Source organism: Klebsiella sp. G-Nf4, assembly GCF_002810615.1.
Classification (GTDB): domain Bacteria; phylum Pseudomonadota; class Gammaproteobacteria; order Enterobacterales; family Enterobacteriaceae; genus Klebsiella; species Klebsiella variicola.
Window position 1 is genome coordinate 1 of sequence record NZ_PION01000018.1, and the last position, 84,494, is coordinate 84,494.

Genomic DNA, 84,494 nt, shown 5'->3' on the forward strand with positions numbered 1-84,494 from the left:
CATGTGTTAGGCCTGCCGCCAGCGTTCAATCTGAGCCATGATCAAACTCTTCAATTTAAGTTTGATGCTCGTGAATTAAACTTCGTAATGAATTACGTATGTTCACTCAGAGACTTGGTATTCATTTTTCGTCCAAGGACGTTAAGAATCCATGTCACTTTGAGTGCCCACACAGATTGTCTGATAAATTGTTAAAGAGCAGTGCCGCTTCGTTTTTCGCTGCGGCGCGGGGTGTGCATATTACGCTTTCCCGCTGCAGAGTCAAGCATTTATTTTTGCTTTTCTCCGCGAGGTTCTCACCGGAACCTCGCTGACCCGGCGGCTTGCTTGCCGTTGTTCCGTGTCAGTGGAGGCGCATTATAGGGAGTAATTCTGAGGTGACAAGGGGAAATTCAAAAAAACTTTTCGTTCGCTCGATTTTCCACCACAACGCGAGTTTTACGCGCTATTTGCTCGCCATTTGAGCGATTTCCCGAGCAAACCGGGATACCTGTTGCCAGTCGGTATAGACCACCTCTTTCCGGATATCCGTTTCGCCTCCGGTCATTTTCATAATCAGGCGGATCATAAATCGATCGTACCAGCGGTAGCGCGGGTAGCGCAGCGCGCCGGCAAACACCGCGCAGCTCTGCGGCTGCCACGGCGAGTTCAACAGAAACTTACGCGTATAGCTGTTGGTCTGCGGCGTACGCTTCTCGGGTTTACGGGCTACCAGGTTGACCGAGAAGAATGCTCCCGGCAGCGCCTGCAATGATACCAGATGCTTTTTCACAAAGCGGTCCACCGCCGGATGAAAGTGCCCGTAGCGAATCGACGCGCCAATGACCACCCGATCGTAGTGATGCCATTCGACGACATCGGTACGATTCAGGTTCAAGGTATCCGCATCGATGCCCAGCTCTTTTAGCTCGGAGGCCAGAAACGAAGCGATTTCACGGGTCTGCCCGTCGCGGGTGGAGAAGAGTATTAAAGTTTTCACGAGCACTCCTGTTATTCGCGCCAGAAAGTGGGAGTAAAGAGCACCAGTAAGGTGAACACTTCCAGACGACCAAACAGCATATTAGCAATCAGGATCCATTTCGCGACCGGGTTCATGGTGGCAAAGTTGTCCGCGACAACGCCAAGCCCAGGCCCGAGGTTGTTCAACGTCGCCACTACGGAGGCGAAGGCAGAGAAGTCATCCACCCCGGTGGCAATAATCGCCAGCATACTAATGATAAAGACCAGCGCATAGGCGGAGAAGAAACCCCACACAGCTTCAAGAATTCGTTCCGGCAGCGCGCGGTTACCTAACTTGATGCTATACACCGCATTCGGGTGTACCAGACGCTTAAGCTCACGGTTGCCCTGCTTGAACAGCAACAGGATACGGATCACCTTTAAGCCACCGCCCGTGGACCCGGCGCAGCCGCCGATAAATGCGGAGCAGAGCAGCAGCACCGGCAGGAACAACGGCCAGCGCGCAATGCTATCGGTGGTGAACCCCGCGGTGGTCGCCATCGACACCACCTGGAAAAATGCCTGATTCAGCGTCGTCAGCACCGATCCGTACACGTTATGAAGCCATAGCACCAGCGTACAGATGATGACCAGCGTCAACTGGACGCCAATGAACATCCGAAATTCTGGGTCGCGCCAGTACACCTTCAGGCTGCGTCCGCTCAATAATGAAAAATGCAGACCGTAGTTACAGCCAGAGATCAGCAAAAAGATCGCGATGATGGAGTTAATCATCGGGCTATTGAAATAGCCGACGCTGGCATCATGAGTCGAGAAACCACCGATAGCGATGGTGGAAAAGCTATGACCAATCGCATCGAAGGCCGGCATACCGGCAAACCAGAGCGCCAATGCGCAGGCTATCGTCAATAACACATAGATTAGCCACAGCGTCTTCGCCGTCTCGGCGATACGCGGGCGCATCTTGTTGTCTTTCAACGGGCCGGGCATTTCCGCACGGTAGAGCTGCATCCCCCCGACGCCGAGGATAGGCAGAATCGCCACCGCCAGCACAATGATCCCCATACCACCGAACCACTGCAGCATCTGCCGGTAAAAGAGGATTGCATGGGGTAACGAGTCCAGCCCCACCAGCGTGGTCGCCCCGGTCGTCGTCAGGCCGGAAAATGACTCGAAGAAGGCATCCGTCACCGTCAGGTTCGGCTGCTCGGCGAAAATAAAGGGCAAGGCCCCCACGCTCCCCAGCACAGTCCAGAACAGCACCACGATCAGAAACCCTTCGCGGGATTTCAGTTCGCCTTTTTGCTTACGATTCGGCCACCACAGCATGGAGCCAATCGCCAGCGCAACAAAAAAGGTTTGAGTGAAGGCCCGCCCCGCGCCATCGCGATATATCAGGGCCACTAATCCCGGAACGATCATCGTCCCCGAAAATAAGATGACCAACAGTCCAACGATTCGGGTTATGGCGCGAAAATGCATCTCTGGCGCTTCCTTTGATAGGCAAAAAAACAGAGGGGATTATTCGTCAATCTTCAGTAATTGCAATGAACCGCGACTAAAATCAGCCAGTTTTGCTGAAAAAGCCGCCACTTCGGCCCGGGGAAGCGCCACGCGAAGCCGAACCGACGCCAGATATTCGCTTTCGACTACGCGCCCGGAGAATTGGGCAAGCAGCGATTCGACGCCAGCCAGTTGCCCATACTCACATTGCAAAGTATATGCCGTTAGCGGCGTCTTGCGCTGCGTTGTCAACTGCGCCAGCGCCTGATGAACACCGCCGCCATAGGCTTTGACCAGGCCGCCGGTGCCCAGCAGGATACCACCGTAGTAACGCACGACGACAGCGGTTATCTCACCCACACCGCACCCCATCAACTGCGCCAGCATCGGTTTGCCCGCCGTCCCCGCCGGTTCGCCATCGTCAGAAAATCCCAGCTGTTGCGAATCATCAGGCGGCCCGGCGACCCACGCCACGCAGTGGTGACGGGCATCAGGGTGATCCGCTCTGACGGACTCGACAAAGGCTTTAGCCGCCGCCACGCCGTCGGTATGCGCCAACAACGTGATAAAACGGCTTTTTTTAATCTCCTCAACGACGGTAACCGGCGCCGCCGGGATTAACCAGCTTTCCATTACGCCAGCTTCAGATCGCGCGTCATATTTTCAATGCTGTTTTCGTGAACCACCACGTTATCTTCGATACGGATCCCGCCAAACGGTTTCATGGCGTCAATTTTCTGCCAGTTGAAGTGCTTGCTGAACGGGCCTTCACGCCACGGCGCCAGTAACGACTCGATGAAGTAGATGCCGGGTTCAATGGTCAGCACCATGCGCGGCTCGATAATACGGGTGCAGCGCAGATACGGATATTTCGACGGCGCCGCCAGATGCGTACCGGTGTCATCCTGCATAAAGCCAGCAACATCATGTACCTGCAGACCCAGCGGATGGCCAATCCCGTGCGGCATAAACGGCCCGGTCAGGTCATTCTCCACCATCGCCTCTTCGCTCATGTCGGAGACTAACTGATGTTTACGCAGCAGCTTTGCGATGCGCTGATGGAACTGGATATGGTAATCAACATAACGGGTCCCGGCCTTCATGGTGCTAATCAGCGCCAGCTGCTCGTCATTAACGTCTTTAATCAGATGGGCAAAGTCGTTGTCGCCGTGTGCCGCCCAGGTTCGCGTCAGATCTGCGGCATAGCCGTTATATTCTGCACCGGCGTCGAGCAGGAAGCTGCGCATCTCCGCCGGGGCGCGATGATCCAGTTTGGTGTAGTGCAGGACAGAAGCATGCTCATTCAGCGCCACGATGTTGCTGTAAGGCACGTCGGTATCACGATGGCCGGTGGCGGTGAGATAGGCCTGGTTGATATCGAATTCGCTCATTCCGGACTGGAACGCTTCATAGGCCGCGCGATGGCCATTGACCGCCGATTTCTGCGCTTCACGCATGCAGGCCAGTTCGTAATCCGTTTTGTAAGCCCGATAGTAGTGCAGGTAATCGATAACCCCTTTCGGGTTGATCTTATCCGCAGCGATACCCAGCCCCAGCGCGCGCTCCGGTACCGGCCCAATATAGCCGATATTACCGCGAGCGGCAGGCAGCTGGCTGCCGATACCATCGGCCTTCGGCAGAGCAATAACGTCAACCTCTTCGGTCCAGAATGAGGTTGGCAGCGGCTCGACGTTGTGCCAGTAATCGACCGGCAGATAGAACCACAGCTTCGGTTTGTTGACGCCATCCACCAGCAGCCAGCAGTTAGGCACCTGGGTCACTGGCACCCAGGCTTTGAACTGCGGGTTGACCTTGAACGGATACGGATGGTCGTCAAGGAAGACGTTAACCAATTCACCGGAGTGAATCAGCAACGCATCCATTTGAAAACGGGTCAGCACGTCACGGGTACGTTCTTGTAGGGTAACAATATGATTTTTATAGAGCGCGGACAGGGATTCCATCTTTCATCCTTTGCTTTTATGGGATCGTGATACTCCGCATCTTAGCACATCACCCTGCGTGCGGGTGATTTCCGCCGGATGTGATCCGACCAGCAATTATTTAAAGAGTAATTTGCAATTCTTTAACATAAATTCCACACTCCGTTTCATCTGGTATGACCAGATCATATTGCTGGATTCAGGAGACTGACATGCTCTACAAAGGCGACACCCTGTACCTCGACTGGCTGGAAGATGGCATCGCCGAACTGGTGTTCGATGCCCCAGGTTCGGTCAACAAACTTGATACCGCAACCGTAGCCAGCCTCGGTCACGCGCTGGACGTACTGGAAAAACAAAACGATCTCAAAGGCCTGCTGCTGCGCTCTGAAAAAGCGGCTTTTATCGTCGGCGCGGATATCACCGAATTTCTCTCGCTGTTCCTGGTCCCTGAGGAGCAGTTAAGCCAGTGGTTGCATTTTGCTAACAGCGTTTTCAATCGTCTGGAAGATCTTCCCGTCCCGACTATCTCTGCCGTCAATGGTTACGCGCTGGGCGGCGGTTGTGAATGCGTCCTGGCGACCGATTACCGCCTGGCGACGCCGGATCTACGTATCGGTCTGCCGGAAACCAAGCTCGGCATTATGCCAGGCTTCGGCGGTTCCGTGCGTCTGCCGCGCCTGCTCGGCGCCGATAGCGCGCTGGAAATTATTGCCGCCGGAAAAGACGTCGGCGCCGATCAAGCGCTGAAAATCGGCCTGGTGGATGGCGTGGTCGCAGCGGAAAAACTGCGCGATGGCGCGCTGGCGATCCTGCGTCAGGCCATTAATGGCGACCTGGACTGGAAAGCTAAACGTCAGCCGAAACTGGAACCGCTGAAGCTCAGCAAAATTGAAGCCACCATGAGCTTCACGATTGCCAAAGGCATGGTCGCGCAAACTGCCGGGAAACATTACCCGGCGCCGATCACCGCGGTGAAAACCATTGAAGCCGCCGCGCGTCTTGGTCGTGAAGAAGCCCTGGTGCTGGAAAATAAAAGCTTTGTCCCGCTGGCCCATACCAATGAGGCCCGCGCGCTGGTTGGTATCTTCCTGAACGACCAGTACGTCAAAGCGAAAGCGAAAAAGTTGACCAAAGATGTCGAGACGCCGAAGCATGCTGCTGTCCTGGGCGCTGGCATTATGGGCGGCGGTATCGCATATCAGTCGGCCTGGAAAGGCGTGCCAGTGGTGATGAAAGACATTAGCGACAAATCGCTGACCCTTGGCATGACCGAAGCGGCGAAGCTGCTGAACAAGCAACTGGAACGCGGAAAAATCGACGGTCTGAAACTGGCCGGGGTGATTAGCACCATTCAGCCAACCCTGGAATACAGCGGTTTTGATCGCGTCGACGTGGTTGTTGAAGCGGTGGTGGAAAACCCGAAAGTGAAGAAAGCGGTGCTGGCCGAAACCGAGGCAAAAGTACGCCCAGATACCGTGCTGGCGTCTAACACCTCTACAATCCCCATCAGCGAACTGGCAAGCGTGCTGCAGCGCCCGGAAAACTTCTGCGGTATGCACTTCTTTAACCCGGTGCATCGCATGCCGCTGGTTGAAGTGATCCGCGGCGAAAAAACCTCGGATAAGACCATCGCCACAGTTGTGGCCTGGGCCAGCAAAATGGGCAAGACGCCAATCGTGGTGAATGATTGTCCCGGCTTCTTCGTCAACCGCGTGCTGTTCCCCTACTTCGCCGGCTTTAGCCAGCTGCTGCGTGACGGGGCGGATTTCCGCAAAGTCGACAAAGTGATGGAAAAACAGTTTGGCTGGCCGATGGGCCCGGCTTATCTGCTGGACGTGGTCGGCATCGATACCGCCCACCATGCCCAGGCCGTCATGGCGGCGGGCTTCCCGCAGCGGATGCAGAAAGATTATCGCGACGCAATCGACGCCCTGTTTGACGCCAGCCGTTTCGGCCAGAAGAATGGCCTCGGCTTCTGGCGTTATAAAGAAGACAGTAAAGGCAAGCCGAAGAAAGAAGAAGATGCCGCAGTCGACAGCCTGCTGGCCGACGTCAGCCAGCCGAAGCGCGATTTCAGCGATGAAGAGATTATCGCTCGCATGATGATCCCAATGGTTAACGAAGTCGTCCGCTGCCTGGAGGAAGGTATTATCGCCAGCCCGGCGGAAGCGGATATGGCGCTGGTATACGGCCTGGGCTTCCCTCCGTTCCACGGCGGCGCATTCCGCTGGCTGGACACCATCGGCAGCGCGAAGTATCTCGATATGGCACAGCAATACCAGCACCTTGGCCCGCTGTATGACGTGCCAGCCGGTCTGCGTGACAAAGCGCGCCATAACGAAGCGTATTATCCCCAGGTAGAGCCAGCCCGTCCGGTTGGCGCTCTGAAAACGGCTTAAGGAGTCACAATGGAACAGGTTGTCATTGTCGATGCAATTCGCACCCCGATGGGCCGTTCAAAGGGCGGCGCCTTTCGCAACGTGCGTGCGGAAGATCTCTCCGCGCACCTGATGCGTAGCCTGCTTTCGCGTAACCCATCGCTTGAGGCGAGCGCGATTGACGATATTTACTGGGGCTGCGTGCAACAAACGCTGGAGCAGGGTTTCAACATTGCGCGTAACGCCGCGCTGCTGGCAGAAATCCCGCACTCGGTACCGGCGACGACGGTTAACCGCCTTTGCGGTTCCTCCATGCAGGCGCTGCACGATGCGGCCCGTATGATCATGACCGGCGATGCCAGCGTCTGCCTGATTGGCGGCGTCGAGCACATGGGTCATGTGCCAATGAGCCACGGTGTTGATTTCCATCCGGGCCTCAGCCGTAATGTGGCGAAAGCCGCCGGCATGATGGGGCTGACCGCGGAAATGCTGGCGCGTCTACACGGCATCAGCCGCGAAATGCAGGATCAGTTCGCCGCACGCTCTCACGCTCGCGCCTGGGCGGCGACGCAATCAGGCGCCTTCAAAGCCGAGATTATCCCGACCGGTGGCCACGATGCCGATGGCGTACTGAAGTCTTTTAACTATGACGAAGTGATCCGCCCGGAAACCACCGTCGAAGCGCTGGCGGCGCTGAGACCGGCATTTGATCCGGTGACCGGTACGGTAACGGCGGGTACCTCTTCCGCCCTTTCCGACGGCGCGGCGGCGATGCTGCTGATGAGCGAAAGCCGCGCCCGCGAGCTGGGGCTGAAGCCACGCGCCCGCGTCCGTTCGATGGCGGTGGTCGGCTGCGACCCGTCAATTATGGGTTATGGCCCGGTTCCGGCCTCAAAGCTGGCGCTGAAAAAAGCGGGCTTATCCACCAGCGATATTGACGTCTTTGAAATGAATGAAGCGTTTGCCGCGCAGATCCTTCCGTGTATTAAAGATCTGGGCTTGATGGAGCAGATTGACGAGAAGATCAACCTCAACGGCGGCGCGATCGCGCTCGGACATCCGCTGGGCTGCTCCGGGGCGCGCATTAGCACCACGTTGATCAATCAGATGGAACGCAAAGACGCGCAGTTCGGTCTGGCGACCATGTGTATCGGTTTAGGTCAGGGTATTGCCACTGTGTTTGAGCGGATTTAATCGAAGGGTTATCTCAACGCCATTGCGACCAGAAACAGGCAGCAATGGCGAAGAGAGCAGGTTTAGTTGCCGTTCTTCCCGCCTGTCAGGGGCGGGTTTTTTCTTTTCAGATAAAGGCAAACGCATCGCCAAACAGGCGATCTTCGCGCGCGCCGCGTTCGTTGCAGAACAGGTCGCGGGCAATCTTGGCCATCTCAAAACGACCGGCAATGTAAATATCATGCTCGGCCAGCGTACCGTAATCCTGCAGCACGGCGGTGAGTACCGTACCGGAGCGACCACGCCACCCTTCTTCCGGTTGCTCTACCACCGGCTCGATGCGCAGATTCGGATGCTTGATGCTTAACGCTTCCAGCTCGGCCAGATCGTACAGATGCTTAGCCTCGCGGCCGCCCCAATAAATGGCGATATCGCGATCCGGGTTACGCGCCAGCGCGGTTAACAGAATAGAACGCACATAAGAGAAACCGGTGCCGCCGGCGATCAGAATCAGCGGACGATCTTCGTCATCGCGCAGCCACGCTTCGCCATGCGGAATATCAACCTCAATTTCACGCTCTTTCAGAATGCGATCCATGACCGCCATCGCATACAGATTGAGTTCAGAAGCACCGATATGTAGCTCGATAAACTCGTGTTCCGACGGCGTGGAAGCCATAGAGAACGGACGCTTGTCGCGCTCGTCCATTACCACCATCAGATACTGGCCAGCGCGGAAAGAGAATGCCGCTTCCGGTACTAATCGAACGCGATACACGGTATCGGTAATCGCCTCCACTGAGGTCACTTTACAGCTTAAGGTTGTCATGCGTCCCCTCTGTCGGGTCTATAGAGCAAAACAGCGGCGTTAGCCCCGCTTACTGTTATTTAAAGATGGCCAGTTCATCCCAGATGGCGTCGATGCGCGCCGTCACCTGAGGATCTTTTTTGATTGGACGACCCCATTCACGCTGGGTTTCGCCAGGCCATTTATTCGTGGCATCCAGCCCCATTTTTGAACCCAGGCCGGAAACCGGCGAGGCAAAATCCAGATAATCTATTGGCGTATTTTCTACCAGTACCGTATCACGAGCCGGGTCCATACGGGTAGTGATCGCCCAAATCACATCGTTCCAGTCGCGTGCGTTGACATCGTCATCGCAAACGATCACGAATTTGGTATACATGAACTGGCGCAGGAACGACCAGACGCCCATCATCACGCGCTTGGCATGACCCGCATACTGTTTTTTCATCGTCACCACCGCCAGGCGGTAGGAACACCCTTCCGGCGGCAGATAGAAGTCGACGATTTCCGGGAACTGCTTTTGCAGAATGGGCACAAAGACTTCGTTCAGCGCCACGCCCAGCACCGCAGGTTCATCCGGCGGACGACCGGTATAGGTCGAATGATAAATCGCGTCTTCGCGCTGGGTAATGTGGGTTACCGTAAACACCGAGAAGCTATCGACTTCATTGTAGTAGCCAGTATGATCGCCATACGGGCCTTCCGGCGCCATCTCACCGGCCTCAATGTAACCTTCGAGCACAATTTCCGCGCTGGCTGGCACTTCAAGGTCATTGGAAACGCACTTCACCACTTCGGTCTTGGTGCCGCGCAGCAAGCCTGCGAAAGCATATTCCGACAGCGTATCGGGCACCGGCGTCACCGCGCCAAGAATGGTCGCCGGATCGGCGCCAAGCGCCACGGAAACCGGGAAGCGCTCGCCGGGATGCGCCGCGCACCACTCCTGGAAATCGAGCGCGCCGCCGCGGTGGGAAAGCCAGCGCATGATGAGTTTATTTTTGCCGATCAGCTGCTGGCGATAAATACCCAGATTTTGCCGCTCTTTGTGTGGACCACGGGTTACCGTCAGCCCCCAGGTGATCAGCGGCGCGGCATCTTCCGGCCAGCAGGTCATAATCGGGATTTTGTTGAGATCGACGTCATCGCCCTGGATGATTTTTTGCTGGCAGGGCGCGCCGCGCAGGCGTTTGGTCGGCATATTCAGCACTTGCTTGAACTGCGGCAGCTTATCAAACAGATCGCGGAAGCCTTTTGGCGGTTCCGGCTCTTTCAGAAAAGCTAACAGCTTACCCACCTCGCGCAGCGAACTGACCTCTTCCTGCCCCATCCCCAAGGCCACGCGACGCGGCGTACCGAACAGGTTGCACAGCACCGGCATGGTATAGCCTTTCGGATTTTCAAACAGCAGCGCCGGGCCACCGGCGCGAAGGGTCCGGTCGGCAATTTCGGTGATTTCCAGGTGAGGATCGACCGGCAGAGTGATACGTTTTAGTTCGCCCTGTTGTTCCAGGAGTGTCAGAAAGTCGCGAAGATCGTGGTATTTCATGAAAGTGTTATAGACCTCTCTACAGGCGGCTAATTATACGGTGTTCGACGGCGCGATGCTGTAATTTTGTTAAATTAGCGTGAAAGAACGCTGAAATTTGGATTTCAATTATAATGGCTTTCGCGATTACACCAGCCATTTGTTATGCTTGCCGTTATTAGAAGTGGAATGAGTCATTATGCAAGCCTGGTACTTACTGTATTGCAAACGTGGGCAGCTACAACGAGCCCAGGAACATCTTGAACGTCAGTCAGTTAACTGCCTGATGCCGACGATTGCGCTGGAAAAAATCATTCGCGGTAAACGCACCATGGTCAGCGAACCGCTGTTCCCGAACTACCTGTTTATTGAGTTCGATCCAGAGGTGATTCATACCACCACCATCAGCGCCACCCGCGGGGTTAACAACTTCGTGCGCTTTGGCGCCTTGCCCGCTGTCGTTCCCTCGGCGGTGATTCATCAGCTCTCTATCTACAAACCAGAAGGCATCACCGACCCGGAGACGCCGCATGAGGGCGATAGCGTGCTAATCACCGACGGCGCGTTCGAAGGCTTACAGGCTATCTTCACCGAGCCGGACGGTGAAGCACGTTCTATGTTGCTGTTAAACCTGCTGAATAAGCAAGTCCTGCAGAGCGTTAAAAATACCGACTTCCAGAAAATCTAAACGTCGTTAACGTCGATGCCAAACAGCGTCCTGACGTTTGCGTCCGTTTGCGCCTCCAGCCATTGCGCCTCTTCGCCCCGCCAGGTCGCGACGCTTGCCAGGATATGCGGCAAATACGCGGGCTCGTTACGCCGCGAGGCCGGTTTCGGCTTGAGGTCGCGCGGCAACAGATAAGGCGCATCAGTCTCCAGCAGCAGACGTTCCGCCGGGATCGCCGGCAGCAGCTCGCGCAGCTCCAGTCCCCGCCGCTCATCGCATACCCAACCGGTAATACCGATAAACAGGCCCAGATTCAGACATTCCTGCACCTCGCTGCGGCTGCCGGTAAAGCAGTGCAGCACCGCGCCCGGGATCTTCTCAAGCCAGGGTTTAAGCAGCGCCAGAAACCGGTCGTGGGCGTCGCGGCAGTGTAAAAACACCGGCATCGACAGCTCAGCGGCCAGCGCCAGCTGGGCGCTGAACGCTGCCTCCTGCTCCTGCGGCGTGGAGAAATTACGGTTGAAATCCAGACCGCACTCACCTATCGCCACCACCTGCGGCTCGCGGGTGAGGGTATAAATCGCCTCGGCGACCGCTGGCGTCCAGCTGCTGCCGTCATGGGGATGAACCCCCGCCGTGGACCAGCAGCCGGAATAATGGCTCGCCAGTTTCTGCGCCTGCTGGCTCTCCGGCAAATTTGTGCCGGTCAGCAGCATGCCGTGAACCCCCGCCGCCTGGGCGCGGGCCACCACCTCATCACGGTCGCGGGAAAACTGCGAACTGGTCAGATTAACGCCGATATCAAACATGATCGCTCCCATATGACAACCGCCCTGACGGGCGGTTGGCGGTATTACTCTTCTCTGTGCTCTGCGGCTTCAGCTTCGGCCGCGGCATCGTCATCACGCGTCTGGCGCTTCCCGGTGTAGAAGCGGGCGAAGAACACGCCTACTTCAAACAGACAGTACATCGGAATGGCCAGCAGCGTCTGCGAGAATACGTCCGGCGGCGTCAGCAGCATGCCCACCACGAAGGCGCCCACCAGCACATACGGCCGTTTTTTGCGCAGTTCTTCCGGCGTGGTAACGCCCATCCAGCAGAGCAGCACAATGGCGACCGGTACCTCAAAAGAGACCCCGAACGCCATAAACAGCGCCATCACGAAGTCGAGATAGCTGCGGATATCGGTCGAGACCAGCACCCCCTCCGGAGCAGCATGGGTCAGGAAGCCGAACGCCAGCGGAAACACGACAAAATAAGCGAAAGCCATGCCGATATAGAACAGCAGCGTACTGGAGACCAGTAAGGGCACCACCAGCCGGCGCTCGTGCTTATACAGCGCCGGCGCGACGAAGGCCCATACCTGATAAAGAATAATCGGCACTGACAGGATCACCGACACCATGAAGGTCAGCTTTATCGGCGTAAAGAAAGGTGAAGCGACATCAGTGGCGATCATCGTCGCGCCCACCGGCATCTTGCTGATAAGCGGAGCCGAGACCAGCTGATAGATATCATTGGCGAAATAGACCAGCGCCAGGAAGATCACCAGGATAGCAATGATGCTGTTGAGCAGACGCTTGCGCAGCTCAATCAGATGCGAAATTAACGGTTGAGTATCGTCTACGCCCATGTTTACGGTTTATCACTCGATGCGGGGGAAGAATGCGGAGCTGCCGCAGTCGCGGGGGTTTTCTCTGCCGGAAGGTCAGCCGGTGAAGCGGGTTGCTCATCGACAACTGGCTCCGGCGCATGAGCCGGAGCGCTAGCCTGATGCTCTGCCGTCGCCGGCGTGACGTCCTGCCGTTGCGCTTCGCTGCCTTTCACCACCGGATTATGGATGGTATTGGCTTCGTCGCTGGCCTTTTCAGGATCGTGGGCGCTATAGGAACGCTTCATCGACTCTGCGGCCTCGCGCAGTTCATCCATGGAGGCTTTCAGCTCCGGCGTCAGGTTGTTCAGGCTGGCCTTTTCCACCTTTTTGAGGCTCTCCTGGAACTCCTGCAGTTTTAGCTCCTGGGCCAGCTCATTTTGTACCGTGGTCGCCAGCGACCGTAGCGTACGGATCCAGCCAACTACCGTTTTAACCGCTACGGGGAGCCGCTGTGGCCCCAGAACAATGAGGCCAATAACAAACACCAGCAGTAGTTCACTAAAACCAATATCGAACACGAGTTACACCTGCTCTTTGTCGTGGCGTTTTGTCTCGTCTTTTTTTGCATCATCCTGTTTATCGGCGATGGTTTTCGCCGTGAAATCTGCGTCTGGCGCCGACTTTTCGGGTTTATCATCATCACTCATGGCTTTTTTAAAGCCTTTGATCGATGCCCCTAAGTCTGACCCCAGTGAGCTCAGCTTCTTCGTCCCAAAAAGCAGAACTACGATGACGACAACAATTAATAACTGCCAAATACTGATACCACCCATACACGTTCCCCTATGACAGATGATGATTTGTGTGGACGCATTATACACGCCATCCTGCAAGCCGCCTCTTCGTCAGGCGACTGGCATGATTTTGCGCAAATTAGCCTGCGTCATGAAGAGGCGAACCGATCAGTGGGTTTTCCGCCAGCCAATCAGCCAGGTGACGATACCGCCGGCCATCAGCCAGCCGGGCATCATTCCCCACTCAGGGCGATGGATAAAGAGCAGCGTACCACTGAGCAATAAAACCGCGCCTATACCAAACAGATAACGGGACTGCCCCTGGCGGACATGACGCACATGCATATCCCGCACGATGGTATCGACGCTGGTCTGCAGCTGTTTGCTCTGCTGCAGGCTCTGATACACCAGCTCAGGTATTTCGGGCATTCTTTCGATCCAGAACGGCGCTTTGTCTTTAAACGCGCGCACCAGCGCCGGAATGCCGACCTGATCTTTGATCCACGACTCGAGGAAAGGCTTCGCCGTTTTCCACAAGTCTAACTGAGGATAGAGCTGCCGGCCTACCCCTTCTACGTAAAGTAATGTCTTCTGCAGCAAAACGAGCTGCGGCTGGACTTCCATATTGAAGCGCCGCGCAGTGTTGAACAGGTTAAGCAGCACGTGACCGAAGGAGATCTCCGCCAGCGGCTTCTCAAAGATCGGCTCGCAAACCGTGCGGATCGCGAACTCAAACTCTTCGACGTTGGTATCGGGCGGTACCCAACCGGAGTCCACGTGCAGCTCGGCCACCTTACGATAATCGCGGTTGAAGAAGGCGATAAAGTTTTCCGCCAGATAGCGCTTATCTTCTTTGTTCAGCGAGCCGACAATACCGCAGTCGATGCCGATATACTGCGGATCTTCCGGGTGCTCGTAGCTAACGAATATGTTGCCAGGGTGCATATCGGCATGGAAAAAGCTGTCGCGGAACACCTGGGTAAAGAAGACCTGCACGCCCCGCTCCGCCAGCAGCTGCATATTGGTCCCCTGGGCCTCCAGCGCCTCCACGTCGGACACCGGGATACCGTAGATGCGCTCCATCACCATCATGCTTTCGCTGCAGTAATCGGGGTAAACCTCCGGCACATACAGCATCGGGCTGTCTTCGAAATTACGCCGTAGCTGAATGGCGTTGGCGGATTCCCGCAACAGGTTCAGCTCGTCCAGCAGCGTTTTTTCATACTCGCGGACCACCTCCTGCGGACGCAAACGACGGCCGTCAGGCAGCAGACGAGGCACCCAGCGCGCCAGGCGGTAGATGAGCTTCATGTCCGCTTTAATGATCGGCAAAATATCCGGGCGGATAACCTTGATAACCACCTCTTTGCCATTCTCTTTCAGACGCGCGGTATGCACCTGGGCGATGGACGCCGAGGCTAACGGCTCTACGGAGAAATCATCAAACCAGGCTTCCACCGGCAGGCCACCCATCGCTTTCTCTATCTGCTGCTGCGCGAGCTTTCCTTCAAAGGGAGCCACGCGGTCCTGCAACAGCGCCAGCTGATCGGCGATTTGCGGCGGGAAGAGATCCCGCCGCGTGGAAAGCATCTGGCCAAATTTAATCCACACCGGCCCCAGCTCCTGAAGCGCCAGGCGGAGACGGGTGCCAAGAGGTTGGTCTTGATGACGATTTGGCATCCAGAACAGCATCCGCCGCCAGATACGCAGCGGCAGCGTGAGACGAATTTTGGGGATGAGCTCATCGAGCCCGTAGCTCAAAAAGGTGTGGATGATGAAATACAGGCGCCGTAATTCTCCTGGCGTCATTTGCCCTCCAGCGTTTCCAGCCGTTTTTCCAGTGCGGCCAGCGCGCGTTCAATAGCCGTCGTTTCTTCCGCAAACCATGCCAGCTCCAGCGGCCCAGGCGCCAGTCGCCACTCTTCAGTGATCGCTTCCGCGACATAGCGCTGCTGGCGCTGCGCACCCTTCAGTAGAAACTGAGCGCCGCCGCGGAGGGCTTTGCCGACACCTTCAGCCACGATATCGCCGGTATAAGGCGCCAGCAATTCAGCGGGATCGAACTCCGCCAGATCGCACAGGGAGACCATGTTCTGCACCACTTGCAGATCGCCCTGCACTTCCAGATCGCCGCTACGAATAAGCGCCGTGAGCTGCTGACGATTACGCAGTTTGGGCAGCACGCTGAGCCGGGTAATCACAGTGCAGTCGGCCTCACCCTCCCAGGCACTCAGGACATCTATCTGGCGTTCGCTGAACGCCAGTACGATCGGGGTGGAAAAGTCCTGCAGTTGAACTCGCAATACCTTACCCAGCAGGCGCTGACGGGCGGGTTTTAGCGCCTTGTCGCGCCAGAGAAAAGTATTCAGCGCCGTTTCAATGCCAGCGGTCACCAGGGGTGTGAAAGGCATAGCGTCCCTCCTGTCAGAACTTGTAACCGCGATGCAAGGCAACGATACCCGCCGTCAGGTTGTGATAGTCGACACTTTCAAAACCGGCATCCTGCATCATCCCTTTCAGGGTTTCCTGATCCGGGTGCATACGGATAGATTCTGCCAGATAGCGATAGCTGTCGCCGTCTTTTGCCACCAGTTCCCCCACCTTCGGCAGGATATGGAAGGAGTAAGCGTCGTAGGCTTTGCTGAGCGGTTCGATAATCGGTTTAGAAAACTCCAGCACCAGCAGACGTCCGCCCGGCTTCAGCACGCGGTACATCGAACGCAGCGCTTTTTCTTTATCGGTCACGTTACGCAGACCGAAAGAGATGGTGATGCAGTCGAAGGTGTTATCAGCAAACGGCAGGGCTTCCGCGTTGGCCTGAACATACTCAACGTTACCCACGATGCCGATATTGCGCAGCTTTTCGCGGCCCATTTTGAGCATGGAATCATTGATATCAGCAAGCATGACGCGACCGGTTTCCCCTACCAGACGGGAGAACTTGGCCGTCAAATCGCCGGTCCCCCCCGCCAGATCCAGCACGGTCTGCCCGCGACGTACGCCGCTGCAGTCGATGGTGAAACGCTTCCACAAACGATGGATACCGAACGACATCAAGTCGTTCATCACATCATACTTTGCCGCGACAGAATGGAATACATGCGCCACCATGTCCTGTTTCTGCTCTTTAGCGACCGTCTGAAAGCCAAAGTGCGTCGTTTCTTGTGAATCCTCAACCATCTCTATGCCTGCTTGCTTTTCAAGAAAATGTTCACTGAGTGTATCAGATTCAGCGCATTTCCCATACGTTTCAGCGTGGCGGAGCCGCCTCCCGATTATGCAACGCCTCGGCAGAGTCGGGTGAAAATGCGTCATTTTCCGGGAGGTTATCCTCCTCTTCGAGACGATATTCATCGTCCTGGGCAGTGGCTTGTTCGACTAAATCAGGATTTATCCCGCGCTTCACCTCCACCCCCAGGCCGCGAAAGGCCTCCGCCTGGGCCAGCAGATTCCCGCGCCCGGAAGCGAGCTTTTTCATCGCCTGGCGATAGTTCTCTTGCGCCTTATCCAGACTCTGGCCGATGGCGGACATATCATCCACAAACAAGCGCATTTTGTCGTAAAGGCGCCCCGCCCGCTCGGCGATCTTCTGCGCGTTGCGGCTCTGATGCTCATAGCGCCACAGATTGGCGATAGTACGCAGGGCTACCAGCAGCGTCGTCGGGCTGACCAGCATGATATTATTTTGCAACGCCTCGCTGATGAGTTCGGGCTGACGGTCGATGGCCAGCAGGAAAGCCGGCTCGACGGGAATAAACATCAGCACGTAGTCAAGAGATCGCAGGCCCGGCAGCTGTTGATAATCCTTGCGTCCCAACAGGCGAATATGGTTTCGCACCGAGGCAAGATGTTCCTGCAGCGCGACTTCGCGGGTGTAGTCGTCTTCGGCGTTGAAATAGCGTTCATAGGCGACCAGGGTCATTTTGGCATCGATAACGACGTCTTTGCCCTGCGGCAGGCGCACGATAACGTCCGGCTGCATCCGCGAGCGGTTGTCGGTCTCGATGCTAACCTGAGTCTGGTACTCATAGCCTTCGCGCAGGCCGGAGGCCTCCAGCACGCGGGTTAAAACGACTTCCCCCCAGTTGCCCTGGGTTTTGTTATCACCCTTCAGCGCTTTGGTCAGGTTCAGCGCCTCCTGCGCCATCTGCGCGTTCAGCTGCTGCAGATTGCGGATCTCATGCGCCAGGGTGTGCCTTTCCCGCGCCTCCTGGCCAAAGCTCTCCTGCACCTGGCGACGGAACCCATCGAGCTGTTCGCGCAGCGGGGTCAGCAGGCCATGCAGGCTCTGGCGATTTTGCTCATCGACGCGCCGGTTGCTGTGTTCGAAAATGCGGTTGGCGAGGTTTTCAAACTGCTCGCTCAGGCGCTGCTCGCTGTTAACCATCTGACGGATCTTATCTTCCGCATGCAGTTGGGTGGATTCGAGCCGGGTGGTGACTTCACGCAGATCAGCCTCCAGCGAGGTATTGATATCCCGCAGACTGCGCAGCTCATTGTTCAGCAGCTCGCACTCCTCACGCCAGTGGGCCTCCTGCACCAGCTGCTGACGGGCGGCGCTCAGCTCAATATCCAGCTCTCGCCGCTCCTCGATCAGATCGGCCCGGATTTGGTCGGCGCGCGCTTTGGTTGCCAGCCAGCCGACCATTAACCCGGCAGCCAGTGCGATAACCGCGCTGATAATGATTGAGAGATCCACGACGCCCCCTGCGATAACCTGATGGCACAAAATAGAATTGTGCTGTACAAACGTCCAGTTTAAAAGGAATTTCCTGCGAGGAGCGACGCAAAAAAGAAAGGCCGGAGGATCCGGCCTGAAAGAGAAGGTGTTGAATTACAGCAGACGGCGCGCCGCTTCCACGACGATTTTGACCGCGTGGCTTTCGGTTTGCTTCATGGTTTCGGCGTTAGGGATCTCTTGCTGGGTACGGTTAACGATAACCCCAGCTACCATCCCGGCACGCAGGCCCTGGCTGGCGCACATGGTCAGCAGCGTGGCGGATTCCATTTCATAGTTCATCACGCCCATTGCCTGCCACTCTTCCATTGAGCCCTTGAAGCGGCTCACCACGCGGCCGGAGAAGGTGTCGTAACGCTCCTGGCCTGGGTAGAAGGTATCCGAAGAGGCGGTCACGCCGATATGGGTGGTGGCACCAATAGATTTCGCCGCTTCCACCAGAGCGGTGGTGCAGGCGAAGTCTGCGACGGCCGGGAATTCCATCGGCGCGAAGTGCAGGCTGGCGCCGTCCAGGCGAACGGAAGCGGTCGTAACCAGCACATCGCCAACGTTAATGTGCGGTTGAATCGCGCCGGTGGTGCCGATACGCAGGAAGGTACGCACGCCCAGCTGCGCCAGCTCTTCCACGGCGATAGAAGTCGACGGGCCGCCGATGCCGGTGGAGCAGACGATCACCGGTTTGCCGTCCAGCTCCGCGCGCCAGGAGGTAAATTCGCGGTGGGATGCCAGCTTAACCGGCTTATCCATCAGCGCGGCGATCTTTTCCACACGCTCCGGATCGCCAGGGACGATAGCCAGCGTAGCCCCTTGTAAATCGTTCTTGGTGAGGCCGAGATGAAAAACATCAGACTTGGACATAAAAAACTCCTCTGTGGGTCGAATTATCAGCAGAAGCAAAACGGTACTGTACAGAAGCCCCTGGCAACATTTTGTGATGATAGTCACCAAGACCAATAATGATTGCAGTTGTTTTTCAGTAAATGGTGATACACATCACATTAACAAGTTATATTCATCGTCACAGAACAAAAGATAGCCGCTTTCAGGCACTGTGCTTTATTACCGCCCGCACTAAAGGCAAAGGGTCTATAGTTACTGATGCGCTAATAAATAAGGGTACGGAGAATACCATGACCACCACCAAACAACCTGGATTCGCACCTGCAGCTTCACCACACGCCGCCACCGCCGTTCATACGCCGGAAGAGCATATTATCGCCGGAGAGACGTCTATTCCCTCCCAGGGTGAAAACATGCCGGCCTACCACGCCCGCCCGAAAAATGCCGACGGTCCGCTGCCGATCGTTATCGTGGTACAGGAAATTTTCGGCGTGCATGAACATATTCGCGATCTTTGTCGCCGCCTGGCGCAGGAAGGCTATCTGGCTATTGCGCCTGAATTGTACTTCCGTCAGGGCGATCCGAATGAGTACCACGATATCCCGACCCTGTTCAAAGAGCTGGTTACCAAGGTGCCGGACGCGCAGGTGCTGGCGGATCTCGACCATGTCGCCAGCTGGGCGGCGCGCCACGGCGGCGATGCCCATCGTCTGCTAATCACCGGCTTCTGCTGGGGCGGACGCATTACCTGGCTGTATGCCGCGCATAACCCGCAGTTGAAGGCAGGCGTGGCCTGGTACGGCAAGCTGGTGGGAGAAAAATCGCTGAATTCACCGAAGCATCCGGTAGATATCGCCGTTGATCTCAACGCCCCGGTACTTGGTCTGTACGGCGCTAGAGACGCCAGTATTCCACAGGACACCATCGAGACCATGCGTCAGGCGCTGCGGGCGGCGAATGCCACAGCGGAAATCGTGGTCTATCCCGAAGCCGATCATGCCTTTAACGCCGACTATCGCGCCAGCTACCATGAAGAGTCAGCCAAAGACGGCTGGCAGCGAATGCTCGCGTGGTTTGCCCAGTATGGCGGTAAAAAAGGATAATCACCCGATGCAAAAAAAGGAGGCAAATGCCTCCTTATTATTTTTCGCCTGACTATCAGGCGGATTCGCGCAGATTCTGTGCCGCTTGCACCATATTCGCCAGCGCGGCGCGGGTTTCCGGCCAGCCGCGAGTTTTCAGGCCACAGTCCGGGTTAACCCACAGCCGCTCCGCCGGGATACGCTGCGCGGCTTTTGCCAGCAACGCTTCGATCCACTCCACGCTCGGCACGTTCGGCGAGTGAATATCATATACCCCCGGCCCGATTTCATTGGGGTACTCAAACGCTTCGAACGACTCCAGCAGTTCCATATCGGAACGCGAGGTTTCAATGGTGATCACGTCGGCATCCAGCGCGGCAATGGAGTCCATGATGTCGTTGAACTCGCAATAGCACATGTGGGTGTGGATCTGAGTGTCGTCTTTGGCGACCGCAGCATTAAGGCGGAAGGCTTCCACACCCCACTGCAGATAGGCATCCCAGTCGCTGCGCTTCAGCGGTAACCCTTCGCGCAACGCCGGCTCATCAATCTGGATGATGCCGATCCCCGCCGCCTCCAGATCCGCCACTTCATCACGCAGCGCCAGCGCAATCTGTTTCGCGATGGTTTCACGGCTGACATCTTCCCGCGGGAAGGACCAGCACAGAATGGTCACCGGTCCAGTGAGCATCCCTTTCACCGGTTTGTCGGTCAGCGACTGCGCGTACTTCGCCCAGTCGACGGTGATCGCCTGCGGACGGCTGACGTCGCCGATCACCACAGGCGGTTTCACGCAGCGGGAACCATAGCTCTGTACCCAGCCGTTTTGCGTGAAGATGAAACCGTCCAGGTGTTCGCCGAAATACTCCACCATATCGTTACGCTCGGCTTCCCCGTGCACCAGTACGTCTAAACCTAACCGCTCCTGCTCCACAATCGCCTGCTTAATATGTTCCGCAATCCCGGTACGATAATGACTGGCATCCAGGTTGCCCTTTTTGAAGTCCAGGCGCAGGCCGCGGATCTCGGTCGTCTGCGGGAATGACCCGATAGTGGTGGTCGGCCATGCCGGCAGGTTAAAGCGTTGACGCTGTGCCTGAGCGCGAACTTCATAAGGGCTGGCGCGCTGGCTGTCCTGAGCGGTGATCGCCGCCAGCCGTTTTTCTACTTCCGCGTTGTGTACACGAGTCGAATGGCGACGGGCCTGGATGGGCGCGCTCCACTCGGTAATCGCCGCCGTATCGCCGCTGTTCAGCGCATCGCGCAGCAGCGCCAGCTCGCCGCATTTCTGCAACGCGAAGGCGAACCAGCTCTTCACTTCCGCATCAAGGCGCGTCTCCACGCTCAGATCGATCGGGCTATGCAGCAGAGAGCAGGATGACGCGACCCAGAGGTCGCGTTTACCGACGAGGTCTTTAATTTGCGCATACTTTTCGGTGAGATCGGCGCGCCAGACGTTGCGCCCATTGATCAGACCCGCGGACAGCAGCCAGTCGGCCGGCAGGCGGTTATGCAGTTCGGCGATATCATCTTTGCCGTGCACCAGATCGACGTGCAGCCCCTGGACCGGTAGCGCAGCAATGGTCGTGAGATTGTCGCTAATGCCTTCAAAATAGGTGGTCAGCAGCAGCTTCACCTGGCCCTGCAGGGCGTCATAAGCCGGTTTAAAGGCCTCCAGCCACGCTGGCGGCAGCTCCAGCACCAGCGCCGGTTCATCAATCTGCACCCACTCGATGCCACGCTTCGCCAGTTCGGCCAGCACCTGCTGGTAAACCGGCAGGATGTCATTCAGCAGGCTCAGACGGTCAAACGGTTCACCTTTCACTTTGCCCAGCCACAGGTACGTTACCGGCCCCAGCAGCACGGGCTTGATCTTGTGGCCCAGCGCCAGCGCTTCGTCTACTTCATCCAGCAGTTGGGTCCAGGTCAGTTTGAACTGCTGGCCCTTCACGAACTCCGGCACCATGTAGTGATAGTTGGTGTTAAACCATTTGGTCATTTCCGCAGCGGCGGCCGGTTCGCCAGTCGGCGCGCGGCCGCGGCCAATGCGGAACAGGGTGTCGATATCGATGGATCCGTCTTTGTTCTGATGACGAGCCGGCACGTTGCCCAGCAGCAGGCTGGTAGTCAGAACATGGTCGTACCAGGCGAAATCCCCCACCGGCAGCAGATCAACGCCCGCCTGTTTCTGCTGCTCCCAGTGCCGGGCGCGCAGCTCACGCCCCACAGCCAGAAGTTCTTCACGGGAGCTATTGCCCGCCCAGTAGCTCTCTTGCGCTTTCTTCAGCTCGCGACGCAGGCCAACGCGAGGAAAACCGAGGGTGTGGTTAATAATTGTCATGTGTTCTTCCTCTAATTAATTATTAATCCAAAGGATTTTGTATTTAGGGAAGGCGGCAAGTTTGCTCATCCCCAGGAGCTTACTGAAGTAAGTGACTGGGGTGAGCGAACGCAGCCAACGCACCATAAATTCAAAAGACGAAGGATTTTAGCCATCCAGATGTTTACACATCCATAATTGGCAGTTACTGTATATTCCTCAAGCGCAAATTGCTCATGGCGAAGTGAAGGACTTTCATGATCGAAATTAAACATCTGAAAACGCTGCAAGCGTTGCGGAACAGCGGTTCACTGGCGGGCGCGGCAGCGGCCCTGCACCAGACCCAGTCCGCCTTGTCTCACCAGTTCAGCGATCTGGAACAGCGCCTTGGCTTCCGTTTGTTTGTGCGTAAAAGCCAGCCACTACGTTTCACGCCGCAAGGGGAAATTCTTCTGCAGTTGGCCAATCAGGTGCTGCCGCAGATCGCTCGCGCCCTGCAGGACTGTAACGAACCGCAGCAGACCCGGCTGCGCCTGGCTATCGAATGTCACAGCTGCATTCAGTGGCTGACGCCGGCGCTGGAGAATTTCCGCGCCCGCTGGCCGCACGTGGAGGTCGACTTCCATTCCGGAGTGACCTTCGACCCGCAGCCTGCGCTGCAGCAGGGCGAACTGGATCTGGTGATGACCTCCGATATCCTGCCGCGCAGCGGTCTGCACTACTCGCCGATGTTTGATTATGAGGTGCGTCTGGTGCTGGCGCCCGAGCACCCGCTAGCCATGAAGACCCTGATTACGCCAGAGGACCTGGCCGCGGAAACGCTGCTGATTTATCCCGTGCAGCGCGGGCGCCTCGATATCTGGCGCCACTTCCTGCAGCCGGCCGGCATCAGTCCCCAGCTGAAAAGTGTCGATAACACGCTGTTATTGATCCAGATGGTGGCCGCAAGGATGGGCATCGCTGCGCTGCCGCACTGGGTGGTGGAAAGCTTTGAACGCCAGGGTCTGGTGGTCACCAAAACCCTGGGTGAGGGATTATGGAGCCGGCTGTACGCGGCCGTCCGCGATGGCGAACAGCGTCAACCGGTTACTGAAGCGTTTATTCGCTCTGCGCGGAACCACGCCTGCGATCATCTGCCGTTTGTCCGGAGTGCGGAGCGACCCAGCGGCGATGTACCCACAGCGAGGCCAGGATCACCAACGCTCCGCTAATAAAGCTCGGCCAGTGCGGCTGCTCCTGCCAGATGGCAAGGTTAACCAGTAGCCCGGCGGGGACATGGACGTTATTCATGATCCCCAACGTACCGGCATCCACCTGCGTGGCGCCATAGTTCCACATAAAGTAGCCCAGCCCTGAAGCCACCACGCCGAGCCACACCAGTACGCTCCACTGCAGCGTGGTGGTCGGCAGCTTCTGGGGGTTGCCCAGCATAAACCACGCCGCCACCGCCACGATAAAGGCCCCGACATAGAACCAGGCAAAGGCATTGTGCTGCGGCATCGGACGCACCTCCATCAGACGCTTATACCCCACCATACCGATGGCGAAGCAAAGATTTGACAGCTGTACCAGTAACAGCCCGGTCCAGAAATGATCGCTGACTTTGTCATAGCGGATAATCGCCGCCCCCAGCACCGCCAGCGCGGCGCTCAGCAGATAGCCCCAGCGCAGCTTACGTCCGCTGAGCAGGTCGTAGATCAGCGTGATATACAGCGGGGTAAATACGGTAAACAGCAGAAACTCCGAGACCGTCAGATAGAGATAGGCGCGGAAAGCCAGCAGATACATGATGCCAAGCTGCATCGCGCCCACCAGCATATAGAGCACGATCGTGCGCGGAGACTGGCCGCGCGTGCGCAGGAAAGGCAGAAACACCAGCGCCGCCAGACCCACGCGCATCAGCACCGAAAAATAGCTGTCGACGCTACCGGCCAGGTATTCGCCAATCAGGCTAAAAGAAAAGGCCCACAGGATAGTGGTGATAATTAACAGCGCCACAATGATCGTCTCGTTGGATAAAGAACAGGCATTGTAGCGAAGAGTTAAGTTGACGACTGAACACTAATTAGTCAGTCGTCAATCTTTTTCAATCGAGGTATAGCTTACGCAGGTAATGCGGGACCGCATCGTCGGCGTTGCTGCCGATCACTTCCAGTTCCGGATGCAGATCCTTCAGCCGCTGATGGGCATTGGCCATGATGCAACCCTTGCCGGCCATCGACAGCATCTCGGCGTCGTTCATGCCGTCGCCGAAGGCGATGCAATCGGAAAGACTGTAGCCAAGCATTTTCGCCACCGCCTCCAGCGCATGTCCCTTCGATACCCCACCCGCCATGACTTCCAGGCAGGTTAAGGTGGAGAAGCTGACGTTCACACGATCGCCCCAGCGGGCGTTCATCGCCTGTTCAAGCGGCAGAAGATGCTCGTGATCCTCGCAGGTAAAGAACACTTTGCTGATCCCCTGCGGATCCAGTTCGCCCGGCTCATACAGCTTGTAGTTAAACACCGCCTCCTTGAAGAAGCGCATCTCTTCCGGACGATGGCGGTTCATATACCACTCGTCTTCCCGATAGACGTTAGTGACGATTTTCGGGTCGTTACGCACGATCTCAAACAGGTCGGCGGCAATATCGCGGTCGAGGTTATGGGCGAAGATTTGCTGGCCATCGCTATCGTGAACGCGGGCGCCGTTAGAGGTGATCATGTACGACCGGATGCCGAGATTATCGCGGATCTGCCCGACGTCGATGTAGTGACGGCCAGTGGCGAAGACGAAATTGATCCCACGAGCGGTCAGCAGCTTCAGCGTCTCTTTGGCATACGGGGTCAGGAAATGATCGGGGGAAAGCAGCGTGCCGTCTAAATCAGACGCAACAACCTGGTACATAAAAAAGTTAACCTCTAAGCAGGGCGACGAGCGTTATCGTCGGATTAAGTATGTCGATTGAAAAACTCGACGATGGCATTTAGCGCGACTGAGCGCATATCGTCCTTTTCAAAAAGGATCTCATGGTATGCCCCTTTGATGACGAGCGGCTTACCGCCCTCACAGGGATGGCCAGCAGTGGCCCGTAATTCACAATAGCGGTCGTGCATCAGATTATCGACCACCCGCTCCTCCTCCGCCTGCAAAAGCAGCGTCGGAGCCGTATCTTTCTCGACATTCGCCAATACTTCCTCGCCGGCAAGCATGCCCTCACGCACCCAGTGCCAGGTAGGGCCGCCGACCTGCAGTCGCGGTTCATCGGCATAGAAGCGCAAGTTGCGACGATAGCGTTGTCGACTGTGCGTCAGCACGTTAACGGCAAAAGGCAGCGCCCGCCAGCGCCCGGTGCCGATGGCATACTCTTCACGAATGCGCTGATGGCCCTCAGCCCAGTCGAGAATATGGCGCACCATCCAGTCCGGAAGCCGAATGATAATTCCGAACATCGGCGCGCAGAGCGCAATCGCATCGCAATGCGCCTGGTAACGTTGCAGAAAAAGCGTGGCAATCGCCCCGCCCATAGAGTGAGCGAGGATAAACCGTTTTCGCCAGTGTCCGGGGACCACCTGCTGCTGCCAGAGCGCCGCCAGGTCATCGACATAGTCGCTGAAGTTAACGACGTGTCCGCGGTGGGTATCAGAGAGCAGGCGGCCCGAGCGTCCCTGGCCGCGATGGTCAATAATCATCACGTCAAAGCCGCTGTGAAAGAGATCGTAGGCGACTTCTGCATACTTCACGTAGCTTTCAATGCGCCCGGGGCAAATCAGCACCAGACGATCGTTATTTTGCGCGCAAAAGCGAACAAAGCGTACCGGTACATCATCGACGCCTTTAAATTCAGCCTCTTCGCGCTGTCGCCAGAAATCCGTCAGCGGCCCCATGCTAAAGGCCGCAAACGCGTTTTCTCGTGTTTCCCAGTCCTTTTTCTGCCCAAACATCGGGTTTACACCCCTGTTAACCGCTGAAAATCGTTTTTTTGCCGTGTATCACACAATGCTGACACAATAGCGTATTGTGGCATAAAAACAGACAATCAGGGAGTTTCTCATGACCATTGAGTGGTGGTTCGCCTACCTGCTGACATCAATCATTCTCAGCCTGTCGCCGGGTTCCGGCGCGATTAATACCATGACCACCTCCATTAACCACGGTTACCGCGGCGCGGCGGCGTCGATTGCCGGTTTGCAGACTGGTCTGGTTATTCATATCGTGCTGGTTGGCGTCGGTCTCGGCACCCTGTTCTCCCGCTCGGTGCTGGCCTTTGAAGTGCTGAAATGGGCCGGTGCAGCCTACCTGATCTGGCTGGGGATCCAGCAATGGCGGGCGGCTGGGGCCATCGACCTGAATACGCTGGCGAAGGCGCAGACGCGCGGCAAACTGTTCCAGCGCGCGGTGTTCGTGAATCTCACCAATCCCAAAAGCATTGTTTTTCTGGCCGCTCTGTTTCCACAGTTTATCCTGCCGCACCAGCCGCAGCTGATGCAGTATCTCGTTCTGGGTGTCACCACCATCGTCGTCGATATCATTGTGATGATTGGCTATGCGACCCTGGCGCAGCGCATTTCAGCGTGGATTAAAGGGCCAAAGCAGATGAAGGCACTGAACAAAGTCTTTGGTTCGCTGTTTATGCTGGTCGGGGCGCTGCTCGCCTCCGCCCGTCACGCCTGAATATAAGCTGGCGCAGCGCGTGCCGCAGCATGGAGGATTACTGATGACGCAGCCATTATGGAAATGACCGGTCTGGCTGAGGATGAGCTGCAGCGGCTTCGCCACTGACACTTTCCCCACCCGGAAACAGCCGGGTGGGAAACAGCATGCCGGTTAACGCGAGATAATCAGGTGGATGCCGAAGCCCGCAAACAGCGTACCGGCGATACCATCGATCCACTTCGCCATCCGCTGATAGCCGCGGCGCATCCCTGGCAGGGCGAACAGGCTGGCAACCACCATAAACCAGGCCAGCGTCTCAACGATAATCAGCAGGAAAATACCCCAGCGCGCACCAGCACCGACGCTGTCACCCACGAACAGCGAGAACACCGAGCCGAAATAGATAATCGCTTTCGGATTCGCCAGATTGGTCAGCAATCCCTTCACGAAGCTGCGCCCACTGCGGGCCAGCTCCACCTGCGGCTCCGCCGAGGCCACCGCCTCTTTTTTCAGCGCGCCGCGCAGCATCTGGTAGCCCATCCAGCACAGATACAGGCCGCCACCGACCATAATGATGTTATGCAGCCACGCCATCTGCGCGAGGATCAGGTTCAGGCCGAGCAGGGCAACACCCGCCCAGACCATCACGCCGCAGGTGATCCCCAGCACACCCATCATCGCCTCTCTGCGTGAGCGGCTGATGGCCGTTTGTGAGACAAAGAAAAAGTCCGGCCCCGGGCTCATCAGCGCAATGATATGCACCAGCGCCACGGTGAGGAAAAGCATCAGCATAGTTAACTCGCAGGAAAATAGTGAAGAGGGAAACTATTCTGGCACCTTTTCCCGCGGCTGACTACTCATCATCACCATCGACATGAGCACGTATCAATGCCATGAATTCTTTACCGAAACGCTCAAGTTTGCGCGTCCCCACGCCGTTGACGCTGAGCATCTCCCCGGCGGTGAGTGGCGACTGTTCCGCCATCTCGATCAGCGTCGCGTCGTTGAAGACCACGTATGGCGGGATATTCTCTTCGTCGGCGATCGCTTTACGCAATTTGCGCAGCTTGGCAAACAGCTTGCGGTCGTAATTGCCGCCAAAGGATTTCTGCATCGCCTTCGGCTTCAGCGCCACGATACGCGGCACGGCGAGCTGCAGCGGCACCTCGCCGCGCAGAACCGGTCGTGCGGCTTCGGTCAGCTGCAGTGCGGAGTGCTGAGCAATATTCTGCGTCACCAGCCCAAGATGAATCAGTTGGCGGATCACGCTCACCCAGTGTTCGTGGCTCTGCTCCCGGCCGATGCCGTAAACCGGCAGCTTATCGTGGCCCATGTCACGGATGCGCTGGTTGTTGGCCCCGCGCAGGACCTCCACCACGTAACCCATCCCGAAACGTTGATTCACCCGGTAAATCGTTGAAAGCGCCTTGCGTGCATCCATTAAGCCATCGTACTGCTTTGGCGGATCAAGACAGATATCGCAGTTGCCGCACGGCTCCTGGCGCCCTTCGCCAAAGTAGTTCAGTAGCACCAGACGACGACAGGTTTGCGCTTCGGCAAACGCCCCCATCGCATTCAGCTTATGCCGCTCGATATCCTGCAGCGGCCCGGCGGGCTTTTCTTCCAGACAGCGGCGCAGCCACGCCATATCCGCCGGATCATAAAACAGCATCGCTTCCGCCGGCAGGCCATCACGCCCGGCGCGGCCGGTTTCCTGATAGTAGGATTCAATATTGCGCGGGATATCGAAGTGCACCACAAAACGGACGTTCGGCTTGTTGATGCCCATCCCGAAGGCCACCGTCGCCACCACGATCTGCAGATCGTCACGCTGGAATTTCTCCTGCACGTCGGCGCGGACGGCGTTTTCCAGACCAGCATGGTAAGCCGCTGCGCTGATGCCGCGGCTCTGCAAACGCGCTGCGGTATCTTCCACTTTCGAGCGGCTGTTGCAGTAGATGATGCCCGATTTGCCGCGCTGATCCTGAACGTAGCGCATCAGTTGATCGAGCGGTTTGAATTTCTCCATCAGCATATAGCGGATGTTCGGCCGGTCGAAGCTGCTGACCTGAATCAGCGGATCGTTAAGCCCGAGCAGACGGACGATATCACGGCGGGTAGTGTCATCGGCGGTGGCGGTCAATGCCATAAACGGGATCTGCGGCATCCGCTGGCGCAGCTGGCCCAGCGCGGCATATTCCGGGCGGAAATCATGGCCCCACTGGGAGATACAGTGCGCTTCGTCTACCGCCAGCATCGCTAGGTTCCAGTTCGTCAGATGCTCAAGAAAGTTATCCAGCATCAACCTTTCCGGCGCGATATACAGCAGACGAATCTGCCCGCTGCGACAGCCGGCCATCACTTCCTGCTGCTGCTCGCGGCTTTGCGTCGAGTTCAGACAAGCCGCCGCCACGCCGTTGGCCAGCAGTTGATCGACCTGGTCCTTCATCAGCGAGATCAGCGGCGAGACCACCACCGTCAAACCGCCCATGACCAGCGCCGGCACTTGATAGCACAGCGACTTACCGCCACCGGTCGGCATGACCACCAGGCAGTCACGGCCCTCGAGCACCGTCTCGATAATCGTTTCCTGGCCAGGACGGAACTGCTGGTAGCCGAAGGTCTCTTGTAAAACCTGCTTCGCCAGCGATTCCTGATTTAATACTTCCGCCTGTGCCACGTTGACCCCATTTGCCTGAAAAGAAAACAGGCGCTATTTTCAGCGCCTGTGAGCCAGAGTGCAACGATTAAAACAGATCGTTGAGCATTAGCCCGACGCCGACGCGCGTTTGATTAAAGTTGTAGTCGATAAGCGATTCGCCGTAACCGCTGTAGATCTGCGTATAGGCGCGAACATGTTTGGTAATGGGATAGCTCACGCCGAGCTCCGCCCCGCCATAGCCGGTGTTCCAGTTATATTGCCCCTGCGCGCTGAGGATCGCCTCTCCCAGTTGGTAACCCACCTTCAGCCGGTAATAGCCCATATATTTGGTGATATCCGGGTTATCATCGGTGTTGCCCACCACGTACCAGGGCTTCACTTCCACCAGCCAGTTGCCGTTTTGCGCCATCAGGCGGGCATAAAGCCGGTTCCAGCTGCGCGAGGTAGGGTCGGAACGACCATTCGAGTCGTGGTTATACCCCATCTCGATGTCGCGCAGCGTCCAGCCAGCAAACTGATAGTCAGTCGCAAAGCCCAAAAACAGCTGTGGTTCGTAATTAGTCTCGCGAAACGGCGCCGACTCTTTGCTGTTGGAAAGCTGCCACCAGGATTTCTGGGTATACGATGCGCCGAGCAGCGAATTATCGCCCAGGATGCCACGCCACAGCGGGAACGCCAGACTCAGCTGAAATTTCACTTCATCTTTACGGGCGTTTTCGGCCCAGTCATAGCTGCGGATCGCCTCTTTATTGAGGTCACTGGTCCATGTGTAGAGCAGATAGTTGCTCTCATAAGGATAGAGCAGGAAAGGATTATCATGGTCCTGGAGCAGGTTGGCGATAATGCTGCCGCGCACGGCAGGTTTGTCGTGAACCGACGCATCCTGCGCCATAACACCGGCCGGTAGCGCGCACAGCGCCACCAGGCTGGCCAAAGAGATACGCATGCTGGTCTCCTGATAAATAGTTTTTATTTTTGTTTAACCCAAAGCCATTCTACCTGTTTATTAATCACCTGCCCCTTAATCCGCTCCGAAAGTGGAAATCAATATTTTAGAAGCATAAAATCAACATTTTGTTAACGAATGGAACCGGTGTTATGTCTGAACTTACTGCCGAAGCAGCGCTGAAACTGGTGGGGGAGATTTTCGTCTATCACATGCCGTTTAACCGCGCCCTCGGCCTCGAACTGGATCGCTATGAAAAAGCGTTTGCCCAGCTCAGCTTTAATAATCAGCCGATGATGGTCGGCAACTGGGCGCAGAGTATTTTGCATGGCGGAGTGATCGCCTCCGCGCTGGACGTCGCCGCTGGTCTGGTCTGCGTCGGTAGCACCCTCACCCGCCATGACACCATCAACGAAGAAGAGCTGCGTCAGCGCCTCTCCCGCATGGGAACCATCGACCTGCGCGTGGACTACCTGCGTCCGGGCCGCGGCGAACGGTTTACCGCCACCAGCAGCCTGCTGCGCGCCGGCAATAAAGTGGCGGTAGCCCGCGTGGAACTGCATAACGAAGCTCAGGTCTATATTGCCAGCGCTACGGCCACCTATATGGTGGGTTGATTGGCCAAAATCGAGTAACATCACTCTCTTTGGCAATGGATTTTACCGATGGATGCGAAACAGACGCGGTTAGGGATCATTCTGGCCCTCGCCGCCTACTTTATATGGGGTATCGCGCCAGCGTACTTCAAACTTATCTACTATGTTCCCGCCGATGAAATTCTGACCCATCGCGTGATCTGGTCCTTCTTCTTCATGGTGGCGCTCATCAGCGTCAGCCGCCAGTGGCCGCAGGTGAAAAAGCTGCTGAAGACGCCGCGCAAGATCTTCCTGCTGGCGCTCTCTGCGGTGCTGGTCGGCGGCAACTGGCTGCTCTTCATCTGGGCGGTGAATAACCACCATATGCTGGAAGCCAGCCTCGGCTACTTTATTAACCCGCTGGTGAACATTCTGTTAGGCATGATTTTCCTCGGCGAACGCTTCCGTCGCCTGCAGTGGTTGGCGGTGATCCTCGCCTTTTGCGGCGTGCTGGTGCAGCTGTGGACCTTTGGTTCGCTGCCGGTAATCGGCCTTGGACTGGCCTTCAGCTTTGCCTTTTACGGCCTGGTGCGGAAGAAAATTGCTGTCGACGCGCAGACCGGTATGTTGGTGGAAACACTGTGGCTTCTGCCGGTGGCGGCAATCTGGCTGTTCGGCATCACCGATAGCCCGACCAGCCATATGGGGGAAAACCCCTGGTCGCTCAATCTGCTGCTGATGGCCGCGGGCGTGGTAACCACCATTCCCCTGCTGTGCTTCACCGGCGCGGCAACCCGCCTGCGCCTGTCGACGCTGGGTTTCTTCCAGTACATCGGTCCGACACTGATGTTCCTGCTGGCGGTGACGTTCTACGGCGAAGTGCCGGGCAAGGATAAAATGGTGACCTTTGGCTTTATCTGGGTCGCGCTGGCGGTGTTTATCGTCGATGCGCTGTATACCCAGCGCCGGCTGCGCAGAGGCTAAGCCTCCCTCAGCCAGTAAAAAAGGGAGCCGACGCTCCCTTTTTTTACAGCCAGTTTTTACGCTTGAAGTAGAGATACGGCGCCAGGCCGGCCAGCATCATAAAGACGATCGCCCCCGGGTAGCCGAAGCTCCAGTGCAGCTCCGGCATAAATTCAAAGTTCATCCCGTAGCTGGACGCCACCAGGGTCGGCGGCAGGAACACCACCGACACCACCGAGAAGATCTTGATGATGCGGTTCTGCTCGATATTGATGAAACCCATCGCCGCCTGCATCAGGAAGTTCACCTTCTGGAACAGCGATTCGTTGTGCGGCAGCAGGGATTCGATATCGCGCAGGATCTCCCGCGCCTGCTCCAGCTGGCCTGCCGGCAGGCGCGCCTTACGCACGAGGAAGTTCAGCGCGCGCTGGGTATCCATCAGACAGAGGCGCACCTTCCAGCCGATATCTTCCAGTTCCGCCAGCGTCGACAGCGCTTCGTCGTACTCGTCGCCCTGATGGCCTTCCATAATCACGCGGCTCAGCTTTTCCAGGTCGCTGTAGATGTTTTCAATTTCATCCGCCAGCTGCTCGATTTTGGTTTCGAACAGGTCGAGTAGCAGTTCATAGGCGTTACCGTCGACCAGCGTCTGGTTACGCACGCGCATACGGTACAAGCGGAAAGCGGGCAGTTCGCGCTCGCGCAGCGTGAACAGGCGGCCTTCGCGGATGGTAAACGCCACGGTAGAGTTGCCAGCGTGATCTTCGGCATCTTCAAAAAAGAAGAAGGAGTGGATGTGTAACCCATCTTCATCTTCAAAGAAACGCGCGGAGGCTTCGATATCTTCCAGTTCCGGGCGCGTCGCCAGGTTCTGACCCAGTTCCGTCTGCACGCGGCTTCGCTCATCGTCGTCAGGCTCGACCAGATCGACCCACACCGAGCTGGCGAGGTGCTTGATCTCATCGGCTTCCAGGCGCGTTAAACGATTGTTTTCCAGTTGAAATGCGCTCAGCATGACCGGGACTCCCAATGCAAAAAAATTATCGGACAGTTCGGTGGGCACACAGAAACAAATTGGGTTTCAGACCATTAAGCCTGACTCAGCGCGACGGGAATGGGGCAGGTCGCTGACAACCGCTAAGGCTATCAGCATAAGAGGATAGCCTTAGGAGTTGTTCCTGAATGACAGGAAGTTGAGCCAGCATCTACTGGGTGTGTCCAAGGCGAATGTCCTCTTAGCGTAATCGTGCGCGCATGTTACGCCAGCGCAAAATCGGCGTCAACACGCAACGGAACGCGAAAGCGCAAATCAGGCGCCTTAACGTATAAAGGTAGCAGATTATTACAAAATAATGATATTTTTCTTAATGTTACACTTCCTCAAGCCGTGCGTAAGCCGCCACCAGCCATTTGATTCCCTGGCCCTGAAAAGCCACCTGCAGCCGGCTGTGCTCGCCGCTGCCTTCGAGGTTGACAATAGTGCCTTCGCCAAACTTCGGATGACGCACCCGCTGACCTAACTTGTAGCCGGTATCGCTCTCGGCAATCGGCGCGCCCAGCCGCTGATGGTTTACCGGGCGGCTCACCGTAGCCCGCAGACGCACTTCTTCTACGCACTCCTGCGGCAACTCCCCGATAAAGCGCGACGGGCGGTGATAAACCTCTTTGCCGTACAGACGGCGGGTTTCGGCGTAGGTCAGCGTCAGCTTCTGCATGGCGCGCGTTACGCCAACGTAGGCCAGACGACGCTCTTCTTCCAGACGGCCACCTTCATCAAGCGCCATCTGGCTCGGGAACATCCCTTCTTCGACGCCGACGATAAACACCTGCGGGAACTCCAGCCCTTTCGCCGAGTGCAGGGTCATCAGTTGAACCGCGTCCTGCCAGGTATCCGCCTGCCCTTCGCCCGCTTCCAGCGCGGCGTGGGAGAGGAACGCCTGCAGCGGCATCAGGTCTTCATCTTCTTCGTTGTAGCTGAACTGGCGCGTCGCCGTCACCAGTTCCTCTAAGTTTTCAATACGGGTCTGACCCTTCTCGCCTTTCTCCTGCTCATACATCGCGCGCAGCCCGGAGTCTTTAATCACCCGATCGGTCTGGACATGTAGCGGCATATCGGCGGTCTCCTGCGCCAGGGCGTCAATCAACTCCATAAAGCGTTGCAGAGCGCTGGCGGCACGGCCAGCCAGCACTTTATCTTTCAGCAGCTCGCGGCAGGCCTGCCATAGCGTCAGCTGACGATCGCGCGACGTCTGGCGCACCACGTCCAGCGTACGATCGCCGATGCCGCGAGTCGGCGTATTGACCACCCGCTCAAACGCTGCATCGTCGTTACGGTTGGCAATCAGGCGCAGATAAGAGAGTGCATCTTTGATTTCCTGACGTTCGAAGAAGCGCATACCGCCGTAGATACGATACGGCATGCTGGCCTGCAGCAGCGCTTCTTCCAGCACGCGCGACTGGGCGTTACTGCGATAGAGAATGGCGCATTGCTCCAGCGCACCGCCGTTCTCCTGCCAGGTTTTAATTCGGTTCACCACGAAGCGCGCTTCATCGAGATCGTTGAAGGCGCAGTACAGCGAAATCGGCTCGCCGTCGGCGCCGTCGGTCCACAGTTTCTTGCCCAGGCGCCCGTTGTTGTTTTCAATCAGGGCGTTGGCAGCGCTAAGAATATTGCTGGTTGAACGATAGTTCTGCTCCAGGCGAATAGTTTCCGCGCCGGGGAAGTCGTTGAGGAAGCGCTGAATGTTCTCAACCTGCGCACCGCGCCAGCCGTAAATCGACTGGTCATCATCGCCGACGATCATCACCTTGCCGGTATCGCCCGCCAGCAGGCGGATCCAGGCGTACTGGATGTTGTTGGTGTCCTGGAATTCATCGACGAGGATATTGGTGAAACGCTCACGGTAGTGCTGCAGGATATGCGGCTTGTTCAGCCATAGCTCGTGCGCACGCAGCAGCAGCTCAGCGAAATCCACCAGCCCGGCGCGGTCGCAGGCTTCCTGGTAGGCCTGATAGACCTTCTGCCAGGTCTGCTCCACCGGGTTGCCGTAGCTCTGAATGTGATGCGGGCGCAGCCCTTCATCTTTCTGGCTGTTGATGTACCACATCGCCTGACGCGGCGGCCATTGCTTCTCGTCCAGGTTCATCGCCTTAATCAGACGCTTCAGCAGACGCAGCTGGTCTTCGCTATCGAGGATTTGAAAATCCTGCGGCAGGTTGGCGTCCAGATGGTGCGCACGCAGCAGGCGGTGCGCCAGGCCGTGGAAGGTGCCCACCCACATGCCGCCCTGGGTAGTGCCCATCAGTTGGCCGATACGGTGGCGCATTTCCGCCGCCGCTTTGTTGGTAAAGGTCACCGCCATAATTGAGTACGGCGAGCAGTTCTCCACGCTCAGCAGCCAGGCAATACGGTGCACCAGAACGCGCGTCTTGCCACTGCCCGCCCCTGCCAGAACCAGCATATTGGTGCGCGAAGCGGCTACGGCTTCACGCTGTTTGTCATTAAGGCTGTCGAGCAGGTAAGAAACGTCCATTGGCACCGCCGGAAGAGAAGGGGTTCCACGAACCCCTGTTAATATATACAGAGTGACTGGTGATTATATCAGCGAGGTCAGAGATGCCAACCGTGAAATTTCAATATGCGGCAGCAGGCGGCTGTCCGCGGTGTGCATCAGGTCCGCGCCTTGCGGTTTGATCCAGCAGGCCTGCATCCCGCAGCGCAGCGAACCAGCAACGTCGGTCGTCAGATCATCGCCGACGTGCAGAATGTGCCCGAGCGGTAAATCCAGACGCTCCGCCGCCAGGTGGTACATATCGGCAAATGGCTTGGAACGACCATCCGGACCGGCACGCAACACGAAGCGGAAATAGTCGCTCAGGCCGAACAGCTCCGGGCGGGCGTTACCATTGGTGATGGCCACCAGCGGCCACTTCTGTGCCAGCTTCGCCAGCGTATCGTGGGTCTCCTGCGGAACATCGACCCGACTGCGCCAGTGCGCGAAGTTTTCCATCGCCGCCTCAGCGCCCGCTTTCGCCGCTTCGGCGGAGAGTCCGGCGTTACGCATCCCTAACTCCAGCGCGCGGTGGCGCCAGAGAGTGACGTCGTGGTAGATCTCAGGCTCGGAAGCCAGCAGCGTCTGGCGCAGCTGGTTAAGCTCATGGGCGTCAAACTGGCTGAGCGACGGATGGTAATTGCGCACAAAGGCCAGCGATTCGTGCATCGTCCGGTCAATCACCGGGCGGTTATCATAAAGGGTGTCGTCCAGGTCAAACGTCAGCGCGGAGATCGGGCCCAGAGGTCGGTAAAAACGCATTATTTCCCCCGTTTAGCGCGCGGATGCGCGGCATCGTACACCGAGGCAAGGTGTTGAAAGTCAAGATGGGTATAGATTTGAGTGGTGGAGAGGTTAGCATGGCCCAGCAGCTCCTGCACGCCGCGCAGATCGCCGCTGGACTCCAGCATATGGGTGGCAAAGGAGTGGCGCAGCTTGTGCGGGTGCACATGGCTGTTCAGCCCCTGTTTAATCCCCCACTCGGCAAACCGCTTCTGCACGTTGCGAGCCGAAATGCGCTTACCCAGCTTCGACAAAAACAGCGCGTCGTCGTCAGTGCCGAACAGGCCGCGCAAATCCAGCCAGTGCTCAATCCACGTCACCGCGTTGCGACCGATCGGCAAACGACGTTCTTTGCTGCCTTTGCCCATCACCCAAACCTCTCCACTTTCAAGGTCGAGGTGCTTAATATCAAGGTTGACCAACTCCGACAGACGCAGACCTGCGCCGTACATCACTTCCAGCATCGCCCGGTCGCGCACCGCGAGTGGGTCGTTGAGGTCGATATCCAGCAGCCGATTGACGTCATCGACGTCAATATTTTTCGGCAAGTGGCGGGGAATTTTCGGCGCCGCAATCCCCTTCGCCGGGTTCGCGGCCAGCTCGCCCTGACTGACCATCCAGTCAAAGAAACTGCGCAGGGCGGAAAGCCGCAGCGCCAGGCTCGCCGGGCCTAAACCCGCACGGCGGCTGCGAACCGCAAAGCTACGCACCTGAGCGGCATCGCACTGCTGCCAGCTTTTCAGCCCAGCCTCATCCGCCAGGGCGATCAACGCGTCCAGCTGACGCTGGTAGTTAGTCAGCGTAATCGGGCTAAGCTGACGCTCAACGCCGAGATAGCGCAGGAAGCGGTCGACCCAGGCGAACAGCGGAGAGTCGGTCATGCGCGTTCAATCCAGCGCTCCAGCAGGCCAGGGAGCATCTGCGCAATTTCCTGCAGCAACTGCGTCCCCTGCCCTGACTGATAATGCTGCGCATCGCGGCTGCTAAAGAGCATCACGCCCGGAGCGTTATCACCGCCCAGCATCGACATCGCCACGGATCCAATGGCCTTCGCTTCCGGTAGCACCACCAGCAGCTCCGGACCGTTCAGCGGCCCAAGATAGTGGCGCGCCTGGCCCAGACGTTGAATACGGATCGGCTCAAACGCCTGCCGGTTTAACGCCAGATGGGTAAACTTCGATGGCGCGCCGAGGCGCCAGCTGTCAGGGAACAGGCGCACCGTAGCGCCAGCCAGCCCCAGTTCGCGAGCCCAGCGATGAAGGCGGTTGAGCATATCGTCGAGGCTCTCCGCAGCCGCCAGCCGCGTTTGTAGCTGCAGCAGGCGCTGGAACAGGCTTTCATTGGTGACCGCCTGCTCCATCAGCAGCGACATATTCTCTTCCAGCACATGAATATGGTTACGCGCCCGCATCATGTGCCACTCCACCAGCGAAATCGAACCGCGGACCGGATGCGGGACGCGGATATGTTCGACCTGGGCGGCATTACGAATAAAAAATTCAGGATGTTGCAACAGATAGTCCACCACCGCACGATCGTTCAACGCGCTGGCAACCTCCTGCTGTTCTTCCCCGATTGGTTTCATAAATGAATAAATCCATCATAGACATGGGCCGCCGGGCCGGTCATAAACAGCGGCTGGCCCGGGCCTTTCCAGGCGATATCAAGACGACCGCCGGGTAATTCCACACGTACTGTTTCAGCCAGCAGCCCCTGCTGGATCCCCACCGCCACCGCGGCGCAGGCGCCGCTGCCGCAGGCCTGGGTTTCCCCCGCCCCGCGCTCGTAGACGCGCAGACGGATATGGGACCGGCCGACCACCTGCATAAAGCCGATATTGGCGCGCTCCGGAAAACGCTCGTGGCTTTCCATCACCGGGCCCAGCGTTTCCACGGCCGCCGTATCCACGTCATCCACCTGGATAACGCAGTGTGGGTTCCCCATGGAAACCACACCGCACAATACTGTCTGCTCGGCGGCACGCATGATATAGGTCTTTTCCGCTTTGTTGGCGCGGAACGGCACCTGGGACGGCTCAAAGTTGGGCTCGCCCATATTCACCCGCACCAGATCGTCTTCCGTTACGCTTAATACCATACGCCCATTGGCCGTACTCACGCGGATATCACGTTTATTGGTCAGGCCTTTCAGCCGGACAAAGCGGGCAAAACAGCGCGCGCCGTTGCCGCACTGCGACACTTCGCTGCCGTCGGCGTTAAAGATCCGGTAATGGAAATCCAGATCGGGATCGTAGGGCGGCTCGACGACCAACAGTTGATCGAACCCGACGCCAAGGTGGCGATCCGCCAGGCGGCGAATCAGCTCCGGCGAGAAAAAAACATTCTGCGTTACCGCGTCAACGACCATAAAATCGTTGCCAAGGCCATGCATTTTAGAGAACTGCATCATCTACTCCAGTTGCGCGGAACAGAACGTTATCGTTAGTAATTGACCTGGCTCGGACCACCGGTATCGCCACGATCGTTACGATCCGGCGTTGCGCTCTGAATGCCTGGGTTAACCGGTTTGGTCGGCGGCGGCGCGGTTTTGTCCGCCGGCGGGAAATAGAGAGGCCCTTTCAGACCGCAGCCGGTCAGGCTGAAGATCGCAAACAAAACGGCAAGCGTAGGAAAAACGTTTTTCATTGATAGTTGCCCGTGATTCATTCTTTCTGCTTTCTATCATCGCAGGAGAAGACGTAAAAGCAAGCGTTTAGCATCCGACTGCGCGCGCTTTTGTTTCGCGCTATACTGCCGCCATCTTCAAAAAAGCAGGCTATACCCGTTATAATTCAAGCTGCATGTACGTTGGCTTTCCTCGCTCGCCCCAGTCACTTACTGGAGTAAGCTCCTGGGACTCCCTGCGTCGCCGCCTTCCTGCAACTCGAATTATTTAGGGTATATAACTATGAACGACAGTGAATTCCATCGCCTGGCGGATAGCCTGTGGATGACCATCGAAGAACGTCTGGACGACTGGGACGGCGACAGCGACATCGATTGCGAAATCAACGGCGGCGTGCTGACCATCAGCTTTGAAAACGGCAGCAAAATCATTATTAACCGTCAGGAGCCGCTGCACCAGGTGTGGCTGGCCACCAAACAGGGCGGCTATCACTTCGATCTCAAAGGCGACGAGTGGATCTGCGATCGTAGCGGCGAGACCTTCTGGGATTTGCTGGAGCAGGCGGCGAGCAATCAGGCCGGTGAGACGGTGAGCTTCCGTTAATGACGTGTTTCCCGGATGGCGGCGCATCGCGCCTTATCCGGGCTACCTGACGACATAGAACCGTAGCCCTGCTAAGCGCAGCGCCAGCAGGGCATATCTCCGGATAGCGGCTCACGCCTTATCCGGGCCAAATCTACGAGTAGCGCTGCTGCAGTACCGGCGAGGCGGTAACGTCCTGGCTGGTGGGTATCGCAGCGGCAATCGCCTGGGTGCGGAATGGGATCACCTGGGTGCGCCCGTCTACCTCGACAATCTGATAGAACTGCGGCAGGTTGAAGTTGATGAAGCTGGAGCCGTAGGTGAAACGATCGTGCGATGACGAATAGAAGCGGCTGACGTCGCGCACCAGCTCCTCTTTGCTGCCCTCGCAGTGGTGATACACCTCCGCGCGGTTGCTCTCATCAAGAATATAGATGTTAAAGCCGCTGTCGTTGTTATCCGCGTCTTCAAAGAAGAACTGAATAATCCCTTCGCTGGCGAAGCCGTCCACTACCGCCGGCAGCTTAACGTGATTGGTTTCCACCTGTACCGACAGGCCATGAAGCTTGTTGTGCGAGATAGCGCCGTAGAACTCAATGGCGTTTTCCAGCTTCTGCACCGAAACGTTAAGACGCTCGAAGAACAGCCCCCAGGTCTGGCCGGAGACGCGCAGCGCTTTGAAGCGCCCGGTATCCTGGCGGGTACTGGAGAGACGCAGTTCGATGCATTCGGAGATCATCTGCTGCACGCGGGTACGGATCAGGCCGCGCAGGTGCTGGCTATAGCAGAACACCTCCACGCTGTCCGGCGGCGCGGCGTCCTGATGCATTTTGCCGAGAATCGTCTTCAGCGCTTCGATCATCGCCTGCTCGCCGTTAAAGTGCAGCGTACGCACTTCGTTCCACGAGTTGCGATACAGCAGGTCGACGCTGCCGATCAGGCATTTTTGCTCTTCGCCAAAGCTGAAAACATCCAGCTTACGGAAATCGAAGTGCACCACCTGGTTGCGGAAGGCCGCGGTCGGGTCATATTCGAGGTTGACGATAATCGCCAGATGGCGGATTTCGCACGGGCTGTACAGCGCTTTTGGCGTCGGCGCCGGCAGGCGCAGTGGGAAATGGTGCGACACGTCGGCCACCATCTCCTGCAGCTTCGCCAGATCGACGATGCCGTTGCCCTTAATAAACAGGCGGGTGCGTGAGGTCAGCAGGCCGTTAAACCAGGCCCAGGCCACCAGCTTATTAAGATAACGGTTATATTCCAGCGGCTGATGGCTGATGATCGATTCCATATCCGGCGCGCGGTTATACAGATACCAACCGGTACGGTTGGCGCGGCCCGGCGGCACGTGGATAAAGGTCAGGTTCGGTTCCGACAGATCCGGCGAAATTTGCGGGTTCACCAGCGTCACTTTCCCCGGCAGCGCTTCAAAAGCCGCATACAGCTTACGCGTCAGCACGCCAATATCCTGAGGGCTGGCGGAGACGCTGAGATTATTGCGCCGCGCGAAGCGGATCAGATTACGATAGCTCTGCATCATGGCGTCGAGCAGTTCGTTGTGCGCCTTGCGCACTTCATCGATTTTCCAGTTGGCGCGATTGTCGAGCATCATTAGACGCTTTTCGTCCCAGCCCCAGGCATTCACCAGCTGGCTGACGACTTCGCGACGCCAGCCGACACAGGCGCGTTCGCGGCTGAGTTTTTCACAGACTTTCAGATAGAAGCAGCGGCGCACCAGGTCGAGGCGGGTTTCATCTTCGATGGCCTGCAGATAGGTAGTCACGCGCTCCAGCATCATGCAGTACGGGTCGAGGCCGAAGGAGACAATCTCGCCGTCGTGTAGACGCTGTTTGATATCTTTCGCCAACAGGCGGTTATTGGGATATTCCCAGGAGTAGGCTTCCAGCAGCAGCGTTTTCAGCACTGCTTTATAGGGGGAGTCGATACTCTTATACAGCTGCCACAGGCTGGCGCCGAAGTACTCTTCCGCCGACAGTGAACTGAGGCCGCCGAGATCGAGCCATTCGTTAGGCGTCAGCACGCCCTGGGCATACAGCCCCATGACGTAATCATCGTAATGCTCTTCTTCATCGCACGGCACCATATTCCACAGAATACGCTTGCCGGCGAGACGCACCGCGGTGCGATAGAACTCATCGAGCAACAGGATATGCTGAGTCGAACCGCAGTCTTCGCCGCCGAGGCTACCACTTTCATTATGACGGAAGCGGTTTTCGTCGATCAGGAAGAAGCTGACTTCCACGCCGAGCGATGCCGCCCAGCTCTCAAGCAGGCTGCATTTTCGCTGCAGCAGCTGGCGCTCTTCGCTATCCAGCCAGGCCTGGTGACATACCCAGATATCAAGATCGGAAGAACAGCTCTGACCAACGGAGGAAGTACTGCCCATCGAGTAGACGCCGGTGATCGGCAACTCGCCTTTCGGCGGCTCCTGGGTCTGCATGCCGCGATGCAGTTCCAGTTCTTCAAGATAGTGGCGTTGGGTTTCATCAGGCGTGTAGAGGCAAATGCCACGGGGAACGTTACCGTCAAGGTAACCCGGCATCAGCGGGTGATGATAATGTAGTAACGTTGGCAGTAGACTGTAAACCTGCTGGAAAGCGGGTCCCATGGCAGCAAGCGCGCGATCCACGCGCAATTGGTTGATGGCATCCAGTCTCTGTTTCAGTGTCTCAATATAGAGGTACAAGACATATCGCCTGATGTTCAAAAACCCGAAGTACAATAGTACGGAGGATTTCAGTATTTCAACAAAAACCGTCACCATTTGTCGTCGGTGTGGTTGTGATGAGCAGCGGACGGACAAATGGTTTAAAACGTGATCAATTTAACACCTTGCTCATTGACCGTAAAGAAAGATGCGCTACATACAAGTGTAGCACCGTTTATTACCTGTAAATTCCTCACTACGCCTCCGGCAACCGCCACGCGCATGAAAGGTTAAAAAAGAGTCGGCCGGAGCCATCTCCCACATAAATCGTGAAAACTAACATCCGTAAGACAACAATGTTAGGATGGATAGTGGTCGACAATGACGGTAACAAGCATGTTAGACAAAGTTTTGAAAATTGCCACACGGCAAAGCCCGCTTGCGCTATGGCAGGCGCAGTATGTTAAAGCACGTCTGGAACAAGCGCATCCTGGACTGAACGTCGAGCTGGTGCCGATGGTCACGCGCGGTGATGTCATCCTTGATACGCCCCTGGCAAAAGTGGGCGGCAAGGGCTTATTTGTGAAAGAGTTAGAGCTCGCCATGCTCGAAGGGCGGGCCGATATCGCCGTCCATTCGATGAAAGATGTCCCGGTGGAATTCCCGGAGGGGCTGGGGTTGGTCACCATCTGCGAGCGCGACGATCCGCGCGACGCGTTTGTTTCCAATCACTATGCCTCAATTGACGAACTACCGGCTGGCAGCATCGTTGGCACGTCAAGTTTACGTCGCCAGTGCCAACTCGCCGCCGAACGCCCCGATCTGGTGATCCGCTCCCTGCGCGGCAACGTTGGCACCCGATTGGGCAAACTCGATAACGGCGAGTATGACGCCATTATCCTTGCCGCCGCCGGGCTGAAGCGCCTGCAACTGGAGGCGCGAATTCGCCAACCGCTGTCGCCTGAGCAATCCCTGCCGGCCGTCGGCCAGGGCGCGGTGGGAATCGAATGCCGTCTTGACGATGCATGGACCCAGGCGCTGTTGGCGCCCCTCAACCATGCGGAAACCGCGGTACGCGTGCGCGCCGAACGGGCGATGAACACCCGCCTCGAAGGCGGTTGTCAGGTGCCAATTGGCAGCTATGCGGAACTCGTCAACGGCGAACTGTGGCTGCGGGCGCTGGTTGGCGCCCCGGATGGTTCGCAGATGGTACGCGGCGAACGGCGCGGGCCAGCAGAGCAGGCCGAAGCGCTCGGCATCTCGCTGGCGGAAGAGCTCCTGGATAACGGCGCCCGCGACATTCTCGCGGCAGTTTATGATGGAGAAGCCCCACGATGAGCATCCTGGTCACTCGTCCACTCCCGCAAGGGGAAGCGCTGGTCAGCCGTCTGCGGGCCATGGGACGCGTGGCCTGGAGCTTTCCGCTGATAGAATTTACGCCTGGCCGGGAGCTTCCCGTGCTGGGCGACCATCTTGCCCATCTGGGGTCCGACGACCTGCTGTTTGCGCTATCCCAGCATGCGGTGGAATTCGCCCATGCCCGTCTGCAGCAGCAGGGCCTGCCCTGGCCCACTTCTCCGCACTATTTTGCCATTGGCCGAACGACGGCGCTGGCCTTGCATACGGTCAGCGGGCAGCACATCCGTTATCCGTTAGATCGGGAAATTAGCGAAGTCTTGCTACAATTACCTGAATTACAAAACATTGCCGGGAAAAATGCGCTGATCTTACGCGGCAATGGTGGGCGGGAACTCTTAGGCGCCACGCTGGCTGAACGCGGCGCCAGGGTCACATTTTGTGAATGTTATCAACGTAGTGCAAAACATTACGATGGCGCAGAAGAAGCGATGCGCTGGCAGTCTCGCGGGGTCACCACGCTGGTGGTCACCAGCGGCGAGATGCTGCAGCAGCTGTGGTCGCTGATACCGCAATGGTATCGCGAACAGTGGCTCCTGCACTGCCGCCTTGTCGTTGTCAGCGAACGTCTGGCCCTTCAGGCCCGGGAACTGGGCTGGCAGGAGATTCAGGTTGCCGATAACGCTGACAACGATGCGCTGCTACGCGCATTACAATAACTCTCAACATTGGAAGCCATAATGACGGAACAACAAAATCAATCCGCCGTGGTTGAAGAGACCAGGGAGGCCGTGGAAACCACACCACAGCCAGAAAACAATGATAAGAACAAGGCTGGCAACAAAACCAGCCTGGCGCTCAGTGCGATCGCTATCGCCATTGCGATAGCCGCCGGCATCGGCCTGTATGGCCTGAACAAACAGCAGGTCACGCGGCAAAACGCAACCACGTCTGAATTATCAAGCCAGCTTGCGGCACTGCAAAAAGCGCAGGATAGCCAAAAGAGCGAACTGGAAGGCATTATCAAACAGCAGGCCGACCAGCTGAGCCAGGCCAAACACGAGCAGGAAACCCTGACTAAACAGCTTGATGAGTTGCAGCAGAAAGTCGCCGTGATCTCCGGCAGCGATGCCAAAACCTGGCTGCTGGCCCAGGCCGACTTCCTCGTCAAGCTGGCGGGACGTAAGCTGTGGAGCGATCAGGATGTCACCACCGCCGCCGCGCTGCTGAAAAGCGCCGACGCCAGCCTCGCCGACATGAACGACCCCAGCCTGATCGGCGCCCGCCGGGCCATCACCGATGACATCGCCACCCTCTCCGCGGTGAGTCAGGTGGATTACGACGGCATTATTCTCAAGGTTAATCAGCTGGCAAACCAAATCGACAACCTGCGGCTGGCCGATAATAACGATGACGATTCGCCGATGGATTCTGATAGCGATGAGCTCTCCAGCTCTATCAGCGAATGGCGCGTCAATCTGCAGAAAAGCTGGCAGAACTTTATGGACAGCTTTATCACCGTGCGCCGCCGTGATGAAACGGCAGTCCCGCTGCTGGCGCCGAATCAGGATATCTACCTGCGGGAAAATATTCGCTCCCGCCTGCTGGTCGCCGCGCAGGCGGTGCCACGCCATCAGGAAGAGACCTGGAAACAGTCACTGGATAACGTCTCGACCTGGGTACGCGCCTACTACGATACCGAAGACGCGACCACCAAAGCCTTCCTCGACGAGGTGGATAAACTCAGTCAGCAAAGCATTACCATGACGGTACCGGAAACGCTGCAGAGCCAGGCGTTGCTGGAAAAACTGATGCAGACCCGGGTGCGCAACCTGATGGCGCAGCCCGCCGTCACCGCGAGCAGTGCGCCCTCACCCGCGCCTGCTGCACCGGCCGCCCCTGCTGCGCCGCAAGGAGAGTAACGCATGCTGAAAATTCTTTTACTCTTCGCACTGTTGATCGCCGGGATTGTGCTTGGCCCGATGATCGCCGGGCATCAGGGCTACGTCCTGATCCAGACCGATAATTACAATATCGAGACCAGCGTGACCGGGCTGGTGATCATCCTGATCCTCGCCATGGTGGTGCTGTTCGCCATTGAATGGCTGCTGCGCCGCATTTTCCGCACCGGGGCGCATACGCGCGGCTGGTTTGTCGGCCGTAAACGCCGTCGCGCGCGTAAGCAAACCGAGCAGGCGCTACTCAAGCTGGCGGAAGGTGATTACCAGCAGGTTGAAAAACTGATGGCGAAAAATGCCGATCACGCCGAACAGCCGGTGGTGAACTATCTGCTGGCGGCGGAAGCGGCCCAGCAGCGCGGCGATGAAGCGCGGGCTAACCAGCACCTGGAGCGCGCCACCGAGCTGGCGGGCGATGACCTGATCCCGGTGGAAATCACCCGCGTTCGCCTGCAGCTGGCACGTAATGAAAATCACGCCGCGCGCCATGGCATCGATAAGCTGCTGGAAATTACTCCGCGTCATCCGGAAGTGCTGCGCCTCGCCGAACAGGCATACACCCGCACCGGCGCCTGGCAGTCGCTGCTGGACATCATTCCGTCGATGGCGAAAGCTAACGTCGGCGATGAAGAGCACCGCGCCGCGCTGGAACAGCTGGCCTGGATTGGCCTGATGGATAAAGCGCTGGCCGACGGCGGCAGTGAAGGGCTGCGCGAATGGTGGCGCAACCAGAGCCGCAAAACGCGGGCGCTGGTGCCGCTGCAGGTGGCGATGGCCGAGCGCCTCATCGAGAGCGACGATCACGATACCGCGCAGCAAATTATCATTGATGGTCTGAAGAAACAGTATGATGACCGTCTGGTGATGCCGATCCCGCGTCTGAAGACCAATAACCCGGAACAGCTGGAGAAAGTGCTGCGCCAGCAGATCAAAGCCGTTGGCGACCGTCCGCTGCTGTGGAGCACCCTGGGCCAGTCGCTGATGCGTCATGGCGAATGGCAGGAAGCCAGCATCGCCTTCCGCGCCGCGCTTAAGCAGCGTCCGGATGCCTTTGATTACGCCTGGCTGGCGGATGCCCTGGATCGCCTGCATCAGCCGGAGGAAGCGGCCACTATGCGCCGCGATGGTCTGCTGCTGACGCTGCAGAATAACCCTCAGCCGTAACCTGCCGTTGCTATCGCCTCTTGCGGGGCGATAGCCCCTTCTTCCCCGCCTTCGCATTGACGGATCCCTGAAAGAAAAAAACGCCTGCGCTGAAATCAGGGCAGGCGTTAAAACAGGTCTGTTTGACAACAAATTGGGTGCTTCACTCAACGTAATGTCCATGGTGTTTGATGAGGCATAAATGCGACATCTGTCAGTGGACGATAAGCACCGTAAGAACGGCTCTGCATCATTCCGGAGTTTATGAGGCACAAAGGCGAACATAAGAGATGGAATGAGCATCTACCCGATTATTATCGCACAGGATCCAGGGAAATTGCATCTACCACAGTGATGAATTGAGATTTTTCCTGACGCGTATTCTTAAGCAAAGAGAAGTTTTTTTATCAGCAAAATCAGGGAAATAAGTGATGGCAGGAAGTGACAGAAAACAAAAAACCCCGCCGAAGCGGGGTTCAAAATTGGTCGGCGAGAGAGGATTCGAACCTCCGACCCACTGGTCCCAAACCAGTTGCGCTACCAAGCTGCGCTACTCGCCGAAATACTGCTTTTTGAATTTTTAGTTCAATTCGTTAAAGTCGTGGTGCGAGGGGGGGGACTTGAACCCCCACGTCCGTAAGAACACTAACACCTGAAGCTAGCGCGTCTACCAATTCCGCCACCTTCGCAAATTCACAACTCTATCAAATAATGGGGTGGCTAATGGGATTCGAACCCACGACAACTGGAATCACAATCCAGGGCTCTACCAACTGAGCTATAGCCACCACTGCAAACCTTTTACGCGGTATTAAAACCACCGCAGCTCCAGCACCGGGTTAATGGTGCGCCCGACAGGATTCGAACCTGAGACCTCTGCCTCCGGAGGGCAGCGCTCTATCCAGCTGAGCTACGGGCGCTTAGCGCCGTTGCGGGGTCGGATAATACGGACTTCCTACCCCGCTGTCTAGTGCCTTTTTAAAGAAAATTATCGTTTGCTCATGCTTTGTTCGTTTTGACGCTTATTCAGCCGGATTATTGACTTGCCCCTGTCTACCAAGACCAAATACCTTATAAATCAGGGTCACGGCGGCCAGGAAAATAATGCCAACAAACAGCGACATCCGGGTTTCATCATTCAGCCCCATCCCCACCAGCACACAGATCAGGAAGGCCATAGTGAAATAGTTGGCCCACGGAAACAGCAGCGAACGGAACGGATGGCTGGCTATCGCCGCCCGATGCACGCGGCGAAAACGCAGTTGGCTAATCAGGATCACAAACCATGGCACCATCCCCGGCAACACGCTGGCGCTGTAGACATAAACAAACACCCGCTGCGGATTAGGAATGATGTAATTCAGGCAGGAGCCCACCAGCAGGATCAGAATCGACAGCGCCACGCCGACGGCCGGAACGCCGTTGCGCGAAACCTTACCGATCGCCGCCGGCAGCTGGCGGTTCTTCGCCAGGGCGTACAGCATACGTCCACAGCTGTACATCCCACTGTTGCAGCCGGAAAGCGCCGCCGTCAGCACCACGAAGTTGATAATTCCCGCCGCCGCGGTAATCCCGATTTTGGCAAACGTCAGTACGAACGGGCTGCCGTTGGAGCCGATTTGATCCCACGGGAAGATAGTGACAATAACGAAAATCGCGCCGACGTAGAAAATCAGGATCCGCCACAGCACTTTGCCCACCGCGCTGCGCAGCGTCACCTGCGGATTTTTCGCTTCACCCGCGGTAATACCGATAAGCTCTACGCCCTGATAGGACGCGACCACGATACACAGCGCCGTCAGAAAGCCCTTCCAGCCGCCGGCAAAGAAACCGCCATGTTCGGTCAGGTTGCCAAAACCGATGGAGTGGCCGCCGTTGCCAAAGCCGAAGAAAATAACGCCCAGGCCCACGACGATCATCACGATAATGGTGGTCACTTTAATCATGGCGAACCAGAACTCGATTTCACCGTACAGCCGGACCGCCGCCAGGTTAGCCAGCGCCACCAGCCCCACGGCAATCAACGCCGGGATCCACTGCGCCATCTCCGGGAACCAGAACTGCACGTATACCCCGATGGCGGTGATCTCCGAGATGCCCACCGCCATCCACATAAACCAGTAGGACCAGGCCGTGAGATAGCCGAAGAACGGGCTCATGTAGCGATGTGCGTAAACGGCGAATGAGCCGGTTACCGGTTCGAGGAACAACATTTCGCCCATCGAGCGCATAATGAAAAAGACGAACAGGCCAGCGATAATGTACGCCAGCAGCACGGAAGGCCCAGCCCACTTCAGCGTACTGGCCGCCCCCATAAACAACCCCACGCCAATCGTCCCGCCAAGGGCGATCAGTTCAATATGCCGGGCCTCCAGTCCACGCTGGAGCTCCGCTTTTTTCTCAGTCATATATCCTCTTGTGTTTGCCGTATTCCGGGTACTCCCGGTTATTGTTATTAACTGAAACCATAGCCTTGCCGACGCGCAGGTCTCCCCCGCGCGTATGAAGCCTGCGAATGGTTAATTAATTTTGAGGAAATGGCAAATAAAGTATCAGGCGAGTGAAGAGATTACACAGAATATGTATGCAAACTCGCCTGGTTGCAGTGGAATATCAGAGCTTGCCGGTATAATGCCAACGTAAATAGCGCAGTAGGCGGAACTGTCTTTTGATGCGGCTCGGCTGCAAAAGCAGGCGATAGAACCACTCCAGCCCCAGATCCTGCCAGAACTTCGGCGCCCGATGGACGTGTCCGGTGAAGACATCGTAAGTGCCGCCGACGCCCATATACAGCGCGTGCGGGTACAGACGCCGGCAGTCGCGCATGAAGATCTCCTGGCGCGGCGACCCCATCGCGACGGTGACGATTTTCGCCCCGCTGTCGCGAATGCGTTCGAACAATGCCTGGCGCTGCTCAGGGGCAAAATAGCCGTCCTGGCTGCCAACGATATTCACCTGCCAGTGCTGACGCAGCCTGGATTCTGTCTGCGCCAGGACCTCAGGTTTACCGCCAACCAGAAACACCGGTGTCCCTTCAGCGCCGGCGCGCTGCATTAACGCTTCCCAGAGATCGGCCCCGGCGACGCGGGACACCTGGGCCTGCGGGTATTTTTTGCGCAGCGAACGCACCACGCTGATGCCATCCGCATACTTAAACTCCGCCGCCTCAATCAGCGCCCGGACCTCCGGGTTATCTTCTACGGCCAGCATTTTCTCGGCATTAATGGCCACCAGCGTTCCCTCCCGGAGCGCGCCGTCGGCATACAAATAATCCAGAGCGTGCTGCATATCGCGCCAGCCTATGAGCTGCAGCCCTCTTAACAGGTACAACGGCGCGGAAATGGTCCCAGTCATGTCCATCCTTCTCAGACTTGCGGTTGCGAAAGCGGTTTTACGCGCTTATGAATCAGTCCCACGCTATCCAGGAACCAGTACAGCAATTTCGCCGCCAGCAAGCAGATACCAAAGATCACGAGGAAAAACACCACGCGGGAGCCGAACGAATCCAGACCCTCGCGCGCCAGCACTATCATGTTGAAGATAGCGCCGAAACAGAAACTGTGCAGGATAGCCGCTTTGTAACGATTGCTCTCCCGGTTGCCCAACTCATACAGCCAGTCGAACCATTTAATAATCAACCCTACCGCCACAGCGCCCAGCGGCACAAACCAGACGCCGCCCATCACCACCAGAGAGCCAATCAGCGTCGGCGAAATCGCCAGCCCCGAATGGTTGTTTAACACTTCCCAGGTGAAGTAGTTGGCGGTATTCAGCACCATCGTCGGACGACCGTGCCACATCCAGCTGGGGATGAAGACGTAGAAGTCGCGGATCATCGGCGCCAGCCCTTGGAAATCGATCTTGTCGTAGTTCTGCAGCAGCAGCGCCAGGTTTTCCCACGGCGAGAAAGTATCGCGCGTGAGATAGAGGAAAGTATAAAACGCTTCGTCGCCGCTGACGTTCATCCCGTAGCGCTTCAGCGCCAGCCAGAACATGCCGACAATGCCCAACACGCCCGCCGCCGCCAGCATCCACAGGCTGATCCAGCCGCGAATAATGCCGATAAACAGGAAAATAGCGAAAGCGATGATGATATTGGCCCGGGTACCGCCGACGATGGCGTAAGTCAACAGACCAAAGGCGACGGTGCTGACGAGGAAGAAGATCCACGCCTTATAATCCTGGCGCAGAAAATAGACCACCAGCATCGCCGGAATAAAGAAGTAGAAGAAGCGCTTCAACGCCACACCGGAGACTTCGGCAGAGAAGATCTGGCTGTAGGAGTTGAGCTTAAACAGCAGAAAGCCGTTGTGGGCGAAGAAGATGCCGACGCACAGCAGCGCCAGCCCCATCAACATTCCCCACGCCAGATGGGTTTCCACCCGGTTCATGGTAAACAGCGGGCGATGCGCAACCTCGCGTGACGCTGGGCGCAGCCGCGTTTTATAGGTCACGTAGTAGACTGCGTAGAAGCATACCGCGATCAGCAGCGTCTGCAGCAAAATCTCCGGCGGCGCTACGCTGACGTCAAAGCGGAACACCAGAATACTGGTCAGCGGGAAGCCGAAGAAAAAGGTCAGCAGAAACAGCAACGAGAAAAAGACGTTGAAGTTGAAGCGTACCCGGCGGAATTCAAACCAGGTCGCGGTGGCGATAAACAGCGTCGACAGCAGCCAGACCACCAGCAGCCCGCTAAATTGCATTAACGTCATGCCTGCCCCTCCGCCGCTAACCGTAGCGCCCGCTGCCAGCCCGTCAGATAGTTCGGCCGGAAGAAGGCGATAGTAGATTTATCCACGCTCGCCAGCTGACGCTGCGCTTCGCGCACCACGCTGACGTCCAGCGCATCGCTGGTGAACAGCACCGGCACATGCTGCTCGGTCATATCCTGCCAGAACGGGTTTTCCCGGTTGAGCACGCAGGGAATGCCCGCCTGAATCAGCAGGCACAGGGTACCGATCCCTTGCTGGCGCGCAAACAGAAAATAGCCCAGATCGCAGCGGCGCAGCAGCGCCAGATAATCATTAAATTCAAGCTTCTCGCTGAGGATCTGCAGATGCTCACCGCTAAATAGCGCCGTCCCCGCTTCGCGAACCTCGTTGATATAGGCGTCATTATTCGCCGGATAACCCATCGGCACGATGACGTTTACCGTATCGCCAAACTGATGATGGATAGCCTTCAGCGCGGCAATATGTTCATTGCTGCGATCCCCGGAGTTGCCGACCAGAATGGTCAGGGTATCACCGCGCGGGGCGTTCTCGGCCAGGGTATTCAGCGCCGGATCCATACGGGTCGGGAAGTAGAGCAGTTCGCCGGGAACCCGCGGATGGCGGTTAGCGAACCAGCTAAGATCGCCGCGGGTGGCGAAAACGCGCCCTACTCGCCCCTGCGCCATGCGGCGTAGCGGATAGAACAGGCGAAACTTCAGGCTGGCAGAGTTTTCATACAGATCTGCCCCCCAGATATGCCAGTTAAACTGCGACGGGCGGATGCCGCCACTCAACAGCGCCAGCCACAGCCCGGTATTAAACTGGCCGTGGAAGAAAAAGCGCTGCTGGCGGTTGGCTTTCGCGGTGGCAATCACTGCCTGCGCCAGCGCTTTCTTTCCTCGATAGCAGGTGATGTCCAGTGCCGGATATCCATCACGCACGCTGGCCTCATCACCGACGACCAAAAATCTCCGCGCCTGCGGGTCGGCGGCCAGTTCGTCGTTAAAGAACCGCAGTACGGTCTGGTTGTGGTGCGGGATATCCGATCCCAGTACATGTATCAGTGCTGTCATGCCCGTTTACGCCAGAGTAAAAACACGCCACTACAAAGGGCGAAATAAACAATATAAGTGGCCATATACGCCTGCGCCGCGCCAATTGCGCCGTGCGCCGGAATAAGCCAGTGTGAGAATGCGGTCAGCAGTGTGAACTGGCTGATTTCCGTCAGAATATAAAAACGCAGTGACGCTTTGGCGATCACCAGATAGCCGTAAACGTAGGCGCCCACTTTTAAGACGTCGCCCACCAGTTGCCAGGCGAACAGGTCACGCATCGCGGTAAAGCGATCGGAAAACAGCAGCCAGATGGCAAAATCGCGCAGCAGCCAGACCGTCAGGCTCGCAGCCGCCACCGCCGGCAGAACGAATTTCAGCGACTTGACAATCTCGCGGGTGATATCCGTTTTGGCGCTCAGCCGCGACAGCGTCGGCAGCAGATAGACGCTAAAGGAAGCGGTAATAAACTGCAGGTAGGCATCGGAAATGCTGCTCACCCCCTGCCAGATCCCGACCGCTTCCCAGCCGTAATGTGCCGCCAGCAGATTACGCATCATCACATAGGCCACCGGCAGCGTCACCGAGGTTATGAGCGCCATCAGGGTAAATTTCGATAGCTGTCCCGCCAGACCGTTATCCCAGCGCGGGCACAGGGCGCTCAGCGGTATATTACCCCGCCGCCAGAGCATGATGCCCGCCGGGATCACCACCAGCGCCGGCACTAACGCCAGCCCCAATAGCGCCCCCTGGTAACCCCCGAAGTAGTAACAGGCGTAATAGGCCGCGACGCCAATCAGGCTCCCGGCAATCAGCGAGAAGGCGTTACCCGCCGCATCGCGAAAGCCTTTCATCAGCGCCAGCAGGAAGTTCGCCCAGGCGATCCCCATCTGCACCAGCGCCACCAGGCGTACCAGCCCCTGATAGTGCGTATGGCCGAACAGCCCCTGACTTATCGGCGCCGCCGCCAGTAAAAACACCAGCGCCAGCAGCGTGGAAAAGCCAAGCACCATGGCCGACGAAGTGCCCACCACCCGCTTCAGGCGCAGGGGGTCGTCGTGATGCTGAGCCACCAGCTTCGTAACGCCGTTAAATATCCCGGCACCCGCCAGCACGCCGAGCACGGTGACCAGTTGTCGGAAGTTACCGGCCTGGCCAACGCCCGCCGGCCCAAACGAGACGGCCAGCAGCTTGACGACCAGCAGACCGGCGCCGATTTTGACCAGCGTCGATGCCGCCGTCCACAGTGAGGCTTTTGCTAACGACATATCAGGAGAAATAGCTCAGCAGCGAGTTAATCACCGTCCGCTGGTTCACCAGAGAGAGATTGTAAAACAGCGGCAGGCGCACCAGGCGCTCGCTCTCCTGGGTGGTGTAGCGGTCTTCACCGTGGAACTCGCCGAAGTGTTCTCCGGCCGGACAGCTGTGCAACGGAATATAATGGAATACCGCGAGGATCTCCGCCTCTTTCAGCCAGGCGATCAGCCTGCTGCGATCCTCGATATCGCGCAGCTTAATGTAGAACATGTGCGCGTTTTGCCCACAGTCGGCCGGAATCGTCGGCAGTTCGATACGCCCGGCGCGCGCCAGCGGCAGCAGCGCATCGTGATAGTTCTGCCACAGCACCAGGCGCTGCTGGTTGATCCGCTCCGCCGCTTCCAGCTGCGCCCACAGATAGGCGGCCTGCAGGTCGGACATCAGATAGCTGGAGCCAATATCGCGCCAGGTATATTTATCCACCAGACCGCGAAAGAACTGGCTGCGGTTGGTGCCTTTTTCTCGAATGATCTCTGCGCGCTCCACCAGCGTGCGATCGTTGATCAACGTCGCCCCGCCCTCACCGCCAGCGGTGTAGTTTTTGGTTTCATGGAAGCTAAAGCAGCCGATATGGCCGATGGTGCCCAGCGCGCGTCCCTTGTAGGTAGACATTACCCCCTGCGCGGCATCTTCCACCACAAACAGGTTGTGCTTGTCGGCGATGGCCATGATGGTGTCCATCTCGCAGGCTACGCCGGCATAGTGCACCGGGACAATCGCCCGGGTTTTATCGGTGATGGCGGCTTCGATGAGCGTTTCGTCGATATTCATCGTATCGCGGCGGATATCGACGAAGACGATTTTCGCCCCACGCAGTACAAAGGCGTTAGCGGTAGAGACAAAGGTATAGCTGGGCATAATCACTTCGTCGCCGGGCTGGATATCCAGCAGCAGCGCGGCCATCTCCAGCGAAGCCGTGCAGGAGGGCGTCAGCAGGGCTTTTGCCGTGCCAAATCGCTGCTCCATCCACTGCTGGCAGCGGCGCGTAAAACCGCCGTCGCCGCACAGCTTGCCGCTGTTCATCGCAGACTGCATGTAATCAAGCTCGGTTCCAACCACCGGCGGCGCGTTAAATGGGATCATGGGGTCACCTGTATAGCCAGTAGGCGGTGCTTTCCACGTTAGCACCGCTGAGAATATAACGTTTAAGCGCGGCGGTGTTGCCCATCTGGGTCGCCACCCGCAATGTAGAAAGTCCGCGCGAAGCGGCCCAGTGCCGCGCCGCCTGCATCAGCTGCGCCCCGGCGCCGCGCCCGGCCAGCAGGCCAATACGCGCTTCGGTGGCATTGAGCTGGCGCAGGGAGACAAAGGCGCGAATATCACCCTCAGGATGGCGGTAAATCAGGCACTGATGATCGAAGGTGCCGCGCACCGCATTTTCAATCCACTGGGCATAGAAGCGGCCGCTGGCATCGGCGGCGTACCAGGGCGCGCGAAAGCGGCTGATGGCAAAGGCCTGCGCCGCCTGCTCGCGCAGCGGCGCAATATCCGCCTCCACGGCGATGTCGGCGCCGGCATCAGCAGGGTTGCCCACCGGTAGCGCCAAATCGACTTCGCCTTCCACCAGCTGAAAACCCAGCTGCTGGAGCGCGTCCAGCCGGACGGTATCGCTGGCGGCGATTTTCGCCTGCACTCGCGACCATTCCGCCAGCGCCTCAGGCGTCAGCCGCGGCGCGCGCTCGTCAAAGCGCACGATGGCGCTGTTCACGGCAAAGAAGCGGTTCTCCCACTCCAGGGGATCAATACTGGCGCGCAGAGGCATTGGATGAACCAGACGAGGGTAGGATTCTCACCGCCACACTCCTTTGGTGTCGATGATATACGCCTGGGTGACGCTATCGCCGCTAACGGCTTTGAATTCATTATGATCGACCAGCATCACCAGCACATCGGCGCTGGCCAGCGCCGCATCGAGGGTCGCCAGCGTACACAGGCCGTCGAGTTTCTTCGGCAGCGTGTGAATATTGGGCTCAACCACCTGCGTCGTGCCGCTGTGCCAGCGGGCAATCTGCGCGGCAATTTCCATCGCCGGGCTTTCGCGCAGGTCGTCAATATTCGGCTTAAAGGCGAGGCCAAAACAGGCGATCGTCAGTTCGCTGGCCCGTTTGTTGGTGGCATTCAGGCAGTCCGCCACCTGCGCTTTCACCTGTTCGATAACCCATTCCGGCTTATGGTCGTTGACCTCGCGAGCGGTGCGGATCAGACGCGCCTGCTGCGGGTTTTGCGCCACGATAAACCACGGGTCGACGGCGATGCAGTGGCCGCCGACGCCCGGGCCCGGCTGCAGGATATTGACGCGCGGATGGCGGTTTGCCAGGCGGATCAGTTCCCAGACGTTAATGCCCTGGTCGGCGCAAATCAGCGACAGTTCGTTAGCAAAGGCGATGTTGACGTCGCGGAAGCTGTTTTCCGTCAGCTTGCACATCTCGGCGGTGCGCGAGTTGGTCACCACACATTCGCCTTCGAGGAAGATTTTATACAGCTCGCTGGCACGCGCCGAGCAGACTGGCGACATGCCGCCAATAACGCGGTCGTTTTTAATCAGCTCGACCATCACCTGGCCGGGCAATACCCGCTCCGGGCAGTAGGCGATATTGACGTCAGCGGCGTCGCCCGCCTGCTGAGGGAAGCTGAGGTCCGGGCGCATCTCCGCCAGCCAGCCGGCCATCTGTTCAGTCGAACCCACCGGCGAGGTGGACTCGAGGATAACCAGCGACCCTTTCTTTAACGTCGGCGCAATGGATTTGGCCGCCGATTCGACAAACACCATATCCGGCTCGTGACGATCTTTAAACGGCGTCGGCACGGCAATCAGGTAGGCATCCGCCTCCACCGGGGTGGTGGTGGCGCTTAAATAACCCTGTTCGACCGCGGTCTTCACCACGCTCGCCAGATCCGGCTCCACGATATGAATTTCTCCACGGTTAATGGTCTCCACGGCATGTTGATTAACATCAACGCCGACCACCCGCTTCTGCCGGGAGGCGAACGCGGCAGCGGTTGGCAGCCCGATATAGCCAAGGCCAATCACTGAAATGGTAGAAAAACTCATAACGTTACCTGATTATTTTTAAGTGCAGACAAAATTCGACGACATGCTTCGCCATCGCCATAAGGATTATGCGCGCGGCTCATCGCCTGGTATGCGGCATCATCCTGCAGCAGTCGCGTGACTTCCGCCACGATGCGCTGGCTGTCGGTACCCACCAGGCACACGGTGCCGGCGGCCACCGCTTCCGGACGTTCGGTCATATCGCGCATAACCAGCACCGGTTTCCCAAGAGAAGGGGCCTCTTCCTGAATGCCGCCAGAATCGGTCAGGATCAGCCAGGCGCGATCCATCAGCCAGACAAATGGCAGGTAATCTTGCGGTTCAATCAACATCACATTGTCGATGTGGCCAAGAATACGGTTCACCGGTTCGCTGACGTTAGGATTCAGGTGAACCGGATAGACAATCTGCACCTCAGGGTGGGTATGGGCTATCTCCGCCAGCGCCTGGCAGATCTGTTCAAAGCCGAGCCCGAAGCTTTCCCGCCGGTGGCCGGTAACCAGAATCATCTTTTTACCGTGACTGATGAAAGGATAGCGCTGTAGCAGGGTCTCCCGTAGCGCTTCATCACCCAGAACCCGGTCCCGCACCCAGAACAGGGCGTCAATGACCGTATTCCCGGTAACCGTGATGCGACTGTCGGCGATATTTTCCCGCAGCAGATTCTGCCGCGAGGTTTCCGTGGGGGCGAAATGGTACGTCGCCAGATGCCCGGTCAACGTACGGTTGCCTTCTTCCGGCCACGGCGAACTTAAATCGCCGGTGCGCAGGCCGGCTTCTACGTGGCCCACCGGTATCCGCTGGTAAAACGCCGCCAGGCTCGCCGCCATGGTGGTCGTAGTATCGCCATGCACCAGCACCACGTCGGGTTTAAACGACTCCAGGACCGGCTTCAGCCCCTCAAGAATGCGGCAGGTGATCTCGGTCAGCCCCTGCCCCGGCTTCATGATGTTGAGATCGTAGTCCGGGACAATAGAGAAAAGTTTCAACACCTGATCGAGCATCTCCCGATGCTGCGCGGTCACGCATACTTTCGCCTCAAAATGAGGATCCTTTGCCAGCGCATGGACCAGAGGAGCCATCTTGATGGCTTCCGGCCTCGTGCCAAATACAGTTAGTACTTTCACATCGATTCTCTTCGATTAGGCGATGAAGGTCATCTGCCCTTCACCACAGGCCGCAATCACAGGACACGACGACGCGATAACGCCACGCCTGCGCCGATGAGCGCACCCACAATCCCCCACATCACCATCAGAAATACTCGGCGCGGGCTATCGCGTTTTACAGGTTCTTCCGGCGTACGCAAATACCGGTAAGTCTGAAAACGCGGATCTAACGTTGGACCAACGTTCAACGTGCTCAGCATGGCGCGGTTCTGGTCGTAATCGAGGTCATATTCCGGCCCGACGGCCTGCAGGTTTTCCAGCCTGGCCTGCAGCATCGGCCTGCCCAATAAAAATAGCTCTGAATCCGGTAACTGATCGGCAGGAACATCCGTTTCGCTACGAGAAATATTGTGCTGCTGAGCCACCTTCAGCGCTTGCTCCACGCTGTGCGTCCGGCGATTGAAGATAGCCTCGGCCACCTCTTCCTGGCGCTTCACCTGCGCCTTCATTTGCACCGTCCGCGCCGCCCAGGCGCCTTTGAGTTCGTCGTTGAGATGGCCCGCTGACCGCTGGCTGGCGAAAGCCACATACTGACGCAACAGATTATTGGCATCCTGCCCGGTCTCGGCGGTCAGTTTGACGCTGTCGTTAATGCTCTTGGCCGCATCGCCTGGCATAAACTGGATATTGTTAATCAGGTCATCCAGCATCGCCGCATCCGCGCGGGCATTACCCGACTGACGCTGCTTGTAGTAGTCCGTTTGTAGCCAGAAATCACGCCGGGTATCCCATGAGGCCAGCTGCATGATGAACTCTTTATACGCTTCATCCATGGCGGAAGGCTGATCGACCGAGGCGAGGTCGGCTTTAATGTCCAGATTGCGTAAGAACTGCTGCTGGGAATAGTACCCTCCCAACATGTTGACAGTAGGCCGATCGGTGATCGCCGTGGCGCTCCACTCCTGGCGAGCAAAAAAGGTATATACCAGCACGATGGCGGCGAAGAGTACGGCGCCGCCGACTATCCAGCCTTTTCCTGCCCATAAAGCGCGAAACAGCCCGCGAATATCCAGCTCGTTCTCAACGTTCACTGCTTGTGCTCCCGGTAATGGTTGAGTCATCACATCCCCAGCTTTACTTGGTTAGTTTCGGATTATTGCCGCTGTGTCGCCGAATTCTGCGTCTGATGCGCTTAACCAGGCGCGCCACTTTCCAGGCGCGCTTAATACAGTAACCATAAAGGAAGAAGGCTACCAAAAAGAGAATTAACATCACCCATTCCGGCACAATGCGGGTATATTCCGCCGCGACGCCAACCAGCGCCAACAGAGCGGCGGCCAAGGTAATCAGGACGAACGCCTGGCGGGAAGTAAACCCGGCGCGCATGATCAAATGATGAATATGTTGACGGTCCGGAGAGAAAGGGCTCATGCCTTTGCGCAGGCGGCGATACATAATCGCCACCATATCCATCAACGGGATCGCGATAATCCACAGCGCGGTAACCGGGCTAATGGGATGTGTTTTACCTTGCGTGGTTTCCAGCAGGATCCAGATAATGGTGAAGCCAATCATTGTGCTGCCGGCATCACCCATAAAGACTTTATAGCGGCGGCCGAGGGCGCCAAGATTGAGAAGAATATAGGGCAGAATGGCGGCGATCATCGCGAAACACCACATCGCCAGGCTGTACTGACCATCAAACCAGAGAATGATCCCGGTCGCCGCAAAGGAGACCGATGACAGACCGCCGAGCAGACCGTCGATTCCGTCGACCATGTTAAAGGCATTGATGGCGGCCCACACGGCAAACAGGGTCAGGAAGAAGCCAAAGGGCCCCAGCACCAGCTCCCACGAGCCAAAAATAAAACCCAGACTACTCAGATGCAGATTCCCTGCCATCATCATAATCACGGCGATCGCGGCCTGAATGACTGCGCGAATTTTCACGCTGATATCGAATCGATCGTCAAGCGCGCCAACCAGCACCAATACCCCCGCGCAGGCCAGATACAGCGAGGCGTGAGGAATATAATAATCGGCGATGGCGAAGGTAAAACAGATGCCTGCATAAACTGAGATACCACCGACCAACGGAATCAACCCCTGATGCCGTTTGCGATAGTTTGGTTTATCCACTAACCCGATCCTTTTTGCCACTTTCCGCGCGACAAAAATAAAGAGGGTCGTGAATAAGAAAATACTGATTAATTCAGTAATAGCAGTGAGTAAATTCACAACGCATGTGCTCTCAGCATAGTTAATCCGGGAAGTATAGCGATGATGCCCCAACTCCAGAAGGGGAAAAGCAGAACATTACAAATTTATTGTATAGATTTTAGTCTGTTAAAGCTGTCTCCGCCTGCTATCCGGCGCCATTATACGACAACTTTCGTCCTGCTTTCTCTGTCTCTGGATCATACAAACCCAAAAATGAAAACGCCACGCAAAGGCGTGGCGTTTTTGGCTTTTTTTACCTTACGAGCGCTTCATCATATCGAAGAAGTCATCATTCGTCTTGGTCATCGCCAGCTTGTTAATGAGGAATTCCATCGCGTCGATCTCACCCATCGGATGAATAATTTTGCGCAGGATCCACATTTTCTGCAGTTCTTCCTGAGTGGTGAGCAGCTCTTCTTTACGAGTACCGGAACGGTTGTAATCGATAGCCGGGAAGACGCGTTTTTCGGCAATCTTACGAGAGAGGTGCAGCTCCATGTTACCGGTGCCTTTAAACTCTTCGTAGATAACTTCGTCCATTTTGGAACCGGTGTCGATCAGCGCCGTAGCGATGATGGTCAGGCTACCGCCCTCTTCGACGTTACGTGCCGCACCGAAGAAACGCTTCGGACGATGCAGGGCGTTGGCGTCCACACCACCAGTCAGGACTTTACCGGAAGCCGGTACCACGGTGTTGTAGGCACGCGCCAGACGGGTAATGGAGTCGAGCAGGATGATAACGTCTTTCTTGTGTTCAACCAGACGTTTCGCTTTCTCGATAACCATCTCTGCGACCTGGACGTGACGGGATGCCGGCTCGTCAAAGGTGGAAGCAACCACTTCACCTTTCACCAGACGCTGCATCTCGGTCACTTCTTCCGGACGTTCGTCGATCAGCAGCACCATCAGCACGCAGTCTGGATGGTTGTATGCGATGCTCTGCGCGATATTCTGCAGCAGCATGGTTTTACCGGCTTTCGGCGGCGCGACGATCAGGCCACGCTGGCCGCGGCCAATCGGTGAAGCCAGATCCAGTACGCGAGCGGTTAAGTCTTCGGTAGAACCGTTACCACGCTCCATCCGCAGACGAGAATTCGCATGCAGCGGCGTTAAGTTCTCGAACAGGATCTTGTTGCGCGCGTTTTCCGGCTTGTCGTAGTTAACTTCATTAACTTTCAACAGTGCAAAGTAACGCTCACCCTCTTTCGGAGGACGAATCTTACCGGAAATGGTGTCACCAGTGCGGAGGTTGAAACGGCGGATTTGGCTGGGGGATACGTAGATGTCGTCAGGGCCGGCGAGGTAGGAGCTGTCTGCGGAACGGAGGAATCCAAATCCATCCTGCAGTATCTCCAGTACGCCGTCGCCAAAGATATCTTCGCCACTCTTTGAATGCTGCTTGAGGATGGCAAAAATAATATCCTGCTTACGCATACGAGCCAGGTTTTCCAGCCCCATATTTTCGCCGAGAGTAATCAGCTCAGAAACCGGCGTATTCTTTAATTCGGTAAGATTCATAGTGGTGTGGGTTCTTAAACTCGGGGTAAATCTCGAACTTAATGTTGTGAATGGTATGGCAGGAACATCCATGCCTGTTAGCGGCTTCATCTCGTGTCTGTACGTTGCCTGGTCACAGGAAAGAACGCAGAACTGAAACGACAAGACGGAATGAGTGATAAGCCCGGAATTATTAGCCTCACGCGCATAGCCTGCGGGACGCTTTGGGTAAAACAAGATTCAAACAATAGGTATGTTTAAAACGAAGTCTGTGAATTAACTTAGCACGACTCCAGCCGGGCGTCCAGAGTTCCGCAAAAAATAGGAATCTGGACGCCGGACCAGCAATTCGCTTACGCCAGGTTGGCGTCGAGGAACTCTTTCAGCTGACCCTTGGACAGTGCGCCAACTTTAGTGGCCGCCACTTCGCCGTTTTTGAACAGCAGCAGGGTTGGGATACCGCGAATGCCGTATTTCGGCGCGGTGCCCGGGTTCTGGTCGATGTTCAGCTTAGCTACGGTCAGTTTGCCCTGATACTCTTCAGCGATCTCATCCAGAATCGGGGCGATCATTTTGCACGGACCACACCACTCTGCCCAGAAATCGACGAGGGTCAGCCCGTCAGCCTTGAGTACGTCCGTGTCAAAACTGTCGTCAGTCAGGTGAATAATTTTATCGCTCATATTTAACTCCACAGGAATAAGCCTGGTGTGTTGGTGTCGTAGCCATCAACGACGTGCTGCGGCCACGTTATGCACGCTATTCTTCAGGATACCTCAATTCTCTGAGCTGCCAACTGGCGCGATCCATCATGGACCCGCCCTTTGACGCCAGGGTCCCCCGAACGCGAACTGCATGCTGCAGATTTATCGCTCCCGACTCGCTTAGTAGTCTAAGCTATCCAGGATTCGTTCAGTTACCGTAGACGTACCTTGAATAATTTCGTACACCGCCAACGAAAGGTTGACGTTATTTCACCGGATACGCTTTCTTAATGCAATAGTTAGCTGATATTCTACCACACTATGAGCAAAACACATTTAACAGAACAGAAGTTTTCCGACTTCGCCCTGCACCCGGCAGTCATTGAAGCCCTTGAAAAGAAAGGGTTTCATAATTGCACACCCATTCAGGCCCTCGCCCTTCCGCTGACGCTGGAAGGCCGCGATGTCGCCGGGCAGGCGCAAACCGGTACCGGTAAAACGATGGCGTTCCTGACGTCAACGTTTCATTATCTTCTCTCTCACCCGGCTATCGCCGATCGCCAGGTTAACCAACCGCGCGCGCTGATTATGGCGCCGACGCGTGAACTGGCGGTACAGATCCACGCGGATGCTGAACCGCTGGCGCAGGCCACGGGTCTGAAGCTGGGTCTGGCTTACGGCGGCGACGGCTACGATAAACAGCTGAAAGTGCTGGAAAGCGGTGTCGATATTCTGATCGGTACCACCGGTCGTCTGATCGATTACGCGAAACAGAACTACATTAACCTCAGCGCCATTCAGGTCGTCGTGCTGGACGAAGCCGATCGCATGTACGATCTCGGCTTTATTAAAGATATCCGCTGGCTGTTCCGTCGTATGCCACCGGCGACGCAGCGCCTGAACATGCTGTTCTCCGCGACCCTTTCTTATCGCGTTCGCGAACTGGCGTTCGAGCAAATGAACAACGCCGAATATGTCGAAGTGGAGCCGGAACAGAAAACGGGCCACCGTATTAAAGAAGAGTTGTTCTACCCTTCCAACGAAGAAAAAATGCGCCTGCTGCAGACGCTTCTGGAAGAAGAGTGGCCCGATCGCGCCATCATCTTCGCCAACACCAAGCACCGTTGTGAAGATATCTGGGGTCATCTCGCCGCTGACGGTCATCGCGTAGGTCTGCTGACCGGCGACGTAGCGCAGAAAAAACGCCTGCGTATTCTCGACGAATTTACTCGTGGCGATCTCGATATTCTGGTCGCAACTGACGTTGCTGCTCGCGGCTTACATATTCCGGCCGTGACCCACGTCTTTAACTACGATCTACCGGATGACTGCGAAGATTACGTTCACCGCATCGGTCGTACCGGGCGCGCAGGCGCCAGCGGCAACTCCATTAGCCTCGCCTGTGAAGAGTATGCGCTGAATCTGCCGGCTATCGAAACCTATATTGGTCACTCGATTCCGGTCAGTAAGTACAACCCGGACGCGCTAATGACCGACCTGCCTAAGCCGCTGCGCCTGACCCGTGCGCGCCCAGGCAACGGCCCACGCCGCAACGGCCCACCGCGCAATCGTCGTCGTTCAGGTTAAGAAATCTATGTCATACGCTCAATCATTCAGAATCGGCCAGGGCAACCTTCCCCTGGCAACCTGCTCAGTGATGTGGATCGGGCACAAGTGCCCCGCCGACCAGGGAGCATTCTGAACGATGAAGAGTATGAGCTCCACCTCGCTATATGCCGCCATTGATTTGGGCTCCAACAGTTTCCATATGTTGGTGGTGCGCGAGGTGGCGGGCAGCATCCAGACGCTGAGCCGTATTAAGCGTAAGGTTCGTCTGGCCGCCGGTCTGAATAGTGATAACACGCTCTCCGCAGAAGCGATGGAGCGCGGCTGGCAGTGCTTACGCCTGTTTGCCGAACGCCTGCAGGATATTCCGCCGACGCAAATCCGCGTCGTGGCCACCGCCACGCTGCGTCTTGCCGTCAATGCGGGGGAGTTTCTGGCGAAAGCACAGGAGATCCTCGGCACGCCAGTGCAGGTAATCAGTGGCGAAGAAGAAGCGCGTCTGATTTACCAGGGTGTCGCCCACACCACCGGCGGCGCCGATCAGCGTCTGGTAGTCGATATCGGCGGTGCCAGCACCGAGCTGGTGACTGGCACCGGCGCGCAAACGACCTCGCTGTTCAGCCTCTCGATGGGCTGTGTAACCTGGCTTGAACGCTATTTCGCCGACCGTAGCCTGACGAAAGAGAATTTCGATCTCGCCGAAGCGGCCGCGCGTGAGGTGTTATTGCCGGTCGCCGATGTGCTGCGTTATCACGGATGGAAAGTGTGCGTCGGCGCCTCCGGTACCGTGCAGGCTCTACAGGAAATTATGATGGCGCAGGGGATGGATGAACGAATCACCCTCGCCAAACTCCAGCAGCTTAAACAGCGCGCTATCCAGTGCGGACGCCTTGAAGAGCTGGAGATCGAAGGCTTAACCCTTGAGCGGGCGCTGGTGTTTCCGAGCGGACTCGCGATCCTTATCGCCATCTTCAGCGAACTGAATATTCAGTGTATGACCCTGGCGGGCGGCGCGTTACGTGAAGGTCTGGTGTACGGCATGCTACATCTCTCTGTCGAACAGGACATTCGCAGCCGCACCCTGCGCAATATTCAGCGCCGTTTTATGATCGACACCGAGCAGGCCCAGCGTGTCGCCAGTCTGGCCAGCCATCTGCTCAGTCAGCTGGGTGGCAGCTGGGAGCTGGATCCGCTGAGCCGCGATTTACTCCTCAGCGCCTGCTCGCTGCATGAAATTGGGCTGAGTGTGGATTTCAAGCGCGCGCCGCAGCACGCGGCCTATCTGGTCAATAACCTCGACCTGCCCGGCTTTACCCCGGCGCAGAAGAAGTTGATTGCTACGCTGCTGCTGAATCAGACCAACGCCATCGACCTGTCTTCACTTCATCAGCAAAACGCGGTCCCGCCGCGTGTGGCCGAACATTTGTGTCGCCTGCTGCGACTGGCGATCCTGTTTGCCAGCCGACGGCGCGACGATTTGTTGCCGGCGATTCAGTTGGCCGCTCACGACGACCAGTTGACGCTGACGCTGCCGGAAAACTGGCTGGCTGAACATCCGCTGGGCCGGGAAATGGTCGATCAGGAGTGTCAGTGGCAAAGCTACGTCCACTGGACGCTACGGGTCACCAGCGGCGATACGCCAAGATAATATCCAGCCAGGAGGGCGGATGCGGGAAGAACTGGATTTCAAATCGCTACGCTTTTTCTCCGCACTCTACCGGTTAGGCAATGTTTCGCCGGCGGCAGACGCGCTGAATATCAGCCAGCCCACGGGTAGTCTGCTGCTAAAAAAACTGCGTGACCATTTTGCTGACCCGCTGTTTGTCCGGGTAGGACAGCGGATGATACCGACGCCGCGAGCGGACGCGATCGCCCCGACTATATTTACCCTTCTCCAGCTTGCCGATAACGATTTGTCCATCAAACCTGAGTTTCTTCCCCAGCAGAGCCAGCGAAACTTTACGATCGGTATGACCGATATCAGTCAAATGACGCTGTTGCCTTTGCTGCAAATTGCGCTCCAGCAGCAGTCAGCGGATGGGATCACTTTTACAGTGCAGAATCTGGATGAGCAGACGCTCAGCGCTCTCGAATCCGGGAAGTGTGATCTCGCGATAGGCTATCTGACGCAGCTTCCGGATAGCGTCTACCAGCAGCATCTCTTCGATCAATCGTATGTCTGTCTGGCGGCGGAAAATCACCCGCGCATTCGAACCCAGCTCCGTGCCGAAGACTGGCGGCAGGAAAAACATCTTGCGATCCGCGTAGTGGGTACTGCCCACGGCGATATGGATAAGCTGCTTGATGAGCACAGTATGCCCCGGCGGATCGCGCTCACGCTACCGAGCTTTTTAGGTACCGGCGAGCTGGTGGCCGAAAGCGACATGATTGCCGTCGTCCCGGAACAGGTGGCGCGGCATATCACCCGACGCTATCCCTGCCGCAGCTGGCCGCTGCCTTTTCCCCTTGCGGGGATCGCCATCCGTCAGGTCTGGCATCAGCGGCTGCACCGCGATCCCGGGCATATCTGGCTACGCACGCTGATCGCCACGCTTGCCGATCCCGCTCAGCAGAGCGGATCTATTATGATCTAAACCGCGAAATATACCGCTGTATTAGTTTTACTGATAATCCCTATTACGTTTGGTTTATTGCTGGCAATACGTGAAAGCTTTTATTCTCCTTGCATCAAGCCATACTGACAAATATCGCAAGGAATATATCATGCGCGGAAAAATCGCTTTAGAAGAACACGTCTCCACTCCTGAAAATAACCGTCTGTGGGATTCAACCGGTGAAGCCGGCCGTAACGGTACAGAATATATGAAAGACGTTGAGCGCCGCCTGCTGGATCGCAGCATTCAGCTGGAAGAAATGGCGCAGCGTCATATTGACCATGTCATTCTTTCTCTAACTTCACCTGGCGCGCAATCTATTTTAGACAAAGCCAAAGCCGTTTCTTTTGCTCGTGATACTAACGATTTTATCGTTGAGAATTATGTGAAGCCAAATCCGGATAAATTTAGCGCTTTCGCCACCCTGGCCTTGCAAAACCCGGAAGCGGCGGCGGAAGAACTGGAGCGTGCGGTAAAAAAACTGGGCATGAAAGGCGCGCTGATTAACGGCTATACCAACGTCAAAGATAGCGAACACGGCCTGTATCTTGATGACGAATCGATGCTGGTGTTCTGGGATAAGGTCAACGAGTTGAACGTACCGGTGTACCTGCATCCTCGCGAACCGCTGGAAGGGCCAGCGCGCGGTATCTACACCGGTTACGAAAGCCTGATCGGCTCCGCGTGGGGCTTTGCGCAGGAAACGGCTGTTCATGCTATCCGTCTGATGATGAGTGGTTTGTTCGATCGTTATCCTAATCTCAATCTGGTGCTGGGCCACCTCGGCGAAGGGCTGGTTCATATGCTGCCGCGTACTCAGCACCGCCTCTATCGTCAGCGTTTCGGCTGCGGTCTGGGTAAAGCGGAAAAACCGTTAATGCACTACCTGCAGAATAATTTCATCGTCACCACCAGCGGTCATTTTAATACTCACTCGCTGAATAATGCCATTGAAGTGATGGGCGCGGATCGCGTGATGTTCTCCGTCGATTATCCATATGAAGATATTCATCAGGCCTGTGACTGGTTTGATCCGTTAGAAATGGAGTCGGAGCTGAAAGATAAAATTGCCTGGGGCAATGCCAGCCGCGTCTTTAACATTAAGTAATATTAAAGACAGACTTCAGGGCCTGAATATTCAGGCCCTGATTTTTATTAGGGAGAATAAATGATGGCAATAGGTATATTTGTCTGTAGCGGCTCGCTTCTCGTCGGTGCGCTGGCTGGCGCCTCGCTGAATCGCTTTATTCCGGAACACTTCAAGAAAACCTTGCCGCTAATTGCCGGTCTGATCTCCATCAGCATGGGCATCCACTTTGTCAATAAATTGCATAATCTGCCACCCATTGCCCTGGCCATTATTGTCGGCACGATTATTGGCGGCCTGCTGGATATTGAGAAGTGGATTGAGCGGGCGGGCACCAAACTGCGCACGCCCATCGAGCGTATTTTTCCAGCTCAAAACAACGCAGGCGTAGAAGCCGAGGACTTTATGAACCAGTTTATCGCGGTGCTGATCCTGTTCTGCGCCAGCGGTACCGGTATTTTTGGCGCCCTAACCGAAGGGATGACCGGCGACCCGACCATTCTGCTGACCAAGTCGATACTCGACTTTTTCACCGCCGCCATTTTTGCTTCCACGCTAGGCTACATCATCACTACGATTTTTATTCCTCAGCTGATCATCTTCGTGATTCTGTTCTTCGCCGCCACGTTTATTATGACGTTGATAAACCCATCGATGATCGCTGATTTCACTGCCTGCGGCGGCATCATTATGCTGGCGACCGGTTTTCGGCTTTGTGGTATTCGCCATTTCCCCACCGCCAACATGCTGCCCTCACTGCTGCTGGTAATGCCCTTCTCCGCCGCCTGGCAGCAGTTTGTTGCCTGAGGCGTTAGCCTTTTTTCGCCTTCGCCAGCATCGCTTTAATATTCGCGACGTTGGCCTGGCCTTTATGCATACGTTCTTCCGCAGAGATGACTTTTCGCTCCTGCTCCCATATCAGATCGTCCTGCGGGAGCTCGAGCAGGAAACGGCTTGGCTCCGGGCGCACCAGCTCACCATACTGCCGGCGTTCCTTGCACAACGTAAAGGTCAGCTCTTTTTGCGCACGGGTGATGCCGACGTAGGCTAACCGGCGCTCTTCATCGACGTTATCTTCATCGATGCTGCTCTGGTGCGGCAGCAATCCCTCTTCCATTCCCACCAGGTAAACATACGGGAACTCCAGCCCTTTTGAGGCATGGAGGGTCATCAGCTGCACCTGATCGAGCTCTTCATCCGATTCGCCGCGCTCCATCATGTCGCGCAGGGTAAAGCGGGTGACCACCTGCGTTAGGGTCATCGGCTCATCGATTTCGCTGCCTTCCAGCATCTCGGTCATCCAGGTAAACAGCTGGTTGACGTTTTTCATTCGCATTTCCGCGGCTTTCGGGCTGGGCGAGGTTTCATACAGCCAGGATTCGTAGTCGATCCCGCGAATCAAATCGCGCACGGCGGCAACGGGCTCGCGTTCGGTCAGCTGCTGAATTTCCCGCAGCCAGTGGGTAAAGCGCGTGAGGGATTCGTAGCCGCGCCCGGTCAGCGTCTGGCTTAACCCCATGTCAAAGCTGGCGGTGAATAAGCCTTTATTGCGGCTCATCGCCCACTCACCCAGCTTTTGCAATGTCGCCGGACCAATCTCGCGCTTCGGCGTATTAACGATGCGCAGGAAGGCGCTGTCGTCATCCGGATTGGTCAGTACGCGCAGATAGGCCAGCAGGTCTTTAATTTCCGGACGTGAGAAGAACGAGGTGCCGCCGGAGATTTTGTATGGAATGCGGTTCTGCATCAGCATCTTTTCAAAGACCCGCGACTGGTGGTTGCCGCGGTAAAGGATCGCGTAGTCTTTGTAGTTAGTTTTATTAATAAAGTGGTGGGCGATCAGTTCCCCGGCCACGCGCTCTGCTTCATGATCTTCATTGTTGGCGGAGAGTACTTTCAGCTCAGTACCGTAGCCAAGTTCTGAAAACAGCCGCTTTTCAAAGACGTGCGGATTATTAGCGATCAAAATGTTAGCGGCTTTCAGAATACGCCCGGAGGAGCGGTAGTTCTGTTCAAGCTTGATCACCTGCAGCGCCGGGAAATCCTGGCTGAGCAGCACCAGGTTCTGCGGTCGCGCGCCGCGCCACGAGTAGATCGACTGGTCATCGTCACCCACCACGGTAAAACGCGCGCGCTGTCCCACCAGTAGCTTCACCAGTTCATACTGGCTGGTGTTGGTATCCTGATACTCATCCACCAGCAGGTAACGGATCTTGTTCTGCCAGCGTTCGCGCACCTCTTCATTACGCTGCAGCAGCAGCGTCGGCAACAGGATCAGATCGTCAAAATCGAGGACGTTGCAGGCCTTCATATGGGCATCGTACAGCCCATAGCAGTGCGCGAAGATGCGGTCCCGTTCGCCTTTCGCGCCAGCCGCCGCCTGCGCCGGGGTTTTCAGATCGTTTTTCCAGTTGGAGATCGTCGAGATCAACTGCTGCAACACCACTTTGTCATCTTCGATCAACCCTTCGGTGAGCTCTTTCAGCAGCGCGACCTGGTCAGTATCATCGAACAAGGAAAAGTTAGATTTCATTCCCAGCGCGGCGTATTCACGTTTGATGATATCCAGGCCCAGGGTGTGGAAGGTGGAGATCATCAGCCCGCGCGCCTCTTTGCGCCCCAGCGTTTGCCCGACGCGCTCTTTCATTTCGCGCGCGGCCTTGTTGGTGAAGGTGACGGCCGCGATATGGCGCGCCTGATAACCGCAGCCGCGGATCAGGTGGGCGATTTTATTCGTAATAACGCGGGTCTTACCGGAACCGGCGCCCGCCAGCACCAGGCACGGTCCGGTAACGAATTCGACGGCTTGTTGTTGGCCAGGGTTTAAACGCATGGGAATATTGCTCAATCTTCGAACGGGGTGTGGATTGTAGCAGAAAGCGAGGCCGAGATTTACCGGCTGATGGTAAAGTGTCAGCCACGCAATTCATCCTGAGGATCTGGTAATGGCAAAAAGCGCAGCGGCCCTGCATATTCTGGTCAAAGAAGAAAAACTGGCGCATGAGATCCTCGCCAAACTGGAACGAGGCATCAGCTTCGATCATCTGGCGAAGCGTTACTCAAAGTGTCCGTCCGGACGTCATGGCGGTGATTTAGGCGAATTCCCGCAGGGGACGATGGTCGGCCCGTTTGATCAAGCCGTCTTCAGCTGTCCGCTGCTTAAACCCTATGGCCCGGTGAAAACCAAATTCGGCTACCATATCATCAAGGTGCTGTATCGCCGCTAGCGCGTGCTACTATGGCGCCCTGATTTATCCCAACTCACTCAAGGCGCAATCATGGCTAAAACCGCGGCAGCACTGCACATCCTGGTAAAAGAAGAGAAACTGGCGCTCGATCTGCTCGAGCAGCTCAAAAACGGCGCCGACTTCGGCAAGCTGGCAAAGAAACACTCCATTTGCCCGTCAGGCAAACGCGGCGGCGATCTGGGTGAGTTCCGCCAGGGCCAGATGGTACCGGCCTTCGATAAAGTGGTCTTCTCCTGCCCGGAACTGGAGCCAACCGGCCCGCTGCATACCCAGTTCGGCTACCACATCATCAAAGTGCTATACCGGAAATAATAAAAAACCCGGGGATCTTAATCTCCGGGTTTTTGCCTGATGGCGCTTCGCTTATCAGGCCGACTAAACAAATCCATTCCTCTATGGATTTCGGCTGGCCGGAAGGCGGCAAGGAAGTACATCCCCAGGAACATAGATTCCTATGTGACTGGGGTGTACGTACCGTAGCCAACGCATCGGCAAGTCGAAAGACGACGAGGAATTAGCCGGCTACCGCGATACGTTTCATATCAGTCATATAACCGCGCAGTTTCTTACCCACCTGCTCGATAGCGTGGCTGCGAATCGCTTCGTTCACGTCACGCAGCTGAGCGTTATCTACCGCGCCTTCAGCAATCGCTTTGCCCAGGTCGCCGGTCTGCAGGGTAGTCATAAACTCTTTCAGCAGCGGTACGCAAGCGTAAGAGAACAGGTAGTTACCGTACTCTGCGGTATCAGAGATAACCACGTTCATTTCATACAAACGCTTACGGGCGATAGTGTTCGCGATCAGCGGCAGCTCGTGCAGTGATTCATAGTAAGCGGACTCTTCGATGATGCCGGAATCAACCATGGTTTCGAACGCCAGCTCAACGCCCGCTTTCACCATCGCGATCATCAGAACGCCTTTATCGAAGTACTCCTGCTCGCCGATTTTGCCTTCATACTGCGGGGCGGTTTCGAAGGCGGTTTTGCCGGTCTCTTCACGCCAGGTCAGCAGTTTCTTATCATCGTTCGCCCAGTCCGCCATCATACCGGAGGAGAATTCGCCGGAGATGATGTCATCCATGTGTTTCTGGAACAGCGGCGCCATGATCTCTTTCAGCTGTTCGGACAGCGCATAAGCGCGCAGTTTCGCCGGATTAGACAGGCGATCCATCATCAGCGTGATGCCGCCTTGTTTCAGCGCTTCGGTGATGGTTTCCCAGCCGAACTGAATCAGTTTTTCCGCATACGCCGGGTCGGTACCTTCCGCCACCAGCTTGTCGAAGCACAGCAGCGAACCCGCCTGCAGCATGCCGCAGAGGATGGTCTGCTCACCCATCAGGTCAGATTTCACTTCCGCCACGAAGGAGGATTCCAGAACACCCGCGCGATGGCCGCCGGTCGCCGCTGCCCAGGCTTTGGCAATGGCCATGCCTTCGCCTTTCGGATCGTTTTCCGGGTGTACGGCGATAAGCGTCGGCACGCCGAAACCGCGTTTGTACTCTTCACGAACTTCGGTACCCGGGCACTTCGGCGCCACCATCACCACGGTGATGTCTTTGCGGATCTGCTCGCCCACTTCAACGATGTTGAAGCCGTGGGAGTAACCCAGCGCCGCGCCGTCTTTCATCAGCGGCTGTACGGAACGCACAACGTCAGAGTGCTGTTTGTCCGGCGTCAGGTTAACTACCAGGTCGGCCTGCGGGATCAGCTCTTCATAGGTACCGACTTTGAAGCCGTTTTCGGTCGCTTTACGCCAGGAAGCGCGCTTCTCGGCAATCGCTTCTTTACGCAACGCATAGGAGATATCCAGGCCGGAATCACGCATGTTCAGACCCTGGTTCAGGCCCTGCGCGCCACAGCCGACGATGACTACTTTTTTACCCTGAAGATAGCTTGCGCCATCGGCAAATTCATCGCGCCCCATAAAGCGGCATTTGCCCAGCTGTGCCAGCTGCTGGCGCAGATTCAGTGTGTTGAAGTAGTTAGCCATGGTGATACCTCGTGATGTTGTGTTGTCGTGCTTATTGTTCGGTTCGCTTTTGCGAGAATGAACTTACTATATGACAGGAATTTTATTGCGGAAATTGATATATTCACAACGTCACGTTGCAATTTATGAAATACAAAATCGGGGAGTACGCGCCGTGGATTTACGCGATCTGAAAACCTTTCTGCATCTGGCGGAAAGCCGCCATTTTGGCCGCAGCGCGCGGGCCATGCACGTCAGCCCTTCGACACTTTCGCGCCAAATTCAACGCCTGGAAGAGGACCTCGGCCAGCCGCTGTTCGTGCGTGATAATCGCACGGTGAAGCTCACCGAAGCCGGGGAAGAGCTACGCACCTTTGCCCAGCAGACCTTACTGCAGTATCAGCAGCTTCGCCACGCCATCGATCAGCAGGGACCTTCGCTCTCCGGTGAGCTGCATATCTTCTGCTCTGTCACCGCCGCTTATAGTCATCTGCCGCCGATCCTCGATCGCTTTCGCGCTGCGCATCCTTCGGTGGAGATCAAGCTCTCGACCGGCGACGCCGCTGATGCCATGGAGAAGGTCGTCACCGGCGAAGCCGACCTGGCGATTGCCGGTAAACCAGAGACCCTGCCGGGATCGGTGGCGTTTTCGATGCTGGAGAACCTCGCCGTGGTGTTAATTGCCCCGGCCCTTCCCTGCCCGGTGCGTAACCAGGTGACCGTTGAGCGTCCGGACTGGTCGACAGTGCCGTTTATCATGGCTGACCAGGGGCCGGTACGTCGGCGCATCGAGCTGTGGTTTCGACGGCATAAAATCAGCAACCCGTCGATCTACGCCACCGTCGGGGGCCACGAAGCGATGGTGTCGATGGTCGCCCTCGGCTGCGGCGTGGCGCTGCTACCGGAGGTGGTACTGGAAAACAGCCCGGAACCAGTACGCAACCGGGTGATGATTCTGGAGCGCAGCGATGAGCAAACCCCGTTTGAGCTGGGCGTTTGCGCACAAAAAAAGCGGCTGCATGAGCCGCTTATTGATGCTTTCTGGAAAATCCTGCCTAACCACTAGCCCGCGAGAAAAAAGCGGAATGCCGGGTTATGGGTTTCGTCGTGGCACTCATAGCCCAGCTCGTTAAGACGGGTTTCAAAGTCCGGCTCGTGCTCGCCCAGCTCGAAGGCCGCTAACACCCGACCATAGTCGGTGCCGTGGCTACGGTAGTGGAACAGCGAAATATTCCAGTGGGTGCCAAGGGTGTGCAGGAACTTCAGCAGCGCCCCCGGCGATTCAGGGAACTCGAAGCTGAACAGACGTTCCTGCAGCGCTTTTGACGGCCGGCCGCCGACCATATAGCGCACATGGAGCTTGGCCATTTCGTCATCGGAAAGGTCAACGACGCTGTACCCGCCGTCGTTCAGTAACTGGAGGATCTCTTTCCGCTCCTCCAGCCCGCGACTCAGGCGTACCCCGACAAAAATGCAGGCGTCTTTGGCATCGGCAAAGCGGTAGTTGAACTCCGTCACCGAGCGCCCGCCCAGCAGCTGGCAAAACTTCAGAAAGCTGCCCTTCTCTTCCGGGATCGTCACCGCCAGCAGCGCTTCGCGTTGTTCCCCGAGCTCGCAGCGCTCAGACACGTAGCGCAGGCCGTGGAAGTTAACGTTGGCACCGGACAGGATATGAGCCAGTCGCTCGCCGCGAATATTGTGCTGGGCGACATATTTCTTCATCCCCGCCAGCGCCAGCGCGCCGGAAGGCTCCGCCACCGCCCGCACATCTTCGAACAGATCTTTCATCGCCGCGCAAATAGCGTCGCTGTCGACGGTGATGATGTCGTCCAGATACTCCTGGCACAAACGGAAGGTTTCATCGCCGATGCGTTTGACCGCCACGCCTTCAGCAAACAAACCGACGCGCGGCAGATCCACCGGATGACCGGCATCCAGCGCCGCTTTCAGACATGCCGAGTCTTCCGCTTCTACCGCTATCACTTTAATCTGCGGCATCAGCTGCTTGATCAGCACCGCCACGCCCGCCGCCAGACCGCCGCCGCCCACCGGAACGAACACACGATCGATGTGAGCATCCTGCTGCAGCAGCTCCAGCGCCAAGGTTCCCTGACCGGCGATCACCATCGGGTGATCGAACGGCGGCACCCAGGTAAAGCCCTGCTGCTGCGCCAGCTCAATCGCTCTCGCCTTCGCTTCGTCAAAGTTGGCGCCATGCAGCAGCACTTCGCCGCCAAAGCCGCGAACGGCATCGACTTTGATATCCGCGGTTGCCACCGGCATCACGATCAGCGCCTTAACCCCAAGCCGGGAGGCTGAGAATGCCACTCCCTGCGCATGGTTGCCTGCCGATGCCGTGATCACCCCATTCGATTTCTGTTCCGCCGTCAGGCTGGACATCATCGCGTAGGCGCCCCGCAGCTTAAAGCTGTGTACCGGCTGGCGATCTTCGCGTTTGACCAGAATAACGTTATCCAGTCGCGAAGAGAGCTTGTCCATTTTTTGCAGCGGCGTTTTCTGCACCGCTTCATAAACCGGCGCGCGCAGCACTGCTCTCAGGTATTCGGCGCCCTCAGGGGCACCGGACAGGGGTTGTGAGTCCGCCATAATTAGCCACCCAGTTTTGATTTATCGCGCACCGCGCCTTTGTCGGCGCTGGTCGCGAGGCTGGCATAAGCGCGCAGCGCAAAGGAGACCTGGCGCTCGCGGTCTTTCGGCGTCCACGCCTTATCGCCACGCGCTTCCTGCGCTTCGCGACGGGCGGCGATTTCTGCATCGCTCAGCTGCAGCTGGATACCGCGGTTCGGGATATCGATAGCAATCATGTCGCCATCTTCGATGATCGCAATGTTGCCGCCGCTCGCCGCTTCCGGCGATACGTGGCCAATGGAAAGCCCGGAGGTGCCGCCGGAGAAACGACCATCGGTGATCAGCGCACACGCTTTACCAAGCCCCATAGACTTCAGGAAGGTGGTCGGATAGAGCATCTCCTGCATCCCCGGCCCGCCTTTCGGCCCTTCATAGCGGATAACCACGACGTCGCCTGCCACCACTTTACCACCGAGGATGGCATCAACCGCTTCGTCCTGGCTTTCATAAACTTTCGCCGGGCCGGTAAATTTCAGGATGCTATCGTCCACGCCAGCGGTTTTCACGATACAGCCATTTTCGGCAAAGTTACCGTACAGCACTGCCAGTCCGCCGTCTTTACTGTAGGCATGTTCCAGAGAACGGATACATCCCTCGGCGCGATCGTCATCCAGCGTATCCCAGCGGCAATCCTGCGAGAACGCCTGGGTGGTACGGATCCCCGCCGGGCCGGCGCGGAACATTTTTTTGACCGCGTCGTCCTGGGTCAGCATCACATCGTACTGTTCCAGGGTCTGCGGCAGCGTCAGGCCAAGGACGTTTTTGACATCGCGGTTGAGTAAACCGGCGCGGTCCAGTTCGCCCAGAATGCCCAGCACGCCACCAGCGCGGTGCACGTCTTCCATGTGGTATTTCTGTGTACTCGGCGCCACTTTACACAACTGCGGAACCTTGCGGGAGAGCTTATCGATATCGCTCATGGTGAAGTCGATTTCGGCTTCCTGCGCCGCCGCCAGCAGGTGCAGAACGGTGTTGGTTGAACCGCCCATCGCGATATCGAGGGTCATGGCGTTTTCAAATGCTGCCTTGCTGGCGATATTGCGCGGCAAGGCGGAAGCATCATCCTGCTCGTAGTAGCGTTTGGTCAGCTCTACGATACGTTTACCGGCGTTCAGGAACAGCTCCTTACGATCGGCGTGGGTCGCCAGCAGAGAGCCGTTACCCGGCTGTGACAGGCCCAGCGCTTCGGTCAGGCAGTTCATGGAGTTCGCTGTGAACATCCCGGAACAGGAGCCGCAGGTCGGACAAGCGGAACGTTCCACCTGGTTACTCTGTTCGTCGGACACTTTCGGATCCGCCCCCTGGATCATCGCATCCACCAGGTCGAGCTTGATGATTTTATCTGACAGCTTGGTCTTCCCGGCTTCCATTGGGCCACCGGAAACAAAGATCACCGGAATGTTCAGGCGCAGAGAGGCCATCAGCATCCCCGGGGTGATTTTGTCGCAGTTGGAGATACAGACCATGGCATCGGCGCAGTGGGCATTAACCATGTACTCGACCGAGTCGGCGATCAGCTCACGGGATGGCAGTGAATAGAGCATACCCCCGTGGCCCATGGCGATGCCATCATCCACCGCGATGGTGTTAAATTCTTTGGCGACACCGCCTGCCGCTTCAATCTGCTCGGCAACCAGTTTGCCGAGATCGCGCAGGTGCACGTGCCCGGGGACAAACTGGGTAAAGGAGTTGACGACGGCGATAATCGGTTTGCCGAAATCGGCATCGGTCATTCCGGTTGCGCGCCACAACGCGCGGGCGCCCGCCATGTTGCGGCCATGTGTGGTGGTGGCGGAACGGTACTTAGGCATGCTCTTTTTACTCCCATCTCTGTTTATTAAATGGGACGGTGCGTGCCGTCCCATTTTTAATTACTTACTTACCGGATCCAACCAGCCCCATTTATCTTCTGTTTCACCGGTGAAGAGGCCAAAGAAGGCTTCCTGAATGCGTTTGGTCACCGGCCCGCGGCGGCCTGCGCCAACCTGGATACCGTCAACACTGCGTACCGGGGTGATTTCCGCCGCGGTGCCGGACATGAAGACTTCATCTGCCAGGTACAGCGATTCACGGGACAGCACCTGCTCGCGCACTTCGATGCCGAGCTCTTTCGCCAGCTTGATGATCGCGTCGCGGGTAATGCCCGGTAGCGCGGAAGAGGTAAACGGCGGAGTAAACAGCACGCCATCTTTTACCTCAAACAGGTTTTCGCCTGCACCTTCAGAGATATAGCCGTTAACATCCAGCGCGATACCTTCCTGATAACCGTGACGACGCGCTTCACTGCCGACCAGCAGAGAGGAGAGATAGTTGCCGCCCGCTTTCGCCGCGGTTGGGATGGTGTTCGGCGCCGCGCGGTTCCAGGAAGAAACCATCGCATCGATCCCCTGCTCCAGCGCTTCTGCGCCGAGGTAGGCTCCCCACGGGAACGCCGCGATGATAACGTCGGTTTTGTAACCGTCCGGCGGGTTAACGCCCATGCCAACATCGCCAACAAACACCAGCGGACGAATATAAGCGCTGGTCAGTTTATTGGTACGGATAACTTCGCGGCAGGCTTCCATCAGCTCATCAACACTCTGCGAGACCGGGAAACGATAAATTTTGGCTGAGTCATGCAGACGCTGCATATGTTCGCGATGACGGAACACCACCGGGCCTTTGTGCGAGTCGTAGCAGCGGATGCCTTCGAATACCGAAGTACCGTAGTGCAACGCATGGGACATGACGTGCACTTTCGCCTCGCCCCATGGGGTCATCTCGCCATTGAACCAAATGTAATCAGCTTTCTTCGTCGTCATTTTTTTTATTCCTCTGCGCTCAGGCGCGGATTTGTTGTGATGTGGGTTGCTGGATCTCGACGCAGGCAACGTCGACCAGTTTACTTAATTGGCTAAACAGTAATTCGACGGGCCGCGGGCTGGCAACGGTCAATTCGATATTTATATTTTGCGCATCTGGCGCGGTTTCCATGTTCATTGAGCAGATTTGAAAACCACGGTGGCGGACAACGCGCAGCACGCGCTCTAAGGTTTCCGGATTGAAACGCGCCTGCAAAGCGACCTGATGTTGCTTCATGATAATTTCTCCAGCATTTCTGCATTACTGGCGCCGGGCGGCACCAACGGCCAGACATTCTCAAGTTCGTCGATTGAGACATGAAGCAGGTATGGCCCCTGGCTCGAAAGCATGGTGTCGAGTGCCGCTTCAACCTGGTCTTTACGGGTGATGTGTTGGCCAGGAATACCGAAGGCGCTGGCCAGCGTGAGGAAATCAGGATTATCAGTCAGAGTGGTTTCGCTATAACGTTCCTGGAAAAACAGCTGCTGCCATTGTCGAACCATCCCTAACCGCTGGTTGTCGAGTAACACGATCTTCAACGGTAACTGCTTGCGTTTGACGGTGCCCAGCTCCTGCACGTTCATCATGAAGGAACCGTCACCGGAGATACAGATTACCGTATCGTCCGGGCGCGCCACCTGGGCGCCAACAGCGGCCGGCAGGCCAAAGCCCATCGTGCCTAAGCCGCTGGAGGTGATAAAGTTTTCCGGACGGGTATAGGTCATATGTTGAGCCGACCACATCTGGTGCTGGCCTACGTCGGTTGTCACAACGCTGTCCGCCGGCTTACGGTCGGAAAGCTGCTTCAGCAGCAGCGGCGCGTAGATCGCCTCGCCGGGATGATCGTAACGCCAGGCGTGCTCGGTACGCAGTGCGGCATTATGCTCGCGCCAGGCATCGATAGCTAACGGCTGCTGCAGCGCCGGCAGCAAGCGGTTCAAATCGCCGGTCAGACCGATGTGCGCCTGACGCAGCTTGTTCAGTTCCGCCGGATCGATGTCCATGTGGATCACTTTGGCATGCGGAGCGAAGGTATTGAGCTTACCGGTCACACGATCGTCAAAGCGCGCGCCGACAGCGATTAGCAGATCGCACTCCTGTACCGCCAGGTTGGCCGCCTTAGTGCCGTGCATGCCCAGCATACCGAGATAATACGGATAATCTGCGGCCACCACGCCCAACCCTTTCAGCGTGCAGGTTGCCGGCATTCGGGTCACCGCCAGGAATTCACGCAAAGCCGGTACCGCCTGCGCCATACCCACCCCACCGCCAACATACAGCATCGGTTTCTGTGACTGAGCCAGCATCTGCAGAGCCTGAGCAACCTCCGCCTGCGGGAACGCCATCTCATCGTCAACGGTAGAGAAATGAGGATCAAGCTCGCCCTGCGCCATCTGAATATCCTTAGGGATATCAACCAGCACCGGGCCCGGACGGCCTGAGTTTGCCACCTGGAAAGCTTCAGCGATAACCCGCGGCAGCTCATCCAGAGACTGCACGAGGAAACTGTGCTTAGTACAGGCCAGTGACAAACCGAGAACGTCTACTTCCTGGAACGCATCCGTGCCGATGAAGGGAGCGGCCACCTGGCCGGTGATAGCGACAATGGGGATGGAATCAAGCAGGGCGTCCGCCAGGCCAGTGATCAGGTTGGTCGCGCCCGGGCCGGACGTCGCTATGCACACCCCGGTTTTCCCGGTCGCTCGCGCATAGCCAATGGCCGCCATGGCTGCCCCTTGCTCATGCCGACACAGCAGGTGCTCCACGCCGCCGTCATACAGTGCATCGTAAACCGGCATAATTGCGCCACCCGGATAGCCAAAAACTGTGTCGACTCCCTGTGTCCGCAAAGCATGTACCACCCACTGCGCGCCATTCATAGTTAGTTCCCCGTCATAAATCGGGAGAAACAGAATTTTATGCTAAAAGTCATCATCTGCTCCTCGCTTAGGTTATTTCAGTTATAAAAAAACCCCCGGACCTTTCGGTGCGGGGGTCTTAGTTCGTTAAGGCTTGATTCTTAAGCCTTTCCTCGTCCAAGTGCAGCCCCGCACGGTGGGATAATAATCACCACCACGCTAATCACGACCAGGCTAATCACTCGTAGAAGGGCTGTCATTTTCTGTACTTTCTGGCTTCTTGTTCGAAGGAATACCTAAAGAGGTACCACAGACATCACATAAAACACAAGATTTTTTTATATTTTCGTTTCTGAGCAGCCTAACAGTTTCAGAAAAAATAATTGTTTTATATGAAGAAAATCAGAAATGAAAAAAATTCAGTTTTCTTTCACGCTGTACGCTCAGCGCCAATCTCTGTTTCGGATGCACCACGTTTTTCGATCACGTTTCCATTTTCGGCTAAATGTAACGAGATGGCGTGAAAATAATGGATCTCTGCTTCTAACTTCGTGTTATTGCCGCTGCCGTTTCACGGCAGGCTCGTCATAATCCGTCTCTGTCCAGGAGGTTTTATGTCGCTCGCCATCGTTTATACACGCGCGGCGCTCGGTATCGAAGCGCCATTGATTACTATCGAGGTTCATCTCAGCAGCGGTCTGCCTGGCTTGACCATGGTCGGGCTACCGGAGACCACCGTGAAAGAGGCCCGCGACCGGGTACGCAGCGCCTTGATCAACAGCGGCTACGCTTTCCCTGCGAAGAAAATAACCATTAACCTGGCACCCGCGGATCTGCCTAAAGAGGGTGGACGATACGACCTTCCCATCGCTCTCGCGCTTCTCGTCGCCTCAGAGCAGCTCAACACAACCCGATTGAATCAATATGAGTTTGTGGGCGAACTCGCCCTTACAGGCGGCTTACGCGGCGTTCCTGGGGCGATCCCCAGCGCAATGGAAGCCATTAAAGCCGGCCGGCGCATTGTCGTCTCCTCTGACAATGCGGCTGAGGTGGGTCTGCTCGGCGGCAGCGATTGCCTGGTCGCCGACCATCTGCAGCAGGTGTGCGCGTTTCTCGCGGGGCAAGCATCGCTTTCACCGCCTCTCGCCGAAGTGCCCGCCGTTGATGAACGCTGCGAAGATCTGCGAGATGTTATCGGCCAGCAACAGGGCAAACGGGCGCTGGAGATTGTGGCGGCCGGTGGCCACAATCTGCTCCTGATTGGCCCACCAGGCACCGGCAAAACCATGCTTGCCAGCCGGCTCCCCGGCCTTTTGCCGCCATTAAGCAATCAGGAAGCGCTGGAGAGCACGGCCATTCAAAGTCTGGTCAACCCCCACACCGCAAAGACCCGGTGGCGTCAGAGGCCGTTCCGCGCCCCTCACCATAGCGCCTCGCTGGCAGCGATGGTGGGCGGGGGCTCAATACCCGCCCCTGGCGAGATTTCACTGGCCCATAATGGCGTGCTATTTCTTGATGAGCTACCGGAGTTTGAGCGGCGGGTGCTGGATGCGCTACGTGAGCCCATTGAGTCAGGCAAGATCCACATATCACGATCGCGCGCCAAAATTGACTATCCGGCGCGCTTTCAGCTTATCGCAGCAATGAACCCAAGCCCGACCGGGCATTATCAGGGTAAACATAATCGCGCGTCGCCTGAGCAGACATTGCGCTACCTTGGGCGCCTGTCTGGCCCTTTTCTCGACCGTTTCGATCTCTCCTTAGAGATCCCGCTGCCACCGCCGGGGATACTGAGCCAGGGCATACGAGGTGAAGAATCGAGTGCGACAGTCCGTCAGCGTGTGCTGGCGGCGCGTGAACGTCAAATGCTCAGGCAAAATAAGCTGAATGCGCATCTTGAGAATCGTGAAATGAAGAGCTGCTGCCACTTGCGGCAGGATGATGCTGTCTGGCTGGAACAGACGCTAACTCACCTGGGGCTTTCTATACGGGCCTGGCAGCGTCTGTTAAAAGTGGCAAGAACCATTGCCGATCTGGCAGAGGCTGAAGAGATTGAACGCCACCATTTGCAGGAGGCGCTTAGCTATCGGGCAATAGATCGGATGCTTAGCCATCTGCAGAAAATGATGGCGTAAAAAAAGGGCTTACGCCCTTTTCTTAGTCATCGCTTTCGGTGTAATCGTCAGCGCCTTCCATCTGCGGTTTGCCGCCGGAAAGAGTATGGAAACGCTTCGGCCGCTTGATGCGTGCCATATACTTAATCCATACGCGTTCTGCTTCCGTTACCGGCTCACGTTCACCACGGCACACCGAGACAAATTGTTTTTCATCATCGGTAACAGGTTCGCGTTTACCCAGTTCCAGTTCATTAAAGGCATAACCATGACGTTCCAGCAGTTGCGCCTCTTTGATGGTGAAATCACCATGACGGGAGAACCCGCGTGGATAATTTTTATTGTCGAAAAAACGATTAGTCGTCGTAAAGCTTTCCGCCATCCTACACGCTCCTGATTCTTTGGCCGAGCTATTTATGGCGCGGAGTATTAGTTACGCTTGACAGAGCGTCAAACAAAACATTTAAATCATGACGACAAATAATTTTGTGGAGAACGGTGTGGATACGGAATTGCTCAAGACTTTCCTGGAAGTGAGCAGAACTCGTCACTTTGGGCGGGCAGCAGAGGCACTTTACCTGACGCAGTCAGCGGTCAGCTTTCGTATTCGTCAGCTGGAGAATCAACTTGGCGTGAACCTGTTCACCCGCCATCGTAATAACATTCGTCTGACGACCGCCGGAGAAAAGCTCCTGCCCTACGCCGAAACGTTGATGAACACCTGGCAGGCCGCGCGCAAGGAGGTCGCTCACTCTTCGCGACATAACGAATTCTCCATCGGTGCCAGCGCGTCGCTGTGGGAATGTCTGCTGAACGGCTGGCTGGGGACTCTCTACAAAGATCCCTATAACCTGCAATTCGAGGCGCGGATCGCCCAACGTCAGTCATTAGTTAAACAGTTGCATGAACGCCAGCTCGATCTCCTGATCACAACTGAATCACCGAAGATGGATGAATTAAGCTGCCAGTTGCTGGGTAATTTCACCCTGGCGCTCTATTGTGCCGCACCAGGGAAAAATAAGAATGATTTGAACTACCTGCGTCTGGAATGGGGGCCGGATTTCCAGCAAAACGAAGTGGGGCTGATTGGTAGCGATGATGTGCCACTGTTGACAACGAGCTCCGCAGAACTGGCTTATCAGCAACTCAGTACCTTGAATGGCTGTAGCTGGTTACCCGTCAGTTGGGCGCAGCAGAAAAGCGGTCTACATACGGTGACCGATAGCGCGACACTCTCACGTCCTCTGTATGCCATTTGGCTACAAAATAGCGATAAACAAGCGCATATTCGCGAGATCCTGAAAAGCAGCATACTGGAATAAAGATCTGACTCCATGGATGGAGTGACCAAAGCGGGGGAAGGCAGAGGAATGGACGAAATGACAAACAAAAAAAATCCTTTGCCGAAGCAAAGGATTATATATGGCAGGGGCGGAGAGACTCGAACTCGCGACACCCGGTTTTGGAGACCGGTGCTCTACCAACTGAGCTACGCCCCTAAATCTTTCTCGCTATTAAGCCCGCTAACATAGCAGGCTTAATTTTAATAAGTGGCGGAACGGACGGGACTCGAACCCGCGACCCCCTGCGTGACAGGCAGGTATTCTAACCGACTGAACTACCGCTCCACCGAATTTCTTCGCTTTATTACCACCGGTTGTCACCCCGGCTTACTGCAATTTGATGCCTGGCAGTTCCCTACTCTCACATGGGGAGACCCCACACTACCATCGGCGCTACGGCGTTTCACTTCTGAGTTCGGCATGGGGTCAGGTGGGACCACCGCGCTAGTGCCGCCAGGCAAATTCTTTGTGCTCGTCCTGTGTCTTTTGCGCTCATACTGCGTTGGCTGCTCTCGCGAGTGTCAGTCACATACTTATGTATGCTCCTTCCATCGCCTCGTTTGCCGCCTTGTCTCAGCGCAAAATCCTTCGGACTCTGAATCAGAGCTGAAAATCTTCTCTCAATCCGCCAAAACACCTTCGGCGTTGTAAGGTTAAGCCTCACGGTTCATTAGTACCGGTTAGCTCAACGCATCGCTGCGCTTACACACCCGGCCTATCAACGTCGTCGTCTTCAACGTTCCTTCAGGAGACTTAAAGTCTCA

78 protein-coding genes, 6 tRNA genes, 2 rRNA genes and 1 pseudogene are annotated in these 84,494 nt (G+C 56.8%); 24 read left to right on the top strand and 63 right to left on the bottom strand.

Translation table 11 applies throughout. The features are described from left to right. Positions 1-445 precede the first annotated feature (445 nt). The 4 genes from hemG to pepQ are packed head-to-tail and all read right to left on the bottom strand — an operon-like array spanning position 446 to position 4,427. On the bottom strand, positions 446-979 hold the full coding sequence (hemG, locus tag CWM57_RS25615; protein WP_074387397.1) for a menaquinone-dependent protoporphyrinogen IX dehydrogenase: 534 nt from the start codon (positions 977-979) through the stop codon (positions 446-448). Positions 980-990: 11 nt separating this feature from the next. Beyond that, complete coding sequence (gene trkH, locus CWM57_RS25620; protein WP_061156164.1) at positions 991-2,442, bottom strand: Trk system potassium transporter TrkH; 1,452 nt, start codon at positions 2,440-2,442, stop codon at positions 991-993. A 39-nt stretch (positions 2,443-2,481) separates the two neighbouring features. After that, positions 2,482-3,096, bottom strand: coding sequence for an IMPACT family protein (locus tag CWM57_RS25625; RefSeq protein ID WP_074387398.1), 615 nt, complete (start codon positions 3,094-3,096; stop codon positions 2,482-2,484). Then, positions 3,096-4,427, bottom strand: a complete 1,332-nt coding sequence (pepQ, locus tag CWM57_RS25630) for a Xaa-Pro dipeptidase (RefSeq protein WP_016160083.1) — start codon at positions 4,425-4,427, stop codon at positions 3,096-3,098. The genes CWM57_RS25625 and pepQ overlap by 1 nt, the downstream gene beginning before the upstream one ends. A gap of 191 nt (positions 4,428-4,618) precedes the next feature. On the opposite strand from pepQ, the gene fadB reads away from it, so the two are divergent. Both fadB and fadA read left to right on the top strand, forming a co-directional pair. Then, positions 4,619-6,808: a fatty acid oxidation complex subunit alpha FadB gene (gene fadB / locus CWM57_RS25640; RefSeq protein WP_016160082.1), complete on the top strand. Its 2,190-nt coding sequence runs from the start codon at positions 4,619-4,621 to the stop codon at positions 6,806-6,808. Positions 6,809-6,817: 9 nt separating this feature from the next. Next, complete coding sequence (gene fadA / locus CWM57_RS25645) at positions 6,818-7,981, top strand: acetyl-CoA C-acyltransferase FadA (protein WP_008807927.1); 1,164 nt, start codon at positions 6,818-6,820, stop codon at positions 7,979-7,981. Positions 7,982-8,087: 106 nt separating this feature from the next. Here fadA and fre read toward each other — a convergent pair whose 3' ends face one another. Together fre and ubiD are read right to left on the bottom strand one after the other, a co-directional pair. Beyond that, positions 8,088-8,789: an NAD(P)H-flavin reductase gene (gene fre / locus CWM57_RS25650; protein WP_008807928.1), complete on the bottom strand. Its 702-nt coding sequence runs from the start codon at positions 8,787-8,789 to the stop codon at positions 8,088-8,090. A gap of 55 nt (positions 8,790-8,844) precedes the next feature. Then, positions 8,845-10,314, bottom strand: coding sequence for a 4-hydroxy-3-polyprenylbenzoate decarboxylase (ubiD, locus tag CWM57_RS25655; protein ID WP_100676574.1), 1,470 nt, complete (start codon positions 10,312-10,314; stop codon positions 8,845-8,847). A gap of 178 nt (positions 10,315-10,492) precedes the next feature. On the opposite strand from ubiD, the gene rfaH reads away from it, so the two are divergent. After that, positions 10,493-10,981 carry a transcription/translation regulatory transformer protein RfaH gene (gene rfaH / locus CWM57_RS25660; protein ID WP_008807930.1) on the top strand — a complete coding sequence of 163 codons (489 nt, stop codon included), beginning with the start codon at positions 10,493-10,495 and terminating at the stop codon, positions 10,979-10,981. Here rfaH and tatD read toward each other — a convergent pair. The 9 genes from tatD to udp form a co-directional block, all read right to left on the bottom strand. Continuing rightward, complete coding sequence (tatD, locus tag CWM57_RS25665) at positions 10,978-11,781, bottom strand: 3'-5' ssDNA/RNA exonuclease TatD (protein ID WP_165784263.1); 804 nt, start codon at positions 11,779-11,781, stop codon at positions 10,978-10,980. The genes rfaH and tatD overlap by 4 nt on opposite strands. A gap of 32 nt (positions 11,782-11,813) precedes the next feature. Further along, a complete protein-coding gene (tatC, locus tag CWM57_RS25670) occupies positions 11,814-12,593 on the bottom strand; it encodes a Sec-independent protein translocase subunit TatC (protein WP_074387401.1) in 780 nt (259 codons plus the stop codon). A gap of 2 nt (positions 12,594-12,595) precedes the next feature. Next, positions 12,596-13,132 carry a Sec-independent protein translocase protein TatB gene (gene tatB, locus CWM57_RS25675; RefSeq protein ID WP_074387402.1) on the bottom strand — a complete coding sequence of 179 codons (537 nt, stop codon included), beginning with the start codon at positions 13,130-13,132 and terminating at the stop codon, positions 12,596-12,598. A gap of 3 nt (positions 13,133-13,135) precedes the next feature. Then, positions 13,136-13,387 (bottom strand): Sec-independent protein translocase subunit TatA, encoded by a 252-nt coding sequence (gene tatA / locus CWM57_RS25680; RefSeq protein ID WP_002883425.1) that lies wholly within the window; start codon positions 13,385-13,387, stop codon positions 13,136-13,138. A gap of 129 nt (positions 13,388-13,516) precedes the next feature. After that, positions 13,517-15,157 carry a ubiquinone biosynthesis regulatory protein kinase UbiB gene (gene ubiB, locus CWM57_RS25685; RefSeq protein ID WP_061156174.1) on the bottom strand — a complete coding sequence of 547 codons (1,641 nt, stop codon included), beginning with the start codon at positions 15,155-15,157 and terminating at the stop codon, positions 13,517-13,519. After that, positions 15,154-15,759 carry a ubiquinone biosynthesis protein UbiJ gene (ubiJ, locus tag CWM57_RS25690; protein WP_061156175.1) on the bottom strand — a complete coding sequence of 202 codons (606 nt, stop codon included), beginning with the start codon at positions 15,757-15,759 and terminating at the stop codon, positions 15,154-15,156. Before ubiJ ends, ubiB begins: the two co-directional genes overlap by 4 nt. A gap of 13 nt (positions 15,760-15,772) precedes the next feature. Beyond that, entirely contained in the window at positions 15,773-16,528 is a 756-nt protein-coding gene (ubiE, locus tag CWM57_RS25695) for a bifunctional demethylmenaquinone methyltransferase/2-methoxy-6-polyprenyl-1,4-benzoquinol methylase UbiE (RefSeq protein ID WP_008807935.1), read from the bottom strand. 70 nt (positions 16,529-16,598) lie between these two features. Beyond that, positions 16,599-18,047, bottom strand: coding sequence for a DNA recombination protein RmuC (gene rmuC / locus CWM57_RS25700; protein ID WP_074387403.1), 1,449 nt, complete (start codon positions 18,045-18,047; stop codon positions 16,599-16,601). Between the two features lie 135 nt (positions 18,048-18,182). Further along, positions 18,183-18,944 carry a uridine phosphorylase gene (udp, locus tag CWM57_RS25705; RefSeq protein ID WP_002883419.1) on the bottom strand — a complete coding sequence of 254 codons (762 nt, stop codon included), beginning with the start codon at positions 18,942-18,944 and terminating at the stop codon, positions 18,183-18,185. Positions 18,945-19,216: 272 nt separating this feature from the next. Here udp and CWM57_RS25710 point away from each other — a divergent pair, with 272 nt between their 5' ends. Further along, a complete protein-coding gene (locus tag CWM57_RS25710; RefSeq protein WP_074387404.1) occupies positions 19,217-20,029 on the top strand; it encodes a dienelactone hydrolase family protein in 813 nt (270 codons plus the stop codon). Between the two features lie 55 nt (positions 20,030-20,084). On the opposite strand, the gene metE is transcribed toward CWM57_RS25710, so the two are convergent. Further along, positions 20,085-22,349, bottom strand: a complete 2,265-nt coding sequence (gene metE / locus CWM57_RS25715; protein ID WP_100676575.1) for a 5-methyltetrahydropteroyltriglutamate--homocysteine S-methyltransferase — start codon at positions 22,347-22,349, stop codon at positions 20,085-20,087. A gap of 236 nt (positions 22,350-22,585) precedes the next feature. On the opposite strand from metE, the gene metR reads away from it, so the two are divergent. Next, positions 22,586-23,539 (top strand): HTH-type transcriptional regulator MetR, encoded by a 954-nt coding sequence (gene metR / locus CWM57_RS25720; RefSeq protein ID WP_071839141.1) that lies wholly within the window; start codon positions 22,586-22,588, stop codon positions 23,537-23,539. On the opposite strand, the gene CWM57_RS25725 is transcribed toward metR, so the two are convergent. From CWM57_RS25725 to pldB, 3 genes are all read right to left on the bottom strand, one after another. Further along, positions 23,427-24,326: a carboxylate/amino acid/amine transporter gene (locus CWM57_RS25725; RefSeq protein ID WP_012969187.1), complete on the bottom strand. Its 900-nt coding sequence runs from the start codon at positions 24,324-24,326 to the stop codon at positions 23,427-23,429. The genes metR and CWM57_RS25725 overlap by 113 nt on opposite strands. An 88-nt stretch (positions 24,327-24,414) precedes the next feature. Next, a complete protein-coding gene (gene yigL, locus CWM57_RS25730; protein WP_017899394.1) occupies positions 24,415-25,215 on the bottom strand; it encodes a sugar/pyridoxal phosphate phosphatase YigL in 801 nt (266 codons plus the stop codon). A 44-nt stretch (positions 25,216-25,259) separates the two neighbouring features. After that, positions 25,260-26,252: a lysophospholipase L2 gene (pldB, locus tag CWM57_RS25735; protein ID WP_061156182.1), complete on the bottom strand. Its 993-nt coding sequence runs from the start codon at positions 26,250-26,252 to the stop codon at positions 25,260-25,262. 109 nt (positions 26,253-26,361) lie between these two features. On the opposite strand from pldB, the gene rhtB reads away from it, so the two are divergent. Then, positions 26,362-26,982, top strand: a complete 621-nt coding sequence (gene rhtB / locus CWM57_RS25740) for a homoserine/homoserine lactone efflux protein (RefSeq protein WP_074387406.1) — start codon at positions 26,362-26,364, stop codon at positions 26,980-26,982. A gap of 33 nt (positions 26,983-27,015) precedes the next feature. Then, positions 27,016-27,090 (top strand): annotated as a pseudogene (locus CWM57_RS28480) (hypothetical protein); the annotation flags it as partial. A gap of 45 nt (positions 27,091-27,135) precedes the next feature. On the opposite strand, the gene rhtC reads toward CWM57_RS28480, so the two are convergent. From rhtC to pldA, 3 genes are all read right to left on the bottom strand, one after another. Then, complete coding sequence (rhtC, locus tag CWM57_RS25745) at positions 27,136-27,756, bottom strand: threonine export protein RhtC (protein WP_061156184.1); 621 nt, start codon at positions 27,754-27,756, stop codon at positions 27,136-27,138. 61 nt (positions 27,757-27,817) lie between these two features. Further along, complete coding sequence (recQ, locus tag CWM57_RS25750; RefSeq protein ID WP_061156185.1) at positions 27,818-29,644, bottom strand: ATP-dependent DNA helicase RecQ; 1,827 nt, start codon at positions 29,642-29,644, stop codon at positions 27,818-27,820. A 67-nt stretch (positions 29,645-29,711) separates the two neighbouring features. Continuing rightward, a complete protein-coding gene (gene pldA, locus CWM57_RS25755; protein ID WP_061156186.1) occupies positions 29,712-30,572 on the bottom strand; it encodes a phospholipase A in 861 nt (286 codons plus the stop codon). Positions 30,573-30,724: 152 nt separating this feature from the next. Here pldA and yigI point away from each other — a divergent pair, with 152 nt between their 5' ends. Continuing rightward, a complete protein-coding gene (gene yigI / locus CWM57_RS25760; protein WP_061156187.1) occupies positions 30,725-31,189 on the top strand; it encodes an acyl-CoA thioesterase YigI in 465 nt (154 codons plus the stop codon). Positions 31,190-31,237: 48 nt separating this feature from the next. Next, complete coding sequence (gene rarD, locus CWM57_RS25765) at positions 31,238-32,131, top strand: EamA family transporter RarD (RefSeq protein WP_061156188.1); 894 nt, start codon at positions 31,238-31,240, stop codon at positions 32,129-32,131. 43 nt (positions 32,132-32,174) lie between these two features. Here the strand turns inward: rarD and corA are convergent, their stop codons facing one another. The 8 genes from corA to lptM all read right to left on the bottom strand — a co-directional run bounded on the left by corA (position 32,175) and on the right by lptM (position 39,089). Further along, positions 32,175-33,125, bottom strand: a complete 951-nt coding sequence (corA, locus tag CWM57_RS25770; protein ID WP_012543234.1) for a magnesium/cobalt transporter CorA — start codon at positions 33,123-33,125, stop codon at positions 32,175-32,177. A gap of 150 nt (positions 33,126-33,275) precedes the next feature. Then, entirely contained in the window at positions 33,276-33,332 is a 57-nt protein-coding gene (gene ysgD / locus CWM57_RS28485; protein WP_349815745.1) for a YsgD/CorL family protein, read from the bottom strand. A 148-nt stretch (positions 33,333-33,480) separates the two neighbouring features. After that, positions 33,481-35,643 carry a DNA helicase II gene (gene uvrD, locus CWM57_RS25775; protein ID WP_074387408.1) on the bottom strand — a complete coding sequence of 721 codons (2,163 nt, stop codon included), beginning with the start codon at positions 35,641-35,643 and terminating at the stop codon, positions 33,481-33,483. Positions 35,644-35,706: 63 nt separating this feature from the next. Continuing rightward, positions 35,707-36,423 carry a 5-amino-6-(5-phospho-D-ribitylamino)uracil phosphatase YigB gene (gene yigB / locus CWM57_RS25780; RefSeq protein WP_074387409.1) on the bottom strand — a complete coding sequence of 239 codons (717 nt, stop codon included), beginning with the start codon at positions 36,421-36,423 and terminating at the stop codon, positions 35,707-35,709. Then, positions 36,423-37,325, bottom strand: coding sequence for a tyrosine recombinase XerC (xerC, locus tag CWM57_RS25785; RefSeq protein ID WP_074387410.1), 903 nt, complete (start codon positions 37,323-37,325; stop codon positions 36,423-36,425). Before xerC ends, yigB begins: the two co-directional genes overlap by 1 nt. Then, positions 37,322-38,029: a DUF484 domain-containing protein gene (locus tag CWM57_RS25790; RefSeq protein ID WP_061156191.1), complete on the bottom strand. Its 708-nt coding sequence runs from the start codon at positions 38,027-38,029 to the stop codon at positions 37,322-37,324. The genes xerC and CWM57_RS25790 overlap by 4 nt, the downstream gene beginning before the upstream one ends. After that, entirely contained in the window at positions 38,026-38,850 is an 825-nt protein-coding gene (gene dapF / locus CWM57_RS25795) for a diaminopimelate epimerase (RefSeq protein WP_002883394.1), read from the bottom strand. The genes CWM57_RS25790 and dapF overlap by 4 nt, the downstream gene beginning before the upstream one ends. A 35-nt stretch (positions 38,851-38,885) precedes the next feature. Further along, positions 38,886-39,089: an LPS translocon maturation chaperone LptM gene (gene lptM / locus CWM57_RS25800; protein ID WP_002883392.1), complete on the bottom strand. Its 204-nt coding sequence runs from the start codon at positions 39,087-39,089 to the stop codon at positions 38,886-38,888. Between the two features lie 262 nt (positions 39,090-39,351). Between lptM and cyaY the strand changes: the two genes are divergently transcribed. Next, positions 39,352-39,672 (top strand): iron donor protein CyaY, encoded by a 321-nt coding sequence (cyaY, locus tag CWM57_RS25805; RefSeq protein WP_061156192.1) that lies wholly within the window; start codon positions 39,352-39,354, stop codon positions 39,670-39,672. A 133-nt stretch (positions 39,673-39,805) separates the two neighbouring features. On the opposite strand, the gene cyaA is transcribed toward cyaY, so the two are convergent. Beyond that, positions 39,806-42,358 carry a class I adenylate cyclase gene (gene cyaA / locus CWM57_RS25810; RefSeq protein ID WP_002883383.1) on the bottom strand — a complete coding sequence of 851 codons (2,553 nt, stop codon included), beginning with the start codon at positions 42,356-42,358 and terminating at the stop codon, positions 39,806-39,808. 357 nt (positions 42,359-42,715) lie between these two features. On the opposite strand from cyaA, the gene hemC reads away from it, so the two are divergent. From hemC to hemY, 4 genes are read left to right on the top strand one after another with little or no spacing between them, the layout of a single operon-like run. Further along, a complete protein-coding gene (gene hemC / locus CWM57_RS25815) occupies positions 42,716-43,657 on the top strand; it encodes a hydroxymethylbilane synthase (protein ID WP_061156193.1) in 942 nt (313 codons plus the stop codon). Beyond that, a complete protein-coding gene (hemD, locus tag CWM57_RS25820; RefSeq protein WP_008807954.1) occupies positions 43,654-44,394 on the top strand; it encodes a uroporphyrinogen-III synthase in 741 nt (246 codons plus the stop codon). The genes hemC and hemD overlap by 4 nt, the downstream gene beginning before the upstream one ends. A 21-nt stretch (positions 44,395-44,415) precedes the next feature. Continuing rightward, complete coding sequence (gene hemX, locus CWM57_RS25825; RefSeq protein ID WP_074387411.1) at positions 44,416-45,597, top strand: uroporphyrinogen-III C-methyltransferase; 1,182 nt, start codon at positions 44,416-44,418, stop codon at positions 45,595-45,597. A 3-nt stretch (positions 45,598-45,600) separates the two neighbouring features. Continuing rightward, entirely contained in the window at positions 45,601-46,797 is a 1,197-nt protein-coding gene (hemY, locus tag CWM57_RS25830; protein WP_061156196.1) for a protoheme IX biogenesis protein HemY, read from the top strand. A 462-nt stretch (positions 46,798-47,259) separates the two neighbouring features. Here the strand turns inward: hemY and CWM57_RS25835 are convergent. The 18 genes from CWM57_RS25835 to trxA form a co-directional block, all read right to left on the bottom strand. Next, a tRNA-Pro gene (locus CWM57_RS25835) sits at positions 47,260-47,336 on the bottom strand. Positions 47,337-47,378: 42 nt separating this feature from the next. Beyond that, positions 47,379-47,465, bottom strand: a tRNA-Leu gene (locus CWM57_RS25840). 23 nt (positions 47,466-47,488) lie between these two features. Beyond that, positions 47,489-47,564, bottom strand: a tRNA-His gene (locus tag CWM57_RS25845). 55 nt (positions 47,565-47,619) lie between these two features. Then, a tRNA-Arg gene (locus CWM57_RS25850) sits at positions 47,620-47,696 on the bottom strand. A 102-nt stretch (positions 47,697-47,798) separates the two neighbouring features. Continuing rightward, positions 47,799-49,184, bottom strand: a complete 1,386-nt coding sequence (thrP, locus tag CWM57_RS25855) for a bifunctional threonine/serine APC transporter ThrP (protein WP_025711228.1) — start codon at positions 49,182-49,184, stop codon at positions 47,799-47,801. Positions 49,185-49,389: 205 nt separating this feature from the next. Beyond that, entirely contained in the window at positions 49,390-50,130 is a 741-nt protein-coding gene (gene wecG / locus CWM57_RS25860) for a lipopolysaccharide N-acetylmannosaminouronosyltransferase (protein WP_061156198.1), read from the bottom strand. A gap of 11 nt (positions 50,131-50,141) precedes the next feature. Beyond that, the gene (wzyE, locus tag CWM57_RS25865) at positions 50,142-51,488 is read right to left on the bottom strand and encodes an ECA oligosaccharide polymerase (RefSeq protein WP_061156199.1); all 1,347 of its coding nucleotides are present in this window, start codon (positions 51,486-51,488) and stop codon (positions 50,142-50,144) included. Beyond that, positions 51,485-52,561, bottom strand: a complete 1,077-nt coding sequence (locus CWM57_RS25870; RefSeq protein ID WP_100676576.1) for a TDP-N-acetylfucosamine:lipid II N-acetylfucosaminyltransferase — start codon at positions 52,559-52,561, stop codon at positions 51,485-51,487. Before CWM57_RS25870 ends, wzyE begins: the two co-directional genes overlap by 4 nt. Further along, positions 52,558-53,808, bottom strand: coding sequence for a lipid III flippase WzxE (wzxE, locus tag CWM57_RS25875; protein ID WP_074387414.1), 1,251 nt, complete (start codon positions 53,806-53,808; stop codon positions 52,558-52,560). Before wzxE ends, CWM57_RS25870 begins: the two co-directional genes overlap by 4 nt. A 1-nt stretch (position 53,809) precedes the next feature. Next, entirely contained in the window at positions 53,810-54,940 is a 1,131-nt protein-coding gene (gene rffA / locus CWM57_RS25880) for a dTDP-4-amino-4,6-dideoxygalactose transaminase (RefSeq protein WP_074387415.1), read from the bottom strand. A gap of 4 nt (positions 54,941-54,944) precedes the next feature. Next, a complete protein-coding gene (rffC, locus tag CWM57_RS25885; RefSeq protein ID WP_074387416.1) occupies positions 54,945-55,619 on the bottom strand; it encodes a dTDP-4-amino-4,6-dideoxy-D-galactose acyltransferase in 675 nt (224 codons plus the stop codon). Between the two features lie 27 nt (positions 55,620-55,646). Then, positions 55,647-56,909 (bottom strand): UDP-N-acetyl-D-mannosamine dehydrogenase, encoded by a 1,263-nt coding sequence (wecC, locus tag CWM57_RS25890; RefSeq protein ID WP_074387417.1) that lies wholly within the window; start codon positions 56,907-56,909, stop codon positions 55,647-55,649. Next, complete coding sequence (gene wecB, locus CWM57_RS25895; protein WP_008807966.1) at positions 56,906-58,036, bottom strand: non-hydrolyzing UDP-N-acetylglucosamine 2-epimerase; 1,131 nt, start codon at positions 58,034-58,036, stop codon at positions 56,906-56,908. The genes wecC and wecB overlap by 4 nt, the downstream gene beginning before the upstream one ends. Positions 58,037-58,092: 56 nt before the next feature. Continuing rightward, entirely contained in the window at positions 58,093-59,139 is a 1,047-nt protein-coding gene (gene wzzE, locus CWM57_RS25900; RefSeq protein ID WP_061156206.1) for an ECA polysaccharide chain length modulation protein, read from the bottom strand. A 13-nt stretch (positions 59,140-59,152) separates the two neighbouring features. Continuing rightward, the gene (gene wecA / locus CWM57_RS25905) at positions 59,153-60,256 is read right to left on the bottom strand and encodes a UDP-N-acetylglucosamine--undecaprenyl-phosphate N-acetylglucosaminephosphotransferase (protein WP_061156207.1); all 1,104 of its coding nucleotides are present in this window, start codon (positions 60,254-60,256) and stop codon (positions 59,153-59,155) included. A gap of 240 nt (positions 60,257-60,496) precedes the next feature. Beyond that, a complete protein-coding gene (gene rho, locus CWM57_RS25910; RefSeq protein WP_002883293.1) occupies positions 60,497-61,756 on the bottom strand; it encodes a transcription termination factor Rho in 1,260 nt (419 codons plus the stop codon). An 86-nt stretch (positions 61,757-61,842) separates the two neighbouring features. Further along, entirely contained in the window at positions 61,843-61,944 is a 102-nt protein-coding gene (locus CWM57_RS28490; RefSeq protein ID WP_049245627.1) for a rho operon leader peptide, read from the bottom strand. A 144-nt stretch (positions 61,945-62,088) separates the two neighbouring features. Further along, complete coding sequence (gene trxA, locus CWM57_RS25920; RefSeq protein ID WP_002883224.1) at positions 62,089-62,418, bottom strand: thioredoxin TrxA; 330 nt, start codon at positions 62,416-62,418, stop codon at positions 62,089-62,091. 342 nt (positions 62,419-62,760) lie between these two features. Here trxA and rhlB point away from each other — a divergent pair, with 342 nt between their 5' ends. The 5 genes from rhlB to CWM57_RS25950 all read left to right on the top strand — a co-directional run bounded on the left by rhlB (position 62,761) and on the right by CWM57_RS25950 (position 68,514). Further along, entirely contained in the window at positions 62,761-64,026 is a 1,266-nt protein-coding gene (gene rhlB, locus CWM57_RS25925; RefSeq protein ID WP_074387418.1) for an ATP-dependent RNA helicase RhlB, read from the top strand. A 118-nt stretch (positions 64,027-64,144) separates the two neighbouring features. Next, positions 64,145-65,653, top strand: coding sequence for a guanosine-5'-triphosphate,3'-diphosphate diphosphatase (gene gppA / locus CWM57_RS25935; RefSeq protein WP_162678192.1), 1,509 nt, complete (start codon positions 64,145-64,147; stop codon positions 65,651-65,653). Between the two features lie 19 nt (positions 65,654-65,672). Beyond that, positions 65,673-66,599 (top strand): LysR family transcriptional regulator, encoded by a 927-nt coding sequence (locus CWM57_RS25940; protein ID WP_100676577.1) that lies wholly within the window; start codon positions 65,673-65,675, stop codon positions 66,597-66,599. Positions 66,600-66,729: 130 nt separating this feature from the next. Further along, positions 66,730-67,728, top strand: a complete 999-nt coding sequence (locus CWM57_RS25945; RefSeq protein ID WP_074387421.1) for an amidohydrolase family protein — start codon at positions 66,730-66,732, stop codon at positions 67,726-67,728. Between the two features lie 63 nt (positions 67,729-67,791). After that, positions 67,792-68,514, top strand: coding sequence for a DUF554 domain-containing protein (locus CWM57_RS25950; protein ID WP_074387426.1), 723 nt, complete (start codon positions 67,792-67,794; stop codon positions 68,512-68,514). A 4-nt stretch (positions 68,515-68,518) separates the two neighbouring features. On the opposite strand, the gene rep is transcribed toward CWM57_RS25950, so the two are convergent. After that, positions 68,519-70,540, bottom strand: coding sequence for a DNA helicase Rep (rep, locus tag CWM57_RS25955; protein ID WP_012543251.1), 2,022 nt, complete (start codon positions 70,538-70,540; stop codon positions 68,519-68,521). A 112-nt stretch (positions 70,541-70,652) separates the two neighbouring features. Here rep and ppiC (CWM57_RS25960) point away from each other — a divergent pair, with 112 nt between their 5' ends. Then, positions 70,653-70,934: a peptidylprolyl isomerase PpiC gene (gene ppiC / locus CWM57_RS25960; RefSeq protein WP_008807974.1), complete on the top strand. Its 282-nt coding sequence runs from the start codon at positions 70,653-70,655 to the stop codon at positions 70,932-70,934. Positions 70,935-70,985: 51 nt separating this feature from the next. Then, positions 70,986-71,267, top strand: a complete 282-nt coding sequence (gene ppiC / locus CWM57_RS25965) for a peptidylprolyl isomerase PpiC (protein ID WP_002883180.1) — start codon at positions 70,986-70,988, stop codon at positions 71,265-71,267. A 202-nt stretch (positions 71,268-71,469) separates the two neighbouring features. Here ppiC (CWM57_RS25965) and ilvC read toward each other — a convergent pair whose 3' ends face one another. Then, the gene (gene ilvC / locus CWM57_RS25970) at positions 71,470-72,945 is read right to left on the bottom strand and encodes a ketol-acid reductoisomerase (protein ID WP_008807976.1); all 1,476 of its coding nucleotides are present in this window, start codon (positions 72,943-72,945) and stop codon (positions 71,470-71,472) included. Positions 72,946-73,099: 154 nt separating this feature from the next. Here ilvC and ilvY point away from each other — a divergent pair, with 154 nt between their 5' ends. Further along, positions 73,100-73,990 (top strand): HTH-type transcriptional activator IlvY, encoded by an 891-nt coding sequence (ilvY, locus tag CWM57_RS25975; protein ID WP_100676578.1) that lies wholly within the window; start codon positions 73,100-73,102, stop codon positions 73,988-73,990. Here the strand turns inward: ilvY and ilvA are convergent. From ilvA to ilvL, 7 genes are all read right to left on the bottom strand, one after another. Further along, entirely contained in the window at positions 73,987-75,531 is a 1,545-nt protein-coding gene (ilvA, locus tag CWM57_RS25980; protein ID WP_061156215.1) for a threonine ammonia-lyase, biosynthetic, read from the bottom strand. The genes ilvY and ilvA overlap by 4 nt on opposite strands. A gap of 2 nt (positions 75,532-75,533) precedes the next feature. Then, positions 75,534-77,384 carry a dihydroxy-acid dehydratase gene (ilvD, locus tag CWM57_RS25985; RefSeq protein ID WP_061156216.1) on the bottom strand — a complete coding sequence of 617 codons (1,851 nt, stop codon included), beginning with the start codon at positions 77,382-77,384 and terminating at the stop codon, positions 75,534-75,536. A gap of 60 nt (positions 77,385-77,444) precedes the next feature. Then, complete coding sequence (locus CWM57_RS25990) at positions 77,445-78,374, bottom strand: branched-chain amino acid transaminase (RefSeq protein WP_049163149.1); 930 nt, start codon at positions 78,372-78,374, stop codon at positions 77,445-77,447. 19 nt (positions 78,375-78,393) lie between these two features. Continuing rightward, entirely contained in the window at positions 78,394-78,651 is a 258-nt protein-coding gene (gene ilvM, locus CWM57_RS25995) for an acetolactate synthase 2 small subunit (RefSeq protein ID WP_032736936.1), read from the bottom strand. Further along, the gene (ilvG, locus tag CWM57_RS26000) at positions 78,648-80,294 is read right to left on the bottom strand and encodes an acetolactate synthase 2 catalytic subunit (protein WP_008807982.1); all 1,647 of its coding nucleotides are present in this window, start codon (positions 80,292-80,294) and stop codon (positions 78,648-78,650) included. Before ilvG ends, ilvM begins: the two co-directional genes overlap by 4 nt. Before the next feature lie 2 nt (positions 80,295-80,296). After that, a complete protein-coding gene (gene ilvX, locus CWM57_RS28495) occupies positions 80,297-80,350 on the bottom strand; it encodes a peptide IlvX (RefSeq protein WP_201281575.1) in 54 nt (17 codons plus the stop codon). 84 nt (positions 80,351-80,434) lie between these two features. Further along, positions 80,435-80,533 carry an ilv operon leader peptide gene (gene ilvL, locus CWM57_RS26005; protein WP_001311244.1) on the bottom strand — a complete coding sequence of 33 codons (99 nt, stop codon included), beginning with the start codon at positions 80,531-80,533 and terminating at the stop codon, positions 80,435-80,437. 354 nt (positions 80,534-80,887) lie between these two features. On the opposite strand from ilvL, the gene CWM57_RS26010 reads away from it, so the two are divergent. Beyond that, positions 80,888-82,408, top strand: a complete 1,521-nt coding sequence (locus CWM57_RS26010) for a YifB family Mg chelatase-like AAA ATPase (RefSeq protein WP_100676580.1) — start codon at positions 80,888-80,890, stop codon at positions 82,406-82,408. Between the two features lie 22 nt (positions 82,409-82,430). Here the strand turns inward: CWM57_RS26010 and CWM57_RS26015 are convergent, their stop codons facing one another. Further along, entirely contained in the window at positions 82,431-82,769 is a 339-nt protein-coding gene (locus CWM57_RS26015; protein WP_004886877.1) for a DUF413 domain-containing protein, read from the bottom strand. Between the two features lie 118 nt (positions 82,770-82,887). Here CWM57_RS26015 and hdfR point away from each other — a divergent pair, with 118 nt between their 5' ends. Further along, positions 82,888-83,709 (top strand): HTH-type transcriptional regulator HdfR, encoded by an 822-nt coding sequence (gene hdfR, locus CWM57_RS26020; RefSeq protein WP_074387424.1) that lies wholly within the window; start codon positions 82,888-82,890, stop codon positions 83,707-83,709. Between the two features lie 101 nt (positions 83,710-83,810). Here hdfR and CWM57_RS26025 read toward each other — a convergent pair. The 4 genes from CWM57_RS26025 to CWM57_RS26040 all read right to left on the bottom strand — a co-directional run. After that, positions 83,811-83,886 (bottom strand) — tRNA-Trp (locus tag CWM57_RS26025). Between the two features lie 52 nt (positions 83,887-83,938). Then, positions 83,939-84,015, bottom strand: a tRNA-Asp gene (locus tag CWM57_RS26030). A gap of 57 nt (positions 84,016-84,072) precedes the next feature. Further along, a 5S ribosomal RNA gene (rrf, locus tag CWM57_RS26035) occupies positions 84,073-84,188 on the bottom strand. 191 nt (positions 84,189-84,379) lie between these two features. Continuing rightward, a 23S ribosomal RNA gene (locus CWM57_RS26040) occupies positions 84,380-84,494 on the bottom strand; the annotation flags it as partial.

Bases quoted from the DNA above. Each gene is read 5' to 3' on its own strand.
- trkH (WP_061156164.1), bottom strand. From the start codon at position 2,442: ATGCATTTTCGCGCCATAACCCGAATCGTTGGACTGTTGGTCATCTTA.
- CWM57_RS25625 (WP_074387398.1), bottom strand. From the start codon at position 3,096: ATGGAAAGCTGGTTAATCCCGGCGGCGCCGGTTACCGTCGTTGAGGAG.
- pepQ (WP_016160083.1), bottom strand. From the start codon at position 4,427: ATGGAATCCCTGTCCGCGCTCTATAAAAATCATATTGTTACCCTACAA.
- fadB (WP_016160082.1), top strand. From the start codon at position 4,619: ATGCTCTACAAAGGCGACACCCTGTACCTCGACTGGCTGGAAGATGGC.
- fadA (WP_008807927.1), top strand. From the start codon at position 6,818: ATGGAACAGGTTGTCATTGTCGATGCAATTCGCACCCCGATGGGCCGT.
- fre (WP_008807928.1), bottom strand. From the start codon at position 8,789: ATGACAACCTTAAGCTGTAAAGTGACCTCAGTGGAGGCGATTACCGAT.
- ubiD (WP_100676574.1), bottom strand. From the start codon at position 10,314: ATGAAATACCACGATCTTCGCGACTTTCTGACACTCCTGGAACAACAG.
- rfaH (WP_008807930.1), top strand. From the start codon at position 10,493: ATGCAAGCCTGGTACTTACTGTATTGCAAACGTGGGCAGCTACAACGA.
- tatD (WP_165784263.1), bottom strand. From the start codon at position 11,781: ATGGGAGCGATCATGTTTGATATCGGCGTTAATCTGACCAGTTCGCAG.
- tatC (WP_074387401.1), bottom strand. From the start codon at position 12,593: ATGGGCGTAGACGATACTCAACCGTTAATTTCGCATCTGATTGAGCTG.
- tatA (WP_002883425.1), bottom strand. From the start codon at position 13,387: ATGGGTGGTATCAGTATTTGGCAGTTATTAATTGTTGTCGTCATCGTA.
- ubiB (WP_061156174.1), bottom strand. From the start codon at position 15,157: ATGACGCCAGGAGAATTACGGCGCCTGTATTTCATCATCCACACCTTT.
- ubiJ (WP_061156175.1), bottom strand. From the start codon at position 15,759: ATGCCTTTCACACCCCTGGTGACCGCTGGCATTGAAACGGCGCTGAAT.
- ubiE (WP_008807935.1), bottom strand. From the start codon at position 16,528: ATGGTTGAGGATTCACAAGAAACGACGCACTTTGGCTTTCAGACGGTC.
- udp (WP_002883419.1), bottom strand. From the start codon at position 18,944: ATGTCCAAGTCTGATGTTTTTCATCTCGGCCTCACCAAGAACGATTTA.
- CWM57_RS25710 (WP_074387404.1), top strand. From the start codon at position 19,217: ATGACCACCACCAAACAACCTGGATTCGCACCTGCAGCTTCACCACAC.
- metE (WP_100676575.1), bottom strand. From the start codon at position 22,349: ATGACAATTATTAACCACACCCTCGGTTTTCCTCGCGTTGGCCTGCGT.
- metR (WP_071839141.1), top strand. From the start codon at position 22,586: ATGATCGAAATTAAACATCTGAAAACGCTGCAAGCGTTGCGGAACAGC.
- yigL (WP_017899394.1), bottom strand. From the start codon at position 25,215: ATGTACCAGGTTGTTGCGTCTGATTTAGACGGCACGCTGCTTTCCCCC.
- pldB (WP_061156182.1), bottom strand. From the start codon at position 26,252: ATGTTTGGGCAGAAAAAGGACTGGGAAACACGAGAAAACGCGTTTGCG.
- rhtB (WP_074387406.1), top strand. From the start codon at position 26,362: ATGACCATTGAGTGGTGGTTCGCCTACCTGCTGACATCAATCATTCTC.
- rhtC (WP_061156184.1), bottom strand. From the start codon at position 27,756: ATGCTGATGCTTTTCCTCACCGTGGCGCTGGTGCATATCATTGCGCTG.
- pldA (WP_061156186.1), bottom strand. From the start codon at position 30,572: ATGCGTATCTCTTTGGCCAGCCTGGTGGCGCTGTGCGCGCTACCGGCC.
- yigI (WP_061156187.1), top strand. From the start codon at position 30,725: ATGTCTGAACTTACTGCCGAAGCAGCGCTGAAACTGGTGGGGGAGATT.
- rarD (WP_061156188.1), top strand. From the start codon at position 31,238: ATGGATGCGAAACAGACGCGGTTAGGGATCATTCTGGCCCTCGCCGCC.
- corA (WP_012543234.1), bottom strand. From the start codon at position 33,125: ATGCTGAGCGCATTTCAACTGGAAAACAATCGTTTAACGCGCCTGGAA.
- uvrD (WP_074387408.1), bottom strand. From the start codon at position 35,643: ATGGACGTTTCTTACCTGCTCGACAGCCTTAATGACAAACAGCGTGAA.
- yigB (WP_074387409.1), bottom strand. From the start codon at position 36,423: ATGCGTTTTTACCGACCTCTGGGCCCGATCTCCGCGCTGACGTTTGAC.
- xerC (WP_074387410.1), bottom strand. From the start codon at position 37,325: ATGACCGACTCTCCGCTGTTCGCCTGGGTCGACCGCTTCCTGCGCTAT.
- CWM57_RS25790 (WP_061156191.1), bottom strand. From the start codon at position 38,029: ATGAAACCAATCGGGGAAGAACAGCAGGAGGTTGCCAGCGCGTTGAAC.
- dapF (WP_002883394.1), bottom strand. From the start codon at position 38,850: ATGCAGTTCTCTAAAATGCATGGCCTTGGCAACGATTTTATGGTCGTT.
- lptM (WP_002883392.1), bottom strand. From the start codon at position 39,089: ATGAAAAACGTTTTTCCTACGCTTGCCGTTTTGTTTGCGATCTTCAGC.
- cyaY (WP_061156192.1), top strand. From the start codon at position 39,352: ATGAACGACAGTGAATTCCATCGCCTGGCGGATAGCCTGTGGATGACC.
- hemC (WP_061156193.1), top strand. From the start codon at position 42,716: ATGTTAGACAAAGTTTTGAAAATTGCCACACGGCAAAGCCCGCTTGCG.
- hemD (WP_008807954.1), top strand. From the start codon at position 43,654: ATGAGCATCCTGGTCACTCGTCCACTCCCGCAAGGGGAAGCGCTGGTC.
- hemX (WP_074387411.1), top strand. From the start codon at position 44,416: ATGACGGAACAACAAAATCAATCCGCCGTGGTTGAAGAGACCAGGGAG.
- hemY (WP_061156196.1), top strand. From the start codon at position 45,601: ATGCTGAAAATTCTTTTACTCTTCGCACTGTTGATCGCCGGGATTGTG.
- thrP (WP_025711228.1), bottom strand. From the start codon at position 49,184: ATGACTGAGAAAAAAGCGGAGCTCCAGCGTGGACTGGAGGCCCGGCAT.
- wecG (WP_061156198.1), bottom strand. From the start codon at position 50,130: ATGACTGGGACCATTTCCGCGCCGTTGTACCTGTTAAGAGGGCTGCAG.
- wzyE (WP_061156199.1), bottom strand. From the start codon at position 51,488: ATGACGTTAATGCAATTTAGCGGGCTGCTGGTGGTCTGGCTGCTGTCG.
- CWM57_RS25870 (WP_100676576.1), bottom strand. From the start codon at position 52,561: ATGACAGCACTGATACATGTACTGGGATCGGATATCCCGCACCACAAC.
- wzxE (WP_074387414.1), bottom strand. From the start codon at position 53,808: ATGTCGTTAGCAAAAGCCTCACTGTGGACGGCGGCATCGACGCTGGTC.
- rffA (WP_074387415.1), bottom strand. From the start codon at position 54,940: ATGATCCCATTTAACGCGCCGCCGGTGGTTGGAACCGAGCTTGATTAC.
- rffC (WP_074387416.1), bottom strand. From the start codon at position 55,619: ATGCCTCTGCGCGCCAGTATTGATCCCCTGGAGTGGGAGAACCGCTTC.
- wecC (WP_074387417.1), bottom strand. From the start codon at position 56,909: ATGAGTTTTTCTACCATTTCAGTGATTGGCCTTGGCTATATCGGGCTG.
- wzzE (WP_061156206.1), bottom strand. From the start codon at position 59,139: ATGACTCAACCATTACCGGGAGCACAAGCAGTGAACGTTGAGAACGAG.
- rho (WP_002883293.1), bottom strand. From the start codon at position 61,756: ATGAATCTTACCGAATTAAAGAATACGCCGGTTTCTGAGCTGATTACT.
- CWM57_RS28490 (WP_049245627.1), bottom strand. From the start codon at position 61,944: ATGCGCGTGAGGCTAATAATTCCGGGCTTATCACTCATTCCGTCTTGT.
- trxA (WP_002883224.1), bottom strand. From the start codon at position 62,418: ATGAGCGATAAAATTATTCACCTGACTGACGACAGTTTTGACACGGAC.
- rhlB (WP_074387418.1), top strand. From the start codon at position 62,761: ATGAGCAAAACACATTTAACAGAACAGAAGTTTTCCGACTTCGCCCTG.
- gppA (WP_162678192.1), top strand. From the start codon at position 64,145: ATGAAGAGTATGAGCTCCACCTCGCTATATGCCGCCATTGATTTGGGC.
- CWM57_RS25940 (WP_100676577.1), top strand. From the start codon at position 65,673: ATGCGGGAAGAACTGGATTTCAAATCGCTACGCTTTTTCTCCGCACTC.
- CWM57_RS25945 (WP_074387421.1), top strand. From the start codon at position 66,730: ATGCGCGGAAAAATCGCTTTAGAAGAACACGTCTCCACTCCTGAAAAT.
- CWM57_RS25950 (WP_074387426.1), top strand. From the start codon at position 67,792: ATGGCAATAGGTATATTTGTCTGTAGCGGCTCGCTTCTCGTCGGTGCG.
- rep (WP_012543251.1), bottom strand. From the start codon at position 70,540: ATGCGTTTAAACCCTGGCCAACAACAAGCCGTCGAATTCGTTACCGGA.
- ppiC (WP_008807974.1), top strand. From the start codon at position 70,653: ATGGCAAAAAGCGCAGCGGCCCTGCATATTCTGGTCAAAGAAGAAAAA.
- ppiC (WP_002883180.1), top strand. From the start codon at position 70,986: ATGGCTAAAACCGCGGCAGCACTGCACATCCTGGTAAAAGAAGAGAAA.
- ilvC (WP_008807976.1), bottom strand. From the start codon at position 72,945: ATGGCTAACTACTTCAACACACTGAATCTGCGCCAGCAGCTGGCACAG.
- ilvA (WP_061156215.1), bottom strand. From the start codon at position 75,531: ATGGCGGACTCACAACCCCTGTCCGGTGCCCCTGAGGGCGCCGAATAC.
- ilvD (WP_061156216.1), bottom strand. From the start codon at position 77,384: ATGCCTAAGTACCGTTCCGCCACCACCACACATGGCCGCAACATGGCG.
- CWM57_RS25990 (WP_049163149.1), bottom strand. From the start codon at position 78,374: ATGACGACGAAGAAAGCTGATTACATTTGGTTCAATGGCGAGATGACC.
- ilvM (WP_032736936.1), bottom strand. From the start codon at position 78,651: ATGAAGCAACATCAGGTCGCTTTGCAGGCGCGTTTCAATCCGGAAACC.
- ilvG (WP_008807982.1), bottom strand. From the start codon at position 80,294: ATGAATGGCGCGCAGTGGGTGGTACATGCTTTGCGGACACAGGGAGTC.
- ilvL (WP_001311244.1), bottom strand. From the start codon at position 80,533: ATGACAGCCCTTCTACGAGTGATTAGCCTGGTCGTGATTAGCGTGGTG.
- CWM57_RS26010 (WP_100676580.1), top strand. From the start codon at position 80,888: ATGTCGCTCGCCATCGTTTATACACGCGCGGCGCTCGGTATCGAAGCG.
- CWM57_RS26015 (WP_004886877.1), bottom strand. From the start codon at position 82,769: ATGGCGGAAAGCTTTACGACGACTAATCGTTTTTTCGACAATAAAAAT.